Raw genomic sequence first — 115,343 nt, 5'->3', positions numbered from 1 at the left:
TAAGCCCATTATTACCCGTTGGGTCAAACATGAGCAGTTAGATACTGTATTGACTTGGATTAAGGGGGAGTTGGAAAAAGATGCTCAGATCTATTTTATTTCTCCCCTGATTGAAGAGTCTGAGGCTCTTGATTTGAAAAATGCGGTAGCTCTTCATCAGGAACTCACAGAGTTCTTTGGGGATTCAGCTACAGTAGCTCTGATGCACGGTCGTATGAAAAATGATGAAAAAGACCAAATTATGCAAGATTTCAAGGACAGAAAATCTCAGATTTTAGTATCAACCACAGTTATCGAAGTAGGGGTTAACGTGCCAAATGCTACAGTTATGGTCATTATGGATGCGGATCGTTTTGGACTTAGCCAGCTTCACCAGCTTCGAGGGCGTGTAGGTCGTGGCGATAAGCAGTCCTACTGTGTTTTGGTGGCTAATCCTAAAAATGATACTGGTAAAAAACGCATGCAGGCCATGTGTGAGACTACGGATGGTTTTGTTCTAGCTGAGGAGGATCTTAAAATGCGTGGCTCAGGTGAAATCTTTGGGACACGTCAGTCAGGTATTCCTGAATTTCAGGTGGCCGATATTGTGGAAGACTACAATATCTTAGAGGAAGCCAGACGGGTAGCTAGCCAAATTGTATCTGACCCTAACTGGCGAGAGAATCCTGAATGGCAGGTGCTAGGGGCACATTTGAGAAGCCAAGGCGAGTTTGATTGAGGAGGAAACTAATGAACAAAAGACGGTTAAAACTCGATTTTTTTGCTATCTTGCATCCCTTATTTCTTATGATGTTAGGTCTTATATTTTATTTTTTCGCCTTCATCTTGACTTGGTTTATTACCGAGTTGGAAAAGATGATACAAGGAAAGATAGACTTTCATACCCTATATCTTTATTCACTTCTTATCTCTCTAGCTTGTTCGGTATTACTGATTATGTACGTCGCGGGTCTTATAGCTCAACTGATTATCCATATACAACATCAAAAGGAAAGAACGCTTTTGCCAGTCTGGTGCATGCTTACAGCTGTACTGATGCTTGTGCCACTATTCGAAGATTTTAGTATCTTAGGCTCGTCTTGGAATTTTAAAGGGTATTTTCTTTCCATAGTTGCCTACATTGCCTATCTCTTTACAAAGCTACCCAAGGTTATTGAAAGTTACCGCTATCATGCGACAATTCGTTATGCTGTCTGGGTGGCTTTGGTACTGGGCATTATCTTATCAATGTTATAGACATATCAACTCTCAGTGAACAACTGAGAGTTTTAAGTTTCTTTCAAGCTTATTACAAGCTTTCTTTAAGTTAGAGACCCTATAATAAAACCATCAAAACGAGATAGGTTTTGATAATAAAACGTTTTGGCTAGGCCGAACCATTCTTACGAAGGAGGACATAACAATGACAGTAAAAATAAAAGTAACCTACAACCGAAATTTCCAAAAGCATCCTCAAGACTTTAAGGTTTATCAAAACTAATATTGATGCTAGGAAGAGGCTAAATTTCCCCATATTCTACAACTTTCATCCCTCATTTTCCAAAATCCCTTTTTCCTTTTTTTCATTACGTAGAATCCCTCTTCTTAAAATCATAAAAAGTCTAGACGGAAGCATGACCAGTCTAGGCGATTAAAATAAGTAAGCTAACCAGTTGAGATTTTCTTGACTGGTTTTTATTTTTTTGATTTTTAGACAAAAAATATCGAAAAACGATAAAAATGTGTTGACAAGGAGAAATAAAGAGTGTAATATATAATTATCGAAAAAACGATAATAAGTTTTCGATAAAGATAATCTTATTCGCGAAAAAGAGAAATTATTTACTAAAACTATTTAACAAAGGAAAAATTTATCATGAAAACACTTAAACCAATCATCAACGCTCTTCTTATTCTTCTCATGGCAATCTACGGTCTTGCAATGCTTGCTTTACTTATCCTTCCTTTTGTGAATGTGGCCAATCTTTTCCCAGGTGCAGAGGTTCAATACCTTTCTGGTTGGGGTTACTGGCTGGTCGCAGAGCTACAATTTGCCTTCTATCTTGCCTTGATTTGGCTCCTTCGTAAAGAGCTTAAAGACTTTACTTGGAAGGCGCTTTGGACAGAAGATTTCTCTCTTTTCTTGAAAAAGGCTGCCCTTCTAACCTTTGTGCCATCAGCCTTGAATATCTTCTTGCAGTTGGGAACGACAGATCACCTAGTAATGGACTTCAGCACATCAGTTTGGCTCTTCTTGGTCTCTCTAGCTTGTGATGCTATCCGTCTTCGTAAGGGACAAACAGCTGTCAAATAATTGAATGTATCTTAGTTGAAAAGTAGTAAAATCTTATCTATAAACTAGTATTTTATATTGATATTCGATATAATTGATACTGTTAATAGTTAGCTGCTGATTTAGTATAAGGTCAAAGGCTCCTAGAGGCACCTTGGCTTTTTCTAGTCTATACTCCCAAAAAATCAAAATGTATTTACAATCGAGGTAACACATGACAACTATCTTATTCTATTTTTTAATCGTCCTAGCCTTGGCTGGCTCTAGTTATTATGGTTGGAAATCGGCTAAAAGTGCTAAAAATCGTCAGGAGACGCAAGAACAAAAACGTCTGCGTAGTGTTCTCCTGTTCGTTAATGTCCTCCTTTTTGCGGGCTTTTTAAGTCTGGTTATTACCATTCTTAATGACGCCTTTATTCTGACTGGTCATGAAGGACTCTTACAACAAGGTTTGCGTATGCTTCTCGGTTCGGGAGTTACCGTGAAAAGTAGTAGCACTAGTCTGACGCTTTTTGCAGCAACCATTGATTTCCTTCGTATGGTAGTCAACATAGGTTTCTTGTTGTGCCTACGTGCCTTTCTGATTAACCTTTATCGTTCTGATATTTTCATCGCTAAAAATGCTAAGTTGGTTCGTTGGTCAGCGCATTTGCTAGTTCTTGGGGCTTTTATCAATAATGGTATCTTTACATTTGGAACTGGCAACCAGAGTTATAGTTTCTTTAACATTAGTTATTTGCTAGTTAGCTTTGTCCTCTATGCTGTCGCTATGATTTTGACTAAGGCTAATGCCATTGCTGAGGAAAATGAGTATACGATTTAGGAGGGGCTTATGATTATTGTCAATTTGGACGTTGAACTTGCCAAGAAGAAGATGCGCTCGGGTGAGCTGGCAGAACGGATTGGTATTACCCCAGCCAATCTCTCGGTTCTTAAGACAGGCAAGGCCAAGGCAATCCGTTTTACAACTCTAGATGCTATTTGTAAGGAGTTAGATTGCCAACCAGGAGATATTCTTGAATATAGATCAGATGAAGAAAACTAAAAGCCTGAAGCAGTTTAGTCACTTCTATAGTGACCATGCTTCAAGCTTTTTTTATTTTTTCTTCAACCATGCGACCAGGGCTAGACTGGCTAGCACGGTACCACAGACCATGGCGATATGTGTTTTTGAGATGGTTAGTTCATAGTGGAAATCTTTATTTTCCAATTTATCGGTTGCTTCAATGCTAAGTTTCATGTCTTATCCCTCGATATAGTCTTTCAATTCTTGACCTTTGAGTCCGGCACTGAGTGCGATGAGGAGTTTGAGGCGAGCTTTTGGTGCATTGAGTTCTTTAACAAACATAACACCAGCTTCTTGGAGTTTGACCCCACCCCCTTCATAGGCGTAGACAGGTTCGGCGATACCGTTGAAACAGCGGGAAACGAGCACAACAGGGACTCCTTTGTCCATAAGATTTGTGATTTCACCTGCAGCTAGTGGTGGGAGGTTTCCAGCACCCAGGGCTTCGATGACGACACCGTCAATCTTCTCAGGATCCAGGAGACTGATGATACCATCTCCAATCCCCATCCCTGCATAGGCTTTTATGATTGGTACTGTTCCTGTAATTTGTTCCAAATCAAAGCGAACACGAGGCTCAGCAGTTTTGAACCAGAGGATATTATGCTTCATGATGATGCCTAGTGGACCATGGGTTGGTGTGTGGAAGGTTGCCACGTTTGTGGTATGGGTCTTAGTCACATACTTGGCTGCATGGATTTCATCATTCATCACGACCAGGATTCCTTTGTCAGCGGCCTTGTCATCACTGGCAACACGTAGGGCTGAGAGATAGTTGTAGACCCCGTCGCTCCCTAGCTCGTTTGACGAACGCATGGCACCAGTTAGAACGATTGGAATTTCAGGGACGGCCATGGTATCTAGGAAGTAGGCTGTTTCTTCCAGGGTATCTGTCCCATGAGTGATGACCACACCATCATATTGACCAGCTGTTTCCTTGATTTTTTTGTAAATATCCAGCATGTGGTAGGGTGTGATATGTGGGCTAGGGATATTAAGAAAATCGAGAACGGTTAGTTCTAAATTATCTAAATCAATTCCCACATGGTTCATGGGATTATCAGCGTTTTGGCTGACTCTGCCATCATTATCCGCTGACATAGAAATGGTCCCTCCAGTGTGAAGGACTAGGATTTTTTTTGTCATTTATACTACTCACTGTCATATTTATGTTATAATTTATTTTAGCATAAAATGTTAGAAGGAGGGGAGCTCTGTGGCCATTAAAGCAGTCTTTTTTGATATTGATGGGACTTTTCTAAATGACCGAAAACGCGTGTCTAGTTCAACCAAAAAAGCCATCAGTCAAATGAAGGAAGATGGTATCTTAGTTGGTTTGGCAACAGGTCGTGGTCCAGGATTTGTCCAGCCTTTCATGGACAATCTGGGTCTGGATTTTGCTGTGACTTATAATGGTCAGTATATCTTGACCCACGACAAGGTTCTCTATCAAAACCAGCTCCCTAAATCAACTATCTACAACTTGATCCGCTATGCTACCAAGCACCGTAGAGAGATTTCTCTAGGGACTAGCACAGGACTGGTTGGTTCCAACATCATCAGTATGGGGACGAGTAAGTTTGGGCAAATGGTAAGCCGTATTGTGCCAAAGTCTTGGGCTAAGATGGTGGAACGTAGTTTTAAATCCTTAATTCGTCGTTTCAAGCCACAAAGCATGGAGACCCTCAAAACAATCATGCGCGAGCCTGTTTATCAGGTGGTTATGGTAGCGACAGTGGGTGAAACCCAGGCTATCGAGGAAAAATTTCCACACGTGAAGATTACACGTTCGAGCCCATATTCAGCCGATATCATTTCAGCTGGACAGTCTAAACTTAAAGGAATCGCCCATCTAGGTGAGGTTTTTGGTTTCGAACTCAGCGAGGTTATGGCCTTCGGAGATTCGGAAAATGACCTAGAAATGCTATCTGGTGTTGGTATTGGTGTTGCCATGGGAAATGGTGAGGATGAACTGAAAGATCAGGCTACCCATGTCACTGATACTAATAACCAGAATGGGATTGCCAAAGCCTTGTCACACTATGGTTTGATTCACTTTGAAACAGAGAATTCATTTACCAGTGATGATGACAACTTCAACAAGGTTAAGGATTTCCACCATTTGATGGATGGCTCAACTACCGATATGCCTCGTGTTTACGGTATTGAGGAAGCTAGTCACCGTTCGGACTTCAAGTTGGAAGAAATTGTCGAATTCCTCTATGCTTCATCAGGTGGGGACAAGCGTGTCTTTGGTCAGGCTGTTCTGGATTTGCATGCTGCTCTTGACAAGGCAGCACTCAAAGTTAGTTCTAAAGAGCACTCAGAATCAACTATGGTTGGTCAGGTGGATGCTTTGACTGATTTGCTTTATTTGACCTATGGTTCATTTGTCCTTATGGGTGTGGATCCTAAGCCTTTCTTTGATACGGTTCATGAGGCTAATATGGGTAAAATTTTCCCAGATGGCAAAGCTCACTTTGATCCTGTGTCTCACAAAATTCTTAAACCAAGTGATTGGGAAGCGCGATTTGCACCAGAACCACACATTAAACGTGAGCTAGATCGTCAGATTCAAAAATCTCTACAAAGAAGTAAATAAGAAGTTATAAAGGTTTGGACAGTTTGCTCCGAACCTTTTTCTAATAAAAATGACATTTATTAATGGCTTTATTTGTGATAGAATAAAGTCATTCTATGTATTTTTAAGGAGATTATTATGACTAAAGCAGATTGGTTAGATTTTTTTGAAGCTATCAATGGTCGTTCAGCGACTGAAGAAGAAATTGCAGCAGCACTTGCAGCTGGTGAGTTCCAAGATGACGCCCCAGCAGTAGAAAATGCTCCAGTACAAGAAGCGCCAGCGCAACCAGCTTTCGCTAGTGCCCAAGAAACACCAGTACAAGAGGCGCAGCCACAGCCAACTTTCGCTGGTGCACAAGAGGCGCAGCCACAACCAACTTTCGCTGGTGCACAAGAGGCGCAACAACAACCGACTTTCGCTGGTGCACAAGAAGCACAACCGCAAGCTCCTTTTGCAAATGCTCAGGCTGCTCAAGCACAACCAAGCTTTGCAGGGGCTCAAACTGCTCCAGTACAAGGAGTGCCAAATCAAGCAGTGCAACCACAAGGTGGTTTTGCGAATGCTCAAGTTGGTCAACAACCAGCTTTTGCTAACGGTCAACCGCTTCAACCAGGTCAAAATGTTCAATTTATCAATGGCCAAGCTGTAGTTGTTCCAGCACAACCATCAGCATTTGCGACAACTTTCAAAAATTACTGGACATGGTTGCTTAATGCATGGCGTCGTCCAGCTGACATGACAGACTATGGTAAACACAATGGTTGGCTTAACTATATCTTCTTGTCACTCTTCACTGGACTTGCCTTCTTTGCAATCTTGAGCGCTGTGGCACGTAAATTTATTAGCCCAGTTGTATCAACAACAAATGCATTGTCTAGTATGTTTGGTTCTTATGGAACAGATAGTTACTCATCTTCAATTTCAAGTCATACATCTAGCATTGGTTTTGGAGCCTTCTTCGCAAGTATCCTAGCTGCCTTCCTCTTTATCTTTGCTTTTATCTTGGCAGGATTTGTGACACGTAAGGCCATCTTCCGTGACCCTGAGACTACTTTCTTGAATAGCTTTGACCGTTTTGGTCGTTTGACATCATTAGCCTTGCCAATCTTGCTTGTAACAATCTTGTTGGGAGCTATTGGACTTGTTGCCTTCCCAGGATTCTTGTTCTATGTTGTTTACTTCTTATTTGCAATTGCTAATCTATTTACAATTGTTCCTGTAACAACAGCGTGGAAGGCTGATAAATTCTATCAAATGATTTTGGCAGCACTTTTGAATGGTGTCATTTTGTCAATCTTGTTTGCAATCGTATTTGCTATCATATCATCATTTACAGTAGGTCTTCTATTCTAAGTAAACCTCTGACGATTTTTGAAAAAGCAAGTTTATAGGAGTCTTTATGGCAACAAAAGAAAAGTGGATTGATTTATTTGAAAAGGCAGTTGGTCGTCCGCCCCATGCTTTGGAGATTGAAGAAGGCCAGAAAGCAGACTTTGACTTAAAGGCTATTAAAGGCATTGCCGCAATGGGTTTGGATCAGGAAGTTACTGCTCATGAACTAACAGAAGAAGTTGATGAGTATGACGTTGCCGAGGAAGTGTTTGAAGATGTACCGCTTGGTGATGAAGAGGAAACGACTCCTTTAGAAACTGAGGAGCTTGCACCAGTATCTCAAGCAGATCAAGGTCAAACTGAAGAGAATTCAGAGGCCGCTTCTAAAGAAGCACAAGCCATCTGGATGAAGGCTTTTAAAACCTATGTTGGACGTCAACCTCTTCCTGAGGAATTCCTACTTGGTAAGTCTTCAGGTTATGATGTGTCAACTATCCATCAGTTTATCTCAGATGGTAAGGCTGCGAAACCAGCCAAGCCAGCCATGGCTAAAGGAAAGAAAATCCTGATTATTGCTGGTGTTGTTGCAGCAGTCTTAGCGCTAGCTGGTTACGGCTTTGGTTCTTATTACTACTCACGTGGTCAAGTAGCAGAGCGTTATGGAGCAGCAGCTAAGAAGAATTTTAAAGATAGCTTGGAATACCAAGTATGGTCTGATACTAAAAAGGAAATTAAAACATCCGAAGTCAAGTACACAGACACTAAAAGTACACAAGCCTATAGCAAGAGCCAACTCCTGTCTGGCGAACGTATGCAAAAGGTTGGACGTCAGTTCCTTATTTTTCCTAAGTGGCGAGTCGTGGTAGATCCTGGAACGGTTGATTTGACTGTTAATACAGCTGATTTGAATGTGACTATTAACGGGGTTTCTTATGCGACTACAGATGGCAATAACTACACGGCTAAATTGAACCATCTCTATCCAGGAACCTATAATTTTGTGGCTTCTGGTAAGGTCAATGACCAAGATATCACGGTCTCATCTGAGGAAAATGTGACCTCTAAAACAGAAGTCAACCTTTCTGTAGAGTATCTTAGCTTTACTGTTAAGTCTAATCTTAAGGATGGAGACCTCTACGTTGGTGGTACCAAAGTTGGAACCCTTAACTCAGGGAAACTAGATGTTAACAAGGTAGCAGTAGCAGGTTCATCAGCTGTTTATGTTAAGAAGAATTTCGAAGATGGTAGCTCTATTAAAACAGAGACATTGTCTATTAAGAAAATCTCTGAAGGCCAAACGGTTACTCTTGATGCTGATGGTGTTCTTGACCGTGATACGGCAGACCGTCTCTTGACCGCTGCCTACGGTAAATTTGGTAGCTACGCTTCTAATCACAACACGACACCAGATGGTGTATCCGACATTTTCCTTAATGGTACTGATGATACCATGTACAAGGATGTAACGGCTGACATTGACAAAAATACTACAGGTGCTAAAAACCGTGCCGCTGATAGTATTACTTTCTCAGACGTTGACGTCACAGAAGTCGTTCAGACTGGTGAGAAGACCTTCAAGGTGACCTTCACAGCCGTTTATGATTTCTATTATGGTTATGATTCGAAATTCAAGTCATCAGGAGATATCAAAGATAAAATCTCTTGGTCTTGTAATGTGGAATACGTTGGAGACGATGATAGCGATTCTAGCAGTAGCAGTTCTGACTACAGCAACTATCGTATCAACGGCAAGGCTGGCGAATCACAAAATGTGAGTCGTGAAAATACTGTGAAATAACAGTTGCTTGCTCAGTTAGTTAGCGTTGAACGGATTACAAATAGGAGGTTAGTCCTCCAGACTAAAAAATGAAGAACTTGGCAATTGCCAGGTTCTTTTGTTTGTCTGTTATTACCTCTTAGGGGCTAAACCGTGCCTCTTACCTAAAAGGCCTTGTTTTGTGTAAAGCAGTTGTTATAATGGAAGCATCAAAAGGACAGGAAAGGAGTATTATGAAAGTTAGAATCGAATTGGACCCATCCATGGATGAGCCTGAAATCTTGATTCGAGCTCCTCGGTTAACACAGGAATTGGCCCAGCTCCAAGAATCTATTCTAAGGCAAAAGTTAGTTCCTTTAGCCTTTTACAAGGATCGAAGCGAATATTTTCTGGATTTGGCAAATATTCTCTTTTTTGAAACAGACGGGGAAAAGATTTTTGGACATACCAAGGATGAGGCCTATGAGGTGAAGCAAAAGCTCTACGAATTAGAAGAGTTGCTCCCGATTGCCTTTTGTCGGATTTCCAAATCGACGATTGTTAATGCTAAGCAGATTTATTCTTTAGAGAAGTCTTTTTCGGGGACTAGTACGGTGAATTTCTATCAGACCCACAAGCAGGTCCATGTATCAAGACGTTACTATCCAGTTTTAAAAGAACGATTAAACGAAACGAGGTAATATGATGAGAAAAAAATTAATTGGGATCCTCTTGATCCTTTTGGCAGCTTTGGTAATTGTACAAGACTATTTTGTAAAATGGGAAATTAGTATTTGGATGTTGGCCTGGGTGGTCTTGTTGGCCGTTCTTTCCCTTTCTAGTTTTTTGAAACGCTACTTTGGTTGGGGGTTCATCTATGGTGTTTTGGCTCTCTTTTCACTCAATGGCCAGTTTCACTTTCTTCCAGTATCCAATTCTGTCGTTATCCTTTCTTCCATTCTTGCAGTTATTGGCTTGAATATTCTCTTCAAACCTTCAGGTAAAGCGAAAAACCGTTTTGGTTTTAATGCTGGCGGGTCAGATGCTCAAAATGGTGGTAATGATATTGATGTGACTTTTTCCACAGTGACCAAATATCTCAATGACCAACACTTTACTCATGGAAGTGCGGATGTAAGTCTGGGAGAAGCGTCGGTTTATTTTGATAACTGCCGTATTGAGGGGCCGTCTGCCCAGTTTGATGTGGATGTTTCTCTAGGAAGTCTGAGTCTCTATGTGCCCAGTGATTGGCGGGTACATGTGAATGTGGATAACTCTCTTTCAGCTGTACAGCATGAGGAAAATCCTAGTAACTTGACTAGCAAGGATTTCTACATTAAAGGGGATGTTTCCTTGGGGAATTTAGAAATTATTTATGTTGGTGAGAATGTGATTGATTAAGTTAGTGGAGGGAACCTCTGATTAATATAATACCTATTGTTTTATCTCAACCCCTGTGATAAGATAGGCTCAATCTATTTTCAGGAGGGACAAAGTATGATTTCTACTATTGGTATTGTGAGCTTATCTAGTGGAATTATCGGTGAAGATATTGTCAAGCACGAGGTGGACTTGGGTGTCCAACGTCTAAAGAATCTGGGCCTCAACCCTGTCTTTTTGCCCCATTCACTAAAAGGATTAGACTTTATTAAGGAGCATCCTGAGGCACGTGCAGAGGATTTGATTCAGGCATTTTCTGATGATAGCATCGACATGATCCTATGTGCTATCGGTGGAGATGATACTTATCGTTTGCTTCCTTATCTTTTTGAAAATAACCAGCTCAAAAAGGTGATCAAACCAAAGATTTTTCTTGGCTTTTCAGATACAACTATGAACCATCTCATGTTACATAAACTAGGTGTCAAGACTTTTTATGGCCAATCATTTCTAGCAGATATTTGTGAGTTAGACAAAGAAATGTTGCCATATAGCCTCCACTATTTTAAAGAATTGATTGAGACTGGAAAAATCTCAGAAATTCGCCCTAGTAACGTTTGGTATGAGGAACGGACTGATTTTAGTCCCAAGGCTCTGGGAACACCTCGTATCAGCTATACAAATACAGGTTTTGACTTGTTGCAAGGAAATGCCCAATTTGAGGGAGAGATCCTTGGTGGTTGTCTCGAGTCTCTCTATGATATTTTTGACAACTCTCGATACGCCGATAGCACTGACCTCTGCCAAAAATACAAGCTTTTCCCCGACTTGTCAGACTGGGAAGGAAAAATCCTCTTGCTAGAAACAAGCGAAGAAAAGCCTGAACCGGAAGACTTCAAAAAGATGTTGCGGACTTTAAAAGAAACTGGGATATTTGAAGTCATCAGTGGACTCTTGGTCGGAAAACCTATGGATGAAACCTTCTATGACGACTATAAGGAGGCTTTAATGGACACCATTGATAGCAATATCCCGATTGTCTATAATCTAAACGTTGGCCATGCCACACCAAGAGCCATTGTTCCCTTTGGAGTCCACGCGTATGTAGACGCCACGGAGCAAGTCATTCGCTTCGACTATAACAAAGAAAGCTGAGATGAGTTTCTCAGCTTTTTTCAGAAAGTGGGACTGTCTTAGTTGATATAAGGCATGACAATTTAGGAGGGACAATAGCTCTGGGATTTCTAAGTTCATCCAGTCTATCAGATTGATTGACACTCAAGGGAGTGGGACAAGGAACAATTTTTAAAAAGTTGTTCGGTCCTACTCCCTTTTTTCCTATTTTATAGTCTCTTTATTTGTGATAATATAGTATAGTGAAAAAAACTAGACTGGAATAACTTTACTCTTTTGGAGTTTTATGTGACAGCGATGAATGGAGACAATCTAAGCGGATGCCTGCTTGGAGCTATAGTCAAGAAAACTCAAAATGAGGAATGAGGCTAGAAGGGAAATTGTTATGAGAAAGAAAGCGATTGGTATTGATTTAGGAACAACCAACTCCGTCATGGCTGTTGTTCGTGAAGATGTGCCAGAGATTATTCCGATGGGAACGAATGACGATCAGGTCTTGCGTTCAGCGGTCTACTTCTCAAATATCGGTGGTAAAAACCATGTAGCTTTTGGTAAGGAAGCTATCGAGCGTGGAACAGAAATCGGAAGCACAGAAAATTTTAAATTTGACTTCAAGCGTGATATTGGTCGTCCGATTGCCAGTGACACACCAGATCATACACGTGTCAATTCTATTATTCTCTCTGCCTTGGTTTTGAACGAATTCCGTAAACGTGCTTATGTAGTTGGTCAGGAGATGGGCCAAGCAGATGGGATCAAGGATGCTGTCATCACGGTTCCTGCCTACTTTACGTCAGATCAACGTGCAGCAACGAAGACTGCTGGTCGTATCGCAGGATTTAACGTCTTGCGTATTATCAATGAGCCTACGGCTGCAGCTATCGCCTATGCCCACACTAAAAATGCTCAAGGAAATGTCTTGGTTTTCGACCTTGGTGGGGGAACTTTTGACGTTACTATCATGCGAGTGGCTGATCATGCTTATGATATTTTGGCAACTGACGGGAATTCACGTCTTGGTGGGATTGATTTTGACAAACGTCTTGTGGGCTACATTATGCAAGAGTTGGAAAAACAAGGTGTCAATATGACTAACCTTTCTGAGAAGGAAAAAATTCAACTCCAATACAAGGCTGAACAGATTAAGACAAGTTTATCTGTGAATGATCAAGCTCTCTATGAGCACTATGTTAATGGTCAAGGATATGGTGTTTTGATTACCCAGGCGATTTTCAATGAAATTACCTTGGATCTCCTCAAAGATACTGAAATCAAGGTACAGTCTACCCTGCAAGCATCTGGTTTGAAGTGGGAAGAGATTGACCATATTCTCCTTGTGGGTGGGTCTACACGCATGCCAATGATTCGTCAGATGATTCGCTTGATGAGTGGTTTGGAGCCTAAATTTGACCTCAATCCAGACACCATTGTGGCACAGGGGGCATCTATTTTGGCCGACCTTATTATCAACAATGAGGTTAGTTTCTCTGAGCATCAGGATGGTAAGACGACAGAAACTGACAAAGTGGTTGTCAAGGATGTGACCTCTCAGGGAATCGGTCTTCTCTTCAAGAAAAATCCAAACAAAAACTATAGCTTTGTGGGGGATTACTACAATAGTGTCGTGGTTCCACGTAATTCGGTCTTGCCTTTGGCCGTTACCAAGGATCTCTTTGCGGTTGTGGATGGACAGAGTAAGTTTAAGCTTCGTATCACAGAAGGAAATTACGAAAATCCATTTGCTGTGAAGATTTTGGGGCAAGTGGAAGGACAAGTGGCACAAGCACGTCATAAAGGCGAGCTCTTGGCGCAAGTTACCTATGCTTTTGACTCAGAACAAATTGTTAAGGTGACAGTTTCAGATCCTCGAAGCAATACTGTTGTGGCACGTTTTTCTGTTAACGCACAAGTCAATCAAACCCAAGAAGTGGTTAAGGAAGATTTGTCAGAACTTCAAGCTATTTTTGCTAAATTCATCTCATGATAGACTATTACAAAGCAATCGATACAGAGACAGGACAACAAGTGTCTTATTTAAGAGAGGTCAGCAACCGTATTTCTCCAGAGATGTCGGCTAAAGACTGTTTTACGGCTCTCTCCTTTTTACGTGAGGAGCTAGAGGACCTTTGGACTAACGGTACCTTGGATCAGGAAGGTGAGCGTCTGCGCAGTGAGCTTTATACGATTCGCTCTATCTTTTTCTCAGACCATGAAAAGCTACAATACGACCGAAAACTCAGACAGGCTCAGAGGAAGGCTCTGGAAACTGAGAGAGCAACGGCCACTCATACTACCAATCTATCAGGTAAAAAGGAAATTCCTTTTGAACCTGTTGCGGTGACTGATACCAAAGAGTCATCTCTTAAAAATTACGTATTCGCGGCCTTGGCCTTTGTGATTCTATTAAGCTTGATTCTCTTCTTAAATATCAATGTTATCGTTCTTATTATAGGCGCCATCCTTATTGTGGCCTTGATGTTACTTATGTCCTAGGAGATATTAATGGAAACCAATCAATTAACATTTGAACATATCTGTTTTAAATATAAGGGAAATACTAACCAGCTCTTTACGGATTTGGATGTTACTATGGAGACTGGTCAAGTTGTCGGTATTTTGGGTGCCTCTGGTTCAGGAAAAACAACTCTGACAGAGATTCTCCTTGGTCAGCTTAAACCAACTTGCCAACAATTTCGTATTTTGGAAAATGGAAAACCTGTGACTGCAGGCTCACGCTCTTGGTCTTATGTGCCCCAACAAAATCTCCTACGTGAGTACCTCAAGGTATCTGAGACCTTTGATTTTTATGCGGACCACCATCTTAAAGGAAGTGGTAAGCTGACTAAAAAGCATCGCATTGCAGGAATTATGGATGATTTAGGGTTGACGGAATTTGCCAACAAGAAAATTTCAGAGCTTTCTGGTGGGCAAAAACGCCGTGTCTCCATTGGTATCGAGCTTCTTAGCCCTAGTCCCTACTTTATCCTTGATGAGCCGTCTTCAGGCTTGGATGCTCTTAGTGACCGTAATCTCTTACGTACCTTGAAAATCTTGGCTAAATCAGCTGACAAGTCTATTGTGGTTATTACCCACAACACAGAAAATTTGGCTATTTTTGACAAGATTATCTTCTTGTCTAAGGGACGTCCGACATTTGCAGGGACTTATGAAGAGTTGCTTTTGGAATACAAGACTAGCGATCCTTATATGATTCGTAAATATATGGATATGAATATCGCAGATGTCTACCAAGAGCTCAATGCTTCAACACGTATTTACAAGATTTAGGGAGACTTATGAACGCAGCATTACGATTAAGTTGGTATAAATTTAAACATCACTACATGGATTTTGTTAAGGTTCTTCTGGGCATTGTCGCTTTCGAAGGCTTAATCCTCTATATTCAGGACAAGGGATTTTTGAAAGATTTCGAAACAACTCGAATGACCCTCTTTCTCTTGCTTTTCTCGACCAGTCTCTTGATTGTGGTTCAAAACAGTATTTATATTTCTAAAGAACGCTCAGTTCTCAATCGTGACTTTTTCTCAGGCTTGAGCCGTTCGGCCTTTGCCTTGGCTAGTATGGGGATTCACGCTTTCTTTGCCGTTTTGGAAACCATAGTCTTTATTCTATCTTACTCTGTCTTTAGTAAGTTCTTTGACAAGGATTTTCCAGATGCTGGTCATATTTTTGGTTCCTACCGTTGGGAAGTTGGGATTACAGTGCTTCTGGTTTTTCTGGCATCGCATTTCATTGCCCTCTTTATTTCAGCTTTGGTTGGAAAATCTGAGATTACCTCTGTTATCCTAGCAGTAGTTGTGGGTATCATGCAATTTTCATTGTCAGGAACTATCCTATCTTTGCCAAAAGCGATTGATTGGGTACAAAAATTTGTCTATCTAGGTTATGGCCACAAGCTTTTTGGGATTTCTAGTGACTTGTCAGACTTGCCATCTAGTTTGGCTAAGTACCATGTTCCTGTCCCTAAGAGCCAGTTGGAGGCCTTTCAAGGGTCTACAGGCGAATTCTGGGGACAATTGTGGGCCTTGGTGCTTCATTGCCTAGTTTATGCCCTACTCTTTTTCGTTACACTTCAGAAGAAGGAGAAATAAATGCAACAATATGATGAATGGCTGATTGACTTCCAAGTGCAGTATGGTCGTAAGCCGAGCGATAAGGAAGTTGCTGAAGCTGCTAAGACTGGTTTTGCTCTTTCTAGTGGCTTAAGCAGACAGAAAAATTCTAAATTCAGACAAGTCTTGTCTAAGGTTGGTTTGGGAGATCTCAAGTTTAGCTGGTTTTTAGTTTTGGAAATTTTGCTCTTGATTTGTATCGCCCTCTTTGGCTATGTTGTTGGCTATCTATTTATCTAGGAGGACCTCATGAAACAGTTTAAACATAAAAAGTTTATCGGTTTGGCCTTGATTGTCTTTTTGGTCTTCATGGTACTTGGAAAATACACTCAGAGCACGGCTTTTACATCGTCTTCAAGAGTTTATGCCACAACCGTTGTCGATAAGAATACCGGGAACAAGGTGCGTTTTGAAGTTCGTAAAATCAAGGGAGACAAATACGAAGTCAAAAATACGGAGACTGGGGATACCTATCAGGCCAATGCCCAAGCCGGTGAAGACCGTTCTTTGAGCTTTAAGTTGGCTGGAACTGACGGCAACTCAGACGGTACTATCCGTATCACACCAAGTATGGTACCTGGGGGAGATGCAAAGGTTGAAATGACTGACTCAAACACCTATACTCAGGTTGAGGGAGGTTCTGAAGTCGTTGAGTCTAGCGAGGCTTCGTCTAGTTCTTCAAGTAGCCAAGTTAAAAGCATTATTAAGGATATTTTGGAATCAAGTAGTTCATCCTCTGGTAGCGATGCAAGCTCAGAGTCGTCTTCTAACGATCCAAATAAGCCAAATGCAGATATCAAGACTAAGACCGATGTCAATGGAGATAAGGAAACCACTTATATTGCAGACTATTCGACTGAGGACATTAAGTCTATCACGGAAGCTTTTGGGAAATGGCTCTATCAGTCTGATTATGCCAAGGATGCTGTTTTAGTTCAAAGTAGCTTTGACAGTATTACCAAGGTCAATGATGGTAGTCCAACCTTCCTTTCATTTAAGGCACCTAAGGAAAAAGATAGCAGCCAAACGATTACCATCCTTGCTAATCTCATCAATGCGGATGGCTATGAACATATTACTGGTGTTCCGAGTGGTATCATCAATGGTAAGGAAGTCTCAAACTATGATTTCAAGGACTATAAAAACACGGTTGATTCCTTTGCTTTAGGGATTAATGACAATAGTGGTAAGACCGCAGACTATAGCCCAACATCATCCTTCCGTCTTTATACCTTGAAGGATAAGAAACATGCTATGTATGAAGACGATGCTGCTGAACAAAAAGCCCTCTTTAAGGACTTTTCAGCTGATGATAAAACTGGTGGCAATTATAATGGCTATAACAAGCTTTATAAGGATTTGGTTGACCAAGATAAGGATTCTTACCAAATCGTTCTAGGCTCTAATGGTACTGTTTATTATGTGACGAACTACTGGAAGGGCAATTACGATAAGAAGGCTGTTCAGACCTATAAGGTAGCACCAGATGACATGCAAGAGGCCTACCAAGAGTTGCTCAAGCATTACTCTAGTGCTGGCACGTCTGATAGCTCAGAATCTTAAAGTTCTTCACAAACATCAGAGTCATCGTCAAGCTCATCAGAGGCCAAAACAGAATCGAAAACTGAAACTAAGACCGATCAAACAGGCATGGATGTTAATGCTATCAAGGATAATAACTTCCAAAGCCTTGAAGGAACTTGGAAGAATGGGAATGGTAGTAGTTTGACATTTTCTAAGGATCAAATAACTGCACCAACAGATTATGAGGTTCAAAATGCTAATTCTAGTCTTGAAAATGGCTACCTGAGAGCGAGCCTAAGAACAGGAATGTATGGCGCAATAATCTTTTTCATCCCTAAAGGTACGACATTACCGAATGTGTCAGGAAATAATCCTGATGCTTCAGATAATACCAAAGACCGTATCCTAGTGACCCAATCAGGGGATGCACAATCTGACGCTAAACAATTCTACTATAAGGCTGATTAGACCTGACAAGGGTGAAAGTCTTAAAAAAGTAATGTTATAACCTAAAAGTTGAGATAAAATTATCTCAACTTTTTATGTTACATTTGTAACTTTAATTTAATAGTAAGTCCATCTTCTATAAATAAATGGATTCTTAGAGGTATTATAGACTTTATTAGAAAATTAATTATTGTGAAAACTTACAAAAAGCTATATAATGAGTAGTGTTGTAAAAAGGGCTTCCTAGGGGATTTTTGAGGAAGTTTCTTAAATCAGATTAAAGGGAGAGGGGGAAAAGAATGACTTTTATTATTGAATCGCTATTTGCTGTTTTTAAAGATTTTCATTGGCTAGTATCTATAGACACACTCTTGATTTTCTTTGTCAATTATCTGATGTTTCATGCAGCTGGTAGGGTCAAGATTTCTTGGAGGCTACTTTTATTAGGTGGTCTTTTGTCAGTTGTTTTGACTCCCCTTCTTCCTATGGGATTCAAATTTTTACTTAATCCTCTCATATTATTTTGTTTTAGTTATTACAAACGTCCAGACTTGCCATGGATAGAGCCGGTATTTAATAGCTTTTATGCCTGGGGAACAACTAATATCATTATACGGGGCTTGTCATTAATCGTCTTTCCTTTACTTTTGGGAACTGACTTGACTAGCCGTATTCCAGAATCTCTAACGGAGTTTATCTGTGTGGTAGTTACCTATCCTATTTACCTCTTGGTTCACCGTTTTATTGGTTATGAATATTTGCAGGTCGAGGAAAAGGAGCGCTTGCGCATACACTTCACCCCTATTGTTATTGGGGTTAGCTTTGCCTTTCTTTCATATGGGCTTTTAAATGAATTCATGCCTTACTTTGCTAGTATCTGGCCTGTGGAAGTGGTTAACAATTATGCTAAGTTGGTCGTTCTATTGGCAACAGGAGCCTTCTTTATCGTTGTTTCCTATGCCAATCAGTGGATAAAGGATGAACTTTTTCTGGAGTTGAAAGAGGAGCAGGAACGTCATTTCCAGAGCTTACAGGAATCTAGTAGGCATATCCTCCATCTTTATCAGGAGTTATACCGTGATGGAGTGCCTAAGGTAGTTGTACCTAAGAAGGCTAAGACTGTTCTGGCTACTAGTCAAGAGGGAGACAGTCAAAACCTATCTGAGGAAGAAGTTCCCTTCAGCAAGGTTATGCCAGATATTTCCAACCTGCTTTCTCAATTGCTACGTTCCGTCATTGAGAGTAAGTATATGGAGTTTCATGCTGTTGGAATTGCTTTTATCATGGAGGTTCCAGACCCTATATCCCCATCCCATATTGATATAGTGGATTTATCAGCTGTCCTAACGACCTTCTTGGACAATGCCTTATTGAGAGCTCATGGGCAAGAAAATAGCTTAGTTCGTCTGTCTTATTACCAAAGTGGAGAGGTTCAGGTCCTCTCTGTAGAGACAACCCTTTCGCAAGACAGCGCTGAGGCACCTCACAAGGCGTACGAGAATCATCTGTCAATCAATGAACAGCTCGAAGATATTATGGAGCGTTACCCTCAGTCTAAACTTAGCTTTAAGAATGATCAGTTCATCTATAGACAGCAATTTGAATGCTGAACAACTTGTAAAAAAATATATAGAAAGGAGATTCGATGTTTGAGTCGTTTTTGGGAATAAATTTTTTAAATCTCTATAATACAGATGCCTTTCTAGCCATTCAGATTATTTTAACGCTGACGATAAACTGTGCTATTTTCAAACGAATGACAGACATTCGTATCTCCTGGACGGTCTTCTTGACCTTAGCCCTGCTAGATATGGTCCTTCAGTATAATATTAAGAGTATGAACATGATTGCTGATGTCTTTATTCTGATGGTTTTGGCTATTCTGGCTAAAGGAAAGACTTGGACGGTAACGCAGTATGCCTTTCATACCTTGTTTCCAGTGGTGACATCAGATTTGCTTTATCGTTTATTGAGCCTCTTCTTTATTCCCCTTCTCTTAAATCTCCCTGTCGCTGAGGTGGGGTCTAATGCACTTTTCTATCTCTTATCTTACGGTTTGATTTTGCCACTTTATTTTGTTTTTGACCGTTTCTTGGGCTTGGATTTAAAGCGTTGGAAGGTCTATAGTGATGACTCTTTCCATAACCTCCAGATTTCTAGAAGAGCTGCCTTAGCCATGGCTACTTATTTATTGGGAATCTTTCTCAGTATGAATTTAGATGACTGGTTACCTGGTTATTCTTTAGATTTGGAATTGAGACTTCGTATGTTAGGGGTTCTCTTGTCTGCAGTGGCCTTCATTTTCCTAATTGCTCATCTTAATCAACTGTCTAGGCAGTATTTGGAAGAGAGTTTGGCCATGGAGGAAAAACGGCATTTGAATAGTTTGACCAAGGCCAACCAAAAGATTGATCTTCTCTACAATGAATTGTTACAATACAGACAGTCTTATCAGACGGTTGTGGAACAATTTTCAGAGGAAGTGCGTGACCAGGAAGAGGCCCTTGCTGAACAGGTGTATCAGAATGTTCTTAGAGAGAGTGCCAAGGAGTTTGAACGTTTCCGTGTCATTGATAATCCTAAGCTAGAAAATATTCAATCCTTGCCCTTACGTAGTCTTCTTTCGACTCGTATGATGGAGGCTAAACGTAGTAATATTCCAGTGACTTGTGATATTCCTGAGGAGATTTCAGGCTTTACCATGAACGTGGTTGACTTGACCTTGCTGGTGTCCATTTTCTTTAGTAATGCGATTGATGAGAGTAAGCAGGTGCCTGCCAGTCAAATCAATTTTAGTTTTCATCGTCATGATAAGGATGGGAGTTACCATTTCGTCATGGAAAATAGGACGCAAGAAGAAAAAGTTGACCTTGATGCCATTATGCAGGAAGAAAATCAGAAGAAGACCTCTGGTCTTAACCTTCACTCAGCCAAGGATATTCTTAGGAAGTATAGTGATGCCAATCTGATTACAAGCAGTGGTGATTACCTCTTCAAACAGGAATTGATCTTTAAATAAATATATGGAGCTAAATCAAAGGATTTGGCTCTTTTTTTCGTTACAGATCCATAAAGTAGGGCTCTTTGCTGTTGATCTTATGCTTATGTCTGAAGCTTAAGACATCGGAGGAGGAAGGGATAAGGGAGGAGTCTGATTGTTGCTTCATTCTGTGTTATAATAGCAAGGATTAGTGGTTGTTAGAGTTAGGTGAATGGCGATTGCTTAACCTAACGACTGGTGTAGAGACAAGAAAGGGACGTCTTATGAAATTACTTTATACGGATATGTCTCAGGATTTGACTGAAATTCTGACGGAGCAGGCGACTAGCTATGCTCAAAAGGGAAAGAGGGTCTTTTATATTGCCCCTAATGCCCTATCATTTGAGAAGGAGCGTAAGGTCTTGGAATACCTGCCTCAGTCAGCGTCCTTTGAGATTACGGTAACTCGTTTTACTCAGATGGCTAGGTACTTTATTCTCAATACGAGCAACCCAAAGACTCAGCTGGATGATACTGGTCTGGCCATGATTTTTTATAAGGTCTTGTCGCATATGGGCGATGATGAGCTCAAGGTTTATGGCCGTTTGCGCAAGGATAGTAACTTTATTAATCAATTGGTGGACCTTTACAAAGAGTTGCAGCAGGCTAATATGACGGTTCTGGATTTGCAGCATTTGGATCAGGTTGAGAAACAAGAGGATTTGCTCAGGATTTTCAGTGTGGCTCAGGACCTCTTGTTGGCGGGAGATTTTGACAATCAATCAAAACTTAGTGCCTTCTTCAAGGAAATTACCTCAGGCCATCTGGATAAGGCACTGGGTAACACGGTTTTGGTCATTGATGGCTTTACGCGTTTTTCTGCTGAGGAGGAGGCCTTGGTTGCACTCTTGAATGATAAGTGTCATCAAATTGTCATTGGGACTTATGCCAGTCAAAAAGCTTACAGGGCTAACTTTGTTTACGGCAATGTTTATCAGGCTTCAGTGGATTTTTTGAGGACTTTGGCTCAGACTTATAAGGTGACACCTGACTACGTGACGACAGACAAAGAGGGCAATCCTTCTTTTGCACGTATTAGTCGTCTTTTGGAGAGCCGTCATGATTTTAGTACGGTAGATGAGAAGGTTACTGATCAAGACAAGCAAGTCTTGCAGGTCTGGGAAGTGGTCAACCAAAAGGAAGAAGTGACTCAGATTGCCAAGAGTATTCGTCAGTTGCTGGCGGATGGCAAGCGCTACAAGGATATCTTGGTCCTGCTTGGTGATGAGGAGAGTTATAAGCTTCAGGTGGGTCAGATTTTCCGAAAATTTGATATTCCCTATTATTTCGGTAAGGAAGAAACCATGTCTAGCCATCCTTTGGTGCAGTTTGTGGATTCGCTAGAGCGTATCAAGCGCTATAATTATCGTGCCGAGGATTTGCTTAATCTTGTAAAATCAGGTCTTTATGGCGGTTTTACTCAAGAGGACTTAGACCTTTTTGAGTATTATGTCAATTTTGCAGATATCAAGGGGCGTCACAAGTTCGTGTCTGATTTTACGGCCAATAGTCGTGATAAGTATGATTTAGACCAGCTTAATGCCTTGCGCTCACAACTGGTAGAGCCTTTGGACAAGTTGCTTAACAGTCGCAAACAAAAGGGTTCTAGTCTGCTTAAGAAACTTGCGGTCTTTTTAGGGGCTGTACAAGTGCCAAATCAGATGGTTGCTTTGACTGTCAAGGCCAGTGAAGCTGAAAAAGAGCAGAATGAACAGGTCTGGAAGTCTTTCACCCAACTCTTGGAGCAGGTTGAGACTATTTTTGGAGAAGAAACGCTGTCAGTGGCCGACTTTTTGTCCATTTTGCGTTCGGGAATGTTGGCCTGTGATTACCGTACGGTTCCAGCCACTGTTGATGTGGTCAATGTGAAAAAATACGATTTGATTCAACCACATTCAGCTCCTTATGTTTTTGCCTTAGGCATGACTCAGTCGCATTTTCCAAAGGTTGGGCAAAATAAGAGTCTCCTGTCTGATGAGGAGCGTAGTCGTATCAATGAGGCGACGGATGAGCATAGGAGTTTGGATATTGTTACGCAGAGTAATAGTCAGCGGGGGCATTTTGTGGCTATGTCGCTTTTCAATGCGGCTAGTGAACAATTGGTGCTTAGTCAGCCACAAATTCTCAATGAGACGCAGGATGACATGTCGGTTTATTTGAAGGAACTTCTTGACCTTGGTCTTCCTTTGGTTGAAAAGGGACGTAATCGTTTCGAGGCTAAGGGGGACCAGATTGGGAACTACAAGGACCTCCTATCGACTGTCATTGCCCTTAACAGCAGCTATCTAGATGCTGATTTGGACAAGGAAACGCAGACGTTCTGGTCAGTTGCTGTGCGTTATCTCCGTAAGCGACTTGATAAGGACCAAGTCTTGATTCCAAATGTGATTGACGATGTGACGACGACCAAGGTGGATGATCAGGTCATGCAGCTGGTCTTTCCGGGGGAAGAACCACTAAAATTATCAGCTTCGGCTCTGACGACCTTCTATAATAACCAATATCTTTATTTCTTGCGTTATGTTTTGGGACTTGAAGAGTTGGAGTCCATCCATCCAGATGCCCGACACCACGGGACTTATTTACACCGTGTCTTTGAGCGTGTGATGGGTGATTCTTCGTCAGAAAACTTCGATGATAAATTGGAAAAGGCTATTGCTCAGACCAATCATGAACAACCCTTTGAAATTCTCTATACCGAGGACCAAGAGAGTCGCTTGTCTCGTCAAATCTTGGAAGATATCGCCCGTTCAACTGCCAGTGTTTTGCGTGACAATGCGGCCGTTAAGGTTGAGCGTGAGGAAGCTAAATTTGACTTGCTTTTAGCAAATAGCATCAAGATTACAGGGATTATTGACCGAGTGGACCGTTTAACAGATGGGGCTCTGGGTGTCGTTGACTACAAATCAGGTAAAAATGTCTTTGACATTCAGAAATTCTACAATGGCCTCAGTCCGCAATTGGTGACCTATCTGGAGGCCCTTCGACAAACCTATAAGGTCGATGCTGACCAGCTTTTTGGTGCCATGTATCTTCACATGCAGGACCCGCAACTTAACCTAGCCCAGTTTGGTCTGGATAAGCTAGCAGCTCAGGCTCATAAGGAATTGACCTATAAGGGGCTCTTTGTGGCTTCAGAAACAGAGCATCTGGCTGGTGGAAACTATGATTTACAAAAGGCTGTCACCTATGACAAGGAGGACCTAGAAACCTTGTTAGACTACAATATTAAGCTCTTTACAGATGCTGCTGAGATTATTCGAAGTGGGAATTTTGCGGTCAATCCATATACCGAGGATGGCAAGTCTGTTCAAGGGGATCAAATCAAGGCTATTACTCATTTTGAGGCCGACCGCCACATGAGACAGGCTCGTAAACTCTTGCGTTTACCAAGTAAGGGCAAGAAGGAAGCCTATTTGGAGCTGATGACAAAAGACGAGGACAATAATCAGATGCAAGTTGCTGAAAATATCATCACCTTTCCAGTCACTGATCAAGCTGTAAAAGCAGACAAAAAAGACCAGGAGGACAACCATGTTGACTAAAGCTTTTTTAAGTCCAACAGAGATTAAGGAACGCATTGCCCAAGAAGCAGCTTCTGACAAGGAACGCAAGTTAACACCTGAGCAGATTGAGGCCATTTACAGTAATGGTAGCAATATTCTTGTGTCAGCTTCGGCCGGATCAGGAAAAACCTTTGTCATGGTTGAGCGTATCCTTGATATGATTGGACGTGGCGTTGGTATTGACCAACTCTTTATCTCAACCTTTACGGTAAAGGCTGCAGGTGAGTTGAAAGAGCGTCTGGAAAAGCGTCTGACAGAGCAGTTGGGACAAGTTGAGACGGATGAAGAGCGTGCCTTTCTTTCAGACCAGATTGCCAAAATTGGGACGGCTGATATTGGAACCATGGATGCCTTCACACAGAAATTGGTCAATCAGTATGGCTATCTCCTGGGGGTGTCACCTATTTTTCGCATCATGACAGATCCTGCTGAGCAGACACTCATGAAAAATGAGGTTTATGTTGATCTCTTCAACGATTACATGCAAGGGAAGGATGCCCAACTTTTCCAAAAATTGGTCCGCAACTTCGCTGGAAATGGTAAGACTAGTAAGGCCTTCCGTGATCTAGTTTACGATGTCTATAACTTTTCTCAGGCTACTGCAGGTCCTGAAAAATGGCTACGTCAGAATCTCTTAAAAGGGCAGACGGATGCCAAGCCAGACAAGGCTAAAGTTGAGCTTTTAGAGGGTCTCAAAGATGGCTTGTTGGCTGATTTCTTAGCCTTCTTAAGAGACCATTTAGGTCTAGCTCAGCGTGAATTTGCCAAGGCCAAGTATCTGAATAATGTGTCAGATGCCATTAGCCTTCTGGAGGGAGCCTTGGCCAATGACCAAACCGATATGGAGGACTTGCTCAAACAACTCTTGACTCTGTCAGGAGGGACTGGCTTGACAAATATGACCCGTCCTAAAGACGAGGAACTCAAGGCCTACAAGGAAGCTTACAACAAGACCAAAAATGAGTTTGTGGCCCAGTTGCGTGAGATTGATACCCAACTAACGGTCCTCGAGGTTTTGACCAAGCATAATGATGACATCCTACCTCTATTGGAGTTGCTCCAGTCCTTTGTGCTTGATTTTTCAGACCAGTATTTACAGGCTAAGATTCAGGAAAATGCCTTTGAATTCTCAGATATTGCCCACTTTGCCATCCGTATTTTGGAGGAAAATCCAGAGGTGGCAGCCAGCTACCGTGACCGTTACCATGAAGTAATGGTAGACGAGTATCAAGACAATAGCCATACCCAAGAACGCATGTTGGAGCTCCTCTCTAACGGTCACAACCGATTCATGGTGGGAGATATCAAGCAATCCATCTATCGTTTCCGTCAGGCAGATCCTCAGATTTTTAATGGCAAGTTCCAGCTCTTCCTTGAAAATCCAGATACAGGTAAGCTGATTCTCCTTAAAGAGAACTTCCGTAGCCAATCTGAGGTTCTTGATGCGACCAATGGTGTTTTCAGCCACCTCATGGACCAGGAAATCGGAGATATCCTCTATGACAAGACGCATATGTTGGTAGCAGGTAGCGAGAAGCAAAAAGAGCCCCATCCTGAAAATGAGACTGAGGTTCTGATTTACAATAGTGATGAAGCAAGTGTGACTCCTGACGAGGAAGGTTCTGATCAACCTATCAGTAGTGGTGAGATTTCCTTGGTTATCAAAGAAATTATCAGTCTTCATAAGCAGGGTGTACGTTTTGAGGACATTACCCTCCTAGCACCAACCCGCAACACCTATCTTGACTTGATGGCAAGCTTCGAGGAGCACGGAATTCCTTTGGTTCCTGACGAGTACAAGTCAAGCTACCTAGAGTCGCTAGAAGTTATGATTATGTTGGATACCCTTCGTGCCATCAATAATCCTCTTAATGACTATGCCCTCGTTGCCCTCCTTCGTTCACCGATGTTTAATTTCAACGAGGATGATTTGGCTCGTATTGCTGTCCAGGCTGACGAAGGACAATTCTATGACAAGCTTCTTGTAGCATGCACTAAAACAGGGCTTCATCCGGAAGTTGTCACACAAGGACTTGATGCCAAGTTGACTCTTTTCACTGAGACTCTGGCAGGTTGGCGTGATTACAGTAAGTGGCACTCGCTCTACGACCTCATTTGGAAGATTTACGATGATCGTTTCTATTATGATTATGTTGGAAGTCTCCCTCGAGCTGAGCAACGTCAGGCCAATCTCTACGCCCTTGCCTTGCGTGCCAATGCCTATGAAAAGACTGGCTTTAAGGGACTTTCTCGTTTTATTGGTATGATTGATAAGATCATTTCTAGCGGTAACGACCTAGAGGAAGTAACAGACTTGGTTCCCAAAAATGCCGTTAGCCTCATGACCATTCACAAGTCCAAGGGACTAGAGTTCAAGTATGTCTTTGTCTTGCAGATGAATCGCAAGTTCATTGGTCACAGCAAGGATGGACTAAGTGGTAAGTATATTATCAATCGTGAAAAAGGGCTTGGAATTAAGTACCTAGCTGACCTTAAAGACCAGATAAACACCAATTTGCCCAAGTTAAATGTTGTTCTAGAGACCTTAACCTTCCAGGAAAATCGTAGGGAAGAGCGTCGAGCAAGTATCTCAGAAGAGATGCGTCTGCTCTATGTTGCAATGACACGTGCAGAGAAAAAACTCTACCTGGTTGGTAAGGGTAGTAAGGAAAAATTAACCCAGCAATTTGGCACGGATGTCGAAAATAATCGCCTACCAGTAGCTCTCCGTGACCAAATCGCTACTTATCAAGATTGGGTTATGGCTTTGGATACCGCCTTTATGAGAAAGGATCTCAAGTTTACTGTTCGCTTTGTTGAGACTGAGGAGTTGACGCCAGAGGCTATTGGTCAGGTTGAAGTTCAAGCGGCAGTAAATGCTGATGATTTATCTAACAATCGCCAGTCGGAAGACATTAAGCGTGCTCTAACTGTCATAGAAAGTGTTGAAAAACTCAACCAGCTTTATGCACCAGCGATTGACCTACCATCTGTGCGTACGCCGAGCCAGCTCAAAGCCTTCTACGAACCTGTTATGGATACCGAAGGGGTGGATATTATGGACAAGAAAGAGGAAGTGCAACCTCTTGAGACTACCGCTACCTTTGAGCTTCCAGACTTTGGGCAAAAAACTAAGGTCACTGGAGCTGCAGTTGGTTCAGCCACCCATGAACTCATGCAACGCTTGATTCTTTCTGACAAGGTGACCCTCCAAGATTTGACACAGGCGTTGAGTCGGGTATCGGCAGATGATCAAGTTAAGGCGCGTGTGCAGTTAGAAAAGCTACTAGGCTTCTTTGACACCGAACTTGGGAAGCTCATTCTAGCTAACCGTGGTAAGTTGCGTCGTGAAGCACCATTTGCTATGTTGGCAGAAGATCCCGCTAGTAAAGAAGATTTTGTCGTCCGTGGTATCATCGATGGCTACCTTCTTCTTGAAAACCGTATTGTCCTCTTTGACTATAAGACGGACCGCTTCACTCATCCTAGTGAACTTAAGGAACGTTACAAAGGGCAAATGAGCCTCTATGCTAAAGCACTCAGCCAAGCCTATCAAATAGATAAGATTGATAAATACCTTATTCTCCTAGGTGGAAAAGACTTGGAAGTCGTAGAAGTATAAGCTCTAGCCTAACCATTCTTTCATAGTGAAAGAGTGGTTTTTTGTGTCTTAATCCCACCAAAAAAGACCGGTGTGCACACACCAGTCTTTTCGATAGATTTCCATCAGTATTGTAAGTTCGTTAAAATATTAGAGGATGGAAATAGTTATGAAAAAAAGTATCTTGTAGGTTGCTTAGGCCTACAAGGGCTATTATAACAAACTCATCTTAGTCTAAACAAGGTTAGAAAAATTAGAATTAATCGCCACAAACATTACTAGTTTTTAATAGTTAGAATCCATAATAGCAATAAATAGAGACAAAAACCGTCAGCATGAGACTGACGGTTTTAGTTTATTTTAATCCTAATATCAACTAATCAAAGGAAGCACCCAATTGACCCAGGCCCAGGAAATAGGCATAACCAGAATCATGGCTGGAATCATATCTGCTGTTGGGAATTGACGCAGTTTCATAATACGAAAACCGGTCGCAATCATGAGGAAGCCCCCGCAAGCCTTAAAGTCTCCAATCATGGCTTTTGTTGTTAGAGGGAGAATGAAACCAGCACTCACAAAGAGGAGGAAGAAAACGATAAATTGTGGAATGGCAATCATGGAGACGATGTAGCCTAGGCTACAAGAGAAAATCATGGCTGTAAAGAAATCTAGGATAGATTTAGAAATTAAAATAGAAGCATCGCCTGTCATCCCAGACTCAAGACTCCCGTAAATTCCTGTACCACTCGCACAAAAAAGGACGATAACTGTCAAGAGTTGCGCATAAAATTCATCGTGAGCTAACCCTGTTTGCTTGCTTGGTGTAATCTTGGACAAGCCTTTTTCCATAAGCCCAGCTCCCTTGTTGATGAGGTTTCCAAACTTTAGGGCCAGCCCAATGATGGTACCGATAACTACCGCAAAGATAACCGCAGGCATATTAACCATATTCATAATAGCGCTAATCCCCATTACCATAGAGGCTAGACCAAAGATAAGGTTAAGATTTTCCTTGAAATCGTCTCTGAGATAGTCCCCGAAGAGCCCTCCAGCGATTCCTCCTAAGATAATAGATAGCGAGTTGATGATAATTCCAGTTGGCATCAGTGATTTTCCTCCTAATTATTCTAAATACTATAAGTTTAGCATTATCAAAGACCGAATGCAAAATTGTCTCGTTTTTACAAACGTTTTATTGAAATTGTACCTTTGAAATGATACAATAAATGAGAAGGTAAGGAAATAGCCTTATCTAAATCTATTGCCAGTGTTCTTAGAGTATTGTTCATAAAAAACAAGGTAATAACTCTAAATTACAATCTAATATAAAGTGTAAAATGAGGCTATTGTTAAATAGATTCTCAAGAAAGGATAAAAGATGATTCGTTTTGAACACGTAACGAAACGTTATGAAGATAAGGATGCTCTCTCAGATCTTAACCTCGAGATTCGAGATGGGGAGATTTTTGGTCTGATTGGTCACAATGGGGCTGGTAAGACCACGACTATTTCCATTTTGACGTCTATCATTGAAGCTAGCTACGGTGAAGTTTACGTCGATGATATGGCCCTCAGCCAACATCGTGATGCTATCAAGAAAAAAATCGCTTATGTGCCAGATTCACCAGACTTATTCTTAAATTTAACTGCTAATGACTATTGGTACTTTTTGACACGTATCTATGATTTGGAAGCTAGTCAGGTTGAGGAACGTTTGACTAATCTTATGGCTACCTTTGACTTGACGGAAAGTCGCTATAACCTCATTTCTTCCTTCTCTCACGGTATGCGTCAGAAGGTTGTCGTTATCGGTGCTCTACTGGTTAATCCGCAGATTTGGGTTTTGGATGAGCCTTTGACTGGTCTGGATCCACAGGCATCTTATGATTTGAAAGAAGCCATGCGTAACCATGCTAAGGAGGGTAATAGTGTCCTCTTTTCAACCCACGTTCTAAGTGTAGCTGAGCAGCTCTGTGATCGTATTGCTATTTTGAAGAAAGGAAAACTCATCTTCCAAGGGTCTCTAGCTGAGCTTAAGTCTCAGTACCCTGACAAGGATTTGGAAACCATTTATCTGGAAATGGCTGGACGTAAGATCGAGGAGGTGTAGTCATGAACTGGAACCATGTTTGGGAGCTTTTTAAAATTAATCTCCTCTATGCAAATCCTCAAGCAGTAACTAACCTACAGAAACGTCAGGAGAAAAAGAAAAAGGCTAATTTCTCCATCGTTAATGCCATGCTTAGACAACAACTCTTGATTTTAATTATTTTTACGGTTGTATATAGCTATCTTTTTGTAGGTGTCGATTATAAGGCCAATCCTGGAGTCTTAACCCTATATCTTTTGACATTTTCAATCATGGGGCTTCTCCAGACTTTTACGGCTCTCTATAGTACCTTTTACGATAGTAAGGATAGCAAGGCTTATCTGCCTCTTCCCTTAAAGCCATCAGAAGTCTTTTTGGCCAAGACCTTGTCAGGTTCTATGGTTGGGCTGACCTTCATGGTACCTATCCTTAGTCTTCTTATTCTGGCTTACTGGCAATTTATTGGCCCACTGGGGATAGTCGTGGGGCTTCTATCCTTTATCGTTTCTCTCTTTATCAATCTCGTTTTTTCAGTGATTCTGTCTAATAGTATTGGAACGTTGATTGTTCGCAGTTCTCGTCAAAAGCTCTATTCGACTATTTTGATGACCCTGTCAACCCTATTGATTATGTTCCCTATCATGATGGTTGGTTTTCTTAATGGTTATGTTAAGGGTGCTGGACATATCGATTTTCCTTTGTTGCCTTATCTAAGAGGTTACTATGATGTGGTAGCTGCTCCTCTATCTCCGGAGGCTCTACTAAATTTTTATCTTCCTCTTATCTTAGTGCTTATCTTGGGCTTTTGGTTTTATAAAGTCAGAATGCCTCGTTATTTCCACGAAGCCATTTATAACAAAAAGGCTAGAAAGACTCAGGTAAAAGTTGTTACTCGAAGTCAAAGACAGGTCTTGGTTCGCCATCATTTATCTACTTTGGGAAACTCAACCCTCATTATCAATACCTATGTGGTACCAGTATTATATATGATCATGCTGGGTGGAGGTGCGTTCTTTTTGAAAGATTTAGGTCCAGACTATTTCGGGCTCATGCTTTTAGTCGGAATTGCCTTTGGTTTCTTTTCAGCGCAACCAACAAGTTTTCTTGGGGTGGCAACTTCCTTAGAGGGAACAAACTTTGACTTTATCCGTAGCCTGCCAATCAATACGGGTGACTATCTTCGTCAAAAGTTTTGGATTTTCTATGGCTTGCAAGTTGGTGTATCCCTCTTACTAGGAGGACTTGGTTTAATATTCCTTGCACATCTCCATCCTATTTTGGTGGCAAGTTTCGCTCTTGGTTTTCTCGTAACAACCTATCTTGTAGGTGGCTATTTCTTTGAACGTGACCTTAAATTATTGGAAGTGAATTGGCAAGAAGTCACTCAGCTCTTCAATCGGGGTGGCGGACAGTGGCTCTATATGGGTATCTTTATTCTTACAATTTTCATCGCTGCCTTGCTAGGAGGTATTGTCTTCTTTGCAAGTAAGTTCTGGATTGCCCTAGTAGTCAATGCTATAGTATCTGGGCTTATAGCTTTAATTGCCCTAATCGTTTATCTCTTTGTTGATCGCAGACGTTGGAAACGTATTAGAGCCATGTTTTTTGCCTAGAACAAACTGTTTAAAGAGTCTCTCCGATTGGAGGGATTCTTTTTTACTGAAAATCTTTAATATGTAAACTTATGCATTATATATGTTAAAATACCTGAATTTAGTGTATAATCATAAATATGAAACGAAATTTTGACTCAGTAAAACGCCTGGTTATCAAAATCGGGACCAGCTCTCTGGTTTTACCATCAGGGAAAATTAATCTTGAAAAAATCGATCAGTTAGCTTTTGTCATTTCTAGCTTGCATAATAAAGGGATTGAGGTTGTCCTCGTATCCTCTGGTGCCATGGGCTTCGGGCTCAATGTCTTAGACCTAGACAAGCGACCGGCTGAAGTCGGTAAGCAACAAGCCGTCTCAAGTGTAGGGCAGGTAGCCATGATGAGCCTCTATTCTCAGGTCTTTTCACATTACCAAACCAAGGTATCTCAGCTTCTTTTGACCCGTGATGTGGTCGAGTATCCTGAGAGTTTGGCCAATGCCATCAATGCCTTCGAGAGCCTCTTCGAGCTTGGAGTTATTCCAGTTGTTAATGAAAATGATGCTGTCAGCGTAGATGAAATGGACCATGCGACTAAGTTTGGGGACAACGACCGCTTGTCAGCTATCGTAGCTAAGATTGTTGGTGCTGACCTACTCATTATGTTGTCAGATATTGATGGGCTCTTTGATAAGAACCCAAATGTCTATGAGGATGCAACCCTTCGCAGTTATGTCCCAGAGATTACCGAGGAAATTCTAGCCTCAGCTGGGGGTGCTGGTAGTAAATTTGGTACGGGTGGTATGATGAGTAAGATTAAGTCAGCCCAGATGGTTTTTGAAAATCAAAGCCAAATGGTTTTAATGAATGGTGAAAATCCACGTGACATTCTTCGTGTCCTAGAAGGAGCCAAGATTGGTACACTCTTTAAACAGGAGGACTAAGATGACATATATCGATACACTGGGCCAACAGGCCAAGGTGGCAGGTCGTCGGATTGCTAAATTATCAACAGCAGCTAAAAACGACCTTCTAAATCAGGTAGCTAAAGCTCTAGTAGCTGAGAGCGCCTATATTATCACTGAAAATGCTAAGGATATGGCCATTGCTAAGGAAAATGGTATTTCAGAGATTATGCAAGACCGCTTGCTCTTGACGGAAGACCGTATCGCAGGGATTGCTGAGGGTGTCCGTCAGGTGGCAGATCTTCAGGACCCAATCGGTCAAGTAGTTCGTGGCTATACGAATCTGGATGGTCTCAAAATTGTTCAAAAGCGTGTTCCTATGGGTGTTATCGCTATGATTTTTGAGAGCCGTCCCAATGTCTCAATCGATGCCTTTAGCCTTGCCTTTAAAACCAATAATGCCATTATTCTTCGTGGAGGACGTGATGCCATCAATTCCAACAAGGCCTTGGTTACAGTAGCTCGTAAGGCTTTGGAAAATGCGGGTATCACAGCAGATGCCGTTCAGCTGGTTGAAGATACCTCTCATGAGGTAGCAGAAGCACTCATGGCGGCGACTAAGTATGTAGACTTGCTCATCCCTCGTGGTGGAGCTCGTCTCATCCAAACGGTTAAAGAAAAAGCCAAGGTTCCAGTCATTGAAACGGGTGTTGGTAACTGTCATATTTATGTGGATAAATATGCTAACTTAGATATGGCGACACAGATTGTCATCAATGCCAAGACTCAACGACCAAGTGTGTGTAATGCGGCAGAATCTCTCGTCGTTCATGCTGATATTGCGGAAGACTTCTTGCCTAACTTGGAAAAAGCTATTTCAAAAATTCAGTCTGTTGAGTTCCGTGCGGATGAAAGGGCTTTGAAACTTATGGAAAAAGCTGTACCCGCTTCACCTGAAGATTTTGCGACAGAGTTTCTTGATTATATCATGTCTGTTAAAGTGGTAGACAGCCTTGATGAGGCTATTGGTTGGATTAATACTTACACGACATCGCATTCAGAAGCTATCGTGACTCAGGATATTAGTCGTGCTGAGCAATTCCAAGACGATGTTGACGCTGCAGCTGTCTATGTTAATGCTTCAACCCGCTTCACAGATGGATTCGTCTTTGGACTAGGTGCTGAAATCGGAATTTCAACTCAGAAAATGCACGCCCGTGGTCCAATGGGACTGGAGGCCCTAACGTCAACCAAGTTCTATATTAACGGACAAGGACAAATTAGAGAATAAACCATCAAGCTCCAGGAAGGAGCTTTTTTAAGTTAGTTTGCTAGACGACAGGCCTTCTGATATACTGGTGGTATCAAGAATGAGGAGATTTTGCCATGTTTAAAGCTTATAAGAAGTATTGGATGGGCTATTTCGATTTTACGGGACGTTCAAGCCGCTCAGACTATTGGTTGGTAGTTTTAGCGAATACGATTGTAACTATCATTTTATTTAGCATACTTATAGTTGTAATTGTTTTTGATAGTTCCGATAGTCCTTACCATGTTATTCTCACCTTACTGTATCTGCTTGTAATGACCTATTTTCCTGCTAGTTTTATCCCATCTATTGCTCTTCAAGTTCGTCGCTTGCGTGATGCAGGCTATCACTGGGCTTTGATTTTTTTACGTTTTGCCTTTGTGATAGGTGGGATTGTACTTTTAATTTTGTTCTGTCAGCCAACTAAAGTGGAATACCCATTTAATAATTTCAATAATCCACAACAATAATAAGTATTTAGCAGCCTAGTATGGCTGTTTTTTAGTCAATTTGTCAAATTCTTTTTTTATTGCTATACTATAAGTATCAAAAAATGAGGAGATTTTATTATGATCGAAGCTTATAAGAAGTTTTGGAAGGGCTACGTAGATTTTGAGGGACGTTCAACACGTTCAGATTACTGGTTTGTATATTTGGTAAATGTATTGATTACCTTTGCTTATTTTTTGCTCCAAGCAGTATTTGGAGGACTTGTAGCTGTAACTGAATCAAGCTTTTTGGCTGTTATTTCACTTATCCTACTACTTATCTTTTTTGCCTACGGTATTGCTGCGTTTTTACCTAGTATTGCTCTAACGGTTCGTCGTTTGCGTGATGCTGGCTACAATTGGCCGTATATTTTTGTTACATTTATCCCACTTGTAGGTTGGATTATCCTAATTGTTTTGCTATGTAAGCCAACTAAAGTGGAATACCCATTTAACAACTTCAATAATCCACAGCAATAATAATGACTTAACAGCCTCGCTAGGCTGTTTTTTAGTTGATTTGTCAAACTCCTCTTCTCTTATTATATTGGAAGTATCATAAAAAAGGGGGATTTTATTATGATTGAAGCCTACAAAAAATTTTGGAAGGGCTATGTTGATTTTACGGGCCGTTCAACACCTTCAGATTACTGGTTTGCATTTTCGGCACATGTATTGATTTTCTTTGCTTATTTATTGCTCGATGGAGTGTTTGAAAGAATACTATCTGCAACAGGATCAATGGATGTATTTACTATTTCAGTTATTTTACTACTCATCTTTTTTGCCTTTGGTATTGCTGCGGTTTTACCAGGTATTGCTCTAACGGTTCGTCGTTTACGTGATGCTGGCTATAATTGGCCGTATATTTTTATTCCTTTAATCCCATTTGTCGGTATTTTTATCTTAATTTTTCTACTATGTCAACCAACAAAAGTAGATGAGCCTTTCAACAACTTCAATAATCCACAGCAATAATGACAATCAACCAGCTCTTTGAGTTGGTTTTTCTGATGTCAAAAAAGTTTTATGTTAATATTGCACATTTTAATATTTCTGATATAATCTTATCTGAGACTAATTGATACTAAAAATATATTTAAGAAATGTGAATATTCTATGAAACTACTTCGTCATTTAAAAGAAAAACGTTACCTTATTTTGGCATTTACCCTACCGGCTATTCTTTTGGCATTGGCTATTGTCTTTTTGCAGCCTGCGCAGAATCATGCTAAGGTCCAAGTTAAGGTGGGGACTAAGCAGTCATCATCAAGCAAACCCAAGGCTTCATCCAAGTCATCGAGCTCAAGTTCGTCGTCATCTTCTTCAACTTCAAGTGAGTCATCAAGCTCAACGGTAGAAGCAGCTAGTCAGACAGAAGCAAGCTCAACTCCTGCGGTAGCATCGGCACCAACGCCTTCTTCAGCACAAGAGGCTTATCAAGCGCCCCAGTATAACTATGTACCACCAACAGCTTATACAGAGTCACATAGTGATGCTCCAAGTTACACAGCTCCTGCCTACAGTGCAGATGTCAGCTCTGGGACAGCAGAATAAGGATTAAAGAAAAGGAATTTAGGTTTAGAGATGAAAAATAAAGTTTTAGCATTAGTAACAGGATTATCTAGTTTAGTCCTATTAGCAGCTTGTTCAAACCAGCAAAATGGGTTGACTTCGACGACTTCATCTTCATCAGTAGAGCAGTCACAATCAAGTAGTAGTGAAAGCTCTAGCATAAGTACAAGTTCAAGCTCTAGTCAAGAGAAAAAGGTAGATACCTCTGCCTATGATAGCATCATTAGTAAGTACCAAACGGCTGTGGCCAACAACCAAACGGATGCCTCACTTAATTCTCTCATTGTGACCTATGCTAATTCTCAAACAAGTCCTGCCTCAACGGTCTATACTTACCATGATTTGGATGGTAATGGTGTTGATGAGTTGATTCTTGCTTTTAAGCCAGGTAAACTCTTTAAAGAACATGTGATTACGGATATTTACACTATATCTAAGGATAGTGGTCAGGTTGTTCGTCTGACAGAGGGGCCACAACTGGGCATGTTGGGTGAGCGTATGACATTGGCCTACCTCATGGATAACACCTTTAGCTACTATGGTAGTGCTGGTGCTATGGCTGGTGGAGGTGCAGGCTACCGCTTTAGTAGTGATGGTCGGTCTCTTGTAAAAGAGGACAGTGATTCGGGTGCTGAAAAAGCAGATCTTTCTAGTTGGGATTGGAAGGACTTGGACAGTGCTTCAAGTAATAGTAGTTCTAGCACAGTGTCACAAACTCAAACCAGTTCGACAGCCCTTAAGGCTGATGAACTCAAAAACGGCAACTACAAATCAGCTGTAGGAACATGGAAGTCTTCAAATGGAAAGACCATCACTATTACTTCGGATGGGCAGTTGGATTTCTGGGGCTATACTTATCCTATCGACAAAGTCTCACCCAATCAGTATGTGTCTGGTATATATACCTTAACTTATGTGTATTCTAGTCCAGTAGGGAATACCCCAATTCAGCTTTGTCCTAAGGGCGTTAGCGATGCAAGTGATGCGGGAGATAACAGTAAGGATCGTATCTTAGCAACGAATGGGATGCCTTCTGAGGAAAGTTATTTTTACAGAGTGGATTAATCTTATCAAATGATATAGGAACTAAAGAGTCAGGCCACAGGTCTGGCTTTTTTGATATCCTAACAACTTACGGAACGAGACAATTTCTCTATTCTTGTGCTATAATAAAAGTTATGACTAATGAATTTCACCATGTAACCGTTCTTTTGCACGAAACTGTTGATATGCTTGATATCAAGCCCGATGGCATCTATGTAGATGCGACTTTGGGTGGCGCAGGACATTCATCTTATCTTTTGTCACAATTGTCTGAAAAGGGACATTTGTATTGCTTTGATCAAGACCAAAAGGCTATTGATAATGCTCAAGTGCGTCTCAAGGACTATATTGATAAGGGCATGGTGACCTTCATTAAGGATAATTTCCGTAATCTCAAGTCCAACCTTGAAGCCATGGGGGTGTCTGAAATTGATGGCATTCTCTATGACTTGGGTGTCTCTAGCCCACAGTTGGATGAGCGTGAGCGTGGTTTCTCCTATAAACAGGATGCCAAGCTAGATATGCGTATGAATGAGGAGGCGAGTCTGACCGCTTATGATGTGGTCAATACCTATCCTTACAACGATTTGGTGCGCATTTTCTTCAAGTATGGTGAGGACAAGTTCTCTAAACAAATTGCACGTAAGATTGAACAGGCCCGTCAGGTTAAACCAATTGAGACCACGACGGAACTGGCGGAAATCATTAAATCAGCTAAGCCTGCTAAGGAATTGAAGAAGAAGGGCCATCCAGCCAAGCAAATTTTCCAAGCTATTCGTATCGAAGTGAACGATGAGCTTGGTGCTGCGGATGAGTCTATTCAAGAGGCCTTGGATTTACTTGCTGTGGATGGTCGTATTTCGGTCATTACCTTCCACTCTTTGGAGGATCGACTGACTAAACAGCTTTTCAAGGAAGCTAGTACGGTAGACGTGCCTAAAGGTCTGCCCTTTATTCCTGAAGACCTCCAACCTAAGGTAGCCTTAGTTAATCGCAAGCCAATCCTACCTAGTCAGGAAGAATTAGAAGCTAATAACCGCTCGCATTCTGCTAAATTGCGTGTGGCTAAAAAAATCAGGAAATAATTATGGAAAATAAGGAACATCAGATTGTCAATAGAGCCATTAGAAACCATATTCGTTTTATGACGCGTATGGAAAAGGCTTTCTATTCGGCAATTGTTTTGACAGCTATTGTGATGAGTATCGCAGTTGTATTTTTACAAGGGCGTAATCAGGCTATCAAGCAACAAATCACAGACCTTAATAGCAAGATTAGTGATGAAAAAACAGAGCTTAACAATGCTAAGCAGGCGGTTAATGAGTTGACTAACTCTGACCGTATTAAAGAGATTGCTAATAAGGCAGGCCTGTCTATTAATAACGATAGTATTAAGAGTGTGAGGTAACCAATGAACAGATTAAGAAAACTTAAACATTTATTTCTAAACTATGTCGTTAGGGATAGGCGAAAGCCAGCCCAGAATCGACAGCACGTTGGTCAGAACCTTATGGTTCTCAGCATCTTTATCTTTTTCGTCTTTATTATCAACTTTGTGGTGATTATCGGGGCAGACAGTAAGTTTGGTGTCGATTTGTCGACCCAGGCTGCTAAATCTTATAACACTAAGACCACAGTGGCTGCCAAGCGTGGGACGATTTACGACCGAAATGGAAATGTTTTGGCTGAGGATTCAACCAGTTATGCCATTTACGCTATCGTGTCGACCAGCTATGTGTCAGCGACTCAAGAAAAACTCTATGTCCAAGATAGTCAGTTTGACAAAGTTGCTGATATTTTAAAGGATAAGCTAGGAATTGAAAAGAGTGATTCCTTGGCCCAATTGCGTACTAAGGGTGCCTACCAGGTTTCCTTTGGACTAAAGGGGAAGGGAATTACCTACTCTGTTAAAGAAGAACTAGAAAAAGCCTTTAAAGATGCGGGAATTAAGGGGATGGCCTTTGAAGCAACAACGTCACGAATGTATCCTAATGGAACCTTCGCGTCAGAGTTTCTTGGTCGTGCCGAAGCTGTTGAAAATAAAAAAGACGGCTCATATTCTTTGATTGGTCAAACTGGTTTGGAGCGCTCGCTCAATAGCCTCTTGACTGGAACAGATGGAGAGGCCATTTATGAGAAGGATAAAAACGGTAATACGCTTCTAGGTACGGAAACCATTACCAAGGAAGCTATCGATGGTAAGAACATCTATACAACCTTGTCAGCGCCTCTTCAAACCTTCCTAGAAACGCAGATGGATACCTTTATGGAGCAGACGCAAGGGGTAAATGCTTCAGCGACAGTTGTTAATGCTAAGACAGGTGAGATTCTTGCGACGACACAACGTCCAACCTATAATTCTGATACCCTTGAGGGACAGGCTAAGAAGAATTATGACTGGGTTAACCGTCTTTACGAAGCCCAGTATGAGCCTGGTTCAACCATGAAGGTTATGCTCTTGTCAGCTGCTATTAACAATGGAAGCTTCAATCCGAATGCGACCTTCAGTAATGCTAATGGTATTAAGGTTGACGACGTTGAAATTAATGACTGGTCAATCAATGAAGGTATCTCAACAGGTCGTACCATGTCATTTGCCCAAGGGTTCTCTTATTCAAGTAACGTTGCTATGACCATGTTGGAACAAGAGATGGGAGACAAAGTTTGGTCTAACTACTTATCTCTTTTCAAATTTGGTCTTCCAACCCGTTTTGGGATGGTTGGTGAGTCTTCAGGGGTTGTCTCTCGAAACTCTGTTAATATAGCTCAATCATCCTTCGGACAAGGGATTTCAGTGACTCAGGTCCAAATGCTTCGAGCCTTTACCGCCATTTCAAACAACGGTATCATGTTGGAACCTCAATTTATCAAACAAGTTGCCGATGTTAACCAGGGCACAGCTCGTACAGCTAAGAAGGAAGTTATCGGTAAGCCAGTTTCTAAGCAGGCTGCCTCTGAAACGCGTAACTATATGATTTCCGTTGGTACGGATCCAGAGTTCGGTACCCTTTACAATAAATCTGAAGGGGCACCTATTATCAAGGTTGGTAACTATGATGTAGCCGTTAAGTCTGGTACGGCCCAAGTTGCCGATGAAAAGACTGGGACTTACAAAGTTGGTTCCAATGAAACCCTCAATTCAGTTGTAGCTATGGTACCTAAAGATAATCCAGAATACATCATGTATGTGACTGTTCTGGAGCCTAAGACTTGGGATAATAATTTTTATGCGACTGTGGTTAACCCGGTTTTGGAAGAAGCCATGTCTATGGGAGACACCCTAGATACTTCTATGTCTGAAGGTAGTGAAAAGACCGAGGAAACGAGTTATCAAACCGGCGATATTATCGGTAAGAGTCCAGGTGAGACAGCTAACACCCTTCGTCAAAACTTGATTCATCCGATTGTTCTGGGGGTTGGTGATAAGATTGAGAAGGTTTCTGTAGATGCCAAAGCTAATATCAAGGCTAATGAACAGATTCTTATCATGACCAATGACTTCACAGAACTTCCAGACATGTATGGTTGGACCAAGAAGAACGTTGAAACCTTTGCTAAATGGAAAGGCATTAAAATTACTTATAAGGGTGGCAAGTCAGGGACTGTTACCAAACAAAGTGTTGCGGCAGGAAAAGCCCTGTCTAAAACCAAGAAGATTACCATTACTTTAGGAGACTAAGATGACTATGAGTCTGATAGCAGGTGTGGCCGCCTTTGTGTTGACGGTGCTCGCCATGCCTCACTTTATTACTTACTACAAAATCAAGAAAATCGGTGGCCAACAAATGCATGAAGATGTGAAGCAGCATTTGGCTAAGGCTGGAACACCAACTATGGGAGGGACAGTCTTCCTAGTGGTTGCCATCTTGGTTAGCTTGATTTTTAACTTCCACGTCTTTAGCGAGGGCCACCAAGCCTATGGTGCTACAGTAGGGATTCTCTTTGTAATTTTGATTTATGGAATTATCGGCTTCCTTGATGATTTCCTTAAGATTTTCCGTCAAATCAATGAGGGACTTAAACCTTGGCAAAAGATGGCCTTGCAGATTATTGCGGGTTTGCTTTTCTACTTTATCCACGTACTCCCTAGTGGGACAGATAGCCTAGCTATTGGTGGGTTAACCATTCACCTCGGTGTCTTTTATGTTCTCTTTGTCCTATTCTGGATTGTCGGTTTCTCAAATGCTGTGAACTTGACAGACGGTATTGATGGTTTAGCTTCTATCTCTGTGGTTATCAGCTTGATTGCCTATGGGATTATCGCTTTTGTCAAGGGTGAGTTCGCTATCTTGACTATCATTATCACTATGATTGGGGCACTTCTTGGCTTCTTCGTCTTTAACCACAAGCCAGCCAAGGTCTTTATGGGAGATGTCGGTTCCTTGTCACTTGGAGCTATGCTTGCGGTTATCTCTATTGCCCTACGTGTAGAGTGGACCCTACTCTTGATTGGTGTGGTTTATGTTTTTGAGACAGCTTCTGTCATGCTACAGGTCAGCTATTTCAAATACACTAAGCGTAAGTATGGAGAAGGTCGTCGTATCTTCCGTATGACACCATTCCACCATCACCTCGAATTGGGTGGTCTTTCAGGTAAGGGTGACAAATGGTCAGAGTGGAAGGTTGATGCTTTCCTTTGGGCAGTTGGAGCGCTTGCAAGTGCCATTACCCTTTGGATGGTTCTTGGAAACGTTATGAAATAAATGAAAAGAGCAGAAATGCTCTTTTTTTGTTATAATGATAAGGATAGACTAGATAGAAAAGAAGTAAGTAAACATGTCATTTAAAGATTTTAATTTTAAAACATTTATTCAGGAGGCTCTTGATGAGATTAAGTTTAAGGAGCCGACGCCTGTTCAACAGAAATTGATTCCTGTAGTCCGTTCAGGTCGTGATTTGGTTGGTGAATCAAAGACGGGTTCAGGGAAAACACATACCTTCCTCTTGCCAATTTTTGAGAAACTCAATCCAAAGAGTGGCGATGTTCAGGTTGTTATTACAGCACCATCACGTGAATTGGCGACACAAATTTACCAAGCGACAAAACAAATTGCCAAACACTCTGAGACAGAAATTCGTGTGGTCAACTATGTGGGTGGTACAGACAAGCAACGTCAGATTGAGAAACTCAAGGTAGCACAACCTCATATTGTTATCGGGACACCAGGTCGTATTTATGACCTAGTTAAGTCTGGGGACTTGGCTATTCACAAGGCCCATACCTTTGTTGTTGACGAAGCTGATATGACCATGGATATGGGATTCTTGGATACTGTAGACAAGATTGCGGCAAGTCTGCCTAAGGAAGTTCAAATTTTGGTCTTCTCAGCAACCATTCCTCAAAAATTGCAACCATTCTTGAAGAAATATTTGACCAATCCAGTCATGGAACAAATCAAAACTTCAACAGTTATTGCAGACACCATTGATAACTGGTTGGTATCTACCAAGGGGCGCAACAAGAATGAGCAGATTCTTGAGATGCTTAAGGGAATGCAGCCATATTTGGCAATGATTTTCGTTAATACCAAGGAACGTGCAGACGATTTGCACAGCTACCTAGTGTCAAATGGTCTTAAGGTTGCCAAAATTCATGGAGGTATTCCACCACGTGAGCGTAAGCGTATCATGAATCAAGTCAAGAAGCTTGATTTTGAGTACATTGTAGCGACTGACCTTGCAGCGCGTGGGATTGATATTGAAGGGGTTAGCCATGTTATCAATGATGCTATCCCTCAAGATTTGTCCTTCTTTGTTCACCGTGTAGGGCGTACAGGACGTAATGGTTTGTCAGGAACAGCCATTACCCTTTATCAACCAAGTGACGACTCCGATATTCGTGAGCTTGAAAAGATGGGGATTACCTTTGACCCTAAAGTCTATAAGGACGGCGAGTTTCAAGATACCTATGACCGTGACCGTCGTGCCAACCGTGAAAAAGCCTATCAAAAACTTGATACGGAAATGATCGGTTTGGTTAAGAAGAAAAAGAAAAAAATCAAGCCTGGCTACAAGAAGAAAATTCAGTGGAAGGTTGACGAAAAACGCAAACGTGAACGTCGTGCGGCTAACCGTGCTAAGGGGCGTGCTGAGCGTAAAGCTAAGAAGCAAAGCTTCTAAGCATTGGCTTCTAGGTGAGAGCAAATTTTAATTTAAAAATTCAAAAGGTTGAAACCAAAGTGTTTCAGCTTTTTTGATTATTATCAAACTTTTTGGAAACTCAAAAGACCTTATTTAGTTTGAAGATATATTTTTCTTTTGAGCCTAAGGTCTCAAAACTTCCCAACGCTTATGACTACAAAGTCTTAGTCGTCATTATCACAGCGACAAGTCTCAGTATATGCTCACTACACTCGCAAAATAATTGGCTGTCTTAAGAACTGAAACTATGACAGATTTTAAATAGTTTTATCACAGACATTTTTAAGAAGCTTTCCGTTTAAAGTAAAATAATGTGTAAGTTTGAGGTTATTAGTTGAGTCAACTCTCAAAATCAGGTAGTGACATTTATGTCACTACTTTTTTGTTGGCTTTCTATCTATAATACAATCATAGCTTTTGAGAAAAGGCTAAAAAATATTTTAAAGGAGGTTGTTTTAATGACAACACAAATCATTAACAATTTTAACTCACTTAATTCCGAAGATCTTTCTACTGTTAAGGGTGGAGCATGTAGTTTTTGGGGAGCTACAGCTGCCGTAGGCGTCGGGGCTGTTGGAGGAGCCATTAAAGGTGGTATTCAAACAGGTACTTGGCAAGGTGCAGCCTTAAAGGGTATTGGTTATGGTATTAAAGATGGGATTACTTATGGACTTATTTGTCGTTATTAGGCGATTACTGAGTCAATTTTTTGGCCAAATAGTACTTGCTCTCCTAATTTATGGGCTTATATTCTTTGCTTGGCAACACTTTAGAGGAGAAATTTTTTCAATTGTGTGCATCTATGTCAGTATATCCCTAGCAGATGACGTCTATCATCTCGCAGAAGAATATGTTAAAAAGAAAGTTAACTAGGAATACGTTCCTGTTTGAAAAATAGCATGTAAAAACTTGGCAAAATGATTGTCAAGTTTTTTTATAGCAAAAGTGCTACAATAGGAGTCATGAAAGACACGATTCGAATTCTTCATATTAATGATTTACACTCTCATTTTGAACAGTATCCACAACTCAAGCGAGCTGTGGATGATTTGAGTCAGACAGATAGAGAGCTGATTAAGGTAGATCTTGGGGACAATGTGGATAAGTCCCATCCCTTATCTGATGCGACAGCCGGGCGTTTTAATGTAGCCCTGATGAATGAGTTGGGGATAGACTATGCGACTATTGGAAATAATGAGGGGATAGGTCTGGCCAAGGAGGAGCTAGACTGTCTTTATGAGCAGGCTAAGTTTCAGCTGATCATAGGAAATCTCAAGGATGAAGGGAGACAGCCTGAATGGGCTAAGCCCTATCTTATCCACAAAACTAAAGCAGGTACAAACATTGCTTTCTTGGCCTACACCTTCCCATATTACATTACCTATGCTCCCAATGGTTGGCAGGTGTTAGAGCCTATGGCTAGGTTGGAAGAGGATTTGGCTCGTCCTGAGGTAAAGGATGCAGATATAGTCGTCGTTCTTAGCCACCTAGGTGTACGTTATGATGAGCAGATTGCAGAGACTTATCCACAGGTAAACCTTGTCATCGGGAGCCACACGCATCACCTTTTTGAAGAGGGGAAATTAGTCAATGAAACCTATTTGGCAGCTGCTGACAGATATGGCTATTATCTTGGCTGTATTGACCTTACTGTGGAAAATGGGCGATTGATAGAATGTCAGATTGAGGCTATCCCCACCAAGTCCTACATCTTGGATTTAGACAAGGAGGACGAAACCTTTATCAAGGCTATGCGTGAGGAAGGCCATCGTCGTTTAGCTCAGAAAAAAGTAGCTAATCTAGGTCGAGAACTAGATTTTGATGAGACCTGTCAATTGGTTTTACAGGCTGTTTGTCAGGAGACCGATAGCCAATTAACGCTTTTAAATACTGGACTTATCATGAAAACACTAGGTCCTCAAGTGACCATGGCAGACCTGCAAGAAGCCCTTCCTCACCAGATGCGGATGGCACGTCTAGTCGTGACAGGACAAGAACTCAAAGAAATCTGTCAGGAAGTTTTTACTAAGGCTGAACTCCTTAAAAATCAAGCTATTAAAGGTATGGGATTCAGAGGGAAGACATTTGGTGAAGTAATCACAGGGAATTTTGCTTACAAAAACGGTAATTTGTTGTATAATAGAAGGGTTGTAGATTCCAATGAGAAGTTTAGTTTGGTCCTTGTGGACCAGTACTACTTTGCTTCTTATTTCCCTACAATTAAGGAAAAGGAAGTTACTCTTCTTTTTCCAGATTTGTTAAGGGAACTTGTGGCCAAGTATTTAGGAAAAAATGGTGCCAATTGGGATAAGATATAGAGACATTATTACAGCATCAGGATAGAAAATAAGAGAGAGCAGAAAGGATGGCACATGCGTAAAGAAATCTTGCCAGAAATGTTTAATTATAATAAATATCCAGGGCCAGACTTTGTGTATGTGGCTGATCTTCTGAAATCAGATGCCTGTCAGTTTACAGTTCTTGAAAATCACAAGGATGCTTTAGACGCTACCCGCTTTGGGCAACGTTTTTCTGAAATCATGCTCAAGTATGATTATATCGTTGGGGACTGGTCTAATGATCAGCTTCGTCTTAAGGGATTTTACGAGGACGAGCGCCCTAATACGCGTAAGACAGACCGCATTAGCCGATTGTCAGAGTATTTGCGTGAATACTGTGCCTTTGGTTGCGCCTACTTTATTTTGAAAAATGAAGAGCCGCAATTAATCGTCTTTGAAGAGGAGACGGAGCCTCGTCGCAAGCGCCGTCGTTCTAATAATCGTCGTAATTCTTCTCAGGAATCTAGAGATAGAGAGCGCAATGCTTCTCAAAAGAATAAGGGGCAAAAAGCTTCTGCTAAGCAAAAGCCAGACAAGTCCAAACGAAGAGATAGGGATCAAGAGGGTCCAAGCTTTGAGAAAATCAAGCGTCGCCCTAAGTTCAAATCTAGATCCGAGGACGGTGGTCGTGAGCGTAAGCCTAACTTCAAGAAGAGTCAGAAGCAAGCTCCAAAATCTAAAGGTCAAAACACCCCATCGAAGAAACAAAGCCAGACCAAGTCAGATGGTCAGCATTTCACAATCAGAAAAAAAGGAAATTAAACTATGTCAGAAGTAACAACACAAGCAAAACCAGAACGCCGTAAACGTCAGAAGTTAGAGGATATGGAAGGCTACAAACCTTCTATTTATGGTCTTACTCGTGATGAGTTGATTGATTGGGCTATGGAACACGGTGAAAAGAAATTCCGTGCTACTCAAATTTGGGATTGGCTCTACAAGAAGCGTGTGCAATCTTTCGAAGAAATGACCAACATTTCTAAGGATTTCATTGCTAAATTGAATGAGAATTTCTGTGTGAACCCATTGAAACAACGTATCGTTCAAGAATCTAAAGATGGTACCGTTAAATATCTTTTTGAATTGCCAGATGGTATGTTGATTGAGACGGTTTTGATGCGTCAACACTATGGTTTGTCTGTCTGTGTGACAACTCAGGTTGGATGTAACATCGGTTGTACTTTCTGTGCCAGTGGTTTGATTAAGAAACAACGTGACTTGACTGCTGGTGAGATTGTGGCGCAAATCATGTTGGTACAAAAATACTTTGATGACCGTGGCGACGGTGAACGTGTCAGCCACGTGGTTGTTATGGGTATCGGTGAGCCATTTGATAACTATGACAATGTGCTTCGCTTCTTGCGTACCATTAACAATGACAATGGTCTTGCCATTGGAGCGCGTCACATTACCGTGTCAACATCTGGTTTGGCACCAAAAATCAAGGAATTTGCTAACGAAGGTGTTCAAGTTAACCTTGCCGTATCACTTCACGCACCTAACAATGACCTTCGTTCAAGCATCATGCGTATCAACCGCTCATTCCCACTTGAAAAACTCTTTGAAGCTATCGAGTATTACATCCAAACAACCAACCGTCGTGTAACTTTTGAGTATATCATGCTTAATGAGGTCAATGACCATCCTGAAAATGCACAAGAGTTGGCTGATTTGACTAAGAAAATCCGTAAGTTGTCATATATCAACTTGATTCCGTATAACCCAGTATCAGAGCACGACCAATATAGCCGTTCAACGAAAGAACGTGTGGCGGCCTTCTACGATGTGCTCAAGAAAAATGGGGTTAACTGCGTGGTTCGTCAAGAGCACGGTACAGATATCGATGCTGCTTGTGGACAATTGCGTTCAAACACTATGAAACGCGACCGTCAAAAGGCAGTGGCAGAAGCTTCTGGTAAATCAGAAGGTAAGTAAGATGTTTCAGCTTAAGACTTGGGTAGATAAGGATGGAGAACTAACACCAAAAGGAAGAAAGCTAAGCCTAGTTTTGGTCTGTGCTTATCTCCTTTGTTTAGTGCTCCTGTGTTGGACACCCCAGTACGGGCTAGTTGAAGGTGTTGAAACCCCTGGTATTCAACATTTTGGTCGTGTCGTGGTCCTATTAACCCCATTCAATAGTTTGACTAACTTTTATCAGCTAGATAGTCTTAAAGAGATTGTCTTTGTGCTTGGGCAAAATGTGACCAACATTTTCTTGCTGAGTCCGCTGATTTTAGGGCTTTTAGCCTTGTACCCCAGATTCAGGTCTTGGAAAAAGGTCCTTTTAGCGACCTTTGTCATGTCTTTGACGATTGAGGTTGGACAAGTCATTCTAGACCTTCTCATTGATGCTAATCGTGTCTTTGAGTTAGATGATTTATGGACCAATACTTTAGGAGGTTTGCTGGCATTAGCTGCCTACCGCCTCCTTGTGAAACTGATTCAAACGCATTTTAAAGAGTAAAAAACCTGGGAGCCTATGTGTCCCAGGTTTCACTTATTTTCTATCATACAAATACAACACATTCAAAAGAGGGAAAAATGAATAAACACGTTTGGAGAAACAATGAAACACTTAATGATGACAGTAGTCACCGTATTAACGTTAGGAGTAACAATGACGATGGTTAAGGCAGATACTTATCAAAGTGGTCGTGATGCCGATATCATGCGAGAAAGAGGACAGGTTTGGAATTATTCTGAGCCTAAGAGAGAGCCTCAATTAGCCAACTACAACACCGATGGTCGCTATCTCAGTGAGGCTACTAACTTTGAATTGTACAATTTTGTCAGAGAGTATAAGACATCTGATGAAATCAGACGCATTTGGAGCCCTAAGAAAGATGAATCAGTTATCCATGATAAGGATAGTTACTCTATGGATGGTGGGAACAAGGTATATAATTTTGATTCCTTTGCTTATCAATTACCAGAGTCTACTGATTTTGGGAAGTTATCTTATATTGGTCACTTTCAGTTAGAAGATGGGACAATCTATCGCTATTGGAAGTAACCTTTTCATGAGAGACTGATACGAGGTCTATCATAACCATTTGTAAGGATAGGAGGAGTAACTTGTCTTTTAAAGAATCAATCATTGCAAAACTTTGGTGGTTTTTCAAGTTGGAAAAGCGCCGTTATATTGTCGGAATTTTGGCACTGAGTCTGGTTTCGGTTCTCAATCTGATTCCTCCTATGGTTATGGGACGGGTCATTGATGCTATCACATCGGGAAAATTGACCAATCAGATCTTGCTTCTGAATCTCGTTTATTTGCTTTTGGCAGCTCTGGGGATGTACTATTTACGCTATGTTTGGCGCATGTATATCTTGGCGACTTCTTACCGCTTAGGCCAGATTATGCGTTCACGCCTTTTTGAGCATTTTACCAAGATGTCGCCTTCTTTTTATCAAAAGTACCGAACTGGGGACCTCATGGCCCATGCAACCAATGATATCAACTCTTTAACCCGCTTGGCTGGCGGGGGTGTCATGTCAGCCGTGGATGCCTCTATCACAGCCTTGGTAACCCTAATCACCATGTTCTTCAGCATTTCCTGGCAGATGACACTGGTGGCTGTCTTACCCCTCCCCTTCATGGCTTTTGCGACCAGTCGTTTGGGCCGTAAGACCCATAAAGCTTTTGGAGAGTCCCAGGCAGCCTTTTCAGAACTTAATAATAAGGTTCAAGAGTCGGTATCAGGAATCAAGGTAACCAAGTCTTTTGGCTACCAGGAGGCTGAGCTTCAGTCCTTCCAAGAGACCAATAAGATGACCTTTAAAAAGAATATGCATACCATGAAGTATGATAGCCTTTTTGATCCTTTGGTCTTACTCTTTGTTGGCTCATCCTATGTTTTGACCCTTCTTGTCGGTGCCTTTATGATTCAGGCTGGTCAGATAACGGTCGGAAATTTGGTAACCTTCATTACCTATTTGGACATGCTGGTTTGGCCTCTGATGGCCATTGGCTTCCTCTTTAATATCACACAGAGGGGAAATGTGTCCTACCAACGTATTGAAACTCTTCTGGAGCAGGAATCAGATGTTCAAGATCCTGCGCACCCTCTCCCAAGTATTGAAAATGGTCGCCTAGAATATGCGATTGACCGCTTTGCCTTTGAGGATAAGGATACTTTGAGAGATATTCATTTCACCTTGAACAAGGGGCAAACCCTTGGCTTGGTTGGGCAGACTGGTTCAGGAAAGACCGCCCTTGTCAAGTTGCTCTTGCGGGAGCACGATGTTAATCAAGGAGCCATCTATTTGAATGGTCATAACATCCGAGATTATCGCCTATCAGACTTGCGTAGCTTGATGGGCTATGTTCCTCAAGACCAGTTTCTCTTTGCTAGTTCCATTTTAGACAATGTCCGCTTTGGTAATCCTGATCTCTCCTTTGACAAGGTAGAAGAAGCGACTAAGTTGGCTCAAGTTTATGATGACATCAAGGATATGCCTGAAGGTTTTGAAACGATCATTGGTGAAAAGGGTGTCAGCCTATCAGGCGGTCAAAAACAACGTCTGGCCATGAGTCGGGCCATGATTTTGGATCCAGATATTTTGATTTTGGACGACTCTCTATCGGCAGTGGACGCCAAGACAGAACATGCTATTATTGACAATCTCAAACATACCCGTAAGGACAAGACGACTATCATTACCGCCCATCGTTTGAGTGCGGTGGTGCACGCTGACCTTATCTTAGTCATGCAGGATGGTCGTATCATTGAACGTGGCCGTCATGAGGATTTGCTAGCTCAGGGTGGTTGGTATGCCAAGACCTATGAGTCTCAACAGTTAGAAATGGAAGGAGGAGAAGATGATGCCTAATCAAAACCAATGGTCTGTGTTTAAGCGTCTCTTGACCTATCTCAAGCCTTACAAATTCTTGACCTTTCTAGCTTTAGCCTTCCTCTTGTCCACAACGGTTATCAAGAGTATTATTCCCCTTGTGGCCTCTTATTTTATCGACCACTATCTTCATGATATGAATCATGCAGCAAGCTTAATTCTGATTGTTTACTATGGTCTTTATCTCTTGCAGACGCTAGTCCAGTATTTGGGAAATCTCTTTTTTGCGCGTGTGTCCTACAGTATTGTCAGGGATATTCGCCGGGATGCCTTTGCCAATATGGAGAAACTGGGTATGTCTTACTTTGACAAAACTCCAGCAGGCTCTATCGTTTCTCGCTTGACCAATGATACAGAGACTATTAGTGAGATGTTCTCAGGGCTTCTGTCTAGCTTTATTTCGGCTATCTTTATCTTTGTTACTACCCTTTACACCATGATGATGTTGGACATTCGTCTGACCGGGCTTATTGTGCTCTTTCTTCCCCTGATTGTCCTTTTGGTTAACCTTTACCGAAAAAAATCAGTGGTAATCATTGAAAAGACCAGAGCCTTACTTTCAGATATAAATGCCAAACTGTCAGAGAGTATCGAAGGGATTCGCATCATTCAGGCCTTTAACCAAGAGAAACGCCTTAAAAAAGAGTTTGATGCCATTAATGAGGAACACCTGATTTATGCTAGCCGTTCCATGTCACTGGATTCTCTCTTTCTACGCCCAGCCATGAGCTTACTGAAGCTCCTGGGCTATGCTGTTCTCATGGCTTATTTTGGCTATCGTGGCATCTATCTGGGTATCACAGCGGGGACCATGTATGCCTTTATCCAGTACATTAACCGTCTCTTTGATCCCTTGATTGAAGTGACGCAAAACTTCTCAACCTTGCAAACTTCTATGGTCTCAGCCGGTCGGGTCTTTGCCTTGATTGACGAGCGCACCTATGAACCTGAGCAGAGAGATACAGATGCCAAGGTTACTGAGGGGAATATTCGCTTTGAAAATGTCTCCTTCTCCTATGATGGCAAGCACCAGATTTTGGATAATATTTCCTTCTCTGTCAATAAAGGTGAAACCATCGCCTTTGTCGGTTCTACAGGTTCCGGAAAATCCTCTATTATCAACGTGTTCATGCGTTTCTATGAGTTTCAATCAGGGCGAGTTCTTCTTGACGGTGTGGATATTCGCGATTATAGTCAGTCAGAGTTGCGTAAGAACATTGGTCTTGTTCTTCAGGAACCCTTTCTCTATCATGGTACAGTCAAATCCAATATTGCCATGTATCAGGATTTAACTGATGAAGAGATTAAAGCGGCCGCTGAGTTTGTGGATGCCAATCACTTTATCGACAAACTTCCAGAAGGCTACGATGCTCCAGTTTCTGAACGAGGTTCAAGTTTTTCAACCGGCCAACGCCAACTTCTAGCCTTTGCTAGGACCGTTGCTAGCCAGCCTAAGATTTTGATTCTGGATGAAGCGACAGCCAATATTGATTCAGAGACAGAGGCTATTGTCCAAAATTCTCTAGCAAAAATGCGTCAAGGACGCACAACTATTGCCATTGCCCACCGCCTATCGACAATCCAAGATGCCAACTGCATCTATGTCTTAGACAAGGGCCGCATCATCGAACACGGTAGCCACGAGGAGCTCCTAGCCCTCGGTGGCACCTACCACAAGATGTACAGCCTACAAGCAGGTGCAATGGAAGGAGAGTAAGCTAGTCTGGACCATAGATTCTATATTCGAAAAAATTTCTTAAAAATCAAAATCGAGTGGTGACATTTATGTCACTACTTTTTTGTTGTCTTCCACCCTATAATAAAACCATAGCTTGAGAGAAAAAAGCTAAAAAATAATATTTTAGGAGGTTGTTAGAATGACAACACAAACAATTAACACTTTTGAAACACTCGATCTTGAGGCACTTGCAAACGTTGAAGGTGGCGGATGTAGTTGGGGTGGTTTTGCTAGACAAGGAGTATCCTCTGGAGTTAGTAGTGGCTTACAATTAGGTATTAAAACACGCACTTGGCAAGGCGCTGTCGCAGGAGCAGCCGGGGGTGCTATCATAGGTGGTGTTGGTTACGGAGCGACATGTTGGTGGTGATGGCTTATGTTTGATTTGAAAAGTTATATTTTAGGGATGGTTTTCATGGCTGTGATGAGTTTTTTAGATAAGCCTATTATGTCATTTCTTGAAAAACACAAAGCTACCAATTCCGCTAAAAAGAAATCTTAATTAAGATACCTTGTCAATTGCTAGTCTGTGAATAGCATGTGAATAGTGGTTGAAAATTTCGATATAAAAGAAGAGGTATTTGTACTTATGACTAAAAAACGCCTAGTGTCTCTAATGATGTCTATGGGCTTCATCCTTGTTGCCTTACATAACTTGGGAGAAAAACTGAGTATTGGACTTCAATGTTTAAATCTTATTGGGTTATGTTTATTTCTCTTTCTTATGTGTACGATTATCAAGGATATAAGGTCAGACAAGTAGTGACATTTATGTCACTACTTTTTTATCGGCTTCCAATCTATAATATAATTCATAGCTTGTGCACAGATAGCTAAAAACACTTTAAGGAGAAAAGTATGTTCAAAAACTCAAAACCGTATTTACTGGCTACCATTCTCATCGGAATGGGCCTCGCTAATCTATTTAGAAGTTTGGATGCAGTCCACCATACCATTAACTTGTTGGGGCTAACCTTGCTTCTTTATAGTCTGCTTTTTAAAAAATGGGCACAGTTTAAAAAGTAACCTTTTGTCCCTTTGAACGTGAGGTGCTTGCAAATGCTTATTTTTGATGTTCCCGAAGTAAAATTATTCTTGCTAATGATAGCGGAAATTGTATTATATTTGATTGCTTTTCTTTGTAATAGAAAAAACAAAGATATGTATATTCGCTTATTTAAAGTATCAGTACTAATGACGCTATTGTATTACATCTCCAGTAGAATTTAATCGCTAAGGTCTTTTTTGAGATCTTACAGCAGTATAAAAAAATACAGAAAGGAATAGAGTTTAATGTAATAGCTTATTCAGTTTACAAGACTGACTGTGGTTATTCATAGCTTAATTGTTTTATCATGAAGTTAAAGAATATTAGTTCGAGAGTGTTGCGATTTTTTAGGACAATCACTGCTGCCTTGGCAGTTTTCCTTATAAGTACCAGTATTTCTCTCTACAAAAGCAAGACCTCTCCAGAGATTTGGTTAGCAGTCGGAGCACTAGCTTTAGTAGTCATTTTTGTTAATGGACTGCTCTACCGTTTGCTTAAGAAACGTCCAGATTCAGTAAATCCGTTAACAATACGGCAGTCCTTCATTGTCTTTCTTGTCATCTCATTTCTTGTGCTTTGTGTAGAGTTTTACACATTACTAACATTCAGTGATACCACAGACCGTATAGTACTAGCCGTATTAATGCTTTTGTTAATTCTCTGTGATTTTCTAGCTTACTTGCAAGTCAAAAAATATTTTAAAAGATAGAAAATATAGTAACCATTTGTGACATTATTCAATTTACGTTGCATAAAGTGCATAAAAGCGCTATAATAAGAAAGTAATTAATGAAAAATGTGAAAATTAGAGTAAGGTTTCTATTGAAACAATCGCTTATTTCTAGAAAATACATAAAATTTATCGTGCAAGCTATCTTGGCTGTCTGTATTCAATGTGTGATAACATTTTTCTGGCATCAAGAAAGGACATTTTTATTTTACACCTTGTCACTCTATGTTTCTTTATCGCTCTCTGATGATCTTAGTCAGCTGATTTTTAGAAACGATAAGTGATGTATTTGTTTTAAGCAGCATGGAAAGTGACAGATTCGTGTCTTTAGCCATGCTAGATTCAGAATAATAGCCAATCATTCTTTAGATAACGCCCTAGTAGTTTATGTAAATGACTCTAGTAGAAAAGGAATTACCATGGTGATATTACAAAAAATTAGTTCTGCTGTGTTACGTTCGTTATGTTTCCTATCAGCAATCTTAGGAGTAGTCATTGGGAATATAGCTTTAAATCCTCTATCTAGTCAGCATCCAATCTGGATTTGGCTACCATTTAGGACCTATAGCTATTTTTTGGGACGCTGGCTTTTAAATGACTATCAGGGTGCTATACTAAAGATGTGATTGAAAAATTAGTTGAAAGAAATAAGGAGGTTTTCTTAATGACAGGACTTAAATGGTTTGCAGGAGGCAAAGAGAGACGAGAACAAGCAGTAGCTATCATCGATGAAGTAATTGAAACTATTGGAGATAAGCCAGATTATGCTGATTTGAAGCAGGTCTTGCACTCCTACCGAACGGAACTTGCAGACTCTCGTTCAGCCACTCCCTATATCTTAAGCAGGATGTCACTGGAAATATCCGAAGTGGTCAGAAAAGACCAGCTAACCTTGTCTCCCTTTATCGAGGATCGAATGGCAGAGTTGCGAAAATTGCTAGCGATTCGTTATGGCTATTGATGTCATTAGGGAGGATTTCTTGGTTTTAAGGTTGAGTTGTTCATTGAGAATTTGTCTTATTTCACTGTCTTGACTACATCATTTGTTTAAATGATATTAAAATGAATCGTAAAAATTGAAGATTAAATCTTGTTTATTTCCACACAATAAAAAAATCCCATGGGAGCTCTCATCCTGTGGGATTTTTTGCGATAAAGATTAATAAGGCAATGTCATCTGACTTTGGCTTAGGTCCACAGTTACTTCATAGTCACTATTGTCACGAATAGTGTGCTCAAAGTCTGTGGTATAGAGAACAAGTCGGAGTTTGTCGCCCTTGTTGAGTTTGTAGATGGTTGGTTGCAAGTCCAAACCGATAGTCATCCATTCATTTGGCGTAACATCCTCAATGGTAAGAAGGTCTTTACGATTTTGCAGGTTAAGGTGTCCTTTGGTAATGACACGATATTTGGCCTGCTTGAATGGTAATTCACGTAAGGCTTCTTCCTTGAAGAGACGGCCGTTATCTAAATTCATGCGTTTGAGTGCGGGAATAGGTGCGAGATACTTCTTGTCACCCATTTCTAGAACTTGGGCCGAAATAAGACCACGATTTGTGCTAGACTTAACCTTGAGCTCTAGGTGGACACGACCATTGATTTGGATGTCTTGGTCCAGTTCAAAGTCCAAGGTAATAGCATTGGCTTTGTCTGCAAAGAGGTCGTCTTTGAAGCTTTGGTAAGCTTTACCGTATTTGGTGAAGGTTTCCTCTTCGTAATTGTTAGCGATGCTAGCTTCACCCTCACCAAGCTGAATGTTTTTACCATTGTCGTGTCCAAAGTTATCGAGAACCTCCCAGGTCTGTTCAGACTGGTTGTTTTGCCAGATAAGAGTAGGCAGTGTGTAGCTGTTATTCAAACCAAGGAGTTTCTGACAAATCAAGGCGTTCATGCTTTCTCGGAAGTCAATAGACTGCCAAGCATTCATGTAAACGTGGGCACCATTGTGGAAGAAGAGGTGTTTTTCAAGAGAGTCTGGAAGAGCATTGAACATTTGATAGACGTTAATCGGCTTGACGTTCCAATCTTGGCTACCATGTGTAAAGACTACAGTAGCTTTGACACGGTCTGCGAATTTCACATAGTTGCGGTCATGCCAGAACTGGTTATAGTCTCCATGCTTACGATCAATAGCTGTGCTTAGCTCCTTAAGGTAGGCCTCGTAGTTTTTTTGGTGGCGTAGGTATTCTCCAGCTAATAGGGCACGAGAATAGGTGAACTCAGTCAAGGTATCGAGATCTTCACCAGGGTAGCCTCCAGGGCTGACGAGGAGCCCATTTTCACGATAGTAGTCGTACCAAGAAGAAATACCTGCTTCAGCGATTACCATCTCCAAACCGTCAACACCAGTTGTAGCAAGGGCGTTGGACATGGTACCTAAGTATGAAAGTCCAGTAGTAGTCACTTTACCAGAAGCCCAATCTGCAGTGATGGTATGCTGTCTGCTACGACTAGTAAAGGCGCGTGCACGACCATTGAGCCAGTCGATGACAGCTTTATAGGCCAGAACCTGTTGATAGTCTCCAGAGGTCATGAAACCTTCTGAGTTGAAGGTACCGACACCGGATACATAGATAGAGGCCACACCACGAGCTAACATGTAATCATTAAGTGTGTAGGTATCTGTGTGAGCAAAACGCTCCTGAGCCTTTGTGACAGGATTGATAGGTGTAAGGTCTGCCTCTGATACCTTGATTTCAGGTTGTCTAAGAGAGATTTTACCTACTGGTTTGACGAGCAAGTCTCCCTCCATCTTGTGGGTGAGCTTATCTGAAGCAGGCTCATTAGTCCCTTGTTGATAAGGACTTGCGGTCATCATGGCTGGAACTGGGAAGTCCACATCAGGACGTAAGATAGTCACCTTGACCAAGTCTAACTGCCCGTCTTTATCAGTATCTACAGGTGTTTCGACATAAACCACTTCACGGTGAAGCTGATTAGTGTCAAATGTTGCTAAGCTCTTACCATTAAAGAAGACGTAGTCATTACTTACAGGGATTAAATCCTGAGCTACTAACTGATCAATTAAGGTATTGCCAGACTGTGTGCGTGTTGCCAACAACTGGTGGAGATTATTAAGGCTACCATCAAAAGCGATTGGGAAGGCCATTTTCTCAAGGAAAGCAATACTGTCTGTAAAGTCTACATTAGGGACAAATCCTAGCATTTGAAGGGCTACCAAACCAAAGACGTCAGCAGTCAAAGGACGGTCTGATTGGAAGAAGGTTAGGAGGTCTGTCTCTTTATCAGCAATCCAATTTTTCAAAGCTAAATCAGTATCTTCAAAGAAAAGGAAGGACTTGCGAACAAAGGCTTCAAAATTGGCTTTGGCACTAGCATCTAGAAAGACTTCAAAGCCTAAAGAACGGAGTTCCTGACAAGCTATTTCAGGACTAACAGGGATGTAACTAAACTGATTAAATTTCATATTCAAAAACCTCAAAAATAATACGTAAACATTTCAGAAATATCTTTACATCAGACATTATACTTGATAAAATGATAGATGTCTAAATTATTGTAAAATCGAAAGGAAATAAAGAGACAAATGAATGATTTTCTAAAAGAAGCGTTCACCAGTGAATGGGTTTTGAAATACCTCACTGAGTTTATCGCGACTGCTTTTCTTGTAGCACTTGGTAATGGTGCTGTTGCCAACGTTGAGCTTACGGGAACAAAAGGTAACAAATCTGGTTGGATTGTTATCGCCCTTGGTTATGGTTTTGGTGTTATGATGCCAGCCCTTATGTTTGGTGATGTTTCTGGTAACCACATCAACCCTGCTTTCACACTTGGACTTGCTGCTTCTGGCTTGTTCTCATGGGTAGGTGTTCCTGGATACCTTATTGCCCAACTTCTCGGTGCTTTCGTAGGTCAAGCTATTGTAGTTTGGGTTCACCAACCTTACTATGTACAAACTGAGAATCCAAACAATATTCTTGGTACCTTCTCAACGATCTCAGCAGTTGACGATCATGATGACACTCCAGAAAATCGTAATCGTGCATGGGCTAACGGTTTTGTCAATGAGTTTGCAGGATCATTCCTCCTCTTCTTTGGTGCCCTTGCCTTGACTAACAACTACTTTGGTCACAAGATTGCCCAACAAGCTCTTGCTGTTGGTTACGCTAAAGAAATGGTTGAAGGACAGTTCCACGGATCACTTGAAACAGCTCACATCGGTATTGGTTTCTTGGTTGCCGCTTTGGTTCTTTCATTCGGTGGACCTACTGGACCTGCCCTTAACCCAGCTCGTGACTTGATGCCACGTCTTCTTCACCACCTCTTGCCAACATCAGTTCTTGGTGAGCACAAAGGTGATTCTAAATGGTGGTATGCATGGGTTCCAGTTGTGGCTCCAATCCTTGCAGGACTTTTGGCAGTATACTTGTTCAAGTCCCTCTACCTTTAATCAATAACAAAAAAATCTGAAGTTAGTGCTTCAGATTTTTTTACGCTAAAAATTTTGAAAGTAGCAAAAAACTGAGAAAGTTTTCTCAGTTACATAGGAGTAGTTATAACTAGGATTGTAGCACCTAAGGTGAAAAGATTCCATAGGACATGAAGTGAGATAGCCGCTGATAGATTTTCTCTTTTTTGGTAAATCATAGAGAGAGCCAAGCCCATTCCAATATAAAGGAGGAGGTGGGCAAGGTTGGTAGGCATATGGAATAGGCAAAAGAGACCGGTACTCACTAAAACAGCAACTGTCGAATAAGGAGCCAGCCAAGAGAAAATCCACTTGCGAAAGAGTAGTTCTTGTAAGAAGGCTGTGGTCATCATGCCAATGGCTACTGGTAGGATAGGCGTTGTCGTAAGAGTTCTTTGAAGTTCTGCATGATAGTTGGTGTGAGTCAGTAGCATAAGATTGCTCCCAATAACTCCCATCAGAAAAATAAGCACAAAGCCCCAGATAATAGCTTTAGTATCCTTTCGGTCTAGTCTAAAGTGAGTAACCAAACCTTCATTTTTAGCCCAAAGATAGGTAATGTAAAAAATAATGAGATTGACAGCGATAATTCCCCAGCTTTCAAGGCTAGTGAAGGTCAACCCCGTCTGATTGTTATATGACGTTGTCATACCTAAAGCCAGGTTTGGGATAGCTATCATCAGCAGTAAAAAGAATCCCTGATAGGTATGTCTAAACGCCAAATGATTGACGAGAGTTTTCATAGTCTCTATTATACTCTAAAATGAGGAAATAGCTAGTCCTAAGGTAAATATAATATAATGATTTTCATAATTTATGTGAAAGAATGTGAAAAAATTACAATCCTGTTTTTTCTTAGGAAAATCCTTGTCACACAGGCTCTTTTCGGATAAAATAGAAAAGAATGGAGGTTGTCATGACGCAATCAGGGAATTTTAAGTTTCACACACCAATCTTTCGTGTGAATAACAGACAAGAAAATATTGATTTTTACCAAAATACATTAGGATTTAAGCTTTTGACTGAGGAAAATGCCCTTGCGGTCTTCACAGATTGGACAGACCGTAACTCACTTTTTGTGATTGAGGAGTCACCAGCTTACCGTTGCCGTGCGGTTGAAGGCCCTAAGAAAATTAATAAAGTGGTTATCAAGGTTTCAGATCCACTTGAGATTGAGTACCTTTTGGCGCGTGATGATCACCAAGCCAAGGCTATTTTCCAAGGGGAAAAAGGGTATGCTTTTGAAACAATCTCACCTGAGAATGGTCTTATTTTGATGCATGCCGAAGATGACTTGTCTACTCTCAAGACAGTCGAGTACGCAGATGTTGAAGAAAAAGAAGATTTCAAAGGAGTTTCAGACTTTACGGTTGAGTCTTTGACCTTGAATGTTGTTGATACGGCTCAAGCAGCTTTTTTCTACGATAATCTGTTTGGTGAAGAATTGCCTTTATCTATCCACTTTGAGAAAGCAGAAGGTCCTGACCTCCAAGTGAGTCCAGACCAGACTTGGGATTTGGAAATTCTAGAATTTAAGGTAGCTGAAGACTACGACTTGGTTGCCTTGCATGAGAAACTTGAAAAGGAACAGTTCTCAAGTTATCTAGATACTAAAGAAAGCCTACTCGCACTGACTGATATGAGTAATATTGAGGTTTGGCTAACAAAATAATGACTAATTTTAAACAAACATTGTCAACAATTACAGACTACATCAAGGCTGACATCTTTCCAGGTGCCAGCCTTGCACTTTATGACGGACAAGATTGGCAGGAGCATTATCTAGGAACTCAGGATGGAAATATTCCGGTAGTTCCAGGACTGACCTATGATCTAGCTAGTGTTTCCAAGGTGATAGGAGTAGGGACCCTCTGTCTTTTCTACTTGCAGGCGGGAAAATTGGACTTGGATGAGAAACTATCGACCTATTATCCTGCAGTAGTGGATAAGACGCTAACCCTTCGTCAGCTTCTTTCTCACAGTAGCGGCATTGATCCTTTTATTCCAAACCGTGATGAGTTAGAACAAGCTGGCTTGATTTCTGCTATTAATGCCATCAAAGTTAAGGATGATAAACCTTTCTTGTATACCGATATTAATTTTATTCTCCTAGGCTTGATGCTTGAGAAAGTCTCTGGACAAACACTGGATAAGCTCTTTGACATAGAGATTTTTCAACCGTTTGGTATGTCTGAAACACGGTTTGGGCCAGTTGAGGTTGCTGTTCCAACTGTTGAGGGAATTCCGGGAGGAACTGTTCACGATCCCAAGGCTCGAGTGCTCAAAGAGCATACAGGTTCAGCAGGTCTCTTTTCAACCTTAAAGGACTTGGAAATCTTTGTTGACCATTATTTGACGGATGATTTTGCTAAAAATCTGACGCAGAATATCAGCCAATCCAATAAGGAACGTAGTGTCGCTTGGGACCTCCAAGGCGATTGGATTCTTCATACTGGTTATACAGGTACCTTTGTGCTTATCAATATCCCAGCTCAACGTGCAGCTATTTTCCTCAGTAATCGTACTTACTACAAGGATGAGAGAGCTCAATGGATTAAGGACAGAGATGTTTTAATTGAGATAATGAAGAAGGAGCTGATTCGTGAAACGGTCGAGTAGACATTCTAAGGAAAGCAAACTTGTCCCTTGGTTTTTGAGTCTCCTCTTTTGTGTGCTTAACGGGAGTAGTCTCTTTGTCTGTGGTATGTTTTTTGGGGTGATGGTCGACTTGTTGGCATTTGATAAAGATTCCTTCTATTTAGGTGTTCTTGTATTTTCTTGTATAGTAGTCCCTATAATCGCTTCTTCTTATATCTTGATAAGAGAGATACTATACAAATTGATTCATTGCCTTGGTTATCGTGCCCAACCTGATTTGAAAGTCATTCGTATGAGGAGAGGATTTGATATTCACTTTCCTGTATTTGAAAAGTACAGTCAGGACTATAAGTTACTCTACAAGAAGCGTTCCAAGAAGCTTCAAATAGGGTATTTGCTTATATGTTTAGGATACTTTAGTGGACTTAGCCTTATAATGATTACCTTTACAGTTCTATTGAGAGGACTGTTTGAGCTCCTAGAACTAGAATCAAAACTGTCATCTTCTGAATATAAACAATTTCTTGGTTTTTTGGTCTGCACGGGAGTGTTTGTCCTTCTTTTTAAAGGGCAGAAATACTGGAAAAAGATCGTAGAGACATTAAAGAAAAGAGAATATGTATCAGTTCTTGCTGTCGAGCATGGCTATCCTATATTTGCGACAAAAGAAGAAGCTTAAGCAGTTGACCTACTGCTTAAGCTTTTTTACTTAGTAATGATTTTTCAACAGTAATGTGTTGGATACCAGCCTCTTCAAAAATTTTACCGACTTCCTGATAGCCATTATTGAGGTAGAACTTAAGTGCCCCGAGTTGAGCATGGAGAGAAATAGTCTGGAAGCCTTGCTCTTGTGCAAAATCTTCAGCTTCTTTCAAGAGAATGCTTCCCAGACCTTGACCTTGGTAGGCCTCGAGCACCGCCATACGTTGGAGGGTAAGCTGAGTCAAATCTTTATTAGGCAGTAGGCGTACGGTTGCTGCAGCCTTGTCTTTATCATCGTATAAAACAAAGTGAATACAGTAGGCTTCATTTGCGTCAATCTCGATAGAGTGAGGGACTCCTTGGCCTTTAACGAAAACGGTGTTCCGAATAGCCACAGCATCTAGATAAGTCTCTGAAAGTGTATCTCTTGTATGTTTGATAATCATAGAACCAGTGTAACAAAGATTCTAGTATATCGTCAATGAAAAAAAGCTTGATGAGAGGAGTAGTCATCAAGCTTTTGATAGGTTTTATTCTTTTATCTTTCGACCGTTTGTATCTTGGATAGGACGGTTATTTTCAAATCCAAGGGTTTGAGTGAATTTCTCCACTTGTTCCTTGCTGACAGTTTCTTGATTCTTGAAGACAATCCAGTTAACACCTTCAGTACATGGAGGTGTTGTTAGGGAACCTTCAAAGTTGTAGTAGTCCTTGTCTTCAGGATAGAAATCATCAAGTGAGATGGCCTGAGAAAGCTTAGTTTCAGTATTGGCCGCCTGAGGCATTTTGTCCCAGATTTGTTTTAAGGCTTTATTTTCATCGCCATAATTATAGAGAACTGAGACAACTGTGATTTTTCCATTATCTGTCTTATAGACGAAGTGCCCCTCTAGAGGATAAGTCTGACCATCAATTTCATTCTCAGCTGGTGCGTGAAAATGGAACTGTTGCAACTTATAAACTTCGTTACCAATCGTTAGGGTATTCTTTTGATTTTTAAAGCTGACTTCAATAGTATGCCCGTTATTTTCAACTTGAGCTTCTGATTCTTGATTATTAAGGTTTAGTTCAGGAAGATCAACGTCCTCAGCTCCGGTGATATTGATCGGAGATTGTTCTTTACCATTTTTGCTGAGTTCATAATCTTTCGAAAGGTCACCCCAATGGTCTGGACCAGTAGAGCCAGTATAACTCCATTGAACGTCCTTGGACTTTGAGTTTTCGGTTTTTGTCTCGGATTGGCAGGCTACGAGTAGGACTGTACTTGCTATGAGAGCTACTAATCCAATTAGCTTAAAACTTTTCTTATTCATCTTTCTTCCTTGTACTCTTTTATTTTATTGTCATACTAGTTGATCTGTTATTTGTAAACTAGCAGTTAGACAGTGATAGAGTGTCATTTCTCTGAGGTGCTTCTGAGAGTGAAGTGTTTGGAGAAACCAAACGGAAACGCTTTTATTTTATAGCTAATCTGAGAAAAAGTCAAATATAAATTATAGCAGATTTAGAAAAATATAATAAAAATAAGTGTTTTACAAAAAGAAAAGAACTCGCTATTGCGAGCTCTTTATTCGTTTTTATCCCAAAGCATCATCCATTGAAAGAACTTCGTGGAAGACACGTTGTGTCAATTCAGTTTTTTGTTCTGGAGTGAGGTATTTAGTGTTTACACAGTATCCAGAGATACGTACGATAACATCTTCACCGCTCATGATCTTTTCGTAAACGTCTGACAAGTCCATTACGTTCAAGTTAACGTGTTGTCCACCATTTTCGAAGTATCCGTCGAGGATAGTTACGAGGTTATCAACTTGTTCGTCGTGAGTCTTACCAAGGGCACGAGGTGATACTTGAGTAGTAAGTGAGATACCGTCAGCGGCATAACCGAAGTCAAGACTTGCAAGTGAGTTCAAGTTTTGCAACCAACCACCTTTAGCTTTGTTAGATGGGTTAGCACCTGGTGAGAAGAATTCCAATTTAGACAAGTTCACTGAACCATCTTCGTTGAGGTATACCCCTTTGTGAACAGGAGAGTTACCAGTTTGTTTAGAGTAAGCAACGTTAGAAGTGATTGTAAGAAGTGAAACTGTAGCTTCTGCATCTTTGTAGAGTTTGTGGCTACGAAGACGAGTAGTGTAAGCTTCAATCAACCATTCTGCCAATTCGTTTGAACGTGGGTCATCTTCACCCCAACGTGGGTAGTCACCGATTGTTTCGTAGTCGTAGATGTAGCCATCTTCGTCACGGATTGGTTTAACTGTAGCGTATTTGATTGCTGACAAAGTATCAACAGTATTTGCGAAACCACAGATACCGAATCCCATGTTAGCACGTTGTTTAGTTGGCAAGAAGGCCATTTGAACAGCTTCGTAGTTGTACTTATCAGTCATGTAGTGGATGATGTTAAGGGCATCTACGTAAGTGTCAGTCAACCAGTCAAGAGATTTTTCGAAGTTAGCTTTAACAGTGTCAAAATCAAGAACTTCATCACGGATTGGATCGATGTCAAATACTTTGTAGTCTTTATGAACATCGTCGTAACCACCGTTCAAACCAGTAAGAAGGGCTTTAAGTACGTTAACACGAGCACCGAAGTATTGGATATTGTGGCGTTGTTCTTCGTTTTCTGGGTCAAGTGGTGATACACAACATGAGATACAGCTCATTTCACCGTATCCGTCTTTAGCCATAGTAGTCACACCTTCGTATTGGATAGAAGAGTGCTTGTGGCTCATGTGCATACAGTAGCGACGGAATGAGTAAGGCAATTTGTCAGTCCAAAGAACTGTCAAGTTTGGTTCTGGAGAGTTACCGATGTTGTCAAGAGTGTTCAAGAAACGGAAGTCCATCTTAGTAACACGGTGACGTCCGTCAGCACCCATACCAGCCATTGAAGTTGTGATGAATGTTGGGTCACCTGAGTACAATTGGTCGTAAGCTTTTGTACGAGCAAACTTAACTGTACGAAGTTTCATAACGAAATCATCAACGAATTCTTGGATTTCTGATTCAGTGTAAGTACCACGAGCAAGGTCACGTTCTGCGTATACGTCAAGGACGATTGGCACACGACCAAGTGAAGTAGCGGCACCATTGATTACACGACATACTGCCATAAAGGCGATGTTTGTCCATTGGATAGCTTCTTTAGTATCGAAGGCAGGACGACGAACATCTACACCGTAAAGGTCACCAAGGCGAACAACATCTTGAAGTGCTTGGTATTGAAGGTTAACTTCTTCACGAAGACGGATAGTTTCTTCGTCGATTTCTTTAATAGCATTCCAGTCGTTAACTTTTTCTTGCATCAAGTAGTCAGCACCGTAAAGGGCAAGACGAGCGTAAACCCCGATGATACGTCCACGTGAGTAAGCATCTGGAAGACCAGTAACTGTGTGAGCGTGACGTGCACGACGGATGTTTGAAGTGTAAGCACGGAAGATACCATCGTTAACTGTAGTCACGTATTTTGTGAAAATTTCGTGTACAGCTGGGTCTGGTTCATAACCGTGTTCTTTCAAAGCAGTTTCCGCCATACGGATACCACCTTTAGGCATGAAGTTCAATTTGAAGAGCTCATCATTTTGGATACCATAGATAAGTTCATCTTCTTTTGAAATGTAACCTGCGTCAATGTCAGCGATTGAAGTTGGACGAGTATCCATTGGGAAGCGTCCTTCAGCTTCATAGCCTGCTTTAGTTTCATCTACGATTTTTTTAATTTTTAGAGAGCGTTCAGTTGGTCCTGCAAGGAAGCTTTCGTCACCATCATAAGGTGTGTAGTTTGCTTGAACGAAGCGTGAAACGCTAGCTTTTTCTTTCCAGTCAGTTCCTTTAAAGCCTTCCCACGCTTTTTCAAAAACATCTGTGTTAGTTTTGACCGTTGCCATAGTTTGAATCTCCTATAATTCTAGTAACAAAATCATCTGTTACATTCTCTAGAAGTATTCTATCACACAGTAACCGCTTACACAACTTTAAAACTCCATTTTTAGAGACATTCTTTTATAATACAGTTTTGAAAACGACAAATCTGTATTATAAATTTCTGTTTTTTGATAGATTTTGGTATCATAAGGGGAGAATGCTTTGTAGGCCCAAAGTTTTATGTGAAAAGCTTTACAATGAGATAAATCTGAGAAAGGAGGCAGGGAGCCATGTTAGAGTTTCCTCTAATAAATGATACCAGTCGGAAAATCATCCATATTGACATGGACGCCTTTTTTGCTCAGGTCGAGATGAGGGATGACCCCAGTCTTAAGGACAAGCCGGTTATTATCGGTCATGATCCTAGAAAAACAGGGGGACGTGGTGTGGTATCAACTTGTAATTATGAGGCTAGAAAATATGGTGTCCATTCAGCCATGTCTTCTAAGGAAGCCTATGAACGTTGTCCTAATGCTGTCTTTATCTCAGGAAATTATAGCCATTACCGAGAGGTAGGGATGCAAATTCGTGAGATTTTTAAACGCTATACTGACTTGGTTGAGCCTATGTCTATCGATGAAGCCTATCTTGATGTGACGATAAATAAACTTGGTGTCAAATCGGCGGTTAAGGTAGCCAAGCTTATCCAGTATGATATCTGGCAGGAACTTCACCTGACTTGTTCAGCAGGCGTTTCCTATAATAAATTTATCGCCAAACTAGCCTCTGATTTTCAAAAGCCTGCTGGTTTGACGGTGGTACTTCCAGAGGAGGCTCAGGAATTTTTGGAAAAGCTCCCTATTGAAAAGTTTCATGGGGTAGGTAAAAAGTCAGTTGAACGTCTTCATGACATGGACATCTACACCGGTGCCGATCTTCTGAAGGTTCCTGAGATGACTCTGATTGATCGTTTTGGACGTTTTGGATTTGATCTCTTTCGAAAGGCTAGGGGAATTTCCAATAGTCCTGTTAGGCCCAATCGTGTCCGTAAATCTATTGGAAGTGAGCGAACCTACGGCAAGCTTCTTTATAGTGAAGATGACATCAAGGCTGAGTTGACTAAGAATGCTAGGCGAGTAGCTGAAAGTGCTCAGAAAACTAAAAAAGTCGGTCGAATTATTGTCATCAAGGTCCGTTATTCGGATTTTTCAACCTTAACCAAGCGTATGACCTTGGACAAATCGACCCAGGATTTCGACACCATCGAAAGGATTGCTCATACCATTTTTGATCAACTGGAGGAAAATAGCAGTGGTGTTCGCCTCTTAGGTGTTACCCTGACAGGTCTAGAAGACCAAGAGGGCAGGCAGTTAGATTTGGATGATTTGGAGTCATGATTTAAAAACAATATAATAGGTAGAGTTTTGCTTCATACCCTGAAAAGTGACCTTGAAGAATCATCAGACCTATGCTATCTTAAATAGTAACTAAAAGAAATGAGGGAATAATCTTAATGAAAAAAGTTCTTACCTATTTAGGACTGATTCTGGCAGCTTGTTTGGTTCTCGTAGCTTGTGCTTCCAATAAACCAGCTGAGAAGAAAAAGGCGACACCAACTCCGACAGAACGTGCCAAGGCTGATGCGACAGTTTTAATTGATACCATGCTTGGAAAATCTAGTAACGGTTTTTCAAAACTCTACGGTGAAAATTACGAAACCTGGACTGAAACGAATGTCTTTGAAAAACAGGTTGCAGACACTATTGAAGAGAAGGGGTATACACCGGAAGAAAAGTATACGTTTAAATATATTGAAGGCTATGATGCCAAGACTCCAACTCAAGTACTTTCTAAGTTCCTTAAGGTCCGTCGTAATATGATTGGTAAGATTCAGGACTATAAGCTGAAGGATGTCAAAGTTAAGGGAAATGATGCGACAGTTACCTTTACTTCACGTTCTGTTAGTGCCTATGGAGCTGCAGCTGCTGTTCGTACTCTCCTTATGAGTCTCTATGACAACGACATTGACAAGTTGAAACAATGGAATCAAGCTGATAACAACGATGTGGAAAAGGGAAAGGCCAAAGATCTCACAACGAAGTTCCTTTATGGTGAAAACTTTAACGGTGATTTGACGCAATTTAAGGACATTGATAAAGAAATGTCCTATACACCTTTGACAGGTGCTGATAATCTGGAAAAGACCTTCAAGCTTACCAAAGATGATGGTGGAAACTGGACTATTTCTGTAGAAGATTATAAAGAGCTTGCCGAAGCCTTGGTCGACCATGACGAATCAGGAAGCAGAGCCGTTTACGCCGAACGTATCCATAAGAATTTGTCAGACTATCAACCTGAAGATAGTAGCGACTCAAGCAGTAAATCATCAGATAAGGATAAGTAGTGTTTTATTGGATTTGATGTTAAACATGTACGGAAAGCTGTTTTGGACGAAAAGAGTTGTCACATGAGTGGTAGCTTTTTTCTATCTTGTTATTCTTCCTCTCACCCCCTATAACCTTTATCTATCACCACTTAGGTTTTTATTATTAGACGAGTTGGGATGAAGATGGTAAACTGTTATCACTAACTATTAATGAAAGTTTCGAGGAATATAGATATGAAAAAATGGCTTGCAGGTTTAGGGATTCTTGGCTTATCAGTTCTGACTTTGGCTGCTTGTGGAAACAAGAGTGATGGTAAGGCATCTGGTGAGAAGCAGACGATTACTGTTGCGACGGACTCTGATACGGCGCCCTTCACTTTCAAAAAAGGTGACGACTTCAAGGGGTATGATATTGATTTGGTCAAGGCTATTTTCAAGGACTCTGATAAGTATGAGGTCAAGTTTGTAACGACACCTTTTGATTCCATCTTGACAGGGGTGGATTCTGGACGTTATCAGATTGCGGCTAATGATTTCAACTATAATGAAGAGCGTGCGCAGAAATATGGTTTCTCAGATCCGATTTCACGTTCTAACTACGCCATCACTAGTGCTGAGGGGACCAAGTATACCAGCCTAGACGATTTGTCTGGTAAGACGACAGAAGTACTTCCTGGCTCTAACTATGCTCAATTGCTTGAAAATTGGAACCATGCCAATGCGGACAAGACACCAATTACAATCAACTACGCTTCTAGCTCAACTGGTCTTTCAACACGTGTTCAACACATTCAAGAAGGAAAAATTGACTTTATCCTTTATGATGCCATTTCGTCTGAGTACATTGTCAAAGATCAAGGTTATAAGTTGGCTGTAAACAAGATTAAAGACGATATCGGAATGAAGACTGATGGTCTTGAATATCTTCTTTTCTCAAATGATAAGCAAGGTAAGGAACTCAAGACTTTTGTCAATAAACGTATCAAAGAGCTTAAGAAGGATGGAACCATTGCCAAACTCAGCAAGGAATACTTCGGTGGCGATTACGTCAGTGATTTGAAATAAGACTGTTAAAAGTTGAGACTGCTGTCTCAGCTTTTTGACGTTAATAAAGCTGAATTATCAGTGATATGATTTCCTTATCACTTTGATAAGAAAAGACTATTTCACAGACTTTCTGAGTCGTGCTAAAATGAATATTATAAAATTTATGATAAGATATTTGAACGGTTAGCACTAGGCTAACCGACTTTTTTAGAAAGAAAGGGCGACATTGTGAAAAAGAGTATAGAAGCATTTAATCGGTCACCTTGGTATCTCCAAGTTATCCTTGGCTTGGTTGGTTTGGCAGTAGCTGTTGCTTTAGCCATTCCCTTATCATGGCTAGTAGAAATCCTTTGGGGCTATGTTTTGCAACTGGTTACGGTTGTCTTCAAATGGATTTCATCTTGGATGCCAGCTGGTAAGCTCTTCTCATGGAAGGCTGTCTTCGATGCTGTTCCTAAGATTGTGGAACGCTTGCCTTTAACTTTGGGATTGACTATTGCAGGGGCCTTCTTCGGTTTGATTTTGGCCCTTGTCTTTGCGGTTGTTAAAATCAATCGAGTACGTATCCTTTATCCAATTCAAGCCGTTTTTGTGAGCTTCTTGCGTGGGACACCAATCCTTGTACAACTCATGTTGACTTACTATGGTATTCCACTCTTCCTCCGTTACTTGAATGGTGAGTTCGGCTTAGATTGGAACATTAATGAGATTCCACCAGCTATCTTTGCCATTACAGCCTTTGCCTTTAACGAAGCGGCTTACATGAGTGAAACCATCCGTGCAGCGATTCAAGCTGTGGATGCTGGAGAAATCGAAGCTGCCCGTTCTCTTGGGATGACATCAGCACAGGTTTACCGTCGTGTCATTATTCCAAATGCGGCTGTTATTGCGACACCAAGTTTGATTAACAGTTTGATTGGTTTGACTAAGGGAACATCACTTGCCTTTAGTGCAGGTATCGTCGAAATGTATGCACAGGCTCAAATCTTGGGTGGTGCCGACTACCGTTACTTTGAACGTTATATCTCAGTTGCCCTTGTATACTGGGCAATCTCAATCTTGATTGAGTACATTGGTCGTTCAGTTGAAAATCATATGGCCATTAAGGCTCCTGAATCGACTGACATTTCTAGCATTGGAGGTGACCGCTAATGATTAGTATCAAAAATTTGACCAAGGAATTTTCAGGACAAAAGGTTCTCGATGGCATTGATATTGACATTGAAAAAGGTGAAGTTGTAGCTCTTGTTGGAGCCTCTGGTGCAGGGAAGTCGACGATCCTTCGTAGTTTGAACTATTTGGAACAGCCTGATTCTGGTACTATCACCATTGACGATTTTAAGGTGGATTTTGAAACAATTACCAAGGAGCAAATTCTTACCCTTCGTCGTAAGTTAGCCATGGTTTTTCAACAGTTTAACCTCTTTGAGCGTCGTACAGCCTTGGATAATGTTAAGGAAGGTCTTAAGATTGTTAAGAAATTTTCTGACGAAGAAGCTACCAAGATTGCGAAAGAAGAGCTCGCTAAGGTTGGACTTTCTAATCGTGAAAATCACTACCCACGTCATTTGTCAGGTGGTCAAAAGCAACGTGTGGCCTTGGCTCGTGCCCTTGCTATGAAGCCTGATGTGCTCTTGCTTGATGAACCAACATCTGCTCTTGACCCTGAGTTGGTTGGTGAGGTTGAAAAATCAATCGCAGATGCGGCTAAGTCAGGTCAAACCATGATTTTGGTCAGTCACGACATGAACTTTGTTTATCAAGTGGCTGACAAGGTGCTTTTCCTTGAAAAAGGTCATATCCTTGAACAAGGAACACCTGATGAAATATTTAACCATCCAAAAGAAGAGCGAACAAAAGAATTTTTCGCTTCTTATTCAAAACAATATCTTTAAGATGGGATTTTTGTTACAATAGAAAAGGTGATGGGATAGGACTACATTTCTAATTCATAGTCAAAGTCCCACAAGGATGATTAGGAACTTTTGAATACTTCAAAGGCGACTAAGGAGTCCAATCAGATACTGCACTGTGCAGTTATTACTATTCGGATTCAGAGGTTGGAGAATGTTGTCTCTGCCTTTTCTATTTTTCACTTTAGGATGACTTATGTTATTAAATATTTTTAAATTTTATCTCTTAGGCCTTGTGATTGCTTTCTTTGTTTGCTTGGTGATCGGTGCCTTATGGCTTGGGTGGCGTGCCCTACGTCGTGTAGACAAAACTGTTAAGGAGCGTCAAGGTGCCCTCTATGATGCTATTATGATGTCGATGGTTTCGATTCCAGTTTTGGCATTTGCTTTTATGGCGATTCTTATCGTACTGAATGCATAATTCTAGCTTTGTTGGCGCATTAGGTGTAAGATATCTCTACAAGAAAATCATATAAGGAGTTACTCATGTACGATACAATTGTTATTGGAGCTGGTCCTGCGGGGATGACTGCAGCACTTTATGCAGCTCGTGCCAACCTTAAAGTGGCAACTTTGGAGCAAGGTGCTCCTGGTGGACAGATGAATAACACATCTGATATTGAAAATTACCCTGGTTTTGAAAGTATTTCTGGTCCAGAATTGTCAATGAAGATGTTTGAACCCTTGGAAAAATTGGGTGTTGAAAATCTTTACGGTATCGTATCTGGTATCGAAGACAAGGGTGATTATAAAGTTGTCAAAACTGGTGATGAGGAGTACCAAACCAAGACAGTTATCATTGCGACAGGTGCCAAACATCGCCACATTGGTGTTGCTGGAGAAGAAGAGTACAACAGCCGTGGTGTATCTTACTGTGCGGTGTGTGATGGTGCCTTTTTCCGTAATCAAGACCTCTTGGTTGTTGGTGGTGGAGACTCTGCCGTTGAAGAAGGAATTTATTTGACACGCTTTGCCAATAGCGTGACCATTGTTCACCGTCGTGATGAATTGCGTGCCCAAAAGGTTCTTCAAGACCGTGCCTTCGCCAATGAAAAGGTCAAGTTTATCTGGGATTCAGTGGTTGAAGAAATCAAGGGTGATGACATCAAGGTTCGCAGTGTTGATATCAAGAATGTCAAAACTGGTGAGGTGACTAACCACGAATTTGGCGGTGTCTTTGTTTATGTGGGACTTGATCCTGTTTCAGATTACTTGACAGGTCTCGATATCACTGACCAAGATGGTTGGGTAATTACAGATGATAAGATGGCGACACGTATTCCTGGTATCTTTGCCATTGGGGATGTCCGCCAGAAAGACCTTCGCCAAATTACAACAGCCGTAGGGGATGGTGCCACAGCTGGTATCGAAGCCTACAACTACGTGACTGCACTTGGTGATAAGTAACATGAATGGAAACTCGGGAGGTTCTCGAGTTTTTTGTGTGGTCTTGTAGGTATTTAGCATGACTAGATTTCTTTGTGGCAACATCTATGTGTAATTTTTTGTTATAATAGAAAAGTCTTACTAAAAATCAGTAAAAACGAGGTGACCAACTTGCGTGTTGTAGCAGGTGATTTTGGCGGGCGTCCGCTTAAAACGTTAGAAGGCAAAACGACTCGTCCAACAACGGACAAGGTCAAAGGTGCTATTTTCAATATGATTGGTCCTTTCTTTGATGGAGGGCGTGTTTTGGATCTCTTTTCTGGGAGTGGTAGTCTGGCTATTGAGGCTATCAGTCGTGGTATGTCGTCTGCTGTCCTCGTGGAAAAGGATCGTCGGGCACAGGCTATTATCCAGGAAAATATCAAGATGACCAAGAGTGAGAAGCAGTTTCAACTTTTGAAGATGGATGCAGCGCGTGCATTGACACAATTGACAGGAAAGTTTGATTTGGTGCTTTTAGATCCGCCTTATGCCAAAGAGCAGATTGTGGCTAATATTACTCAGTTAGAGGAGCAAGGGCTCTTGGCTGAAGAAGTTATGTTGGTTTGCGAGACGGATAAGGCTGTAGACTTGCCTGAAGAAATTTCAAACTTTGGGATTTGGAAGCAGAAAACCTATGGTATCAGTAAGGTGACCGTTTACGTGCGTTAGCCTTTGGTAGGGAAGTTGTAGAAAGGAATGCTATGACAAAGATTGCTATGTTTACGGGGTCTTTTGATCCAATTACCAATGGGCATATGGATATCATTGCCAGAGCCAGCAAGCTCTTTGATGAGCTCTATATTGGACTATTTTATAATAAAAATAAGCAGGGCTTCTGGGACATTGAGACTCGCAAGCGTATCTTGGAAGAGGTTGTAGCAGATTTTCCCAATGTCAAGGTTATAACGGCTCACGATAGTCTGGCTGTAGATGTCGCCAGAGATCTTGGGGTGACTTATCTGGTTAGAGGCCTTCGCAATGCGACAGATTTTGACTATGAGGCCAATATGGATTATTTCAATAAGGGGTTGGCGCCTGAGCTTGAAACGGTTTATTTGATTGCTAGTCATGAGGTGACACCAGTGTCCTCGAGTCGTGTGCGTGAGTTGATTTATTTTGAGGCGGACATTAGTTCTTATGTTCCTCAAGCAGTTGTTAAGGAAGTGGAGGCCAAGCGTGGCAAACAAGAACGAATCTAAATCACTATTAGGGAAAATTTGGCGGATTAAGTGGTGGTTGCTAAGTATTTTTACGGTACTTTTCCTCCTCTTTTCCCTCTTTTTCCCGCTAAATAATTATTATGTTGAGCTTCCAGGTGGGGCTTTTGATACCAAGGAAGTCTTGACTGTAGATAAGAAAGCTGATGATTCAAAAGGATCCTACAATTTTGTGGCAGTGGCTCAAACCAAGGCGACTTTGGCCCTCATGCTCTATGCTCAGCTTAATGATTTTGCAAAGCTTCAAACAGCTGAAGAGGCGACTGGAAATTACTCTGATGAAGATTTCATGCGTATCAATCAATTCTACATGGAGACTTCCCAAAATCAGGCGATTTATCAGGGCTTGACTCTGGCTGGTAAGGAGGCTAGCTTGGAGTATATGGGTGTTTATGTGCTTCAGGTGGCCGATGATTCTAGTTTCAAGGGTGTCCTTAATATTGCGGATACGGTGACAGCTGTCAATGGCAAGACCTTTGATAATTCTACTGACTTGATTAAATACGTCCAAGGACTTAAGTTGGGTTCAAAAGTCAAGGTCACTTATACGACAGAGGACAAAGAAAAGACTGCCACTGGTAAGATCATTAAGATTGCTAATGGTAAAAATGGTATCGGTATTGGTTTGACGGATTATACTGAGGTCAAGAGTCCTGAAAACGTGAAGTTTAAACTTGATGGTGTTGGTGGACCAAGTGCGGGGCTTATGTTTACTTTGGCTATTTACGATCAGGTGTCTGGTCAAGACCTCAAGGCTGGCCGTAAAATTGCTGGAACAGGCACTATTGAAAAGGATGGGGCTGTCGGTGATATCGGTGGGGCCTACCTCAAGGTGAAATCAGCGGCTGATAGTGGCGCAGATATTTTCTTCGTGCCAAATAATCCAGTAAGTAAGGAAATGAAAAAGGCTGATCCGGATGCCAAGACTAACTATCAAGAGGCCAAGGAAGCTGCCAAGAAACTGGGGACCAAGATGAAAATCGTCCCTGTTAAAACAGCTCAAGAAGCCATTGATTATTTGAAAAAGACTAAGTAAGAAGAGAGAGTAGGACAGGCAGAAATCCATGATTTTTGTCCTAGTCTTACTCTCTTTTTAAGGTCAAAGTGTTATAATAGTCTTTATGAAAAAACGTTATAGAACAGTCAATGATTACTATCGCGAAATTTTTGGCGAAAAGATTTTCAAACTTCCTATAGATGCGGGCTTTGATTGTCCCAACCGTGATGGCACAGTGGCCCACGGTGGCTGTACCTTTTGTACGGTATCGGGGTCTGGGGACGCCATTGTAGCTCCTGAGGCGCCGATTCGTGAGCAGTTTTACCATGAGATTGACTTTATGCACCGCAAGTGGCCAGAAGTTCAGAAATATCTGGTTTATTTTCAAAATTTTACCAATACCCACGCTCCGCTTGAAGTTATCAAGGACCGCTACGAACAGGCTATCAATGAGCCTGGTGTTGTTGGCATCAATATCGGAACTCGCCCAGACTGTTTGCCAGATGATGTGATTGATTATCTGGCAGAACTCACGGAACGAATGCACGTGACCGTTGAGCTTGGACTACAGACGACTTATGAAGAAACGTCAGAGCTTATTAACCGAGCACATAGCTATGAACTCTATGTAGAGACAGTTAAGCGTGTGCGTGAGCGTGCGCCAAAGGCTGAAATTGTATCCCACCTGATTAATGGGTTGCCAGGGGAAACTCACGAGATGATGGTGGAGAATGTTCGCCGTTGTGTGACTGATAATGACATTCAGGGGATTAAACTCCATCTCCTCCACTTGATGACTAATACCCGTATGCAAAGAGACTACCACGAGGGGCGTCTTAAATTGCTGAGTCAGGAAGAGTATGTGTCCATCATCTGTGACCAGTTGGAAATCATTCCTAAGGATATCGTCATTCATCGGATTACTGGTGATGCTCCACGAGATATGCTGATTGGACCTATGTGGAGTCTCAACAAGTGGGAAGTCCTTAATGCCATTGATAAAGAGATGGAACGTCGTGACTCATGGCAAGGGTGTAAAGTCGTTAGCAAGAAGAAGGAAAAAGCATGATTAAGCGTCCCATTCATCTGTCTCATGACTTTCTAGCAGAAGTGCTGGACGATGAGAGTATAGCTGTCGATGCGACCATGGGAAACGGTAATGATACAGCCTTTCTGGCTAGTCTTTCCAAGAGGGTCTATGCTTTTGACGTGCAAGAGCAGGCGCTTGAAAAGACCAGTCAACGCTTGTCAGACTTGGGAATTGAAAATGCGGAACTCATTTTAGATGGTCATGAAAATCTGGACCGTTATGTTTCGGAGCCTATTCGAGCAGCTATTTTCAATCTAGGCTACCTACCATCTGCAGACAAGAGTGTCATCACCAAACCTCACACGACTCTTGAGGCCATTGAGAAAATCCTTGACCGCTTAGAGGTTGGTGGGCGCTTGGCTATTATGATTTACTACGGTCATGATGGTGGTGATATGGAGAAGGATGCTGTGCTAGAGTACGTTATCGGTTTGGACCAGCGTGTTTTCACAGTCATGCTTTACCAACCCCTTAATCAAATTAATACCCCACCATTTTTGGTGATGTTGGAGAAATTACAATGATTACAGATATTAAAGAAAAACTTGCAGATATGCAGGCCAAATATATTGATAAGCAGAGTGCCGAGGGTACTTTGAAAAAGGTTGATAATCGTAAAACGGCTAAGATCAAGAAAAAGTTAGCTAGTCTTGAGGTCGAACGTTGCCATAAACTTTTAGCCAAGGAAGATGTCACTGCCATTGATAAAAAAATTAGTAAGCAAAAAGAACTATTCTCAAACTGTTGTCATAAGGAAGGGTAGGAGGAGCTATGCATCTATCGTTAGCTTTGCTTGTTCTTCTTTTCAGCTTGATTTTATCGAACGTTATTAATCGTGTCTTTCCACGTCTTCCCTTACCTTTGATCCAAATTATTTTTGGAGTGGGTATCGGTTTTCTTTTGAAGGGACGTGCTTTCGAGCTTGAAACAGAACTTTTCCTAGCTTTCATTATTGCTCCCTTGCTGTTTCGTGAGGGTGAAGAAAGTGATATTACCAGTATTTTACGTAACTGGAAACTCATTGTATTTTTGATTTTTCCAGTCATCTTCGTGTCTACGCTGGGAATCGGTTATCTTGCTAAGGCTGTCTTGCCTGCCTCAGTGCCTTTGTCTGCCTGCCTAGCCATTGGGGCGGCTCTTGGGCCAACGGATTTGGTTGCCTATTCAGCTATTTCTAAACGCTTCAGTTTTCCAAAGTGGATTAGCTATATTTTGCAAGGTGAAGGACTTCTAAACGATGCCTCTGGCTTGGTTGCCTTTCAGGTGGCGGTGACCGCTTTGACAACGGGTGCTTTCTCCCTCCTTGATGCGAGCTGGAATTTGGTTATTTCTGTTATTGGTGGTTTTTTGGTTGGCTTGATTACAGCCTTATTTAATCGTCTCTTTTTGACCATTTTGGATAATATGGATGCTGCAGATGTCACAGGTGCTCTCTTACTAGAGTTGGTACTACCGATTTCCTCTTACTTTGTAGCCGAGGAAATTCATGCTTCCGGAATTATTGCTGTTGTCGTAGCAGGGATTTCACTTGCCAGTCGCTTTAAAAAAATCACCGTTTTTGATGCCAAGTTGGATAGTGTTTCTCATACGATTTGGGGAACCATTACCTTCATGCTTAATGGCATGGTCTTTTTCCTCTTGGGAACAGAACTTCCAACCCTAGCAGCCCCAGTACTGCGTAGCACTACCTACGATAATCTCTGGATGCTTCTTGCTATCGTCCTTTTAACAGCGACCATGTTTGGCATTCGTTTTGTTATGATTAGTGCGGTATTTGCCCAAAGAGCTTGGAGGGCCAAACGATCACTGAAAAAAATCTGGAAGGGTGCAACTCTTTTAACCTTTTCTGGTGTCAAAGGAACGGTCTCAATTGCAACCATCCTTTTGCTTCCGGTTGCCAATATGACGGCTTTGGAACATAGTCTCTTGCTCTTTACGGTAGCGGGTGTCACTTTATTAAGTTTCTTAACAGGTATCCTAGTCCTACCTAAGCTAGCCACTGGACCAGCGCACACAACCAACCATTATATGCAGATTGCTATTCTTAATGATGTGGTCGGCGAGTTGGAAAAAGATCTAAAACAGTCAACTAATCAAGGAGCTGTCTATGCTACTATTGACAACTACAATCAACGCTTGGAAGATTTAATCTTGGAGCAGGAATCAAATGATGTCAAAGAAGAGTTGGCCAATATCCGAGTCATGATTATGGAGATTGAGAGTGAGGGTCTGGAATATGCTTACAAGAAGGGCAAGATTTCAGAACTCGAATACAATCTCTACCAACGTTATATCAAGGGCTTAGAGCGTCGTATTAACCGTGGTTTTGTCTCTAGTCTTTCTTACGCTCTAGCTGTCTTTGTGCGTGGCCTTCGTAGATTGTTGCACTTGGCTCTTACTTTCAAGTTTCGTATTGATCAGGATGAAACTAGGAGGGGTCCTAGGTTGACGGAAGAAAACCGTGATCATATGGCTGAACTTTATTTAACAAATACAGAGCAGATTTTAGAAGCCTTGAGTAATCTGGAAGGTGTTTATCATTCAGAACTCTTGTCTTATTTGAAGCGTAATCGACTTCAAGAGGCTGAAATAATTCAGTCAGGTGCCTTTGTTGAGCGGGTTATCACCCACCTTCATCCAGACAATGTCGATGAAATGTTACGAGGCTACTATTTGGAACGTAAGGTTATCAACGAGTACGAGCAGGCTGAGCTTATCTCTAGCCGTTATGCCAAGCAGCTTCGTAAGGAAGTCAATACTTTGGAAGATTACTCTCTCAAAGAAACTAGCAACACTTTAACCTATGATATGATTAATCTGGCTCGAGGTCGAGCTTAAGTAAAGAAGCCAAGATTTTTCTTGGCTTCTTTTTAATGTCTCTCTTTTTCATTATCGTGGTTTGGAAAAAGAAAGTCCAGTCCTAGGCATGTTAGGATTCCTGCAACAATCAGGATACTGTTTGAGATAGGGAGCAAGTCATAGATTGCATTAGCAATCATTAAACCAATCAAAGTACTCATGAGGCTAGATTTATAATCTTTTTTGATAAGATTTTCTATTGCAAAGAAAGCAAAAAGAGCGACTGGAAAGAGTGGCCAAAGGGACACCTCCATTTTTGGGAAGCCGAGAATACTGTAAGTGATAACTGTTACTGCTGTACCGATTAATCCAATACCTATTACTTTAGTCATGTTTTTACCTCGTTTTCTATATCTGAAAGATATTTTGCTTTAACACCTACTAAGTTATCAAAAGGTTAACTTACGGACAATATTATTTGTCTATGTGGTTCATTCTAGAATCTATTCGGTCAAAAAGGACTGTTTTGTTATCAAGTAAAGAAAAGTGGAAATATTTTACTGCAAAGGTAAGACGCTTACATAAAAAGTATAATGATATTGAAAGATGTTTTCTCTAAGATTAAATGAAAGGTAGGGTGGTTGTATGTCCAGAAAAACTTGGTATTATATACTTATCTTTTTTGAAGTATTGTTAGCTCTTTCTATGCTTAGGTCTTATGGTTTGCATTTTGAGTATGAAACGCTCAATTCTGTATCTGTACTAAGTTCTCAACTTCCACAGCAAGTCGTTTTAGTATGGTTTGTTTTTAGGCTTTTGAAGGACAAGCGGAAAGCTGAGGGCGTCTTAGCTGTGCTTGCCTTCCATATTTGTCAGTTAGTTACCTATTTCATAATACCGGCTTCCATTTTTAAGCCCTGGTTGGTTTCACCAGTTTTAACTGTAATTTGTTTAGCTTGGCTTGTTATTATGATTATGAAGGCAGAGCTTCCAACTCTCTTAGTCTCCTTTAAAAGCCCATCAGCTTGGCAGTCCTCTGTACCCCTTCTTGGATTAGGGATGGTAGCTGTAGTATGGGCTACACATTACGTAAAGATTTATACAAAAGATATTAGTGGTATTTTTTACATACTGTATCCTGTTCTAGAGTGTGCAAGTATATTTTTGTTCCTTACATTAATAGCTGAAACAACTCAAAAGAAATTAAGAATCTCTTCAATCCTTATCATAGTCACTAGTTTACTTGAGTTGGTTTATGGTTTCTTGGTTGACCATATCATTACTGATGTCTTTCTTTTTCTCCTAGTAGTTTCATCTTATCTTGTCTACCGTACAAACGGCAACACTTCAACACTCGTTGAAAAATGGCAGCAGAAGTATGGGGTTGAGGTGAGTAAAGAATCTCTGTTGGTGGAGAAAAAGACTAAACCAGTCGTTGAAAAGCGTAAGATTTATGATTATGCGGAGAGCCAGAGACAACTCAATCCTCAAGGTCTTCATTCTCCGTGGCTTTGGACTGCTTTTATCTTATCACTTAGGGATTTAGTTATTAATTTAACTTCTGTCATTTATTCTCCTATTGATGAATTTAATCCCCTAGCAGGTATTGATTGGTTTATTCAGCTTATTCTTATGACTCCATTAATTATTATTCCTACTGTAATGCTTCCAAAAGCTATAAGAACTGCTGACAAAAACCGTCTATATATAGTTGCTGGACTATTCATTGTTTCATATGGTTCTATAGAACAACTTATCGTTCCAGCCTTAATTTTGTACGGCGTATCGAAAATAAAAGAGGAGTAGCCATAAAACAACAAGTCCCCTAGACCTAGTCTGGGGGACTTGTTGTTTTGATGTTGTTTTAGAATTGGCCCTAAATTAAGTTAATTTATGACTTGTCTCTATAAAAGAGGGTTAATGTAAAAACGATGGTCGTCAATTGGAATAATTTGAATAGGATTTTGGTAGAAGTCAGCTAGAACTTCCGGTGTGATAATATCGTTTTTTGGTCCTTGTGCCACGATTCTTCCCTGACGGAGTAGGAGAATGTGGTCCATTTTTTCAGTAATCTCTTCAGCGTGGTGGGTGACGTAAAGAACCAATGGAGCATGTGGAAGCGAGGTGATACGGTCAATCTGACGTAAAAGTTTTTCGCGGGCAAATAGGTCCAAGCCAACAGTCGCTTCGTCAAGGATAATGATGTCAGGATCTTCCATGAGACTGCGAGCAATCAAACAAATTTGTTTTTCTCCTTGAGACAGGCCATGGTATTTACGACCTATCAAATCTCCAGCACCAAGTGAGGTTAGCATGTCCTTGGCTTCTTGCAACTCCTTATCCCCATATGCCTTGTAGAGGATTGAGCTCTTGTATTTACCAGTAAGGACGATTTTTTCAGCAGTCATATGCTTAGGCAAACGCTCAGTGATGAAGGAGCTGACGATACCGATATGTTGACGAAGACCTGTGATGTCTCCATTCCCAAAGGTGTAGCCTAGTATCTCAGCCTTTCCCTCAGAAGGGAAGAATTCAGCTGTCAACAAACGTAGGAGGGTTGATTTTCCAGCACCGTTAAGTCCCAGGATAGCCCAGGTTTGTCCTTTTTCAACTGTCCAGTTAAGGTCAGACAAAAGTGTTTTTCCTTGGCGGGCCAAGCTGACATTTTCTAAGCGTATAAGTGACATAAGTCTCTCCTTCGATGATAAATTACTCTAATTATAGCATAAAATAGGAACCTATATTGGGAAATTGTGATATAATGGAAGTCAGAATTTTTTTAGAGGAGAAGAAAAAATGGAAGACTCCAGTGGTCAGTCCTTATTATTTCAATCTATTTTATTACTAATATTAACCTTGCTTACGGCCTTTTTCTCAGCATCAGAGATGGCTTTAGTATCACTAAACCGTTCACGTGTGGAACAAAAGGCTGAAGAAGGCGACAAGAAATTTATTCGCCTGCTCAAGGTTCTTGAAAATCCAAATAACTTCTTATCAACCATTCAAGTTGGTATTACCTTTATCAGTCTCTTACAAGGAGCTAGTCTCTCCGCTTCACTAGGTGCAGTAATAGCGACTTGGTTTGGTCATGCAGCCTGGGCTAAGACAGCAGGTAGCATGATTTCATTGGTTGTCTTGACCTATATCTCGATTGTTTTTGGGGAACTCTATCCTAAACGTATTGCTATGAACCTCAAGGAAAATCTAGCCATCTACTCAGCACCAGTTATTATTGTTACTGGTAAGATTGTTAGTCCTTTTGTTTGGATTCTTTCAGCATCGACAAATCTTGTGTCTCGTTTGACGCCCATGACCTTTGATGATGCGGATGAGCAGATGACTCGGGATGAGATTGAGTACATGTTGACCAAGAGTGAAGATACACTTGAGGCTGAAGAAATTGAAATGCTCCAGGGGATTTTCTCTCTTGATGAATTGATGGCACGTGAGGTTATGGTCCCTCGTACCGATGCTTTCATGATTGATATCGAAGACAATACTCAAGAAAATATCCAAGCTATTCTCAAGGAAAGTTTCTCACGTATCCCTGTTTACGAGGATGACAAGGATAAGATTATCGGTGTCATTCATACTAAAAACCTTCTAAAAGCAGGTTTTGAACTTGGTTTTGAAAATATCAAACTTCGTCGAATCATGAACGAACCTCTCTTTGTTCCAGAGACTATCTTCGTAGATGATCTCTTGGCAGCCTTTCGTAACACCAATAATCAGATGGCTATCTTGCTTGATGAATACGGTGGCGTTGCTGGTCTTGTTACCTTCGAGGACCTTTTGGAAGAAATCGTTGGTGAGATTGACGACGAAACAGATAAAACTAGTGTGGAAGTTCGTGAAATTGGTGAGAATACTTATATTGTCGAAGGAGCTATGACTCTTAACGACTTCAATGAACATTTTGATACAGAACTTGAGAGTGATGACGTTGATACTATCGCAGGTTATTATTTGACTGGTGTGGGGGCCATCCCAACTCAAGAAGTCAAGGAACACTATTCAGTTATCAACAAGGACAAACACCTCGAATTTATCAATGATAAGGTTAAGGATGGTCGCGTAACCAAACTTAAGGTAATCATCACGGCAGCTCCAGAAGAGGCAGAAGAATAGTTTTTTCCACGTTTTTATTAGAAAATGTTGGAACCCAAAAGCGACTATCTACTAATTAGGCACTTTCTCTCATTATGAGTGAAAGTGCTTTTTCTTATCTATCTTGGAATATCCGCTTATCAAAATAATAAGATTAGAAAATGTCTATAAAGTACGTTATAAAGCCTTTTTTACCTATCCAAACTGCTAGACTTTGTCATAAAAAGAACTATAATTTTGGAGATACTCTAACATATTTTAGCGTATTGATAGATTTAGAATAAAAATAAATAAGATTTTAATTAAAACAGTCTTTTATTACTTTTTTATGGTAGAATATAAATTAACTGATAAATGAAAAAAGGAGAATCTTAATGGCTTCTAAAAAATCTATATATAGTAGCTTGCTTTTACTCACCCTTACCCTAGGAGCTTTTGTACCAGTAACTTCTTTTGCGGACGACGGTATTGCGACAAATGATGCTGTTCTTACACAACCAACGACAGATCATGCAGCAACAGGTCCTTCAACAGCTCCAAGTGATGGTGACTTGGCTCGTAGCAATGATTCAAACACAGGTGCGACAACGCCAACAACACCTACAGCTCCTGAAGTACCAGCTGAACCAACAACACCAGCAACTCCAGAAACCCCTGCGACACCGGCTCCAACAGCTGATTCATCTACAACACCAGCTGAGAAACCAGCCGATAAGCCAGAAGAACCGGCCTCACCAACTGATAAAGGGACAAGTGAAGCAGCTCAAACCCCTGAAACTCCAGCAGTGAACGTTAATGGACAACCTGTTGTTACCGTAACACCAACAGCTCCAGTTGTCACTGCAGCTGGTCAAACAATTGTGTCTACACAAAACAGCCAAATTGTCATCGCTAACACTGATGGTACAACAAGTGTTGTCGCTCCTGAAGCAGTAGGATTCAAAGTGAATGCTGACGGTACATTGACTGGTAAAGATGCTAAAGGTAAGGAAGTTACACTTCCTAAGACTGGTGAAGCATCAACAGTAATCTTGACATTGGCAGGAACATTCTTCCTTGCTGCTGCAGCCTTTTTGGGGCTTAAGAAACGTGCCTAATAATATAGATGATAAAAGACTGGATTTTTCCAGTTTTTTTGTTTTTCTTCTGGTATAGTATAGATATCATTTAATTTTAGATGTATTATAGTATAACCTTTGCTTGAATTCAGGCAGATATGGAGCATGTTTCCGATAAAAGAGGTATAATAAAAACATGTAAAAAGCGTTTACAAGGAGGCTGCCATGGCAGAAATTGATTACAGTCAGGTGACTGGACTTGTTCATTCAACCGAAAGTTTTGGATCCGTAGATGGTCCGGGTATCCGTTTTATTGTTTTCATGCAAGGCTGTAAGATGCGTTGCCAATATTGTCATAATCCAGATACTTGGGCTATGGAGTCAAATAAGGCTGTTGAACGTACGGTTGAAGATGTCTTAGATGAGGCTCTTCGTTTCCGTCATTTCTGGGGTGAGCATGGTGGTATCACTGTATCAGGTGGTGAGGCCATGCTTCAGATTGATTTTGTCACTGCCCTCTTTACAGAGGCTAAGAAGCTAGGAATTCACTGTACGCTTGATACTTGTGGGTTTGCTTACCGCAATACTCCTGAGTATCATGAAGTTGTTGACAAACTTTTGGCTGTAACTGACTTGGTTCTACTGGATATCAAAGAGATTGATCCTGAACAACACAAGTTTGTGACCCGTCAACCTAATAAGAATATCTTGGAATTTGCTCAATATCTGTCTGATAAACAAGTTCCAGTCTGGATTCGCCATGTCTTGGTACCTGGTTTGACAGACTTTGACGAACACTTGATTAAGCTCGGCGAGTTTGTAAAGACCTTGAAAAATGTTGATAAATTTGAAATTCTTCCATATCATACGATGGGGGAATTCAAGTGGCGTGAACTTGGCATCCCTTATCCATTGGAAGGTGTCAAACCACCAACTGCAGATCGTGTTAAAAATGCTAAGGCTCTTATGCATACGGAAACCTATCAAGAATATAAGAATCGTATCGGTGTCAAAACCTTGGATTAAAGAATGAGCTCTTGACAAGAGCTTTTTTATTTTGTTATTATTTAGGAAGCAATAAAAAGCAGGTAAATTATGTTTCGTATTTTAAAAATTGATGATGACTTTGTTTACCTTAGTCATCCTGACGGGCGACTTAAGAAAATAGATCGCACGCTTTTTGATTTTGATATAAAATTAGGAGACCGTATTGATGTCTACCAAGATGGGGACTTGACCGTTGTTACTCCGGCAGAAGTTCAAACGGACTTGAGCTTAGAGGGAGACAAATCTGTTAAATCACACCTCTTGCAAGGAATTTTAGATCTTTTCCTTGAGACTCTTAATATTCACAACAATCATTTGGGTGACTTGAAGAAGATTTTCACGCAATTATTGATTACACTCTTCATGGCTTGGAGCTTGCTAGGTGTTATTCTGGTTGAGATTCTTCTTTTCGCAGAATCGATTATTGTTTTCCTATGGAGACTCTTAGTTCGTCTTGTTAAGTGGATGCATATTAAAGACAACACTAAGGTCTTGATTGATGAGACGCAAAAACGTCATGCTAAGCGTGAACGTCAAAAAGCTCAAAAACGTGAGCAGGAAAGACGTCGTCAGGAAGAGCTAGAAGAACGTGAATACCTTCGTGAAACAGAACGTCAAAAGGAACTGATGATTGTTGAAGCAAGCCTTAGTCAGGAAGCAGAGCGCGAGAGCCTTTCAACTAGTCTTGCTTTGGAGCAAGCAAGTGCCTCAAGTCAATCTGTCAGTGAAGACTTGGTAGAAGAAAGCCAAGCAAGTTCAGAATCAGAAGTTGTGTCTGAGTCAGCAAAATCTGAAAAATAGAACAATAAAAAGAACTGAGTTATTAATCTCAGTTCTTTTTATATGAGAAAAGCACCAGATGTGCTTGTGAGAGGTGACTATAGCGTTTTTTCAGAGTCACGAACGATGAGCAAGTCAACTTTTGCGTGACGGAGAATGTACTCAGAGGATGAACCGATAAGCAAGCGCTCAAAGGTATTGAGACCAGTGGCACCGACCATAATAAGGTCAACGTTTTCCTTATCAGGGATGTCAACAGCCAAAAGGCTCTTAGGATTACCGAACTCAATAACTTTGCGAATCTTGGTTAAACCAGCTTCTCTGGCTTGACGTTCAAAGTCAGCCAATACAGCTTTTGCTTCCTCTTCTAGTTTTTCATAGATATAAGAGTCGAAAGTCGCAACGCTTTGAAGGGCGCGTGTATCGATAACGTGTACCAAGATTAACTGTGCATTATTACGTTTTGCAACGTGCACACCTTTGAGAAAGGCCAGTTCTGATTCGTAAGAACCGTCGATAGCTACCATAATACGTTCATATTGTTGAGACATAAGCTCTACCTCCTATCTTTAGCTTTATTATACTCCTTTAATCTAAAAAATGAAAGCGTTGTTATGGATTTTCTGAAATCTTTTTTTGACTGCTTACTTTAGGATGTCCGTAGTAATGTGAAGATTTCAGTATTATCTAAAAATTGAAGATTGCATGAAAAAGAGGTATAATACAATCTGTTATTAGCTTCGTAAGAAACATGATAATTAAACAATAGGAAGACAAGTCTTCAGAAATGATACCAAATGGCTGAGCCTAAATAAAGTTGGTGTCAATAAAAGTGGAAATCCCCATCAGGTGTTGAATTTTTTTATTTTCTGCTAGATGTATCTGCTTTTAGTATCTTTTGAAAGGATTAACTTATGAAAACATTTGATAAATCATCAAAGTTGGAACACGTTGCCTATGATATTCGTGGACCAGTTTTGGATGAAGCCAACCGTATGATTGCTAACGGTGAAAAGATTCTTCGTCTTAATACGGGAAATCCTGCGGAATTTGGCTTTACAGCACCGGATGAAGTCATTCGTGATTTAATTATGAATGTTCGTAATAGTGAAGGGTATTCGGATAGTAAAGGGATTTTCTCAGCTCGTAAGGCGATTATGCAGTATTGCCAGTTAAAGGGATTCCCAAATGTAGATATTGATGATATTTATATTGGTAATGGTGTTTCAGAGATGATTTCCATATCTATGCAGGCCTTGCTTGATGATGGAGATGAGGTCTTGGTCCCAATGCCAGATTATCCTCTTTGGACAGCCTGTGTCAGTCTAGCAGGCGGTAATGCCGTACACTATGTATGTGATGAAAAATCTAACTGGTATCCAGATATTGATGATATCAAATCAAAGATTACATCAAATACTAAGGCAATTGTAGTAATCAATCCCAATAATCCTACAGGTTCGCTCTATCCTAAGGATGTTCTTGAACAGATTGTGGATATTGCTCGACAAAATGATTTGATTATCTTTGCGGATGAGATTTATGACCGCTTGGTTATGGATGGTAAGAAACATACTGCAATCGCTAGTCTTGCACCAGATGTCTTCTGTGTGTCTATGAATGGTCTTTCTAAGTCTCACCGCATCTGTGGTTTCCGTGTGGGTTGGATGGTTCTTTCTGGACCTAAAAAGAATGTCAAAGGCTATATTGAAGGGCTTAATATGTTGGCTAACATGCGTCTCTGTGCCAACGTGCTCTCTCAACACGTTATTCAGACTTCACTTGGTGGCTACCAATCCGTTGATGAGCTCTTGATTCCTGGTGGGCGTATCTATGAACAACGTGAGTTTATCACGAATACCGTAAACGCTATTCCAGGGCTATCAGCTGTTAAGCCAGATGCAGGGCTTTACATCTTCCCTAGGATTGACCGTAACATGTATGATATTGAAGATGATGAAGAATTCTGTCTTCGTCTCTTGAAGAAGGAGAAGGTTCTCCTAGTTCCAGGTAAAGGCTTTAACTGGAATGAACCAGATCACTTCCGTATTGTCTATCTTCCTCGAGTGGAAGAGTTGGCTGATCTCGGTAATAAAATCGAACGAGTCTTGTCATATTACAAGCGCTAATTCCTTAAAAAACTGGACAATAAGGCTTGTCCGGTTTTTATTGTTTTTAAAAGGGGGATATATTTGAGCAAAATCTGAACATTCTCCCTAAAAATGCCATAATATACTTAATATAATGAATAGTAGAATAATAAATAATTTTCAGACAATTGTTTGCAATTTCTGGGTTAAGTGTGCTATAATGATAGGGCTAGTGAGTCTTGACGCAGAAGATTAGTACAAGGCTTGATATTATTATGACTACAATAGAAAGTGAAGACAATAAATATGGCAAATTTGCTGGCTAAAACACGTAAAATTACATCTATCTTGCAACGCTCAGTAGACAGCTTGGAAGGAGATCTTCCATACAACAACATGGCTGCTCAATTGGCGGATATCATTGATTGTAACGCTGCTATCGTTAATGGTGGTGGTGCTCTCCTTGGTTTTGCCATGAAGTACAAAACCAACAATGATCGTGTGGAAGAGTTTTTTGAAGCTAAACAACTTCCAGAAGAATACACACGTGGTATCAGCCGTGTTTATGATACTCAAGAAAACATTGGTATTGACAGTGACTTGACCATTTTCCCAGTGGAGTCAAAAGATGACTTCCCAGATGGTTTGACTACAATTGCCCCTATCTATGGTGGTGGTATGCGTCTTGGTTCTTTCATCATTTGGCGTAACGATCATGATTTTGTGGATGAAGATCTTATCTTGGTTGAGATAGCCTCTACGGTAGTTGGGTTGCAGTTGTTGAACCTTCAAACAGAGAACTTGGAAGAAACGATTCGTAAACAAACAGCTATTAACATGGCTATTAATACCTTGTCTTACTCAGAAATCAAGGCAGTTTCAGCTATCTTGAACGAGTTGGACGGTTTGGAAGGTCGCTTGACAGCATCTGTTATCGCTGACCGTATCGGAATTACGCGTTCAGTTATCGTTAATGCCCTTCGTAAGTTGGAATCAGCTGGTATTATTGAGAGCCGTTCACTCGGTATGAAAGGGACTTATCTTAAAGTCCTTAACGAAGGTATCTACGACAAATTGAAAGAATACGAATAAGAAGAATACTGAAAGAGAGTGAGGTAGGAGGACCTGCCCCACTTTTTTTAAAAGGAGAAAGTAGCATGACAAAGGCATTGATATCAATTGATTACTCTTATGATTTTGTGGCAGATGATGGGAAGTTGACGGCTGGTAAGCCTGCCCAAGCCATTGAAGATCGTATTGCTCAGGTAACTCAAGAAGCCTATGACAATGGGGATTATATCTTTGTTGCCATGGATCGACATGATGAAGGAGATACCTTCCATCCTGAGACTAAACTCTTTCCACCTCACAACATTGCAGGGACATCTGGGCGAGAACTTTATGGTAAGTTAGCTAGTGTATATGATGCCATCAAGGACGACCATCGTGTCTTTTGGATGGACAAGCGACACTATTCAGCCTTTTCCGGAACGGATTTAGATATTCGTTTACGTGAGCGTCGTGTGACGACAGTTGTTTTGACGGGAGTTTTAACAGATATTTGTGTGTTACATACGGCCATTGATGCTTATAATTTGGGCTATGATATCGAGGTGATAGAGAGTGCAACAGCCTCCTTGACACCTGAAGCTCATGACTTTGCTATTGGACATTTTAAAAATGTTCTTGGAGCAACAATTGTGGAGTAAGAGTTAGTTCTTACTCTTTTTTTATCATTGTTATAATGGAGAGAGGATTGAGAGTGGGAATCTGTCCTACTCTCAATTTTTTTGTCTAAAATCATAGGATAGTATCAGTTTTCCGTAGTTTACTATAAGAAAGCGATTCCAGATTAGTATATACTATTACTGAAATAATCTTGAATCATAAGAGGTAGAATAATGACTAAAAAATTAACTTTTCCTGATGGATTTTTGTGGGGTGGAGCGACAGCAGCCAACCAATGTGAAGGTGCCTATGATGCTGATGGGCGTGGTTTAGCCAATGTTGATGTGGTGCCAATTGGTGAGGATCGCCTTTCCATTATCACTGGACGTCGCAAGATGTTTGATTTTGAGGATGGTTATTTTTATCCGGCAAAGGAAAGTATCGATATGTACCACCGTTACAAGGAAGATATTGCTCTCTTTGGTGAAATGGGCTTTAAGACCTATCGTCTTTCTATTGCTTGGTCACGTATTTTTCCTAAGGGTGATGAGGCTGAGCCAAATGAAGCTGGGCTTGCCTTTTACGAGGACCTCTTCAAGGAATGTCACAAGCATGGCATTGAACCTTTGGTGACGATCACACACTTTGATTGTCCAATGCACTTGATTACCGAGTATGGAGGATGGCGTAATCGTAAGATGCTTGGCTTCTATGAAAATCTTTGCCGTACCCTTTTCACACGCTTTAAAGGTTTGGTTAAGTACTGGCTCACTTTCAATGAAATCAACATGATTCTCCATGCCCCATTTATGGGAGCAGGACTCTGCTTTGAAGAGGGTGAGAATGAGGAGAAGGTTAAATATCAGGCTGCTCACCATGAGTTGGTAGCCTCAGCTATGGCGACGAAATTGGCCCATGAGATTGACCCTGAAAATAAGGTCGGTTGTATGTTGGCAGCAGGTCAATATTATCCAAATACAGCCCATCCACGTGACTACTGGGCAGCTATGCAAGAAGACCGTAGTAGCTATTTCTTTATTGATGTTCAAGCTCGTGGAGAGTATCCAAATTATGCTAAGAAACAGTGGGAACGTGATGGCATTGAGCTTGAGATGACGGAAGAAGATTTGGCCCTTCTTAAAGAGCATACTGTTGATTTTATTTCCTTCTCTTACTATGCAAGTCGTGTGGCTTCAGGTGATCCAGAAGTTAATGAAAAGACTGCTGGAAATATCTTTGCCTCTATTAAAAATCCCTATTTGGAAGCTTCAGAGTGGGGCTGGCAAATTGACCCACTAGGCCTTCGTATTACCCTCAATGCTATTTGGGATCGTTACCAAAAACCGATGTTTATCGTTGAGAATGGTCTTGGTGCTGTGGATACGCCAGATAAAAATGGTTATGTTGAAGACGATTATCGTATCGACTACTTGGCAGCCCACATCAAGGCTATGCGTGATGCTATTAATGAAGATGGTGTAGAGCTTTGGGGCTACACAACCTGGGGCTGTATCGACCTTGTTTCTGCTGGAACTGGTGAAATGAAGAAACGTTATGGCTTCATCTATGTGGACCGAGATAACGATGGTAATGGTAGTCTTAAACGCTCTAAGAAGAAATCATTTAACTGGTACAAAGAAGTTATCGCAAGTAATGGTGCCTCTGTAGAATAGTGCATTTGAGTTGCGTGCTGGTCTGGGTTCAATTTTACGAATCTAGCAAGCACTGAAAGAAAATTAATCTCCATTCAAAGTCAGCCTTAGGGTTGGCTTTTTTTGTAAGGGATAGAAATTGTAATGTTTTCTAAAAAATGATATTCTTGTTAGAGTTTGAGAGGAAGAAAACATGGGTAAAAAATCGGTTGTATTTGTAGCTGAGCTATCCTATATGGAAAAGTTAGAGGTAGCTCTTAAATCTTTGTGTGCACATCAAGGGCAGTGGAAAATTTATGTGCTAAATGAGAATTTACCAACAGAATGGTTTACGCTACTGAATCGTCGTTTGGAGGCTATTGATTCTGAAATTCTTAATTGTCGTGTGTCTGCAGAAAGCTTTAAACAATTTTCGCTTCCGAGTACGCATATTCATTATGCGACTTTTTTCCGTTATGCGATACCTGAGTTTGTTCAAGAAAATCGTGTTCTCTATTTAGACTGTGACATGATCTTCACGCAGGATTTGTCACCACTTTTTGAAGTAGATTTAAACGAATTTGGCATTGGAGCGGTAGTGGATCATCCGACGACGACAGAAGGTTTTAATGCTGGTTTGATGGTTATTGACATCGATTGGTGGCGACAACACAAGGTGACAGAGTCTCTTTTTGAATTAACTAAGGAACATCACCAAAATGTTTATGGGGATCAAGGGATTTTGAATCTTTATTTTAAAGACGCCTGGCACCAACTTCCATGGACTTATAATCTCCAAGTAGGCTCTGACAAGGATCAGTACAGATATGGGGACTTGGATTGGTATGATGCTTTTAAAGGGGTGCCCGCGGTTATTCATTACACCTCTCACAATAAACCGTGGACCTCTAAGCGTTTCAATCGTTTCAGAGATATTTGGTGGTTTTATTATGCCCTATCTTGGGAAGACATCTTATTGAGAAAGCCATCCTTAAAGCTTAGCTTTAGTGATATGGTAGGTGATTTTCCTTACCATACGGCTATTTATACTAATACGGCAGACATCTTTGAATTGGAACATTTGCTGCAGACTCTTCCAGATGTAGCTTTTCATGTTTTGGCTCATTCTCATTTCGGGTTTAATTTGGTGAAATTGGAGCAGTATCCAAACCTTATTCTCTATCCGTCCTTTGATCCATTGACCAGTCGAAAGGTTTTGGAAAAAATAGATTTTTATTTTGATATCAACCCATTTGACGAGGTTGATCATATCACAGAAACGATTCATCAGTTGGGTCTTCCAATTTTCTCTTTTGAAGGGACCAATCATGACCAGACTGGAAAAAATCAAGTGTTCAAGAATGACCAAGTAGACCAAATGGTAGAGGCAGTTCGAGACTATATAGATACGATTGAGAGATAGACCATGGAAAATAAAGAAGTAGTTAGTATTGTAATTCCCATTTATAATGTGGAAGCTTACCTGAAGCAGTGTTTGGAAACGATAGTGAATCAGACTTATCCAAACCTTGAAATCATTCTTGTCAATGATGGTTCTCCTGACAATTCAGAGGAGATTTGCAAGGAATTTTTCAAGAGAGATTCGCGTATTCGCTATGTGCGACAAGTTAATGGAGGCTTATCTGCAGCCCGAAATACAGGAATTGACTTAGCCACAGGTGATTACATCACTTTTGTAGACCCAGATGACTGGGTAACAGAGGATTATGTGGAGACCTTATACACTCAGCTTAAAAAGTATGAAGCAGATGTTTCTATTGCCAACTATAACTTGTTCAATGAGAGTACAAGTAAGTTTTTGATTAAGGTAACGGAGAACGACTATTCTGAAACCCTCTATGAAGGAAGAGACATCATAGATCAGGATGCCATTCAAGAGACACGAGATATGGCTTGGGCTTGTGCCATGATGAAACTCTACAAGATTTCCTTATTCGAGGATCTTCGTTTTCCTGTCGGTAAAAATGTTGAAGATAACTTCCTGATGTACAAACTCTTGTTAAAGGCCAATCGTGTGGTTCATACTGAGAAATGTATCTACTGGTATCGAGTGGGACGTAAAGATACCCTTTCGCAGGTCTGGACTGAGAAGCGTGTTTTAGATGAGATGGAAGCTAAGAATGAAAAACTAGCTTTGCTAGGTATGTTGGGCTATGATTTGACCTGGCACCGTTATATTTATAAGACGCGTCTAAAACGGGCGATTGAAAAGATGGAAGAAACTAATCTTCAAGATACTGAGACCTATAAGACGGCGCAGGTTAACTTGAGATTTTTGGAGCAATAAAGGTCGAGGGTTAAGCTATTTATAGCTTGGATTAGTCAGAAAGGATAACTATGCTCATTATTGCACAAGAACCCAGTCAGGCAACGGAAAAACTGAGAAGATTACTAGATTCCTTTGGCATTCAGTCGCGTGTGTTTTATACGAATTTTGAAACGGATATTGATAAGGACACTATTAGTTTAGCATCGTCATTTATTTATTCCTCTGAGGAAGATTATCAAGGGAAACCACTCTTTTTTAACGATTTGTCAGTTCCTCTATATTGGGAATTGTGGACTTTGGGGATTACGACCTATATTTTTGATGGTCAAGACCGTCGTGCTAGTGTCATTTTTCGTGACAATCTAAAGGATCGTACGGTCAAACAAGTCCAATGGTTTGGACAAGGGGAAAAAGTTGTTGCGATAGACGATTATAATCGCTATGGCTGGCGTACCAAACAGCGTCTTCTGGATGATCAGGGACAAGGCATTATGGATATTTACTTTAATCGTAATCAAGAAGAGGCCTTGCTTCACTATATTCAAGATGGGTACTTGATTGATCAGGGATCTGAAGGAAGAGATAGGATTTTCTCGGGTAGGGAAGAATTAACTAAGGTTGTTTTGAATCAAATCCTAAAGTCAGACGAAGCTATCATCTGTATGGATTCCAATCTAATCCCGATTTTGAAGACCTTGAATGCTGATCGTCTGGTCTATTGCTCCGACAGTCATGATGGTCTTGAGTTTATTCAAAGTCAAGTGAATCATGTTTTGATTACTAATTATTATCCACAAGAGGAACGTTGCTCGGGCATGATTTATTTAGCTGGTGCTAAACAAGAAGGTTCTCAGACTTTTGTGCCTCAGGCTATGGTGATGACTGCTTCTGAAAATATTGAGGGACTAGCTGACTTGGTTGATGCTTTTCCGGATATTGACTTTCACATCGGAGCCCAAACTAGTATGGGACCTAAATTGACTTGTCTCGAAGATAAGGGAAATGTCCATCTTTACCCAGGGATTCGTCAGGAGAAATACCAAGAGCTACTAAGGAAATGTTTCATTTATTTAGACTTGAATTATGGAAGTGAAGTGTCTGATGCAACATTGGATGCGATTGAAAATGGGCAGCTACTTTATGGCTTGGAATCAACGGTTCATCGTCACTACTATAAGGACTTACCAACGGTCTATACTTCCTTAGAGGAACTAGAGCAAGGTTTCCGACAACTCTTACAACAAGCTGACTTTTATCCTAATGCTCTTGAAAGTCAGAAAGAGATTTTAAAACTCGCCGAGAGGGGAGAAATCCTAGCTTTCTTGACTAGATTGGAGGGGGAAAAAGATGACGATTTACACCTTTAACCTACTGGTTGGCTATGAGCCTAATGGTGTGGACGTGGCCCAGGCGTCGAGAGCTTTGATGCTACGTGAATTAAATGAGCCTGCTAAGTTTGTCTTTACGACCTGGCCACAACCCTATAAATTAGACTATTATCTTTCTTTAGGGCACCGCTATGAAGAACTCCTTTATGCCTATCTTAGCTTTACAGATCAAGACAGTCACACCCCATCTTTGACAGTGGGAGCCTTGCAGCAAAAATTTAAGTTGACACGACTAGATTTAAGGAGCAAAAGTGAAACAGAGGTCGTTTATGCCTTTTCTGATGCTAATTCTCTAATTTTCAAGATGGATCCCTACCAAAAAGGCTGCGTGCGCTATGTGGACTACTACCTTAATGGTATGCTATTAAAGCGTGAGTGGTATGGGACAAGTAAAATAGTCACAGAATACTTTGAAAAAGGAATCATCATCAGGAGAAGCTATCATAATAAAGATGGTTGCATTGCCTTTGAAGAACTCAAGCAAGGGACTAGTTGGTTATATAGGCTGGGAACTGAGATTTTAGTAACGAAAACAGAGGTCATGCGTCGCTTTTTGGCAAGACTTCCATTGATAGATGCAGATACCTTGCTGCTGGATAGGGCTTCCTTAATGGAATTTATGCGACCGATTTATGAACTTAATTCTCCTGCAAAGTTAGGCTTCGTTTTTCATTCAGAGCATGAATTTGAAAATGGCGACCTCTACTATGAGTATTATTACATCTTTAAGTACGCCCAACGTTTTGATTTCTTTATTACAGCTACGGAGGCACAAAAGGCTGTTTTAAAGAATACTCTTCAAAAACAGAGCATCGACGCAACTATCTATGCCCTAGCAGTTGGACATTTGGATAAACTTAGTTTTCCCGTGGAGCAGAGGAGGCCTCTTAGTTTGATGACAGCTTCGCGATTGGACCCACGTAAACGCTTGGATTTGGCTATAAGAGCCGTTGCTCTTGCCCATCAAAAAGAGCCAAACCTTAGCTTTGACATCTATGGTGAAGGTGGAGAGCAAGAGAATCTACAAGAACTGATTGATACTCTTGGTGCGAATGGTTACATCCAACTTCGAGGTCATGCTGATTTGCGTGAAGTTTACCCACAGTATGAACTTTATGTCACCACCTCTCAGTGGGAGACCTTTGGCTTGACTCTGATGGAAGCGGTGGGAGCAGGTCTAGCCTTGGTTGGTTTTGATGCCCGTTATGGCAATCCAACTTTCATCAAAGATGGTAAAAACGGCTTTCTGGTCCCTTATAGCGAGACTATGGATGAGGATCTACTTGTTTCTCAGATGGCCGACAAGATTGTATTTGCCTTAGAAAGTGATCTTGAGTCTATGCACCAAGTCTCATATGACCTGGCAAAACAGTATTTGAAACCAGAAATCCTAGAGGCTTGGAGAAAGCTCTTGATAGCCATACGATAAGTGTTTTGAAAAAGCTCTATCTCTGTAAACTGTAGTGACAAAAAAGTTACTACAGTTTTTTTATCCTCCAAGCAAAATAGGCTTAATTATGGTAAAATAGAACGTATTGAAAAATCATCATTTCACGAAAGGAAGCAAGATGAAAATTACGCAAGAAGAGGTAACCCACGTTGCCAATCTTTCAAAATTGAAATTCTCTCCAGAAGAGACAGCTGAGTTTGCGACAACCTTGTCTAAAATTGTCGACATGGTGGAATTGTTGGAAGAAGTGGACACAACCGGTGTTGCCCCAATAACGACCATGGCTGATCGTAAGACCGTATTGCGTCCGGATGTTGCTGAAAAAGGGACAGACCGTGACCGCTTGTTTAAAAATGTACCTGAAAAAGATAACTATTACATTAAGGTACCAGCTATCCTAGAAGATGGAGGAGATGCCTAATGTCATTCAACCATAAAACCATTGAAGAGTTGCACGACCTCCTTGTCTCTAAGGAAATTTCAGTAACCGAATTGACTCAAGCGACGCTTGATGATATCAAGGCGCGTGAAGAAGCCGTCAATGCCTTTGTAACGGTGGCCGAAGAAGCTGCCCTTGCGCAAGCTAAGGCCATTGATGAAAAAGGAATCGATGCAGATAACCTCCTGTCAGGGATTCCACTCGCTGTCAAAGACAATATCTCAACAGATGGTATCTTGACGACTGCGGCTTCAAAAATGCTCTACAACTACGAGCCTATCTTTGATGCGACAGCTGTTGCCAATGCAAAAGCCAAAGATATGATTGTCATCGGGAAGACCAACATGGATGAATTTGCTATGGGTGGATCTGGTGAAACATCTTACTATGGGGCGACTAAAAATGCTTGGGACCACAGCAAGGTGCCTGGTGGATCTTCTAGTGGTTCAGCAGCTTCTGTCGCTTCAGGGCAAGTTCGTTTGTCTCTTGGTTCTGATACTGGTGGTTCTATCCGCCAACCAGCTGCCTTCAACGGGATTGTTGGTCTCAAACCAACTTATGGAACTGTTTCACGTTTCGGTCTTATTGCCTTTGGTAGCTCACTTGACCAAATTGGTACCTTCTCACAAACCGTTAAGGAAAATGCCCTCTTGCTCAATGTCATTGCCAGTGAAGATGCCAAAGATTCAACTTCAGCGCCAGTACGCGTAGCCGATTTTACTTCTAAGATTGGTCAAGACATCAAGGGCATGAAGATTGCCCTTCCTAAGGAATACCTCGGTGAAGGAATTGACCCAGAAGTCAAAGAAACTATCCTTAGTGCAGCTAAGCACTTTGAGAAATTGGGAGCAACTGTCGAAGAAGTCAGCCTGCCACATTCTAAATACGGGGTTGCCGTTTACTACATCATTGCTTCATCTGAAGCTTCATCAAACTTGCAACGTTTCGATGGGATTCGTTATGGTTTCCGTGCGGAAGATGCCAAGAACTTGGATGATATCTACGTGAACACCCGTAGCCAAGGCTTTGGTGATGAAGTGAAACGTCGAATCATGCTGGGTACCTTCAGTTTGTCATCTGGTTACTACGATGCTTACTACAAGAAAGCCGGACAAGTTCGGACACTTATTATCCAAGACTTCGAAAAAGTCTTTGCGGATTACGACCTCATCCTTGGTCCAACAGCTCCAAGCGTGGCCTTTGATTTGGATTCGCTTAACCATGATCCGGTTGCCATGTACTTGGCGGACTTGTTGACCATTCCAGTTAACTTGGCAGGTCTTCCAGGAATTTCGATTCCAGCAGGATTTGCGCAAGGACTTCCAGTTGGTTTGCAGTTGATTGGTCCTAAGTATTCGGAAGAAACAATCTATCAAGCTGCAGCTGCTTTTGAAGCAACAACGGATTATCACAAGCAACAACCCCTTATTTTCGGAGGTGACAATTAATGAACTTTGAAACAGTCATCGGACTTGAGGTCCACGTTGAATTGAATACAAACTCAAAAATTTTCTCACCAACCTCTGCCCACTTTGGGAACGAGCAAAATGCCAATACCAATGTGATTGACTGGTCTTTCCCAGGGGTGCTTCCTGTTTTGAACAAGGGTGTTGTGGACGCTGGTATTAAGGCTGCTTTGGCTCTGAATATGGATATCCATCAGCACATGCACTTTGACCGTAAGAACTATTTCTACCCTGATAATCCAAAGGCCTACCAAATTTCACAATTTGACGAGCCAATTGGTTACAACGGTTGGATTGAAGTGCAATTGGAAGACGGCTCAACTAAGAAAATTGGGATTGAACGTGCTCACTTGGAAGAAGATGCCGGTAAGAACACCCACGGAACAGACGGTTTCTCTTATGTAGACCTCAACCGTCAGGGGGTGCCATTGATCGAGATCGTCTCTGAAGCAGATATGCGTTCTCCAGAAGAAGCCTATGCTTATTTGACAGCCCTTAAAGAAGTCATCCAATACACAGGTATTTCTGACGTCAAGATGGAAGAAGGATCGATGCGGGTCGATGCCAACATTTCCCTTCGCCCCTACGGTCAAGAGGAATTTGGTACCAAGACGGAGTTGAAAAACTTGAACTCTTTTTCAAACGTCCGTAAAGGTCTTGAATACGAAGTGGAGCGTCAAGCGAAAATCTTGCGTTCGGGTGGTGTCATTCGTCAAGAAACACGCCGTTATGATGAGGCCAACAAGAGCACGATTCTTATGCGTGTCAAAGAAGGGGCAGCGGATTACCGTTACTTCCCAGAACCAGACCTTCCCTTGTTTGAAATCTCAGATGAGTGGATTGAGGAAATGCGTACATCATTGCCAGAGTTTCCAAAAGACCGCCGTGCTCGCTATGTGGCAGAGCTTGGCTTGTCTGACTATGATGCCAACCAATTGACAGCTACTAAGGTCACATCTGACTTCTTCGAAGCAGCCGTAGCCCTTGGCGGAGATGCCAAGCAAGTGTCTAACTGGCTCCAAGGTGAAGTCGCTCAATTCTTGAACGCAGAAGGTAAAACGCTTGAAGAAATCAAGTTGACACCTGAAAACTTGGTAGAAATGATTGCCATCATCGAAGATGGAACCATCTCTTCTAAGATTGCTAAGAAAGTCTTCGTTCATTTGGCGAAAAACGGTGGCGGTGCGCGTGAATACGTCGAAAAAGCCGGATTGGTACAGATTTCAGACCCTGAAGTCTTGATCCCAATCATCCACCAAGTCTTTGCAGACAATGAAGCAGCCGTAGCCGACTTCAAGTCAGGTAAACGTAACGCTGACAAGGCCTTCACAGGCTTCCTCATGAAAGCAACCAAAGGCCAAGCCAACCCACAAGTAGCTCTTAAACTACTTGCTCAAGAATTGGCGAAGTTGAAAGAAGAATAATAGATAAAGAACCAGCCGAGAGGTTGGTTTTTTATTTGCAATATTTGTGTTAGACTAGTTGGGAATATTTTTATAGAAGATTTTAGGAGGCAACCCCATGAACAAATTCTTAAGAGTCCTATTTATCCTAGTCATACTCGCTATGACTGGTGCCATTATTTTTCAGCTATTTTTCCCAACCTATATGGGAAGTCACTCGGGGTACGGCATTTCAGTTGGTTGGCAGAGAGAGATTGGTATTTGGAATGTGGCGGTTCTGGTCATCCTCCTTGCCGTTAATCTCAAATACGATTGGTTTTATCTGAGAGCCGTTCTGCTTGCTTTGATTCTAGGTGGCCTGGGTATTGGGACCAATCATTTCCTTAGCTATCTTCAACATCATCACTCAGTGAATGCTATTGGAGCACTTGAAAATTATCTTTTAGTCCTTGGCTGGATTGTGGGTTGGTGGCTTGAAAATTCCTCAAGAAAAACCGCTTAAGTTTTATGGGGTAACCGCTTACCTTATCCACTCTGTGATATAATAATTAATCATTATCATAATCGAGGAAAACACATGTCTAAACAACTAAAAGGGAGCTTGATGGTATTGACAGCAGGAATTGCCTGGGGATTTTCAGGGGTTTCTGGTCAATACCTAATGGCTCATGGTGTTAATGTCAATCTTTTGACGAGTTTACGTTTGCTTCTGTCTGGTATTTTACTAACGGCTTCGGTCTTTTTTAGGCAGCGAGACAAATTAGTACAAGCTATTAAAGATAGAAAAACCTTAGTAAGTATCGCCTTATTTGCTCTCTTTGGTCTGGTACTAAATCAGTACGCCTATCTCAGTGCTATTCTATACACTAATGCTGGGACAGCGACGGTCTTGCAGTATGTCACCCCAGTTATCATCCTGGCTTTTGTATGTGCAAAATATCGTAGGTTCCCAACAGCAGCAGAGCTAGTGGCGATTATCATGGCTATTGTGGGAACCTTTACCATCGCAACGCATGGTCAGATAAGGGAGCTGGCGATTACACCTCTGGGCTTGTTCTGGGGCCTCTTTTCAGCGGTGACCTATGCACTTTATATCTTAGTGCCTGCTAAGGCTATTGAAAAATGGGGCAGTTTGATTGTCATTGGTTTAGGCCTGTTGCTCGGTGGTTTAATCTTTCCGATTGTTATCCAAGCCTGGAAGTATAAGCTTCCTTTGACGGGTGGAAATCTCTTAGCACTTTTTGGTTTAGTCTTCATTGGGACAGTCTTTGCTTACACCGTTTTCCTTAAGGGGACGATCATGGTTGGAGCTGTCAAAGGGAGTCTCTTGGCTTCGGTAGAACCTGTAGCGTCGGTCATTTTGACCGTATTAATTATGGGGGACCGCTTCTTTGCCATTGATGTGGTTGGAATGTTTTTAATTGTTCTTGCTGTTATCATCATATCGCTTAAGAATTTAGTTGCCCTTAAAAAACAAGAGAAAATTCAAAGATAAAGATAGAGCCCGAGTGATTGTGGCTCTTTTTCTATACCCTCGTGTCATTGATGTTCATAAAAAATAGGACTTAAGTCCCACACATAAACCTTAAAAATATGGTAGAATAAGAGGTAAATTAACATTTTGGAGAGAAAATGACTATAGACGATTATAGGCCCCATTTTATGGTGGAGGCTGTTTATGATTTGAAACCTGACCAGCTACGTGAACACGGTATTCGTGCCGTCTTGGTCGATTTGGACAATACCTTGATTGCTTGGAACAACCCTGATGGGACTCCTGAGCTACGTGCTTGGTTGGATGAGATGACAGAGGCTGATATTCCGGTAGTTGTGGTCTCTAACAATAAATATGAACGTGTTGAACGTGCGGTTGCCAATTTCCATGTGGATTTCGTGAGTCGTGCCATGAAGCCTTTCACTAAAGGCATTAATGAAGCGATTGAGCGTTACCACTTTAATCGAGACGAGGTCGTTATGGTGGGAGACCAGCTAATGACTGACATCAGAGCTAGCCACAGAGCTGGCATTCGCTCGATTTTGGTCAAGCCTTTGGTGAAATCAGATGCTTGGGTAACCAAGTTTAACCGTTGGCGTGAACGTCGCATGTGGAAAAAGATTGAAAAAGCATATGGTCCAATGACCTTCAACAAAGGAATTTAATGGAAGAATTATTTTGTATTGGGTGTGGAGCCCAAATTCAAACAGAAGATAAAGAAAAAGCAGGTTTCACACCTGCTAGCTCTATTAAAAAGGCCGAAGAAACAGGTGAGTTATACTGCCAACGCTGTTTCCGTCTTCGTCATTACAATGAGATTGTGGATGTCCACATCACAGATGATGAATTTTTAAAATTGCTTCATGAAGTTGGTGATAGTGATGCCCTCGTTGTCAATGTCGTTGATATTTTTGATTTTAATGGATCAATCATACCAGGCTTATCACGCTTTGTTTCGGGTAATGATGTGCTCTTGGTTGGAAATAAAAAGGATATCCTACCTAAATCTGTTAAAGATGGTAAGGTAACCCAATGGTTGGCAGAACGTGCCCACGAAGAAGGGATGCGTCCGGTGGATGTCATGTTGACATCTGCTCAAAATCATCATGCCATTAAAGAGCTAATCCAACGTATTGAAAAACTCCGTAAGGGTCGTGATGTCTATGTTGTTGGTGTGACGAATGTTGGTAAATCAACCTTAATCAATGCCATTATCAAGGAAATTACAGGTGATAAAGATGTTATCACAACCTCTCGTTTCCCTGGAACGACCCTTGATAAGATTGAAATCCCATTGGATGACGGTAGCTATATTTTTGATACACCAGGAATTATTCACCGCCACCAGATGGCACACTATCTGTCAGCGAAGGATCTCAAGTACGTTAGTCCTAAGAAGGAAATTAAGCCAAAAACTTACCAGTTAAATGCAGGACAAAGCCTATTCCTAGGCGGTCTTGGACGTTTTGACTTTATTGATGGGAATAAGCAAGGTTTTACAGCCTTCTTTGACAATAATCTAAAGCTTCATCGTACCAAATTAGAAGGCGCAGATGCCTTCTATGACAAGCATGTTGGAAGTCTCCTCATGCCTCCTGGACCAAAGGATCTTGCTGATTTTCCGAAACTTGTCCGTCACGAGTTCACTGTCAAAGATAAGACAGACATTGTCTTCTCAGGATTAGGATGGATCCGTGTCCAAGGAAAAGTTGACCAAACAACCATCGTTGCTGCTTGGGCACCAGAAGGTGTTGGCGTTGTCGTACGAAAAGCGATTATTTAAACTTAATTAAGTAGTTAAAAGGAATAAACATGTCATTAACATCAAAACAACGTGCCTTCCTCAAATCGGAAGCACACACACTTAAACCTATTGTACAAATCGGGAAAAACGGTCTTAACGACCATATCAAAACTAGCGTTCGCAACGCCCTTGATGCCCGTGAATTGATCAAAGTAACCCTACTCCAAAACACTATGGAAGATATTCATGAGGTTGCTGAAATCTTGGAAGAAGAAATTGGCTGTGATACAGTTCTTAAGATTGGACGTATCTTGATTCTCTATAAAGAGTCAGCTAAAAAAGAAAATCGTAAGTTGTCACCAAAGGTCAAAGCTATCCAAAAATAGTTGCTGACTTTGCTTGGTGAAGGATAAACTAAGGTATAGGAACACTTTTGAATCATTAAAGCTGGCCTTAAGTCAGTTGTATAATGCTTGAATAAGAGGAGACGAACATGGCATTAGATCTTGTAACCCCGTTTACAAAGGTTCAACTAGAGGAAGAAATTAAGGATACCGGCCGTAAGCAGGTTGGAATATTAGGTGGAAATTTCAACCCTGTTCACAATGCTCACTTGGTTGTTGCGGACCAGGTGCGTCAGCAGTTAGGTCTTGATGAAGTTCTTCTCATGCCTGAGTTTGAGCCACCTCATGTCGATAAAAAAGAGACTATTGATGAACAACATCGCCTAAATATGCTCATGTTGGCTATTAACGGCATTGAAGGTTTGGATATTGAAACCATCGAGTTGGAACGTAAGGGAATCAGCTATACCTATGACACCATGAAGCTCTTGACAGAGGCTAATCCTGATACGGATTATTACTTTATTATTGGAGCGGATATGGTCGAATACCTACCAAAATGGCATCGTATTGATGAACTAATCGAGATGGTCCAATTTGTTGGTGTTCAGCGTCCTAAGTATAAGGCTGGAACCTCTTACCCAGTTATTTGGGTGGATGTGCCCCTTATGGATATTAGTTCGAGTGCAGTCAGAGCCTACATTAAGAAGGATCGTACACCTAACTTTATGGTGCCGCAGTCTGTACTTGCCTACATCAAGAAAGCGGGGCTCTATAAATGACCTATGAAAAATATCTAGACTATTCTCGTGAAGAACTCCTTGAAAAAGTTCGAGCGGTCATGAGTCCTAAACGCTTCAATCATGTTTTGGGTGTTGAGCGAGCTGCTGTTGCTCTTGCTGAAAAGTATGGTTACGATACTGAAAAAGCTGGTTTGGCTGGCCTCCTTCATGATTATGCCAAGGAACTTCCGGATCAGGAATTCTTAGAGCTAATCGATAAGTATGAGCTCGACCCTGAATTGAAAAAATGGGGGAACAATGTCTGGCATGGCATGGTTGGGATTTACAAAATCCAAGAAGATTTGGGTTTGACTGATTCTGAGATTCTACGCAGTATTGAGATCCATACCGTTGGAAGCCATGAAATGTCAACCCTAGATAAGATTGTCTATGTAGCTGATTATATTGAGCATAACCGTAATTTCCCTTTGGTAGAGGAAGCTAGACAAGTAGCAGAGCAATCCTTGGATAAGGCAGTTGCTTTTGAAACAGTCCATACGGTAGAACACTTGGCTCACCAAGCTCTACCGATTTTCCCACAAGCCTTGGAAACCTATAATGCTTTTGTGCATTGCTTAAAAGATTAATAACAAATTACTGGAGAATATCATTGACTAAAGAAGAATTACTTGAATTGGTTGTCAAAGCTGCTGATGAAAAGCGAGCTGAAGACATTGTTGCCCTTGATTTGTACGGCCTTACAAGCCTAACAGATTATTTTGTTATTTTGAGTGCAATGAACAGCCGTCAGTTGGAAGCTATTGCCGACAACATCCGTGAGAAAGTGAAAGAAGCTGGCCTTGATGCTAGTCACATGGAAGGTGACAACAAGGGTGGTTGGATTCTTTTGGATCTTAACGATGTTGTTGTTCACATCTTTACAGAAGATGAACGTGCACACTATAACCTCGAAAAACTCTGGCATGAAGCACCAATGGTGGATGTGTCAGCCTATTTGGCATAAGATAATGGACTCAGTTGGCAACAACTGGGTTTTGTTGCTTAATTGAAAATCTAATGGAAAGAAAGGATAGGGTGCCGTGTTTAGTTGGTTTTTAAACTTAACACGAACTAAAAGCTGTGAGAAAAAGAAAAACTTCCTTTGTATCTAGCGATACGGCAGAAAGTTTCCTAATCTCTCTGTGCTTTTGACGCTCTTTGTATCTTAGAAAGGATTTGAACCCGTCCTGTAATCGTCGGAAAATAGACAGTTCTATGTCAAATTATCAATATTAAAATTTATTATTTGGCGCAGTAGCTGATTGGACTCTTCATTCGCTTTTTAAGCTCGGAAGAGTGCCTAATCAGCCTTGCGGGGGTGAGACAACGAACGATTTTTCTAAGAAAACTCGTTCTGTCTCACTCCCCTAATTTTCTTTCCGATTAAGGGCGGACTTGGTATCATCATTATGGCTACTTATGAAACTTTTGCGGCGGTCTACGACGCTGTCATGGATGATAGTCTTTACGATTTATGGACGGATTTCTCCCTCCGTCATTTGCCAAAGACTAAGGATAAAAAGAAATTGCTTGAATTGGCTTGTGGAACTGGAATTCAGTCTGTTCGCTTTTCTCAAGCTGGTTTTGATGTCACTGGACTCGATTTGAGTGCTGATATGTTGAAGATTGCGGAGAAGCGTGCGGCTTCCGCCAAACAGAAAATTGACTTTATTGAAGGCAACATGTTGGATTTATCGCAAACTGGTAAGTACGACTTTGTGACTTGCTACTCAGATTCAATCTGCTATATGCAGGATGAAGTAGAGGTTGGGGACGTCTTCAAGGAGGTTTATAATGCACTGAATGAAGATGGCGTCTTCATCTTTGATGTGCACTCAACCTATCAGACGGATGAGGTTTTCCCTGGCTATTCCTACCATGAAAATGCTGAGGATTTTGCTATGCTCTGGGATACCTATGAGGATGAGGCACCGCATTCTATTGTCCATGAATTAACTTTCTTTGTCCAAGAGGAAGATGGAAGCTTTAGCCGTCATGATGAGGTGCATGAGGAACGCACCTATGAGGTTTTGACTTATGATATCTTGTTGGAGCAGGCTGGCTTCAAATCCTTCAAACTTTACGCCGATTTTGAGGATAAGGAACCGACAGAAACTAGTGCACGTTGGTTCTTTGTGGCACAAAAATAAGAGCTATGACAGTTACAGGTATTATTGCTGAGTTCAACCCTTTTCATAACGGCCACAAGTATCTCTTGGATCAGGCTAAAGGCGTAAAAATCGTTGCCATGTCTGGGAACTTTGTTCAGCGAGGTGAGCCAGCTATTGTGGATAAGTGGACTAGAGCTCAGATGGCTTTGGAAAATGGGGCAGACCTCGTGGTGGAGTTGCCTTTCTTGACGTCAGTCCAGTCTGCCGATTATTTTGCTGCTGGAGCCGTCGATATCTTGTCCCGACTGGGAATTGATAGCCTTACTTTTGGCACGGAAGAAGTCATAGACTATCAGATTTTAGCCGATGTTTATGCTGAAAAGTCAGAGGACATGGAAGCCTTTGTGAAAAACTTGCCGAGTGACCTATCTTATCCACAAAAGACACAAAAAATGTGGGAGAAATTTGCTGGTGTGGACTTTACTGGCAATACACCTAATCATATCCTAGGATTAGCCTATGCCAAAGCTTGTGCTGGTAAGGGCATTAAGTTGAATGCTATCCAGAGACAAGGGGCTGGCTATCATTCCTCAGACAAGGAAGTATCTTTCGCCTCAGCGACCAGTCTACGACTCCACAAGCAAGATAGTGATTTTGTGGATAAGTTCATGCCCAATAGCAAGCTTTTTCGGACTTCTCCACAGGTCTCTTGGGATAATTATTTCCAATTGCTGGTTTATCAGATTCTTACACACCCTGATTTGACCAGTGTTTTTCAGGTGAATGAAGAGATTGCCAGTCGTTTAAAAGCTGCTATCCGTGGAGTTTGTTCTGTGGAGGAGCTGGTGGATAAGGTAGCAACTAAACGCTATACAAAGGCTCGTGTACGTCGTATTTTGACTTATATCCTGGTCGGAGCTGTGGACAACTCTCTGCCTGAATCCATTCATGTGCTTGGATTTTCTCAAAAAGGGCAGTCTCATCTCAAATCTGTGAAAAAGTCTATGGATATAGTGGCTCGGATTGGAAGGGAACCTTGGGATATGTTTACACAACAAGCGGATAATGTTTATCAATTAGGTAACCCCGAGCTTTGCGAACAAAACTTTGGACGTGTACCGATTAGAGTAAAATAGCTTTGTAGAAGGTCTACCTTTGGTAGGCTTTTTTTACTTTCCGTAAATTATTTTCCAAAAGGTCAGAAAAGATCAAACAAAACTATTGACCTATACTGACCAATGGTGTATTATAATCTCATAAGGACTTAGCTTCCTTATAAATCTTGCAGTGCTTGCCTAAATACTTGTCATAAAGTTATTTTGGTTTGATTGCAAAAAAATATGACAAAGGTCAAAAAAAGTCAAAAAAACTATTGACTATTACTGACTAATGTTGTACAATATAAACATAAGGAAATGAAATCCTTATGAAGGCTGTGACAATAGCCCATATACCAATAAAAAAGGATTGCAGCTAGTCTGCAAAAATTTTCATCTAAAAGGTCAGTAAAAGTCAAAACTAAATTCTTGACCTGGTCAAATGAAAGGTATATGATAAAATTATAAGGAGAAAGGATTCCTTAATGTATAAGTTTCTTTCTGAAAAAGCTATTCATAGTTTTGAAAGAGGCTTGGAAGTTAGCTATATTGAGAGATTCACAGAAAGAAGGTGGCTCTTATGCTAAATGGCAATTTATTTAAGGCTGTGAAAGTTCTCAGTCTCCTACCAAGAGCAAAACCTGAAATTATTAGAAGAGTAGTTGAAGCTACTAAAAATTTTTAGGGTTTTGGTCAGTAAAAGTCAAAATATACACTTTAACATAAAAATAACATTTAAGAAATTTCACAAGATAAGACAAAACGAGGTAATTATATGAACAACAACTTTAACAATATGGATGATCTTTTCAATCAATTGATGGGTAACATGGGTGGTTACCGTTCTGAAAACCGTCGCTACATGATTAACGGTCGTGAAGTGACACCTGAAGAATTTGCGATTTACCGTCAAACAGGTCAATTGCCTGGTAATGAAGGTGAAGCAGTAAACCCAACTCAACAACAAGGTAAAGGACCTAAACAAGATGGTATCCTTGCCAAACTTGGTCGTAACTTGACTGAAGAAGCTCGCGAAGGTAAATTGGATCCTGTTATCGGACGTAACAAAGAAATCCAAGAAGCTTGCGAAATCTTGGCTCGTCGTACAAAGAATAACCCAGTCCTTGTCGGGGATGCTGGGGTTGGTAAAACAGCCGTAGTTGAAGGTTTGGCTCAAGCTATCGTCAATGGTGATGTTCCAGCTGCTATCAAGAATAAAGAAATCATTTCAATTGATATTTCTGGACTTGAAGCTGGTACTCAATACCGTGGTAGCTTTGAAGAAAACATTCAAAACTTGGTAAACGAAGTCAAAGAAGCTGGAAACATTATCCTCTTCTTCGATGAAATCCACCAAATTCTTGGTGCCGGAAGCACTGGCGATGGTCAAGGATCTAAGGGTCTTGCTGATATCTTGAAACCTGCTCTTTCACGTGGTGAATTGACAGTGATTGGTGCAACAACTCAGGATGAATACCGTAACACTATCTTGAAGAACGCTGCCCTAGCTCGTCGTTTCAACGAAGTTAAGGTCAATGCTCCTTCTGCTGAAGATACTTTCAAAATTCTCCAAGGTATCCGTGATCTTTATGAAAAACACCACAATGTTATCTTGCCAGATGATGTTTTGAAGGCAGCGGTAGATTTCTCTGTACAATACATTCCACAACGTAGCTTGCCAGATAAGGCTATCGACCTTGTCGATGTAACAGCTGCTCACTTGGCTGCTCAACACCCAGTGACTGATGTGAATGCTGTTGAACATGAAATTGAAGCTGAAAAAGCTAAACAAGAAGCTGCAGCTGCCAAAGAAGACTACGAAGCAGCTCTAAACGCTAAGGTTCGTATTGAAGAACTTGAAAAGAAAATTGCTAACCACACAGCAGACCTTAAAGTCACTGCAACTGTTAACGATGTGGCTGAATCTGTAGAACGTATGACTGGTATTCCAGTGTCACAAATGGGTGCGACTGATATCGAACGTTTGAAAGATATGGGTCACCGTTTGCAAACCAAGGTTATCGGTCAAGATAAGGCCGTTGAAGCAGTGGCACGTGCCATCCGTCGTAACCGTGCAGGATTTGACGAAGGTAACCGTCCAATCGGTAGCTTCCTCTTTGTAGGACCTACTGGTGTTGGTAAAACTGAGTTGGCTAAACAATTGGCTCTTGATATGTTCGGTACTAAAGATGCCATTATCCGTTTGGACATGTCAGAATACAGCGACCGCACAGCCGTTTCTAAATTGATTGGTACAACAGCTGGTTATGTTGGTTATGATGACAATAGCAATACTTTGACAGAACGTGTTCGCCGTAACCCATACTCAATCGTTCTTCTCGACGAAATTGAAAAGGCTGACCCTCAAGTCATCACCCTTCTCCTCCAAGTTTTGGACGATGGTCGTTTGACAGATGGTCAAGGTAACACTGTAAACTTCAAGAATACTGTGATTATCGCAACTTCAAACGCAGGCTTTGGTTACGAAGCTAACTTGACAGAAGATGCTGATAAACCAGAACTTATGGATCGTTTGAAACCTTACTTCCGTCCAGAATTCCTTAACCGTTTCAATGCTGTCATCGAATTCTCACACTTGAGCAAAGAAGATCTTTCTAAGATTGTAGACCTTATGTTGGTTGAAGTTAACAAGACGCTTTCTAAGAAAGACATTGACTTGGCAGTTAGCGAAGCTGCTAAAGAATACATGACTGAAGAAGGCTACGATGAAGTCATGGGTGTTCGTCCACTCCGCCGTGTGGTTGAACAACAAATCCGTGACAAAGTCACAGACTTCCATTTGGATAACCTTGATGCTAAACACCTAGAAGCTGATATGGAAGATGGTGTCTTGGTTATCAAAGAAAAAGATGCTGAATAAGAAGTATAAAACCTCCTAATCCCATTATGAAGCAGAGATGTTAGTAGACATCTCTGTTTTTTCTTTTTTATTTAAGACTTTCCTTGGGTGCTAGGGACGGAAGCGACTTCCTAACGGAATTCCATTCCTAAGATTTGAGCCTGAGTCTCAAATCTTCCGAGTGAGAGAAGCAATAGGGCTTCTCTCACTTTTAGCACAGCGGAAAGTCTTGTATTGGGTGGTGATAAAATCTTAAGACTCATTTTCGATATTAATAATGGTGAAAATGATGGTTAATATTGAAGCGCTAGGTTGATTTTTACAGAATACAAGTAGTTACCTATATTTCATCAGTAAAAAAGTCAGTATACTCGATGTTATCGCAGAAAGTAGAAAAACTATTAAAAAAAATCTTGTCATTAAAGAAGTTCTGCTGAAAATGGAACTGACACCTTTTTTTGCGAGCTTAGCGAGTATTTTGCGAGACTTTCCGCCGTGATAAAAACGCCTGAAACTATTATGTTTCAGGCGTTTGGAAGTTTGGAGACTTTAGGCTCGAAACTTAGTCATGGAACTTCGAAGAAGTTCGCTGACGTCCGCCATCACCTAAGGAAAGTCTCAAAAGAAGACTTTGTCTTTAATCTGAAGTAGTGCACAAACTACTTACCTTTATTCTTTATCATTACCCTGATACTTTTTCAAGCGTTCTTGGATGATATTGAGTCGGGGTTCGAGGTCTTTCTTGAAGACGCGTGTTTTATAGTTAAGGTCTTGTTTGATGTCAGCGAGAACAAGGTTTTGTTCCTTGATGATGTCAAGGTTGCGTTTGATATTGTCCAGATCGTGAGAGATATTTTCTCGTGATTGGTTGAGGTCTAGGATTTCCTTTTTGATGTCTTCACGTCGTTTATAGGCGTAGTAGGCACCGTAGGCAAGAGTTCCAAGAGCTAGAAAGCGTCCGATTTTCATTCTGTTACCTCTTTAGCGATGCTGCCAGCAAGGTCGGCCAGAGCAGCGAAGTCTGGTTCGTGTTCGTCAAATCCCATGTGGATACCATCGTCTGCACCGTAACGAGGAACGAGATGAATATGAGCATGGAAGACGGTTTGTCCAGCAACTTCTTCGTTGTTATTAAGGATATTCATGCCGATTGCTCCAGTTGCTTTCTGCACGGCACGAGCAATTTTTGGAACACGGCTAAAGACAGTCTCAGCAGTCTCAGCAGACATTTCTAAGATGTTACGAACGTGCTCTTTAGGAATAACCAAGGTATGTCCTTTTGTAGCTTGTGAAATATCGAGGAAGGCTAGAACCTTGTCGTCCTCGTAGACTTTTGATGAAGGGATTTCTCCAGATATAATTTTACAGAAAATACAATTATCCATAATAACGACCTTTCCATGAGTTTTTGTTATAATAGATTATATCATACCAAAGAGAGAAAAGATAATGCTTAAATTAGAAAAGGTGACGGGTGGTTACGCTAATATTCCCGTCCTAAAAGATGTGACTTTTGAGGTGGCTGATGGTGAATTGGTTGGTCTCATTGGTCTTAATGGTGCTGGGAAATCAACAACAATTAACGAGATTATTGGTCTCTTGACACCTTATGGGGGACAGATTGCCATTGATGGGTTAACTATTCAACAAGATCCAGCTAGCTATCGTCAGAAGATTGGCTATATTCCTGAAACGCCAAGTCTCTATGAAGAGTTGACGCTTCGTGAACATTTGGAAACGGTGTTGATGGCCTATGGTCTTGATATGACTGAGGGGATGGCACGTGCGGATAAATACCTCAAGCTCTTTCGCTTAGATGAAAAGTTAGATTGGTTCCCGACTCAGTTTTCAAAGGGAATGAAGCAGAAGGTTATGATTATCTGTGCCTTTATTGTTGGTCCAAGTCTTCTCATTGTTGATGAGCCCTTCCTAGGTTTGGATCCCTTGGCTATCTCGGATTTAATCCAGCTTTTGGCTGAGGAAAAAGCTAAGGGCAAGGCGATTCTCATGTCGACTCACGTTTTGGATTCGGCTGAGAAAATGTGTGACCGTTTTGTCATCTTGCATCACGGTCAAGTCTTGGCACAGGGAACTCTTGAGGAGCTCCGTCAGACTTTTGGCGACGATAGTGCTAGTCTTAACGATATCTACATGCAGTTAACTAAGGGAGAATTGTCATGATAGCTAAGCTATTTAAGGAGCGTAGCAAGCGATTCAATGCCCGCTGTGCTAAGTATAGTCGCTACGTTTTTAATGATCATTTTATCTTGGTTCTTCTCTTTCTGCTAGGCTTTGTCTTAGTTCAGTATAGCCAGTTGCTGAAGCATTTTCCAAAAAATCCATGGGCAATCATTCTTGGCTTACTTGTGCTTTGTCTGTTATTACCTCTCCGGGGGAATATTGCTACTTATCTAGAACCTGCGGACAAGCACTACCTTTTGGTTAAGGAAGAAGAGGTGCTAGACCATGTTAAGAGGGCAACAGGGCGTGCTTTTAGATTTTGGGTAATAGTACAAACCCTGATTTTTATTTTGGTTATTCCTCTCTTTTTAGCCTTGGGACTTCCAGTTTGGGGAGTTATCCTTGTAGCTGTGGCTATGGCTATTCTTAAGTATGTTATTTTCCAGAAAAAGACTCAACCTTTTTATAAGCAGTCTGGACTGAATTGGACTGAGGCTATTGCAGGAGAAAGTAAGCGTCAACAATCGATCTTGAAGTTCTTTTCACTCTTTACCAATGTTAAAGGGATTACGTCGAGTGTTAAACGTCGTGCCTATTTGGATAGTATTCTCAAACGTACAAAGAAAGACAAGGAAAATACCTGGTATAATCTTTACCTAAGAGCCTTCTTGCGTTCTGGAGATTACTTTGCCCTTAGCCTACGCCTTTTTGCCCTAACGCTTTTAGTTATCTTTTTGGTTCCTGAAAAATGGCTGGCTATGGTGCTTGTGGTTGTTTTTGACTACCTTTTGCTCTTCCAGCTCACGGCGCTTAAATCGCACTTTGCTTATCAGAGAATGGCTAACCTTATGCCAGTTGGAAAAGACATGCAGGTGAGCAATCTTAAGCGCTTGATTACACAGATTGTACTTGTGTTGACTCTGGTACAGGCTATTTGTCTCTTCGACCTTAAATTTAGCCTGATTTTGGTTGGAATTATGCTAGTTTTGAGCCTTGTTTACCTACCAGCCAAGCTTAAGAAGATGATTGACTAACACCTATTAAATAAGTTAAAATAGAAGCGAATGACTAAAGAAAAAGGAGATGCCTAGGTGACATCAACAGATAAAGATTTGAGCCTGACTCCTCTCAAAGGAAATAGTGGTAAGGCCTATATGGGAACTTACCCAAACGGAGATCGCGTCTTTGTGAAGATGAATACAACACCAATCTTGGCAGCTCTTGCCAAGGAACAGATTGCACCACAGCTCTTGTGGGCTAAGCGTCTGGGAAATGGTGACATGATGAGTGCACAGGAGTGGCTTGATGGTCGTATTTTGACCAAACATGACATGAACAGTAAACAGATTATCCAAATTCTTGGTAATTTGCACCGCTCTAAACACTTGGTTAATCAACTTTTGCAGTTGGATTATCATATTGAAAATCCTTTTGATCTTCTACACGAGTGGGAAGAAAATGCTGCTTACCAATTGCGTGAGAATGGCTTCCTTCAAGACGTTGTTAGAGATTTGAAACGTCATCTTCCAGAGTTTCGTGCAGAGATTGCAACAATTGTTCACGGAGATGCTCGTCATAGTAACTTTGTCATCACAACCTCAGGATTGATTTATTTGGTTGATTGGGATTCTGTACGTCTAACAGATCGTATGTATGATGTGGCACAGATTCTCAGCCATTATATTCCATTGGCACATTGGCCACAGTGGTTGTCATATTATGGCTATAAGAACAATGACCTTGTGATGGACAAGATTTACTGGTATGGGCAATTTTCATATTTGACACAGATTTCAAAATTCTTTGATAGCCGTGATATGGAACATGCCAACCGAGAGATTTATGAACTTCGTAAATTCAGAGAGACCTTGCACAGATATTAGAAAGTAGACATGCGAGTTAGAAAACGTAAAGGTGCAGAGGAACACCTAGCTAACCATCCTCAGTACGTTATCCTTGAGCCAGAAGCTGCTAAAGGTAAGTGGCATGAGCTTTTTGGTAATGACAATCCTATCCATATCGAGGTAGGATCTGGTAAAGGGGCCTTCATTACTGGAATGGCCCAACAAAACCCTGACATCAACTACATTGGTATTGATATTCAGCTGTCTGTTTTGAGCTACGCCTTAGATAAGGTTTTGGCCTCAGGTGCTGAAAATGTCAAGCTCTTGCGCGTGGATGGTTCAGCCTTGACCAATTATTTTGAAGATGGCGAAGTGGATATGATGTATCTGAATTTCTCAGATCCATGGCCTAAGAGTCGTCATGAGAAACGTCGTCTGACTTACAAGACTTTCCTAGATACTTATAAGCAAATTCTGCCTAAAAACGGAGAGATTCACTTTAAGACAGACAATCGTGGACTTTTCGAATACAGTTTGGCGAGCTTTTCACAGTATGGAATGGTTATCAACAAAGTTTGGCTGGACCTTCATGCAAGTGATTATGAGGGCAACGTCATGACTGAGTACGAGCGTAAGTTCTCAGAAAAAGGTCAGGTCATCTACCGAGTAGAGGCTCAATTTAAAGATTAATTATTGAAAACTTGATTAAAAATAACGATTAGCCTATTGATGGCTAATCGTTTGATGTGGAGAGGTCGCATAGAGGCCGAGTGCGCACGCTTGGAAAGCGTGTAGTCCTTAACGGGGCTCGGGGGTTCGAATCCCCTCCTCTCCTTTTAGAAATAGACAAACATACTAAGATTAGTAGTGAAGAAATCTCCGACGGGAGAGAGTACTCACTACTTTTTCTTTATGTTAAAGTAGTGGTGTCTTGTAAAGTCGTAGGGCTCTATGGCGCTAGACGTCGCTTGACAAACTGGCAAGACACCTTGTTTTAGGTGGAGTTTGATCAAAGTATGTAGGACGCTAAACGTCGCGTATTGAAAATAAAATCACTAAAACATGGAATTATTCAAGACAAAAGAGGTAATGTCATGCGTGCAGTATTTGGAATTGATGTCAGTAAAACAAGTTCTGAGGTGGCCATTTTAGTCAACGGTGAGAAGGTTCATGGCTACACCATACTCAATGATGCCATTGGCTTCAATCGCCTATTGGGGGACTTGAAAACTGTTCATAACCCTGAGATTATATTTGAGGCTACAGGTGTCTATTCTCGACGTCTTCAAGCCTTTCTCGAGGAATATAGTTACGCTTACACACGGCTAAATCCACTGGAAGCTAAGAAACAATTGGACAGTCTGCGAGTTCGTAAAACAGATAAAATTGACGCTGAAAAGTTGGCTAAATCTCAGCTTGTACACAATCGTAAACCAACTTACGTGCAGGAAGAAGTTTATCAACACCTACGTGATTTAAGCCGTTTCTATCAAAATATGACAGAAGATCTTGTTCGAACTAAAAACCGTCTGCACAAGGTCCTACAAGTCACCTTTCCTGAATTGGAAACTCTATTATCCACACCTACTGGAGAGCAATATTGGAACCTAGTGATGGCTTTTCCATGCAAAGAGTTTGTATTAAGCCTATCTCAAAGTAACTTGTGTGAGATTGTCCGTCAATCCACCTCCAAACGCATCTCTGAAAAGCGTATTGCTTACCTGACTGATAAACTTATAAAACTCGCTAAACAATCTTTTTGTGCGGTCAAGAATACCTCTCCAATGCTTGAAGAGGTTCGTTACTATGCTCAAGAATTGCTTCGTCTTTCTGAACGCAGACAAGTTGTCTTAAACGACATGGTAGCTCTAGCTCAGCCTTTACCAGAGTATGACATCTTACGGTCAA

The 115,343-nt window shown here is 41.1% G+C and carries 111 protein-coding genes and 1 tRNA gene (1 of these 112 running past the window's edge); 99 read left to right on the top strand and 13 right to left on the bottom strand.

Annotated elements, in window-relative coordinates:
- The 5 genes from recG to ACYVQ1_RS07030 all read left to right on the top strand — a co-directional run.
- Positions 1–718, top strand: the end of a protein-coding gene (recG, locus tag ACYVQ1_RS07050) for an ATP-dependent DNA helicase RecG (protein WP_461250302.1). 1,301 nt of this gene lie to the left of the window's left edge; 718 of the gene's 2,019 nt are visible here — the last part of the coding sequence; its start codon lies beyond the left edge, outside the window; its stop codon occupies positions 716–718.
- 11 nt (positions 719–729) lie between these two features.
- The gene (locus ACYVQ1_RS07045) at positions 730–1,236 is read left to right on the top strand and encodes a hypothetical protein (RefSeq protein ID WP_461250259.1); all 507 of its coding nucleotides are present in this window, start codon (positions 730–732) and stop codon (positions 1,234–1,236) included.
- Positions 1,237–1,855: 619 nt separating this feature from the next.
- Complete coding sequence (locus ACYVQ1_RS07040; RefSeq protein ID WP_347111323.1) at positions 1,856–2,293, top strand: hypothetical protein; 438 nt, start codon at positions 1,856–1,858, stop codon at positions 2,291–2,293.
- 193 nt (positions 2,294–2,486) lie between these two features.
- Positions 2,487–3,095 carry a DUF2975 domain-containing protein gene (locus tag ACYVQ1_RS07035; RefSeq protein WP_060971686.1) on the top strand — a complete coding sequence of 203 codons (609 nt, stop codon included), beginning with the start codon at positions 2,487–2,489 and terminating at the stop codon, positions 3,093–3,095.
- 9 nt (positions 3,096–3,104) lie between these two features.
- Entirely contained in the window at positions 3,105–3,317 is a 213-nt protein-coding gene (locus tag ACYVQ1_RS07030; RefSeq protein WP_022496194.1) for a helix-turn-helix domain-containing protein, read from the top strand.
- 51 nt (positions 3,318–3,368) lie between these two features.
- On the opposite strand, the gene ACYVQ1_RS07025 is transcribed toward ACYVQ1_RS07030, so the two are convergent.
- A complete protein-coding gene (locus tag ACYVQ1_RS07025) occupies positions 3,369–3,512 on the bottom strand; it encodes a hypothetical protein (protein ID WP_171966960.1) in 144 nt (47 codons plus the stop codon).
- Between the two features lie 3 nt (positions 3,513–3,515).
- Positions 3,516–4,484 (bottom strand): asparaginase, encoded by a 969-nt coding sequence (locus ACYVQ1_RS07020; protein WP_461250258.1) that lies wholly within the window; start codon positions 4,482–4,484, stop codon positions 3,516–3,518.
- 70 nt (positions 4,485–4,554) lie between these two features.
- Between ACYVQ1_RS07020 and ACYVQ1_RS07015 the strand changes: the two genes are divergently transcribed.
- The 17 genes from ACYVQ1_RS07015 to addA all read left to right on the top strand — a co-directional run bounded on the left by ACYVQ1_RS07015 (position 4,555) and on the right by addA (position 27,856).
- On the top strand, positions 4,555–5,940 hold the full coding sequence (locus ACYVQ1_RS07015; protein ID WP_461250257.1) for a Cof-type HAD-IIB family hydrolase: 1,386 nt from the start codon (positions 4,555–4,557) through the stop codon (positions 5,938–5,940).
- A gap of 117 nt (positions 5,941–6,057) precedes the next feature.
- On the top strand, positions 6,058–7,275 hold the full coding sequence (locus ACYVQ1_RS07010) for a DUF6574 domain-containing protein (protein ID WP_461250256.1): 1,218 nt from the start codon (positions 6,058–6,060) through the stop codon (positions 7,273–7,275).
- Positions 7,276–7,321: 46 nt separating this feature from the next.
- Positions 7,322–9,052 carry a zinc ribbon domain-containing protein gene (locus ACYVQ1_RS07005; RefSeq protein ID WP_461250255.1) on the top strand — a complete coding sequence of 577 codons (1,731 nt, stop codon included), beginning with the start codon at positions 7,322–7,324 and terminating at the stop codon, positions 9,050–9,052.
- A gap of 212 nt (positions 9,053–9,264) precedes the next feature.
- Positions 9,265–9,711 carry a LytTR family DNA-binding domain-containing protein gene (locus ACYVQ1_RS07000; RefSeq protein ID WP_461250254.1) on the top strand — a complete coding sequence of 149 codons (447 nt, stop codon included), beginning with the start codon at positions 9,265–9,267 and terminating at the stop codon, positions 9,709–9,711.
- Between the two features lie 4 nt (positions 9,712–9,715).
- Positions 9,716–10,411, top strand: a complete 696-nt coding sequence (locus ACYVQ1_RS06995; protein WP_461250253.1) for a hypothetical protein — start codon at positions 9,716–9,718, stop codon at positions 10,409–10,411.
- A 96-nt stretch (positions 10,412–10,507) separates the two neighbouring features.
- Positions 10,508–11,545, top strand: coding sequence for a S66 family peptidase (locus ACYVQ1_RS06990; protein ID WP_461250252.1), 1,038 nt, complete (start codon positions 10,508–10,510; stop codon positions 11,543–11,545).
- 364 nt (positions 11,546–11,909) lie between these two features.
- Entirely contained in the window at positions 11,910–13,508 is a 1,599-nt protein-coding gene (locus ACYVQ1_RS06985) for an Hsp70 family protein (RefSeq protein ID WP_461250251.1), read from the top strand.
- A complete protein-coding gene (locus ACYVQ1_RS06980) occupies positions 13,505–14,017 on the top strand; it encodes a hypothetical protein (RefSeq protein ID WP_461250250.1) in 513 nt (170 codons plus the stop codon). The genes ACYVQ1_RS06985 and ACYVQ1_RS06980 overlap by 4 nt, the downstream gene beginning before the upstream one ends.
- A gap of 9 nt (positions 14,018–14,026) precedes the next feature.
- Positions 14,027–14,812, top strand: coding sequence for an ATP-binding cassette domain-containing protein (locus ACYVQ1_RS06975; RefSeq protein WP_461250249.1), 786 nt, complete (start codon positions 14,027–14,029; stop codon positions 14,810–14,812).
- A gap of 8 nt (positions 14,813–14,820) precedes the next feature.
- On the top strand, positions 14,821–15,636 hold the full coding sequence (locus tag ACYVQ1_RS06970) for an ABC transporter permease (RefSeq protein WP_461250248.1): 816 nt from the start codon (positions 14,821–14,823) through the stop codon (positions 15,634–15,636).
- Positions 15,637–15,897 (top strand): hypothetical protein, encoded by a 261-nt coding sequence (locus ACYVQ1_RS06965; protein WP_002891774.1) that lies wholly within the window; start codon positions 15,637–15,639, stop codon positions 15,895–15,897.
- Between the two features lie 9 nt (positions 15,898–15,906).
- Complete coding sequence (locus ACYVQ1_RS06960; protein WP_461250247.1) at positions 15,907–17,220, top strand: DUF6287 domain-containing protein; 1,314 nt, start codon at positions 15,907–15,909, stop codon at positions 17,218–17,220.
- 87 nt (positions 17,221–17,307) lie between these two features.
- Positions 17,308–17,649: a DUF6287 domain-containing protein gene (locus ACYVQ1_RS06955; RefSeq protein ID WP_461250246.1), complete on the top strand. Its 342-nt coding sequence runs from the start codon at positions 17,308–17,310 to the stop codon at positions 17,647–17,649.
- 278 nt (positions 17,650–17,927) lie between these two features.
- Positions 17,928–19,238, top strand: coding sequence for an ATP-binding protein (locus ACYVQ1_RS06950; protein ID WP_461250245.1), 1,311 nt, complete (start codon positions 17,928–17,930; stop codon positions 19,236–19,238).
- A 35-nt stretch (positions 19,239–19,273) separates the two neighbouring features.
- Positions 19,274–20,647, top strand: coding sequence for a GHKL domain-containing protein (locus ACYVQ1_RS06945; RefSeq protein WP_195519957.1), 1,374 nt, complete (start codon positions 19,274–19,276; stop codon positions 20,645–20,647).
- 245 nt (positions 20,648–20,892) lie between these two features.
- Positions 20,893–24,213 (top strand): ATP-dependent nuclease subunit B, encoded by a 3,321-nt coding sequence (gene rexB, locus ACYVQ1_RS06940; protein ID WP_461250244.1) that lies wholly within the window; start codon positions 20,893–20,895, stop codon positions 24,211–24,213.
- Complete coding sequence (gene addA, locus ACYVQ1_RS06935) at positions 24,203–27,856, top strand: helicase-exonuclease AddAB subunit AddA (protein ID WP_461250243.1); 3,654 nt, start codon at positions 24,203–24,205, stop codon at positions 27,854–27,856. The genes rexB and addA overlap by 11 nt, the downstream gene beginning before the upstream one ends.
- Before the next feature lie 351 nt (positions 27,857–28,207).
- On the opposite strand, the gene ACYVQ1_RS06930 is transcribed toward addA, so the two are convergent.
- Complete coding sequence (locus tag ACYVQ1_RS06930; protein ID WP_461250242.1) at positions 28,208–28,939, bottom strand: DUF554 domain-containing protein; 732 nt, start codon at positions 28,937–28,939, stop codon at positions 28,208–28,210.
- A 274-nt stretch (positions 28,940–29,213) separates the two neighbouring features.
- Between ACYVQ1_RS06930 and ACYVQ1_RS06925 the strand changes: the two genes are divergently transcribed.
- The 26 genes from ACYVQ1_RS06925 to ACYVQ1_RS06800 all read left to right on the top strand — a co-directional run bounded on the left by ACYVQ1_RS06925 (position 29,214) and on the right by ACYVQ1_RS06800 (position 54,648).
- Positions 29,214–29,945, top strand: a complete 732-nt coding sequence (locus ACYVQ1_RS06925; protein ID WP_002891761.1) for an ABC transporter ATP-binding protein — start codon at positions 29,214–29,216, stop codon at positions 29,943–29,945.
- Between the two features lie 2 nt (positions 29,946–29,947).
- Complete coding sequence (locus tag ACYVQ1_RS06920) at positions 29,948–31,537, top strand: ABC transporter permease (protein WP_461250241.1); 1,590 nt, start codon at positions 29,948–29,950, stop codon at positions 31,535–31,537.
- 119 nt (positions 31,538–31,656) lie between these two features.
- Positions 31,657–32,460 (top strand): glutamate 5-kinase, encoded by an 804-nt coding sequence (proB, locus tag ACYVQ1_RS06915; protein WP_461250240.1) that lies wholly within the window; start codon positions 31,657–31,659, stop codon positions 32,458–32,460.
- 1 nt (position 32,461) lies between these two features.
- Complete coding sequence (locus ACYVQ1_RS06910; protein WP_461250239.1) at positions 32,462–33,712, top strand: glutamate-5-semialdehyde dehydrogenase; 1,251 nt, start codon at positions 32,462–32,464, stop codon at positions 33,710–33,712.
- Positions 33,713–33,807: 95 nt separating this feature from the next.
- Positions 33,808–34,200, top strand: coding sequence for a DUF805 domain-containing protein (locus ACYVQ1_RS06905; protein WP_461250238.1), 393 nt, complete (start codon positions 33,808–33,810; stop codon positions 34,198–34,200).
- A 99-nt stretch (positions 34,201–34,299) separates the two neighbouring features.
- Positions 34,300–34,698 (top strand): DUF805 domain-containing protein, encoded by a 399-nt coding sequence (locus ACYVQ1_RS06900; protein WP_461250237.1) that lies wholly within the window; start codon positions 34,300–34,302, stop codon positions 34,696–34,698.
- Between the two features lie 99 nt (positions 34,699–34,797).
- Positions 34,798–35,196 (top strand): DUF805 domain-containing protein, encoded by a 399-nt coding sequence (locus ACYVQ1_RS06895; protein ID WP_461250236.1) that lies wholly within the window; start codon positions 34,798–34,800, stop codon positions 35,194–35,196.
- Between the two features lie 141 nt (positions 35,197–35,337).
- Complete coding sequence (locus tag ACYVQ1_RS06890; RefSeq protein WP_070850135.1) at positions 35,338–35,775, top strand: Wzz/FepE/Etk N-terminal domain-containing protein; 438 nt, start codon at positions 35,338–35,340, stop codon at positions 35,773–35,775.
- 30 nt (positions 35,776–35,805) lie between these two features.
- Positions 35,806–36,858 (top strand): hypothetical protein, encoded by a 1,053-nt coding sequence (locus ACYVQ1_RS06885; RefSeq protein ID WP_461250235.1) that lies wholly within the window; start codon positions 35,806–35,808, stop codon positions 36,856–36,858.
- A 113-nt stretch (positions 36,859–36,971) separates the two neighbouring features.
- The gene (rsmH, locus tag ACYVQ1_RS06880; protein WP_118184935.1) at positions 36,972–37,922 is read left to right on the top strand and encodes a 16S rRNA (cytosine(1402)-N(4))-methyltransferase RsmH; all 951 of its coding nucleotides are present in this window, start codon (positions 36,972–36,974) and stop codon (positions 37,920–37,922) included.
- 2 nt (positions 37,923–37,924) lie between these two features.
- Complete coding sequence (gene ftsL / locus ACYVQ1_RS06875; protein WP_002884540.1) at positions 37,925–38,245, top strand: cell division protein FtsL; 321 nt, start codon at positions 37,925–37,927, stop codon at positions 38,243–38,245.
- 3 nt (positions 38,246–38,248) lie between these two features.
- Positions 38,249–40,516, top strand: a complete 2,268-nt coding sequence (gene pbp2x / locus ACYVQ1_RS06870) for a penicillin-binding protein PBP2X (protein ID WP_118184933.1) — start codon at positions 38,249–38,251, stop codon at positions 40,514–40,516.
- 1 nt (position 40,517) lies between these two features.
- Positions 40,518–41,540: a phospho-N-acetylmuramoyl-pentapeptide-transferase gene (mraY, locus tag ACYVQ1_RS06865; RefSeq protein WP_014632644.1), complete on the top strand. Its 1,023-nt coding sequence runs from the start codon at positions 40,518–40,520 to the stop codon at positions 41,538–41,540.
- Between the two features lie 73 nt (positions 41,541–41,613).
- Positions 41,614–42,957, top strand: coding sequence for a DEAD/DEAH box helicase (locus ACYVQ1_RS06860; protein WP_014634998.1), 1,344 nt, complete (start codon positions 41,614–41,616; stop codon positions 42,955–42,957).
- A 479-nt stretch (positions 42,958–43,436) separates the two neighbouring features.
- Positions 43,437–43,667 carry a Blp family class II bacteriocin gene (locus ACYVQ1_RS06855; RefSeq protein ID WP_002884558.1) on the top strand — a complete coding sequence of 77 codons (231 nt, stop codon included), beginning with the start codon at positions 43,437–43,439 and terminating at the stop codon, positions 43,665–43,667.
- Between the two features lie 273 nt (positions 43,668–43,940).
- Positions 43,941–45,296 (top strand): bifunctional metallophosphatase/5'-nucleotidase, encoded by a 1,356-nt coding sequence (locus ACYVQ1_RS06850; RefSeq protein WP_461250234.1) that lies wholly within the window; start codon positions 43,941–43,943, stop codon positions 45,294–45,296.
- Positions 45,297–45,350: 54 nt separating this feature from the next.
- Positions 45,351–46,079 (top strand): YutD family protein, encoded by a 729-nt coding sequence (locus ACYVQ1_RS06845; protein WP_014634996.1) that lies wholly within the window; start codon positions 45,351–45,353, stop codon positions 46,077–46,079.
- 63 nt (positions 46,080–46,142) lie between these two features.
- Entirely contained in the window at positions 46,143–47,252 is a 1,110-nt protein-coding gene (rlmN, locus tag ACYVQ1_RS06840; RefSeq protein WP_096832658.1) for a dual-specificity RNA methyltransferase RlmN, read from the top strand.
- A 1-nt stretch (position 47,253) separates the two neighbouring features.
- Positions 47,254–47,781 (top strand): VanZ family protein, encoded by a 528-nt coding sequence (locus ACYVQ1_RS06835; RefSeq protein ID WP_270615046.1) that lies wholly within the window; start codon positions 47,254–47,256, stop codon positions 47,779–47,781.
- 159 nt (positions 47,782–47,940) lie between these two features.
- Complete coding sequence (locus ACYVQ1_RS06830) at positions 47,941–48,330, top strand: hypothetical protein (protein WP_272131589.1); 390 nt, start codon at positions 47,941–47,943, stop codon at positions 48,328–48,330.
- Between the two features lie 62 nt (positions 48,331–48,392).
- Positions 48,393–50,150 (top strand): ABC transporter ATP-binding protein, encoded by a 1,758-nt coding sequence (locus ACYVQ1_RS06825; protein ID WP_461250233.1) that lies wholly within the window; start codon positions 48,393–48,395, stop codon positions 50,148–50,150.
- Entirely contained in the window at positions 50,140–51,888 is a 1,749-nt protein-coding gene (locus ACYVQ1_RS06820) for an ABC transporter ATP-binding protein (RefSeq protein ID WP_461250232.1), read from the top strand. Before ACYVQ1_RS06825 ends, ACYVQ1_RS06820 begins: the two co-directional genes overlap by 11 nt.
- A 160-nt stretch (positions 51,889–52,048) precedes the next feature.
- Positions 52,049–52,279: a Blp family class II bacteriocin gene (locus tag ACYVQ1_RS06815; RefSeq protein ID WP_461250231.1), complete on the top strand. Its 231-nt coding sequence runs from the start codon at positions 52,049–52,051 to the stop codon at positions 52,277–52,279.
- Positions 52,280–52,767: 488 nt separating this feature from the next.
- Positions 52,768–52,935, top strand: coding sequence for a hypothetical protein (locus ACYVQ1_RS06810; protein WP_002884432.1), 168 nt, complete (start codon positions 52,768–52,770; stop codon positions 52,933–52,935).
- 329 nt (positions 52,936–53,264) lie between these two features.
- On the top strand, positions 53,265–53,666 hold the full coding sequence (locus ACYVQ1_RS06805; RefSeq protein WP_461250230.1) for a hypothetical protein: 402 nt from the start codon (positions 53,265–53,267) through the stop codon (positions 53,664–53,666).
- A 685-nt stretch (positions 53,667–54,351) separates the two neighbouring features.
- Entirely contained in the window at positions 54,352–54,648 is a 297-nt protein-coding gene (locus ACYVQ1_RS06800; protein WP_461250229.1) for a bacteriocin immunity protein, read from the top strand.
- Positions 54,649–54,846: 198 nt separating this feature from the next.
- On the opposite strand, the gene ACYVQ1_RS06795 is transcribed toward ACYVQ1_RS06800, so the two are convergent.
- A complete protein-coding gene (locus tag ACYVQ1_RS06795) occupies positions 54,847–57,114 on the bottom strand; it encodes a Xaa-Pro dipeptidyl-peptidase (protein WP_461250228.1) in 2,268 nt (755 codons plus the stop codon).
- A 120-nt stretch (positions 57,115–57,234) separates the two neighbouring features.
- On the opposite strand from ACYVQ1_RS06795, the gene gla reads away from it, so the two are divergent.
- Positions 57,235–58,098, top strand: a complete 864-nt coding sequence (gene gla, locus ACYVQ1_RS06790) for an aquaglyceroporin Gla (RefSeq protein WP_461250227.1) — start codon at positions 57,235–57,237, stop codon at positions 58,096–58,098.
- An 89-nt stretch (positions 58,099–58,187) separates the two neighbouring features.
- Here gla and ACYVQ1_RS06785 read toward each other — a convergent pair whose 3' ends face one another.
- A complete protein-coding gene (locus tag ACYVQ1_RS06785) occupies positions 58,188–58,859 on the bottom strand; it encodes a CPBP family intramembrane glutamic endopeptidase (RefSeq protein WP_247915908.1) in 672 nt (223 codons plus the stop codon).
- 173 nt (positions 58,860–59,032) lie between these two features.
- Here ACYVQ1_RS06785 and ACYVQ1_RS06780 point away from each other — a divergent pair, with 173 nt between their 5' ends.
- From ACYVQ1_RS06780 to ACYVQ1_RS06770, 3 genes are read left to right on the top strand one after another with little or no spacing between them, the layout of a single operon-like run.
- Positions 59,033–59,788, top strand: coding sequence for a CppA family protein (locus ACYVQ1_RS06780; protein WP_022495893.1), 756 nt, complete (start codon positions 59,033–59,035; stop codon positions 59,786–59,788).
- On the top strand, positions 59,788–60,735 hold the full coding sequence (locus ACYVQ1_RS06775; protein WP_461250225.1) for a serine hydrolase domain-containing protein: 948 nt from the start codon (positions 59,788–59,790) through the stop codon (positions 60,733–60,735). Before ACYVQ1_RS06780 ends, ACYVQ1_RS06775 begins: the two co-directional genes overlap by 1 nt.
- On the top strand, positions 60,719–61,393 hold the full coding sequence (locus ACYVQ1_RS06770; protein WP_461250224.1) for a hypothetical protein: 675 nt from the start codon (positions 60,719–60,721) through the stop codon (positions 61,391–61,393). Before ACYVQ1_RS06775 ends, ACYVQ1_RS06770 begins: the two co-directional genes overlap by 17 nt.
- A 16-nt stretch (positions 61,394–61,409) precedes the next feature.
- On the opposite strand, the gene ACYVQ1_RS06765 is transcribed toward ACYVQ1_RS06770, so the two are convergent.
- The 3 genes from ACYVQ1_RS06765 to pflB all read right to left on the bottom strand — a co-directional run bounded on the left by ACYVQ1_RS06765 (position 61,410) and on the right by pflB (position 65,306).
- Positions 61,410–61,862, bottom strand: coding sequence for a GNAT family N-acetyltransferase (locus ACYVQ1_RS06765; RefSeq protein ID WP_073688431.1), 453 nt, complete (start codon positions 61,860–61,862; stop codon positions 61,410–61,412).
- Between the two features lie 84 nt (positions 61,863–61,946).
- The gene (locus ACYVQ1_RS06760) at positions 61,947–62,729 is read right to left on the bottom strand and encodes a carbonic anhydrase (protein ID WP_461250223.1); all 783 of its coding nucleotides are present in this window, start codon (positions 62,727–62,729) and stop codon (positions 61,947–61,949) included.
- 264 nt (positions 62,730–62,993) lie between these two features.
- Positions 62,994–65,306 (bottom strand): formate C-acetyltransferase, encoded by a 2,313-nt coding sequence (gene pflB / locus ACYVQ1_RS06755; RefSeq protein WP_461250222.1) that lies wholly within the window; start codon positions 65,304–65,306, stop codon positions 62,994–62,996.
- Positions 65,307–65,573: 267 nt separating this feature from the next.
- Here pflB and dinB point away from each other — a divergent pair, with 267 nt between their 5' ends.
- From dinB to ACYVQ1_RS06685, 14 genes are all read left to right on the top strand, one after another.
- Positions 65,574–66,680, top strand: coding sequence for a DNA polymerase IV (gene dinB, locus ACYVQ1_RS06750; RefSeq protein ID WP_461250221.1), 1,107 nt, complete (start codon positions 65,574–65,576; stop codon positions 66,678–66,680).
- A 116-nt stretch (positions 66,681–66,796) separates the two neighbouring features.
- Entirely contained in the window at positions 66,797–67,687 is an 891-nt protein-coding gene (locus ACYVQ1_RS06745; protein ID WP_461250220.1) for a peptidase, read from the top strand.
- Positions 67,688–67,903: 216 nt separating this feature from the next.
- Complete coding sequence (locus tag ACYVQ1_RS06740; protein ID WP_461250219.1) at positions 67,904–68,734, top strand: transporter substrate-binding domain-containing protein; 831 nt, start codon at positions 67,904–67,906, stop codon at positions 68,732–68,734.
- A 387-nt stretch (positions 68,735–69,121) separates the two neighbouring features.
- Positions 69,122–69,868, top strand: a complete 747-nt coding sequence (locus tag ACYVQ1_RS06735; protein ID WP_461250301.1) for an amino acid ABC transporter permease — start codon at positions 69,122–69,124, stop codon at positions 69,866–69,868.
- A complete protein-coding gene (locus ACYVQ1_RS06730) occupies positions 69,868–70,611 on the top strand; it encodes an amino acid ABC transporter ATP-binding protein (protein WP_461250218.1) in 744 nt (247 codons plus the stop codon). Before ACYVQ1_RS06735 ends, ACYVQ1_RS06730 begins: the two co-directional genes overlap by 1 nt.
- Positions 70,612–70,825: 214 nt before the next feature.
- On the top strand, positions 70,826–71,050 hold the full coding sequence (locus ACYVQ1_RS06725) for a DUF4059 family protein (RefSeq protein ID WP_461250217.1): 225 nt from the start codon (positions 70,826–70,828) through the stop codon (positions 71,048–71,050).
- Positions 71,051–71,082: 32 nt separating this feature from the next.
- Positions 71,083–72,036: a thioredoxin-disulfide reductase gene (gene trxB / locus ACYVQ1_RS06720; protein ID WP_255296714.1), complete on the top strand. Its 954-nt coding sequence runs from the start codon at positions 71,083–71,085 to the stop codon at positions 72,034–72,036.
- Positions 72,037–72,162: 126 nt separating this feature from the next.
- Positions 72,163–72,726, top strand: a complete 564-nt coding sequence (rsmD, locus tag ACYVQ1_RS06715; protein WP_461250300.1) for a 16S rRNA (guanine(966)-N(2))-methyltransferase RsmD — start codon at positions 72,163–72,165, stop codon at positions 72,724–72,726.
- 32 nt (positions 72,727–72,758) lie between these two features.
- On the top strand, positions 72,759–73,256 hold the full coding sequence (gene coaD, locus ACYVQ1_RS06710) for a pantetheine-phosphate adenylyltransferase (protein ID WP_270282226.1): 498 nt from the start codon (positions 72,759–72,761) through the stop codon (positions 73,254–73,256).
- Positions 73,234–74,310 carry a SepM family pheromone-processing serine protease gene (locus ACYVQ1_RS06705; protein WP_461250216.1) on the top strand — a complete coding sequence of 359 codons (1,077 nt, stop codon included), beginning with the start codon at positions 73,234–73,236 and terminating at the stop codon, positions 74,308–74,310. Before coaD ends, ACYVQ1_RS06705 begins: the two co-directional genes overlap by 23 nt.
- 85 nt (positions 74,311–74,395) lie before the next feature.
- Entirely contained in the window at positions 74,396–75,340 is a 945-nt protein-coding gene (mnmL, locus tag ACYVQ1_RS06700; protein ID WP_461250215.1) for a tRNA modification radical SAM protein MnmL/YtqA, read from the top strand.
- Positions 75,337–75,885 carry a tRNA 5-(aminomethyl)-2-thiouridylate-methyltransferase MnmM gene (gene mnmM, locus ACYVQ1_RS06695; RefSeq protein ID WP_461250214.1) on the top strand — a complete coding sequence of 183 codons (549 nt, stop codon included), beginning with the start codon at positions 75,337–75,339 and terminating at the stop codon, positions 75,883–75,885. The genes mnmL and mnmM overlap by 4 nt, the downstream gene beginning before the upstream one ends.
- Positions 75,882–76,124 carry a hypothetical protein gene (locus ACYVQ1_RS06690; protein ID WP_002891697.1) on the top strand — a complete coding sequence of 81 codons (243 nt, stop codon included), beginning with the start codon at positions 75,882–75,884 and terminating at the stop codon, positions 76,122–76,124. The genes mnmM and ACYVQ1_RS06690 overlap by 4 nt, the downstream gene beginning before the upstream one ends.
- Positions 76,125–76,132: 8 nt before the next feature.
- Positions 76,133–78,199 carry a cation:proton antiporter gene (locus tag ACYVQ1_RS06685; protein ID WP_461250213.1) on the top strand — a complete coding sequence of 689 codons (2,067 nt, stop codon included), beginning with the start codon at positions 76,133–76,135 and terminating at the stop codon, positions 78,197–78,199.
- 32 nt (positions 78,200–78,231) lie between these two features.
- On the opposite strand, the gene ACYVQ1_RS06680 is transcribed toward ACYVQ1_RS06685, so the two are convergent.
- A complete protein-coding gene (locus tag ACYVQ1_RS06680; RefSeq protein WP_461250212.1) occupies positions 78,232–78,552 on the bottom strand; it encodes a hypothetical protein in 321 nt (106 codons plus the stop codon).
- 253 nt (positions 78,553–78,805) lie between these two features.
- Between ACYVQ1_RS06680 and ACYVQ1_RS06675 the strand changes: the two genes are divergently transcribed.
- Complete coding sequence (locus tag ACYVQ1_RS06675; protein WP_461250211.1) at positions 78,806–79,966, top strand: hypothetical protein; 1,161 nt, start codon at positions 78,806–78,808, stop codon at positions 79,964–79,966.
- Between the two features lie 98 nt (positions 79,967–80,064).
- Here the strand turns inward: ACYVQ1_RS06675 and ACYVQ1_RS06670 are convergent, their stop codons facing one another.
- Positions 80,065–80,847 carry an ABC transporter ATP-binding protein gene (locus tag ACYVQ1_RS06670; protein ID WP_461250210.1) on the bottom strand — a complete coding sequence of 261 codons (783 nt, stop codon included), beginning with the start codon at positions 80,845–80,847 and terminating at the stop codon, positions 80,065–80,067.
- 109 nt (positions 80,848–80,956) lie between these two features.
- Here ACYVQ1_RS06670 and ACYVQ1_RS06665 point away from each other — a divergent pair, with 109 nt between their 5' ends.
- The 4 genes from ACYVQ1_RS06665 (at position 80,957) to ACYVQ1_RS06650 (ending at position 85,173) form a co-directional block, all read left to right on the top strand.
- Positions 80,957–82,288 (top strand): hemolysin family protein, encoded by a 1,332-nt coding sequence (locus tag ACYVQ1_RS06665; RefSeq protein ID WP_060971645.1) that lies wholly within the window; start codon positions 80,957–80,959, stop codon positions 82,286–82,288.
- A 353-nt stretch (positions 82,289–82,641) separates the two neighbouring features.
- The gene (locus ACYVQ1_RS06660; RefSeq protein WP_461250209.1) at positions 82,642–83,364 is read left to right on the top strand and encodes an LPXTG cell wall anchor domain-containing protein; all 723 of its coding nucleotides are present in this window, start codon (positions 82,642–82,644) and stop codon (positions 83,362–83,364) included.
- A 186-nt stretch (positions 83,365–83,550) separates the two neighbouring features.
- Entirely contained in the window at positions 83,551–84,351 is an 801-nt protein-coding gene (gene pflA, locus ACYVQ1_RS06655) for a pyruvate formate-lyase-activating protein (protein WP_002891689.1), read from the top strand.
- A gap of 69 nt (positions 84,352–84,420) precedes the next feature.
- Positions 84,421–85,173, top strand: coding sequence for a hypothetical protein (locus tag ACYVQ1_RS06650; RefSeq protein ID WP_461250208.1), 753 nt, complete (start codon positions 84,421–84,423; stop codon positions 85,171–85,173).
- Between the two features lie 77 nt (positions 85,174–85,250).
- Here ACYVQ1_RS06650 and ACYVQ1_RS06645 read toward each other — a convergent pair whose 3' ends face one another.
- On the bottom strand, positions 85,251–85,703 hold the full coding sequence (locus tag ACYVQ1_RS06645) for a universal stress protein (RefSeq protein WP_461250207.1): 453 nt from the start codon (positions 85,701–85,703) through the stop codon (positions 85,251–85,253).
- 363 nt (positions 85,704–86,066) lie between these two features.
- Between ACYVQ1_RS06645 and ACYVQ1_RS06640 the strand changes: the two genes are divergently transcribed.
- The 22 genes from ACYVQ1_RS06640 to ACYVQ1_RS06535 all read left to right on the top strand — a co-directional run bounded on the left by ACYVQ1_RS06640 (position 86,067) and on the right by ACYVQ1_RS06535 (position 109,431).
- Positions 86,067–87,281 carry a pyridoxal phosphate-dependent aminotransferase gene (locus ACYVQ1_RS06640; protein WP_004183315.1) on the top strand — a complete coding sequence of 405 codons (1,215 nt, stop codon included), beginning with the start codon at positions 86,067–86,069 and terminating at the stop codon, positions 87,279–87,281.
- Between the two features lie 267 nt (positions 87,282–87,548).
- Entirely contained in the window at positions 87,549–88,334 is a 786-nt protein-coding gene (gene codY, locus ACYVQ1_RS06635) for a GTP-sensing pleiotropic transcriptional regulator CodY (protein WP_002884784.1), read from the top strand.
- A 65-nt stretch (positions 88,335–88,399) separates the two neighbouring features.
- Positions 88,400–88,951: a cysteine hydrolase family protein gene (locus tag ACYVQ1_RS06630; RefSeq protein ID WP_461250206.1), complete on the top strand. Its 552-nt coding sequence runs from the start codon at positions 88,400–88,402 to the stop codon at positions 88,949–88,951.
- Positions 88,952–89,143: 192 nt separating this feature from the next.
- Positions 89,144–90,583 carry a 6-phospho-beta-glucosidase gene (locus ACYVQ1_RS06625; RefSeq protein ID WP_461250205.1) on the top strand — a complete coding sequence of 480 codons (1,440 nt, stop codon included), beginning with the start codon at positions 89,144–89,146 and terminating at the stop codon, positions 90,581–90,583.
- A gap of 172 nt (positions 90,584–90,755) precedes the next feature.
- Positions 90,756–91,964, top strand: a complete 1,209-nt coding sequence (locus tag ACYVQ1_RS06620; protein WP_461250204.1) for a glycosyltransferase family 8 protein — start codon at positions 90,756–90,758, stop codon at positions 91,962–91,964.
- Between the two features lie 3 nt (positions 91,965–91,967).
- Positions 91,968–92,849, top strand: coding sequence for a glycosyltransferase family 2 protein (locus ACYVQ1_RS06615; RefSeq protein ID WP_461250203.1), 882 nt, complete (start codon positions 91,968–91,970; stop codon positions 92,847–92,849).
- A 50-nt stretch (positions 92,850–92,899) separates the two neighbouring features.
- Positions 92,900–94,198, top strand: coding sequence for a glycosyltransferase family protein (locus tag ACYVQ1_RS06610; protein ID WP_461250202.1), 1,299 nt, complete (start codon positions 92,900–92,902; stop codon positions 94,196–94,198).
- Positions 94,179–95,648: a glycosyltransferase gene (locus tag ACYVQ1_RS06605; RefSeq protein WP_461250201.1), complete on the top strand. Its 1,470-nt coding sequence runs from the start codon at positions 94,179–94,181 to the stop codon at positions 95,646–95,648. Before ACYVQ1_RS06610 ends, ACYVQ1_RS06605 begins: the two co-directional genes overlap by 20 nt.
- 139 nt (positions 95,649–95,787) lie before the next feature.
- On the top strand, positions 95,788–96,090 hold the full coding sequence (gatC, locus tag ACYVQ1_RS06600) for an Asp-tRNA(Asn)/Glu-tRNA(Gln) amidotransferase subunit GatC (RefSeq protein WP_073949715.1): 303 nt from the start codon (positions 95,788–95,790) through the stop codon (positions 96,088–96,090).
- Positions 96,090–97,556 carry an Asp-tRNA(Asn)/Glu-tRNA(Gln) amidotransferase subunit GatA gene (gene gatA / locus ACYVQ1_RS06595; RefSeq protein ID WP_461250200.1) on the top strand — a complete coding sequence of 489 codons (1,467 nt, stop codon included), beginning with the start codon at positions 96,090–96,092 and terminating at the stop codon, positions 97,554–97,556. Before gatC ends, gatA begins: the two co-directional genes overlap by 1 nt.
- Complete coding sequence (gatB, locus tag ACYVQ1_RS06590) at positions 97,556–98,998, top strand: Asp-tRNA(Asn)/Glu-tRNA(Gln) amidotransferase subunit GatB (protein ID WP_002891678.1); 1,443 nt, start codon at positions 97,556–97,558, stop codon at positions 98,996–98,998. The genes gatA and gatB overlap by 1 nt, the downstream gene beginning before the upstream one ends.
- A gap of 97 nt (positions 98,999–99,095) precedes the next feature.
- Positions 99,096–99,479 (top strand): hypothetical protein, encoded by a 384-nt coding sequence (locus ACYVQ1_RS06585; protein WP_201710461.1) that lies wholly within the window; start codon positions 99,096–99,098, stop codon positions 99,477–99,479.
- A gap of 75 nt (positions 99,480–99,554) precedes the next feature.
- Positions 99,555–100,472 carry a DMT family transporter gene (locus ACYVQ1_RS06580; RefSeq protein ID WP_201710460.1) on the top strand — a complete coding sequence of 306 codons (918 nt, stop codon included), beginning with the start codon at positions 99,555–99,557 and terminating at the stop codon, positions 100,470–100,472.
- A 137-nt stretch (positions 100,473–100,609) separates the two neighbouring features.
- Positions 100,610–101,137, top strand: a complete 528-nt coding sequence (locus ACYVQ1_RS06575) for a YqeG family HAD IIIA-type phosphatase (RefSeq protein WP_002891674.1) — start codon at positions 100,610–100,612, stop codon at positions 101,135–101,137.
- Positions 101,137–102,255 carry a ribosome biogenesis GTPase YqeH gene (yqeH, locus tag ACYVQ1_RS06570; RefSeq protein WP_461250199.1) on the top strand — a complete coding sequence of 373 codons (1,119 nt, stop codon included), beginning with the start codon at positions 101,137–101,139 and terminating at the stop codon, positions 102,253–102,255. Before ACYVQ1_RS06575 ends, yqeH begins: the two co-directional genes overlap by 1 nt.
- A gap of 29 nt (positions 102,256–102,284) precedes the next feature.
- The gene (gene yhbY, locus ACYVQ1_RS06565) at positions 102,285–102,602 is read left to right on the top strand and encodes a ribosome assembly RNA-binding protein YhbY (protein ID WP_002884193.1); all 318 of its coding nucleotides are present in this window, start codon (positions 102,285–102,287) and stop codon (positions 102,600–102,602) included.
- Positions 102,603–102,709: 107 nt separating this feature from the next.
- On the top strand, positions 102,710–103,342 hold the full coding sequence (locus ACYVQ1_RS06560) for a nicotinate-nucleotide adenylyltransferase (RefSeq protein WP_021143701.1): 633 nt from the start codon (positions 102,710–102,712) through the stop codon (positions 103,340–103,342).
- Positions 103,339–103,929, top strand: coding sequence for a bis(5'-nucleosyl)-tetraphosphatase (symmetrical) YqeK (yqeK, locus tag ACYVQ1_RS06555; RefSeq protein WP_461250198.1), 591 nt, complete (start codon positions 103,339–103,341; stop codon positions 103,927–103,929). The genes ACYVQ1_RS06560 and yqeK overlap by 4 nt, the downstream gene beginning before the upstream one ends.
- A 23-nt stretch (positions 103,930–103,952) precedes the next feature.
- Positions 103,953–104,306 (top strand): ribosome silencing factor, encoded by a 354-nt coding sequence (rsfS, locus tag ACYVQ1_RS06550; RefSeq protein ID WP_014632696.1) that lies wholly within the window; start codon positions 103,953–103,955, stop codon positions 104,304–104,306.
- Positions 104,307–104,751: 445 nt separating this feature from the next.
- Positions 104,752–105,492, top strand: a complete 741-nt coding sequence (locus ACYVQ1_RS06545; RefSeq protein ID WP_461250197.1) for a class I SAM-dependent DNA methyltransferase — start codon at positions 104,752–104,754, stop codon at positions 105,490–105,492.
- Positions 105,493–105,497: 5 nt separating this feature from the next.
- A complete protein-coding gene (locus ACYVQ1_RS06540) occupies positions 105,498–106,589 on the top strand; it encodes a nucleotidyltransferase (protein WP_461250196.1) in 1,092 nt (363 codons plus the stop codon).
- A gap of 736 nt (positions 106,590–107,325) precedes the next feature.
- Positions 107,326–109,431, top strand: coding sequence for an AAA family ATPase (locus ACYVQ1_RS06535; protein ID WP_201709211.1), 2,106 nt, complete (start codon positions 107,326–107,328; stop codon positions 109,429–109,431).
- Between the two features lie 648 nt (positions 109,432–110,079).
- Here the strand turns inward: ACYVQ1_RS06535 and ACYVQ1_RS06530 are convergent.
- Complete coding sequence (locus ACYVQ1_RS06530; protein WP_461250195.1) at positions 110,080–110,379, bottom strand: hypothetical protein; 300 nt, start codon at positions 110,377–110,379, stop codon at positions 110,080–110,082.
- Positions 110,376–110,795, bottom strand: a complete 420-nt coding sequence (locus ACYVQ1_RS06525) for an HIT family protein (RefSeq protein WP_154864256.1) — start codon at positions 110,793–110,795, stop codon at positions 110,376–110,378. Before ACYVQ1_RS06525 ends, ACYVQ1_RS06530 begins: the two co-directional genes overlap by 4 nt.
- 64 nt (positions 110,796–110,859) lie before the next feature.
- Here ACYVQ1_RS06525 and ACYVQ1_RS06520 point away from each other — a divergent pair, with 64 nt between their 5' ends.
- The 6 genes from ACYVQ1_RS06520 to ACYVQ1_RS06495 all read left to right on the top strand — a co-directional run.
- Positions 110,860–111,591, top strand: coding sequence for an ABC transporter ATP-binding protein (locus ACYVQ1_RS06520; RefSeq protein ID WP_461250194.1), 732 nt, complete (start codon positions 110,860–110,862; stop codon positions 111,589–111,591).
- Positions 111,591–112,625, top strand: coding sequence for an ABC transporter permease (locus ACYVQ1_RS06515; RefSeq protein WP_461250299.1), 1,035 nt, complete (start codon positions 111,591–111,593; stop codon positions 112,623–112,625). The genes ACYVQ1_RS06520 and ACYVQ1_RS06515 overlap by 1 nt, the downstream gene beginning before the upstream one ends.
- 57 nt (positions 112,626–112,682) lie before the next feature.
- The gene (ccrZ, locus tag ACYVQ1_RS06510) at positions 112,683–113,474 is read left to right on the top strand and encodes a cell cycle regulator CcrZ (protein WP_002884270.1); all 792 of its coding nucleotides are present in this window, start codon (positions 112,683–112,685) and stop codon (positions 113,472–113,474) included.
- 9 nt (positions 113,475–113,483) lie between these two features.
- Positions 113,484–114,125, top strand: a complete 642-nt coding sequence (gene trmB / locus ACYVQ1_RS06505) for a tRNA (guanosine(46)-N7)-methyltransferase TrmB (RefSeq protein WP_060972583.1) — start codon at positions 113,484–113,486, stop codon at positions 114,123–114,125.
- A gap of 58 nt (positions 114,126–114,183) precedes the next feature.
- A tRNA-Ser gene (locus ACYVQ1_RS06500) sits at positions 114,184–114,270 on the top strand.
- Between the two features lie 259 nt (positions 114,271–114,529).
- On the top strand, positions 114,530–115,343 hold an 814-nt coding region (locus tag ACYVQ1_RS06495; RefSeq protein WP_461250193.1), incomplete at its 3' end, for an IS110 family transposase.

The sequence above is a fragment of the Streptococcus parasalivarius genome (assembly GCF_054785155.1).
The sequence above is the reverse complement of the archived record's forward strand: the minus strand, read 5'-3'. Positions and strand labels throughout refer to the sequence as shown.

What these genes read in the sequence shown, in the direction of transcription:
- ACYVQ1_RS06545 (WP_461250197.1), top strand. Translation starts at nt 104,752, where the DNA reads ATGGCTACTTATGAAACTTTTGCGGCGGTCTACGACGCTGTCATGGAT.
- ACYVQ1_RS06585 (WP_201710461.1), top strand. Translation starts at nt 99,096, where the DNA reads ATGAACAAATTCTTAAGAGTCCTATTTATCCTAGTCATACTCGCTATG.
- ACYVQ1_RS06885 (WP_461250235.1), top strand. Translation starts at nt 35,806, where the DNA reads ATGAAAAATAAAGTTTTAGCATTAGTAACAGGATTATCTAGTTTAGTC.
- ACYVQ1_RS06960 (WP_461250247.1), top strand. Translation starts at nt 15,907, where the DNA reads ATGAAACAGTTTAAACATAAAAAGTTTATCGGTTTGGCCTTGATTGTC.
- pflA (WP_002891689.1), top strand. Translation starts at nt 83,551, where the DNA reads ATGGCAGAAATTGATTACAGTCAGGTGACTGGACTTGTTCATTCAACC.
- ACYVQ1_RS06725 (WP_461250217.1), top strand. Translation starts at nt 70,826, where the DNA reads ATGTTATTAAATATTTTTAAATTTTATCTCTTAGGCCTTGTGATTGCT.
- ACYVQ1_RS07010 (WP_461250256.1), top strand. Translation starts at nt 6,058, where the DNA reads ATGACTAAAGCAGATTGGTTAGATTTTTTTGAAGCTATCAATGGTCGT.
- ACYVQ1_RS06615 (WP_461250203.1), top strand. Translation starts at nt 91,968, where the DNA reads ATGGAAAATAAAGAAGTAGTTAGTATTGTAATTCCCATTTATAATGTG.
- gla (WP_461250227.1), top strand. Translation starts at nt 57,235, where the DNA reads ATGAATGATTTTCTAAAAGAAGCGTTCACCAGTGAATGGGTTTTGAAA.
- gatC (WP_073949715.1), top strand. Translation starts at nt 95,788, where the DNA reads ATGAAAATTACGCAAGAAGAGGTAACCCACGTTGCCAATCTTTCAAAA.
- ACYVQ1_RS06535 (WP_201709211.1), top strand. Translation starts at nt 107,326, where the DNA reads ATGAACAACAACTTTAACAATATGGATGATCTTTTCAATCAATTGATG.
- ACYVQ1_RS07045 (WP_461250259.1), top strand. Translation starts at nt 730, where the DNA reads ATGAACAAAAGACGGTTAAAACTCGATTTTTTTGCTATCTTGCATCCC.
- ACYVQ1_RS06920 (WP_461250241.1), top strand. Translation starts at nt 29,948, where the DNA reads ATGAACTGGAACCATGTTTGGGAGCTTTTTAAAATTAATCTCCTCTAT.
- ACYVQ1_RS06955 (WP_461250246.1), top strand. Translation starts at nt 17,308, where the DNA reads ATGGATGTTAATGCTATCAAGGATAATAACTTCCAAAGCCTTGAAGGA.
- ACYVQ1_RS06775 (WP_461250225.1), top strand. Translation starts at nt 59,788, where the DNA reads ATGACTAATTTTAAACAAACATTGTCAACAATTACAGACTACATCAAG.
- rexB (WP_461250244.1), top strand. Translation starts at nt 20,893, where the DNA reads ATGAAATTACTTTATACGGATATGTCTCAGGATTTGACTGAAATTCTG.
- ACYVQ1_RS06925 (WP_002891761.1), top strand. Translation starts at nt 29,214, where the DNA reads ATGATTCGTTTTGAACACGTAACGAAACGTTATGAAGATAAGGATGCT.
- ACYVQ1_RS06950 (WP_461250245.1), top strand. Translation starts at nt 17,928, where the DNA reads ATGACTTTTATTATTGAATCGCTATTTGCTGTTTTTAAAGATTTTCAT.
- ACYVQ1_RS06625 (WP_461250205.1), top strand. Translation starts at nt 89,144, where the DNA reads ATGACTAAAAAATTAACTTTTCCTGATGGATTTTTGTGGGGTGGAGCG.
- ACYVQ1_RS06580 (WP_201710460.1), top strand. Translation starts at nt 99,555, where the DNA reads ATGTCTAAACAACTAAAAGGGAGCTTGATGGTATTGACAGCAGGAATT.
- addA (WP_461250243.1), top strand. Translation starts at nt 24,203, where the DNA reads ATGTTGACTAAAGCTTTTTTAAGTCCAACAGAGATTAAGGAACGCATT.
- ACYVQ1_RS06820 (WP_461250232.1), top strand. Translation starts at nt 50,140, where the DNA reads ATGATGCCTAATCAAAACCAATGGTCTGTGTTTAAGCGTCTCTTGACC.
- ACYVQ1_RS06980 (WP_461250250.1), top strand. Translation starts at nt 13,505, where the DNA reads ATGATAGACTATTACAAAGCAATCGATACAGAGACAGGACAACAAGTG.
- ACYVQ1_RS06665 (WP_060971645.1), top strand. Translation starts at nt 80,957, where the DNA reads ATGGAAGACTCCAGTGGTCAGTCCTTATTATTTCAATCTATTTTATTA.
- ACYVQ1_RS06900 (WP_461250237.1), top strand. Translation starts at nt 34,300, where the DNA reads ATGATCGAAGCTTATAAGAAGTTTTGGAAGGGCTACGTAGATTTTGAG.
- mnmL (WP_461250215.1), top strand. Translation starts at nt 74,396, where the DNA reads ATGAAAAAACGTTATAGAACAGTCAATGATTACTATCGCGAAATTTTT.
- yhbY (WP_002884193.1), top strand. Translation starts at nt 102,285, where the DNA reads ATGTCATTAACATCAAAACAACGTGCCTTCCTCAAATCGGAAGCACAC.
- ACYVQ1_RS06650 (WP_461250208.1), top strand. Translation starts at nt 84,421, where the DNA reads ATGTTTCGTATTTTAAAAATTGATGATGACTTTGTTTACCTTAGTCAT.
- ACYVQ1_RS06670 (WP_461250210.1), bottom strand. Translation starts at nt 80,847, where the DNA reads ATGTCACTTATACGCTTAGAAAATGTCAGCTTGGCCCGCCAAGGAAAA.
- ACYVQ1_RS06805 (WP_461250230.1), top strand. Translation starts at nt 53,265, where the DNA reads ATGAAGTTAAAGAATATTAGTTCGAGAGTGTTGCGATTTTTTAGGACA.
- ACYVQ1_RS07025 (WP_171966960.1), bottom strand. Translation starts at nt 3,512, where the DNA reads ATGAAACTTAGCATTGAAGCAACCGATAAATTGGAAAATAAAGATTTC.
- ACYVQ1_RS06785 (WP_247915908.1), bottom strand. Translation starts at nt 58,859, where the DNA reads ATGAAAACTCTCGTCAATCATTTGGCGTTTAGACATACCTATCAGGGA.
- ACYVQ1_RS06930 (WP_461250242.1), bottom strand. Translation starts at nt 28,939, where the DNA reads ATGCCAACTGGAATTATCATCAACTCGCTATCTATTATCTTAGGAGGA.
- ACYVQ1_RS06970 (WP_461250248.1), top strand. Translation starts at nt 14,821, where the DNA reads ATGAACGCAGCATTACGATTAAGTTGGTATAAATTTAAACATCACTAC.
- ACYVQ1_RS06835 (WP_270615046.1), top strand. Translation starts at nt 47,254, where the DNA reads ATGTTTCAGCTTAAGACTTGGGTAGATAAGGATGGAGAACTAACACCA.
- rsmH (WP_118184935.1), top strand. Translation starts at nt 36,972, where the DNA reads ATGACTAATGAATTTCACCATGTAACCGTTCTTTTGCACGAAACTGTT.
- ACYVQ1_RS07040 (WP_347111323.1), top strand. Translation starts at nt 1,856, where the DNA reads ATGAAAACACTTAAACCAATCATCAACGCTCTTCTTATTCTTCTCATG.
- ACYVQ1_RS06730 (WP_461250218.1), top strand. Translation starts at nt 69,868, where the DNA reads ATGATTAGTATCAAAAATTTGACCAAGGAATTTTCAGGACAAAAGGTT.
- ACYVQ1_RS06895 (WP_461250236.1), top strand. Translation starts at nt 34,798, where the DNA reads ATGATTGAAGCCTACAAAAAATTTTGGAAGGGCTATGTTGATTTTACG.
- ACYVQ1_RS06810 (WP_002884432.1), top strand. Translation starts at nt 52,768, where the DNA reads ATGTTCAAAAACTCAAAACCGTATTTACTGGCTACCATTCTCATCGGA.
- yqeH (WP_461250199.1), top strand. Translation starts at nt 101,137, where the DNA reads ATGGAAGAATTATTTTGTATTGGGTGTGGAGCCCAAATTCAAACAGAA.
- ACYVQ1_RS06965 (WP_002891774.1), top strand. Translation starts at nt 15,637, where the DNA reads ATGCAACAATATGATGAATGGCTGATTGACTTCCAAGTGCAGTATGGT.
- yqeK (WP_461250198.1), top strand. Translation starts at nt 103,339, where the DNA reads ATGACCTATGAAAAATATCTAGACTATTCTCGTGAAGAACTCCTTGAA.
- ACYVQ1_RS07005 (WP_461250255.1), top strand. Translation starts at nt 7,322, where the DNA reads ATGGCAACAAAAGAAAAGTGGATTGATTTATTTGAAAAGGCAGTTGGT.
- pflB (WP_461250222.1), bottom strand. Translation starts at nt 65,306, where the DNA reads ATGGCAACGGTCAAAACTAACACAGATGTTTTTGAAAAAGCGTGGGAA.
- ACYVQ1_RS06605 (WP_461250201.1), top strand. Translation starts at nt 94,179, where the DNA reads ATGACGATTTACACCTTTAACCTACTGGTTGGCTATGAGCCTAATGGT.
- coaD (WP_270282226.1), top strand. Translation starts at nt 72,759, where the DNA reads ATGACAAAGATTGCTATGTTTACGGGGTCTTTTGATCCAATTACCAAT.
- rlmN (WP_096832658.1), top strand. Translation starts at nt 46,143, where the DNA reads ATGGAAGGCTACAAACCTTCTATTTATGGTCTTACTCGTGATGAGTTG.
- ACYVQ1_RS06990 (WP_461250252.1), top strand. Translation starts at nt 10,508, where the DNA reads ATGATTTCTACTATTGGTATTGTGAGCTTATCTAGTGGAATTATCGGT.
- ACYVQ1_RS06560 (WP_021143701.1), top strand. Translation starts at nt 102,710, where the DNA reads ATGGCATTAGATCTTGTAACCCCGTTTACAAAGGTTCAACTAGAGGAA.
- dinB (WP_461250221.1), top strand. Translation starts at nt 65,574, where the DNA reads ATGTTAGAGTTTCCTCTAATAAATGATACCAGTCGGAAAATCATCCAT.
- ACYVQ1_RS06530 (WP_461250195.1), bottom strand. Translation starts at nt 110,379, where the DNA reads ATGAAAATCGGACGCTTTCTAGCTCTTGGAACTCTTGCCTACGGTGCC.
- mraY (WP_014632644.1), top strand. Translation starts at nt 40,518, where the DNA reads ATGACTATGAGTCTGATAGCAGGTGTGGCCGCCTTTGTGTTGACGGTG.
- ACYVQ1_RS06765 (WP_073688431.1), bottom strand. Translation starts at nt 61,862, where the DNA reads ATGATTATCAAACATACAAGAGATACACTTTCAGAGACTTATCTAGAT.
- ACYVQ1_RS06860 (WP_014634998.1), top strand. Translation starts at nt 41,614, where the DNA reads ATGTCATTTAAAGATTTTAATTTTAAAACATTTATTCAGGAGGCTCTT.
- ACYVQ1_RS07030 (WP_022496194.1), top strand. Translation starts at nt 3,105, where the DNA reads ATGATTATTGTCAATTTGGACGTTGAACTTGCCAAGAAGAAGATGCGC.
- ACYVQ1_RS06740 (WP_461250219.1), top strand. Translation starts at nt 67,904, where the DNA reads ATGAAAAAATGGCTTGCAGGTTTAGGGATTCTTGGCTTATCAGTTCTG.
- ACYVQ1_RS06575 (WP_002891674.1), top strand. Translation starts at nt 100,610, where the DNA reads ATGACTATAGACGATTATAGGCCCCATTTTATGGTGGAGGCTGTTTAT.
- ftsL (WP_002884540.1), top strand. Translation starts at nt 37,925, where the DNA reads ATGGAAAATAAGGAACATCAGATTGTCAATAGAGCCATTAGAAACCAT.
- ACYVQ1_RS06745 (WP_461250220.1), top strand. Translation starts at nt 66,797, where the DNA reads ATGAAAAAAGTTCTTACCTATTTAGGACTGATTCTGGCAGCTTGTTTG.
- ACYVQ1_RS06890 (WP_070850135.1), top strand. Translation starts at nt 35,338, where the DNA reads ATGAAACTACTTCGTCATTTAAAAGAAAAACGTTACCTTATTTTGGCA.
- ACYVQ1_RS06850 (WP_461250234.1), top strand. Translation starts at nt 43,941, where the DNA reads ATGAAAGACACGATTCGAATTCTTCATATTAATGATTTACACTCTCAT.
- ACYVQ1_RS06995 (WP_461250253.1), top strand. Translation starts at nt 9,716, where the DNA reads ATGAGAAAAAAATTAATTGGGATCCTCTTGATCCTTTTGGCAGCTTTG.
- ACYVQ1_RS06800 (WP_461250229.1), top strand. Translation starts at nt 54,352, where the DNA reads ATGACAGGACTTAAATGGTTTGCAGGAGGCAAAGAGAGACGAGAACAA.
- ACYVQ1_RS06780 (WP_022495893.1), top strand. Translation starts at nt 59,033, where the DNA reads ATGACGCAATCAGGGAATTTTAAGTTTCACACACCAATCTTTCGTGTG.
- ACYVQ1_RS06680 (WP_461250212.1), bottom strand. Translation starts at nt 78,552, where the DNA reads ATGACTAAAGTAATAGGTATTGGATTAATCGGTACAGCAGTAACAGTT.
- ACYVQ1_RS06855 (WP_002884558.1), top strand. Translation starts at nt 43,437, where the DNA reads ATGACAACACAAATCATTAACAATTTTAACTCACTTAATTCCGAAGAT.
- ACYVQ1_RS06525 (WP_154864256.1), bottom strand. Translation starts at nt 110,795, where the DNA reads ATGGATAATTGTATTTTCTGTAAAATTATATCTGGAGAAATCCCTTCA.
- codY (WP_002884784.1), top strand. Translation starts at nt 87,549, where the DNA reads ATGGCAAATTTGCTGGCTAAAACACGTAAAATTACATCTATCTTGCAA.
- ACYVQ1_RS06735 (WP_461250301.1), top strand. Translation starts at nt 69,122, where the DNA reads ATGCCAGCTGGTAAGCTCTTCTCATGGAAGGCTGTCTTCGATGCTGTT.
- ACYVQ1_RS07000 (WP_461250254.1), top strand. Translation starts at nt 9,265, where the DNA reads ATGAAAGTTAGAATCGAATTGGACCCATCCATGGATGAGCCTGAAATC.
- ACYVQ1_RS06760 (WP_461250223.1), bottom strand. Translation starts at nt 62,729, where the DNA reads ATGAATAAGAAAAGTTTTAAGCTAATTGGATTAGTAGCTCTCATAGCA.
- gatB (WP_002891678.1), top strand. Translation starts at nt 97,556, where the DNA reads ATGAACTTTGAAACAGTCATCGGACTTGAGGTCCACGTTGAATTGAAT.
- ACYVQ1_RS06905 (WP_461250238.1), top strand. Translation starts at nt 33,808, where the DNA reads ATGTTTAAAGCTTATAAGAAGTATTGGATGGGCTATTTCGATTTTACG.
- trmB (WP_060972583.1), top strand. Translation starts at nt 113,484, where the DNA reads ATGCGAGTTAGAAAACGTAAAGGTGCAGAGGAACACCTAGCTAACCAT.
- ACYVQ1_RS06685 (WP_461250213.1), top strand. Translation starts at nt 76,133, where the DNA reads ATGCATCTATCGTTAGCTTTGCTTGTTCTTCTTTTCAGCTTGATTTTA.
- ACYVQ1_RS06945 (WP_195519957.1), top strand. Translation starts at nt 19,274, where the DNA reads ATGTTTGAGTCGTTTTTGGGAATAAATTTTTTAAATCTCTATAATACA.
- ACYVQ1_RS06830 (WP_272131589.1), top strand. Translation starts at nt 47,941, where the DNA reads ATGGTTAAGGCAGATACTTATCAAAGTGGTCGTGATGCCGATATCATG.
- mnmM (WP_461250214.1), top strand. Translation starts at nt 75,337, where the DNA reads ATGATTAAGCGTCCCATTCATCTGTCTCATGACTTTCTAGCAGAAGTG.
- ACYVQ1_RS06975 (WP_461250249.1), top strand. Translation starts at nt 14,027, where the DNA reads ATGGAAACCAATCAATTAACATTTGAACATATCTGTTTTAAATATAAG.
- ACYVQ1_RS06815 (WP_461250231.1), top strand. Translation starts at nt 52,049, where the DNA reads ATGACAACACAAACAATTAACACTTTTGAAACACTCGATCTTGAGGCA.
- ACYVQ1_RS06675 (WP_461250211.1), top strand. Translation starts at nt 78,806, where the DNA reads ATGTCCAGAAAAACTTGGTATTATATACTTATCTTTTTTGAAGTATTG.
- proB (WP_461250240.1), top strand. Translation starts at nt 31,657, where the DNA reads ATGAAACGAAATTTTGACTCAGTAAAACGCCTGGTTATCAAAATCGGG.
- ACYVQ1_RS06845 (WP_014634996.1), top strand. Translation starts at nt 45,351, where the DNA reads ATGCGTAAAGAAATCTTGCCAGAAATGTTTAATTATAATAAATATCCA.
- ACYVQ1_RS06910 (WP_461250239.1), top strand. Translation starts at nt 32,462, where the DNA reads ATGACATATATCGATACACTGGGCCAACAGGCCAAGGTGGCAGGTCGT.
- ACYVQ1_RS06610 (WP_461250202.1), top strand. Translation starts at nt 92,900, where the DNA reads ATGCTCATTATTGCACAAGAACCCAGTCAGGCAACGGAAAAACTGAGA.
- ACYVQ1_RS07020 (WP_461250258.1), bottom strand. Translation starts at nt 4,484, where the DNA reads ATGACAAAAAAAATCCTAGTCCTTCACACTGGAGGGACCATTTCTATG.
- ACYVQ1_RS06645 (WP_461250207.1), bottom strand. Translation starts at nt 85,703, where the DNA reads ATGTCTCAACAATATGAACGTATTATGGTAGCTATCGACGGTTCTTAC.
- pbp2x (WP_118184933.1), top strand. Translation starts at nt 38,249, where the DNA reads ATGAACAGATTAAGAAAACTTAAACATTTATTTCTAAACTATGTCGTT.
- ACYVQ1_RS06620 (WP_461250204.1), top strand. Translation starts at nt 90,756, where the DNA reads ATGGGTAAAAAATCGGTTGTATTTGTAGCTGAGCTATCCTATATGGAA.
- ACYVQ1_RS06520 (WP_461250194.1), top strand. Translation starts at nt 110,860, where the DNA reads ATGCTTAAATTAGAAAAGGTGACGGGTGGTTACGCTAATATTCCCGTC.
- ACYVQ1_RS07035 (WP_060971686.1), top strand. Translation starts at nt 2,487, where the DNA reads ATGACAACTATCTTATTCTATTTTTTAATCGTCCTAGCCTTGGCTGGC.
- ACYVQ1_RS06690 (WP_002891697.1), top strand. Translation starts at nt 75,882, where the DNA reads ATGATTACAGATATTAAAGAAAAACTTGCAGATATGCAGGCCAAATAT.
- ACYVQ1_RS06640 (WP_004183315.1), top strand. Translation starts at nt 86,067, where the DNA reads ATGAAAACATTTGATAAATCATCAAAGTTGGAACACGTTGCCTATGAT.
- ACYVQ1_RS06540 (WP_461250196.1), top strand. Translation starts at nt 105,498, where the DNA reads ATGACAGTTACAGGTATTATTGCTGAGTTCAACCCTTTTCATAACGGC.
- ACYVQ1_RS06630 (WP_461250206.1), top strand. Translation starts at nt 88,400, where the DNA reads ATGACAAAGGCATTGATATCAATTGATTACTCTTATGATTTTGTGGCA.
- ACYVQ1_RS06795 (WP_461250228.1), bottom strand. Translation starts at nt 57,114, where the DNA reads ATGAAATTTAATCAGTTTAGTTACATCCCTGTTAGTCCTGAAATAGCT.
- ACYVQ1_RS06985 (WP_461250251.1), top strand. Translation starts at nt 11,910, where the DNA reads ATGAGAAAGAAAGCGATTGGTATTGATTTAGGAACAACCAACTCCGTC.
- ACYVQ1_RS06660 (WP_461250209.1), top strand. Translation starts at nt 82,642, where the DNA reads ATGGCTTCTAAAAAATCTATATATAGTAGCTTGCTTTTACTCACCCTT.
- gatA (WP_461250200.1), top strand. Translation starts at nt 96,090, where the DNA reads ATGTCATTCAACCATAAAACCATTGAAGAGTTGCACGACCTCCTTGTC.